The 92,625-nt window shown below is 62.4% G+C and carries 86 protein-coding genes; 46 read left to right on the top strand and 40 right to left on the bottom strand.

Translation table 11 applies throughout. The features are described from left to right. Positions 1-225, bottom strand: a 225-nt coding sequence (locus tag ACTQ4R_RS08485) for a hypothetical protein (RefSeq protein ID WP_441627690.1), incomplete at its 3' end; no start/stop codon positions are given. Positions 226-466: 241 nt separating this feature from the next. Between ACTQ4R_RS08485 and ACTQ4R_RS08490 the strand changes: the two genes are divergently transcribed. From ACTQ4R_RS08490 to ACTQ4R_RS08510, 5 genes are all read left to right on the top strand, one after another. Beyond that, a complete protein-coding gene (locus ACTQ4R_RS08490) occupies positions 467-1,234 on the top strand; it encodes an IclR family transcriptional regulator (RefSeq protein WP_441627692.1) in 768 nt (255 codons plus the stop codon). 51 nt (positions 1,235-1,285) lie between these two features. Then, positions 1,286-2,095 carry an SDR family NAD(P)-dependent oxidoreductase gene (locus ACTQ4R_RS08495; protein ID WP_441627694.1) on the top strand — a complete coding sequence of 270 codons (810 nt, stop codon included), beginning with the start codon at positions 1,286-1,288 and terminating at the stop codon, positions 2,093-2,095. 311 nt (positions 2,096-2,406) lie between these two features. Beyond that, the gene (locus ACTQ4R_RS08500; protein WP_441627696.1) at positions 2,407-2,847 is read left to right on the top strand and encodes a MarR family winged helix-turn-helix transcriptional regulator; all 441 of its coding nucleotides are present in this window, start codon (positions 2,407-2,409) and stop codon (positions 2,845-2,847) included. Continuing rightward, positions 2,841-4,577 carry an ABC transporter ATP-binding protein gene (locus tag ACTQ4R_RS08505; RefSeq protein WP_441627698.1) on the top strand — a complete coding sequence of 579 codons (1,737 nt, stop codon included), beginning with the start codon at positions 2,841-2,843 and terminating at the stop codon, positions 4,575-4,577. Before ACTQ4R_RS08500 ends, ACTQ4R_RS08505 begins: the two co-directional genes overlap by 7 nt. Before the next feature lie 10 nt (positions 4,578-4,587). Beyond that, entirely contained in the window at positions 4,588-6,486 is a 1,899-nt protein-coding gene (locus ACTQ4R_RS08510) for an ABC transporter ATP-binding protein (RefSeq protein WP_441627849.1), read from the top strand. Positions 6,487-6,526: 40 nt separating this feature from the next. On the opposite strand, the gene ACTQ4R_RS08515 is transcribed toward ACTQ4R_RS08510, so the two are convergent. Further along, positions 6,527-7,765: a helix-turn-helix domain-containing protein gene (locus ACTQ4R_RS08515; RefSeq protein ID WP_441627700.1), complete on the bottom strand. Its 1,239-nt coding sequence runs from the start codon at positions 7,763-7,765 to the stop codon at positions 6,527-6,529. 183 nt (positions 7,766-7,948) lie between these two features. On the opposite strand from ACTQ4R_RS08515, the gene ACTQ4R_RS08520 reads away from it, so the two are divergent. Continuing rightward, positions 7,949-9,295 (top strand): MATE family efflux transporter, encoded by a 1,347-nt coding sequence (locus tag ACTQ4R_RS08520; RefSeq protein WP_441627702.1) that lies wholly within the window; start codon positions 7,949-7,951, stop codon positions 9,293-9,295. A gap of 40 nt (positions 9,296-9,335) precedes the next feature. Here ACTQ4R_RS08520 and ACTQ4R_RS08525 read toward each other — a convergent pair whose 3' ends face one another. Together ACTQ4R_RS08525 and ftsH are read right to left on the bottom strand one after the other, a co-directional pair. Continuing rightward, positions 9,336-9,860, bottom strand: a complete 525-nt coding sequence (locus ACTQ4R_RS08525) for a GNAT family N-acetyltransferase (protein WP_441627704.1) — start codon at positions 9,858-9,860, stop codon at positions 9,336-9,338. A 72-nt stretch (positions 9,861-9,932) separates the two neighbouring features. After that, positions 9,933-12,116 (bottom strand): ATP-dependent zinc metalloprotease FtsH, encoded by a 2,184-nt coding sequence (gene ftsH, locus ACTQ4R_RS08530; protein WP_441627706.1) that lies wholly within the window; start codon positions 12,114-12,116, stop codon positions 9,933-9,935. Positions 12,117-12,301: 185 nt separating this feature from the next. On the opposite strand from ftsH, the gene rlmB reads away from it, so the two are divergent. The 5 genes from rlmB (at position 12,302) to ACTQ4R_RS08555 (ending at position 18,501) form a co-directional block, all read left to right on the top strand. Further along, complete coding sequence (gene rlmB, locus ACTQ4R_RS08535) at positions 12,302-13,072, top strand: 23S rRNA (guanosine(2251)-2'-O)-methyltransferase RlmB (protein ID WP_441627708.1); 771 nt, start codon at positions 12,302-12,304, stop codon at positions 13,070-13,072. 23 nt (positions 13,073-13,095) lie between these two features. Then, complete coding sequence (locus ACTQ4R_RS08540; protein WP_441627710.1) at positions 13,096-15,183, top strand: hypothetical protein; 2,088 nt, start codon at positions 13,096-13,098, stop codon at positions 15,181-15,183. A gap of 297 nt (positions 15,184-15,480) precedes the next feature. Then, positions 15,481-17,556: an elongation factor G gene (locus ACTQ4R_RS08545; RefSeq protein WP_441627712.1), complete on the top strand. Its 2,076-nt coding sequence runs from the start codon at positions 15,481-15,483 to the stop codon at positions 17,554-17,556. Between the two features lie 206 nt (positions 17,557-17,762). After that, on the top strand, positions 17,763-18,326 hold the full coding sequence (locus ACTQ4R_RS08550; protein WP_441627714.1) for an NADH peroxidase: 564 nt from the start codon (positions 17,763-17,765) through the stop codon (positions 18,324-18,326). Positions 18,327-18,345: 19 nt separating this feature from the next. Beyond that, complete coding sequence (locus ACTQ4R_RS08555; protein ID WP_441627716.1) at positions 18,346-18,501, top strand: rubredoxin; 156 nt, start codon at positions 18,346-18,348, stop codon at positions 18,499-18,501. Positions 18,502-18,578: 77 nt separating this feature from the next. On the opposite strand, the gene ACTQ4R_RS08560 is transcribed toward ACTQ4R_RS08555, so the two are convergent. The 3 genes from ACTQ4R_RS08560 to ACTQ4R_RS08570 all read right to left on the bottom strand — a co-directional run bounded on the left by ACTQ4R_RS08560 (position 18,579) and on the right by ACTQ4R_RS08570 (position 21,720). Next, complete coding sequence (locus ACTQ4R_RS08560) at positions 18,579-20,090, bottom strand: tripartite tricarboxylate transporter permease (RefSeq protein WP_441627718.1); 1,512 nt, start codon at positions 20,088-20,090, stop codon at positions 18,579-18,581. A gap of 26 nt (positions 20,091-20,116) precedes the next feature. Continuing rightward, positions 20,117-20,575 carry a tripartite tricarboxylate transporter TctB family protein gene (locus ACTQ4R_RS08565; RefSeq protein WP_441627720.1) on the bottom strand — a complete coding sequence of 153 codons (459 nt, stop codon included), beginning with the start codon at positions 20,573-20,575 and terminating at the stop codon, positions 20,117-20,119. Positions 20,576-20,682: 107 nt separating this feature from the next. Then, positions 20,683-21,720, bottom strand: coding sequence for a Bug family tripartite tricarboxylate transporter substrate binding protein (locus ACTQ4R_RS08570; protein WP_441627721.1), 1,038 nt, complete (start codon positions 21,718-21,720; stop codon positions 20,683-20,685). Positions 21,721-21,757: 37 nt separating this feature from the next. Between ACTQ4R_RS08570 and ACTQ4R_RS08575 the strand changes: the two genes are divergently transcribed. The 7 genes from ACTQ4R_RS08575 to ACTQ4R_RS08605 all read left to right on the top strand — a co-directional run bounded on the left by ACTQ4R_RS08575 (position 21,758) and on the right by ACTQ4R_RS08605 (position 27,197). After that, positions 21,758-22,027, top strand: coding sequence for a hypothetical protein (locus tag ACTQ4R_RS08575; protein WP_441627723.1), 270 nt, complete (start codon positions 21,758-21,760; stop codon positions 22,025-22,027). Positions 22,028-22,368: 341 nt separating this feature from the next. Beyond that, a complete protein-coding gene (locus tag ACTQ4R_RS08580) occupies positions 22,369-23,391 on the top strand; it encodes a LacI family DNA-binding transcriptional regulator (RefSeq protein ID WP_441627725.1) in 1,023 nt (340 codons plus the stop codon). Positions 23,392-23,606: 215 nt separating this feature from the next. Continuing rightward, positions 23,607-24,038, top strand: coding sequence for a PPC domain-containing DNA-binding protein (locus tag ACTQ4R_RS08585; protein WP_441627726.1), 432 nt, complete (start codon positions 23,607-23,609; stop codon positions 24,036-24,038). Between the two features lie 27 nt (positions 24,039-24,065). Next, positions 24,066-24,518, top strand: coding sequence for an RpiB/LacA/LacB family sugar-phosphate isomerase (locus ACTQ4R_RS08590; RefSeq protein ID WP_441627728.1), 453 nt, complete (start codon positions 24,066-24,068; stop codon positions 24,516-24,518). Positions 24,519-24,642: 124 nt separating this feature from the next. Next, a complete protein-coding gene (locus tag ACTQ4R_RS08595) occupies positions 24,643-25,548 on the top strand; it encodes a DMT family transporter (RefSeq protein WP_441627730.1) in 906 nt (301 codons plus the stop codon). A gap of 10 nt (positions 25,549-25,558) precedes the next feature. Then, positions 25,559-26,464 carry a DMT family transporter gene (locus ACTQ4R_RS08600; protein WP_441627732.1) on the top strand — a complete coding sequence of 302 codons (906 nt, stop codon included), beginning with the start codon at positions 25,559-25,561 and terminating at the stop codon, positions 26,462-26,464. 76 nt (positions 26,465-26,540) lie between these two features. After that, on the top strand, positions 26,541-27,197 hold the full coding sequence (locus ACTQ4R_RS08605; RefSeq protein WP_441627734.1) for an HAD hydrolase-like protein: 657 nt from the start codon (positions 26,541-26,543) through the stop codon (positions 27,195-27,197). A 41-nt stretch (positions 27,198-27,238) separates the two neighbouring features. Here ACTQ4R_RS08605 and ACTQ4R_RS08610 read toward each other — a convergent pair whose 3' ends face one another. Beyond that, positions 27,239-28,540 (bottom strand): S1C family serine protease, encoded by a 1,302-nt coding sequence (locus ACTQ4R_RS08610; protein WP_441627736.1) that lies wholly within the window; start codon positions 28,538-28,540, stop codon positions 27,239-27,241. A 161-nt stretch (positions 28,541-28,701) separates the two neighbouring features. Here ACTQ4R_RS08610 and deoC point away from each other — a divergent pair, with 161 nt between their 5' ends. After that, positions 28,702-29,358 (top strand): deoxyribose-phosphate aldolase, encoded by a 657-nt coding sequence (gene deoC, locus ACTQ4R_RS08615; RefSeq protein ID WP_441627738.1) that lies wholly within the window; start codon positions 28,702-28,704, stop codon positions 29,356-29,358. A 1-nt stretch (position 29,359) separates the two neighbouring features. Continuing rightward, on the top strand, positions 29,360-30,079 hold the full coding sequence (deoD, locus tag ACTQ4R_RS08620) for a purine-nucleoside phosphorylase (protein ID WP_441627740.1): 720 nt from the start codon (positions 29,360-29,362) through the stop codon (positions 30,077-30,079). 75 nt (positions 30,080-30,154) lie between these two features. Here deoD and ACTQ4R_RS08625 read toward each other — a convergent pair whose 3' ends face one another. Beyond that, entirely contained in the window at positions 30,155-30,607 is a 453-nt protein-coding gene (locus ACTQ4R_RS08625; RefSeq protein WP_441627742.1) for a hypothetical protein, read from the bottom strand. Between ACTQ4R_RS08625 and ACTQ4R_RS08630 the strand changes: the two genes are divergently transcribed. From ACTQ4R_RS08630 to ACTQ4R_RS08645, 4 genes are all read left to right on the top strand, one after another. Further along, positions 30,606-31,730 carry a BMP family lipoprotein gene (locus tag ACTQ4R_RS08630; RefSeq protein WP_441627744.1) on the top strand — a complete coding sequence of 375 codons (1,125 nt, stop codon included), beginning with the start codon at positions 30,606-30,608 and terminating at the stop codon, positions 31,728-31,730. The genes ACTQ4R_RS08625 and ACTQ4R_RS08630 overlap by 2 nt on opposite strands. Positions 31,731-31,913: 183 nt before the next feature. Further along, the gene (locus ACTQ4R_RS08635) at positions 31,914-33,422 is read left to right on the top strand and encodes an ABC transporter ATP-binding protein (protein ID WP_441627851.1); all 1,509 of its coding nucleotides are present in this window, start codon (positions 31,914-31,916) and stop codon (positions 33,420-33,422) included. A 3-nt stretch (positions 33,423-33,425) separates the two neighbouring features. After that, positions 33,426-34,571: an ABC transporter permease gene (locus ACTQ4R_RS08640; RefSeq protein ID WP_441627746.1), complete on the top strand. Its 1,146-nt coding sequence runs from the start codon at positions 33,426-33,428 to the stop codon at positions 34,569-34,571. Continuing rightward, positions 34,568-35,509: an ABC transporter permease gene (locus ACTQ4R_RS08645; RefSeq protein ID WP_441627747.1), complete on the top strand. Its 942-nt coding sequence runs from the start codon at positions 34,568-34,570 to the stop codon at positions 35,507-35,509. Before ACTQ4R_RS08640 ends, ACTQ4R_RS08645 begins: the two co-directional genes overlap by 4 nt. A gap of 80 nt (positions 35,510-35,589) precedes the next feature. On the opposite strand, the gene ACTQ4R_RS08650 is transcribed toward ACTQ4R_RS08645, so the two are convergent. Continuing rightward, positions 35,590-36,510 carry a nucleoside recognition domain-containing protein gene (locus tag ACTQ4R_RS08650; protein WP_441627748.1) on the bottom strand — a complete coding sequence of 307 codons (921 nt, stop codon included), beginning with the start codon at positions 36,508-36,510 and terminating at the stop codon, positions 35,590-35,592. Between the two features lie 100 nt (positions 36,511-36,610). Here ACTQ4R_RS08650 and ACTQ4R_RS08655 point away from each other — a divergent pair, with 100 nt between their 5' ends. The 11 genes from ACTQ4R_RS08655 (at position 36,611) to ACTQ4R_RS08705 (ending at position 46,025) form a co-directional block, all read left to right on the top strand. Then, positions 36,611-36,901 carry a YabP/YqfC family sporulation protein gene (locus tag ACTQ4R_RS08655; RefSeq protein WP_441627750.1) on the top strand — a complete coding sequence of 97 codons (291 nt, stop codon included), beginning with the start codon at positions 36,611-36,613 and terminating at the stop codon, positions 36,899-36,901. Continuing rightward, complete coding sequence (locus ACTQ4R_RS08660) at positions 36,902-38,095, top strand: sporulation protein YqfD (RefSeq protein WP_441627752.1); 1,194 nt, start codon at positions 36,902-36,904, stop codon at positions 38,093-38,095. It abuts the gene before it with no gap. A gap of 29 nt (positions 38,096-38,124) precedes the next feature. After that, entirely contained in the window at positions 38,125-39,105 is a 981-nt protein-coding gene (locus tag ACTQ4R_RS08665) for a PhoH family protein (RefSeq protein WP_441627853.1), read from the top strand. Further along, positions 39,105-39,605 carry an rRNA maturation RNase YbeY gene (ybeY, locus tag ACTQ4R_RS08670; RefSeq protein WP_441627754.1) on the top strand — a complete coding sequence of 167 codons (501 nt, stop codon included), beginning with the start codon at positions 39,105-39,107 and terminating at the stop codon, positions 39,603-39,605. The genes ACTQ4R_RS08665 and ybeY overlap by 1 nt, the downstream gene beginning before the upstream one ends. A 3-nt stretch (positions 39,606-39,608) precedes the next feature. Then, on the top strand, positions 39,609-39,839 hold the full coding sequence (locus ACTQ4R_RS08675) for a PF20097 family protein (protein WP_441627756.1): 231 nt from the start codon (positions 39,609-39,611) through the stop codon (positions 39,837-39,839). 50 nt (positions 39,840-39,889) lie between these two features. Further along, a complete protein-coding gene (locus ACTQ4R_RS08680; RefSeq protein WP_441627758.1) occupies positions 39,890-40,213 on the top strand; it encodes a hypothetical protein in 324 nt (107 codons plus the stop codon). A gap of 19 nt (positions 40,214-40,232) precedes the next feature. Beyond that, complete coding sequence (gene recD2 / locus ACTQ4R_RS08685; protein ID WP_441627760.1) at positions 40,233-42,437, top strand: SF1B family DNA helicase RecD2; 2,205 nt, start codon at positions 40,233-40,235, stop codon at positions 42,435-42,437. Between the two features lie 565 nt (positions 42,438-43,002). Continuing rightward, on the top strand, positions 43,003-43,242 hold the full coding sequence (locus tag ACTQ4R_RS08690) for a helix-turn-helix domain-containing protein (RefSeq protein WP_441627762.1): 240 nt from the start codon (positions 43,003-43,005) through the stop codon (positions 43,240-43,242). Beyond that, complete coding sequence (locus tag ACTQ4R_RS08695) at positions 43,239-43,913, top strand: ComF family protein (protein WP_441627764.1); 675 nt, start codon at positions 43,239-43,241, stop codon at positions 43,911-43,913. The genes ACTQ4R_RS08690 and ACTQ4R_RS08695 overlap by 4 nt, the downstream gene beginning before the upstream one ends. A gap of 100 nt (positions 43,914-44,013) precedes the next feature. Continuing rightward, on the top strand, positions 44,014-45,039 hold the full coding sequence (locus tag ACTQ4R_RS08700) for a rod shape-determining protein (protein ID WP_441627766.1): 1,026 nt from the start codon (positions 44,014-44,016) through the stop codon (positions 45,037-45,039). 140 nt (positions 45,040-45,179) lie between these two features. Continuing rightward, on the top strand, positions 45,180-46,025 hold the full coding sequence (locus ACTQ4R_RS08705) for a DegV family protein (RefSeq protein WP_441627768.1): 846 nt from the start codon (positions 45,180-45,182) through the stop codon (positions 46,023-46,025). 101 nt (positions 46,026-46,126) lie between these two features. Here ACTQ4R_RS08705 and ACTQ4R_RS08710 read toward each other — a convergent pair whose 3' ends face one another. After that, positions 46,127-47,668, bottom strand: coding sequence for a sodium-dependent transporter (locus ACTQ4R_RS08710; protein WP_441627770.1), 1,542 nt, complete (start codon positions 47,666-47,668; stop codon positions 46,127-46,129). Between the two features lie 164 nt (positions 47,669-47,832). On the opposite strand from ACTQ4R_RS08710, the gene ACTQ4R_RS08715 reads away from it, so the two are divergent. After that, positions 47,833-49,236: a GNAT family N-acetyltransferase gene (locus ACTQ4R_RS08715; protein ID WP_441627772.1), complete on the top strand. Its 1,404-nt coding sequence runs from the start codon at positions 47,833-47,835 to the stop codon at positions 49,234-49,236. Positions 49,237-49,273: 37 nt separating this feature from the next. Here ACTQ4R_RS08715 and ACTQ4R_RS08720 read toward each other — a convergent pair whose 3' ends face one another. From ACTQ4R_RS08720 to spoVAD, 12 genes are all read right to left on the bottom strand, one after another. Then, a complete protein-coding gene (locus ACTQ4R_RS08720; protein WP_441627774.1) occupies positions 49,274-50,089 on the bottom strand; it encodes an MBL fold metallo-hydrolase in 816 nt (271 codons plus the stop codon). After that, positions 50,082-50,324 (bottom strand): hypothetical protein, encoded by a 243-nt coding sequence (locus ACTQ4R_RS08725; protein WP_441627776.1) that lies wholly within the window; start codon positions 50,322-50,324, stop codon positions 50,082-50,084. The genes ACTQ4R_RS08720 and ACTQ4R_RS08725 overlap by 8 nt, the downstream gene beginning before the upstream one ends. Further along, positions 50,321-50,713: a cytidine deaminase gene (gene cdd, locus ACTQ4R_RS08730; RefSeq protein WP_441627778.1), complete on the bottom strand. Its 393-nt coding sequence runs from the start codon at positions 50,711-50,713 to the stop codon at positions 50,321-50,323. Before cdd ends, ACTQ4R_RS08725 begins: the two co-directional genes overlap by 4 nt. A 25-nt stretch (positions 50,714-50,738) precedes the next feature. After that, positions 50,739-51,095, bottom strand: a complete 357-nt coding sequence (locus ACTQ4R_RS08735; RefSeq protein WP_441627780.1) for a hypothetical protein — start codon at positions 51,093-51,095, stop codon at positions 50,739-50,741. Between the two features lie 17 nt (positions 51,096-51,112). Next, positions 51,113-52,396 (bottom strand): polysaccharide deacetylase family protein, encoded by a 1,284-nt coding sequence (locus ACTQ4R_RS08740; RefSeq protein WP_441627782.1) that lies wholly within the window; start codon positions 52,394-52,396, stop codon positions 51,113-51,115. 110 nt (positions 52,397-52,506) lie between these two features. Beyond that, positions 52,507-52,863: a stage V sporulation protein AE gene (spoVAE, locus tag ACTQ4R_RS08745; RefSeq protein ID WP_441627784.1), complete on the bottom strand. Its 357-nt coding sequence runs from the start codon at positions 52,861-52,863 to the stop codon at positions 52,507-52,509. Between the two features lie 136 nt (positions 52,864-52,999). Further along, entirely contained in the window at positions 53,000-54,712 is a 1,713-nt protein-coding gene (locus ACTQ4R_RS08750; RefSeq protein ID WP_441627786.1) for an ammonium transporter, read from the bottom strand. A 155-nt stretch (positions 54,713-54,867) separates the two neighbouring features. Continuing rightward, positions 54,868-56,268, bottom strand: coding sequence for a glutamate synthase subunit beta (locus tag ACTQ4R_RS08755; protein ID WP_441627788.1), 1,401 nt, complete (start codon positions 56,266-56,268; stop codon positions 54,868-54,870). An 18-nt stretch (positions 56,269-56,286) separates the two neighbouring features. Continuing rightward, positions 56,287-60,819 (bottom strand): glutamate synthase large subunit, encoded by a 4,533-nt coding sequence (gene gltB, locus ACTQ4R_RS08760; protein WP_441627789.1) that lies wholly within the window; start codon positions 60,817-60,819, stop codon positions 56,287-56,289. A 49-nt stretch (positions 60,820-60,868) separates the two neighbouring features. Further along, positions 60,869-61,408, bottom strand: a complete 540-nt coding sequence (locus ACTQ4R_RS08765) for an ANTAR domain-containing response regulator (RefSeq protein WP_441627791.1) — start codon at positions 61,406-61,408, stop codon at positions 60,869-60,871. A 41-nt stretch (positions 61,409-61,449) separates the two neighbouring features. Then, entirely contained in the window at positions 61,450-62,781 is a 1,332-nt protein-coding gene (gene glnA / locus ACTQ4R_RS08770) for a type I glutamate--ammonia ligase (protein WP_441627793.1), read from the bottom strand. A gap of 277 nt (positions 62,782-63,058) precedes the next feature. Further along, positions 63,059-64,075, bottom strand: a complete 1,017-nt coding sequence (spoVAD, locus tag ACTQ4R_RS08775; RefSeq protein WP_441627795.1) for a stage V sporulation protein AD — start codon at positions 64,073-64,075, stop codon at positions 63,059-63,061. Between the two features lie 167 nt (positions 64,076-64,242). Between spoVAD and ACTQ4R_RS08780 the strand changes: the two genes are divergently transcribed. Together ACTQ4R_RS08780 and ACTQ4R_RS08785 are read left to right on the top strand one after the other, a co-directional pair. Continuing rightward, complete coding sequence (locus ACTQ4R_RS08780; protein ID WP_441627797.1) at positions 64,243-64,857, top strand: hypothetical protein; 615 nt, start codon at positions 64,243-64,245, stop codon at positions 64,855-64,857. Positions 64,858-64,956: 99 nt separating this feature from the next. Further along, a complete protein-coding gene (locus ACTQ4R_RS08785; RefSeq protein ID WP_441627799.1) occupies positions 64,957-66,117 on the top strand; it encodes a cation diffusion facilitator family transporter in 1,161 nt (386 codons plus the stop codon). Positions 66,118-66,183: 66 nt separating this feature from the next. Here ACTQ4R_RS08785 and ACTQ4R_RS08790 read toward each other — a convergent pair whose 3' ends face one another. Continuing rightward, positions 66,184-67,332 (bottom strand): FprA family A-type flavoprotein, encoded by a 1,149-nt coding sequence (locus ACTQ4R_RS08790; protein ID WP_441627801.1) that lies wholly within the window; start codon positions 67,330-67,332, stop codon positions 66,184-66,186. 259 nt (positions 67,333-67,591) lie between these two features. Between ACTQ4R_RS08790 and ACTQ4R_RS08795 the strand changes: the two genes are divergently transcribed. Beyond that, positions 67,592-69,253 (top strand): GGDEF domain-containing protein, encoded by a 1,662-nt coding sequence (locus ACTQ4R_RS08795; protein ID WP_441627803.1) that lies wholly within the window; start codon positions 67,592-67,594, stop codon positions 69,251-69,253. 40 nt (positions 69,254-69,293) lie between these two features. On the opposite strand, the gene ACTQ4R_RS08800 is transcribed toward ACTQ4R_RS08795, so the two are convergent. The 4 genes from ACTQ4R_RS08800 to dusB all read right to left on the bottom strand — a co-directional run bounded on the left by ACTQ4R_RS08800 (position 69,294) and on the right by dusB (position 72,463). Further along, positions 69,294-69,797 carry a QueT transporter family protein gene (locus tag ACTQ4R_RS08800; protein ID WP_441627805.1) on the bottom strand — a complete coding sequence of 168 codons (504 nt, stop codon included), beginning with the start codon at positions 69,795-69,797 and terminating at the stop codon, positions 69,294-69,296. Positions 69,798-70,038: 241 nt separating this feature from the next. Further along, positions 70,039-70,887 (bottom strand): anti-sigma factor family protein, encoded by an 849-nt coding sequence (locus ACTQ4R_RS08805; protein ID WP_441627807.1) that lies wholly within the window; start codon positions 70,885-70,887, stop codon positions 70,039-70,041. Positions 70,888-70,889: 2 nt separating this feature from the next. Further along, the gene (locus ACTQ4R_RS08810; RefSeq protein WP_441627809.1) at positions 70,890-71,498 is read right to left on the bottom strand and encodes an RNA polymerase sigma factor; all 609 of its coding nucleotides are present in this window, start codon (positions 71,496-71,498) and stop codon (positions 70,890-70,892) included. Continuing rightward, positions 71,495-72,463 carry a tRNA dihydrouridine synthase DusB gene (gene dusB / locus ACTQ4R_RS08815; protein WP_441627811.1) on the bottom strand — a complete coding sequence of 323 codons (969 nt, stop codon included), beginning with the start codon at positions 72,461-72,463 and terminating at the stop codon, positions 71,495-71,497. The genes ACTQ4R_RS08810 and dusB overlap by 4 nt, the downstream gene beginning before the upstream one ends. 173 nt (positions 72,464-72,636) lie before the next feature. Between dusB and ACTQ4R_RS08820 the strand changes: the two genes are divergently transcribed. Together ACTQ4R_RS08820 and ACTQ4R_RS08825 are read left to right on the top strand one after the other, a co-directional pair. Beyond that, complete coding sequence (locus ACTQ4R_RS08820) at positions 72,637-74,670, top strand: SpoIIE family protein phosphatase (RefSeq protein WP_441627813.1); 2,034 nt, start codon at positions 72,637-72,639, stop codon at positions 74,668-74,670. Between the two features lie 72 nt (positions 74,671-74,742). Beyond that, complete coding sequence (locus tag ACTQ4R_RS08825; protein WP_441627815.1) at positions 74,743-75,015, top strand: hypothetical protein; 273 nt, start codon at positions 74,743-74,745, stop codon at positions 75,013-75,015. A 41-nt stretch (positions 75,016-75,056) separates the two neighbouring features. On the opposite strand, the gene ribF is transcribed toward ACTQ4R_RS08825, so the two are convergent. The 12 genes from ribF to ACTQ4R_RS08885 form a co-directional block, all read right to left on the bottom strand. Further along, the gene (gene ribF, locus ACTQ4R_RS08830) at positions 75,057-75,965 is read right to left on the bottom strand and encodes a riboflavin biosynthesis protein RibF (protein ID WP_441627817.1); all 909 of its coding nucleotides are present in this window, start codon (positions 75,963-75,965) and stop codon (positions 75,057-75,059) included. Between the two features lie 4 nt (positions 75,966-75,969). Then, positions 75,970-76,836 (bottom strand): tRNA pseudouridine(55) synthase TruB, encoded by an 867-nt coding sequence (gene truB, locus ACTQ4R_RS08835; protein ID WP_441627819.1) that lies wholly within the window; start codon positions 76,834-76,836, stop codon positions 75,970-75,972. 8 nt (positions 76,837-76,844) lie between these two features. After that, positions 76,845-77,801, bottom strand: coding sequence for a DHH family phosphoesterase (locus ACTQ4R_RS08840; RefSeq protein WP_441627821.1), 957 nt, complete (start codon positions 77,799-77,801; stop codon positions 76,845-76,847). A gap of 3 nt (positions 77,802-77,804) precedes the next feature. Beyond that, positions 77,805-78,197: a 30S ribosome-binding factor RbfA gene (rbfA, locus tag ACTQ4R_RS08845; RefSeq protein ID WP_441627823.1), complete on the bottom strand. Its 393-nt coding sequence runs from the start codon at positions 78,195-78,197 to the stop codon at positions 77,805-77,807. 73 nt (positions 78,198-78,270) lie between these two features. Next, complete coding sequence (gene infB, locus ACTQ4R_RS08850; protein WP_441627855.1) at positions 78,271-80,658, bottom strand: translation initiation factor IF-2; 2,388 nt, start codon at positions 80,656-80,658, stop codon at positions 78,271-78,273. 72 nt (positions 80,659-80,730) lie between these two features. Then, complete coding sequence (locus tag ACTQ4R_RS08855) at positions 80,731-81,354, bottom strand: L7Ae/L30e/S12e/Gadd45 family ribosomal protein (RefSeq protein ID WP_441627825.1); 624 nt, start codon at positions 81,352-81,354, stop codon at positions 80,731-80,733. Further along, positions 81,341-81,622, bottom strand: a complete 282-nt coding sequence (gene rnpM / locus ACTQ4R_RS08860) for an RNase P modulator RnpM (RefSeq protein WP_441627827.1) — start codon at positions 81,620-81,622, stop codon at positions 81,341-81,343. The genes ACTQ4R_RS08855 and rnpM overlap by 14 nt, the downstream gene beginning before the upstream one ends. Before the next feature lie 25 nt (positions 81,623-81,647). Continuing rightward, complete coding sequence (gene nusA / locus ACTQ4R_RS08865) at positions 81,648-82,799, bottom strand: transcription termination factor NusA (protein WP_441627829.1); 1,152 nt, start codon at positions 82,797-82,799, stop codon at positions 81,648-81,650. 53 nt (positions 82,800-82,852) lie between these two features. After that, a complete protein-coding gene (gene rimP / locus ACTQ4R_RS08870; RefSeq protein WP_441627831.1) occupies positions 82,853-83,314 on the bottom strand; it encodes a ribosome maturation factor RimP in 462 nt (153 codons plus the stop codon). Between the two features lie 222 nt (positions 83,315-83,536). Then, entirely contained in the window at positions 83,537-84,349 is an 813-nt protein-coding gene (locus tag ACTQ4R_RS08875) for a metal ABC transporter permease (protein WP_441627833.1), read from the bottom strand. Next, a complete protein-coding gene (locus tag ACTQ4R_RS08880) occupies positions 84,349-85,059 on the bottom strand; it encodes a metal ABC transporter ATP-binding protein (protein ID WP_441627835.1) in 711 nt (236 codons plus the stop codon). Before ACTQ4R_RS08880 ends, ACTQ4R_RS08875 begins: the two co-directional genes overlap by 1 nt. After that, positions 85,046-85,465 carry a Fur family transcriptional regulator gene (locus tag ACTQ4R_RS08885; RefSeq protein ID WP_441627837.1) on the bottom strand — a complete coding sequence of 140 codons (420 nt, stop codon included), beginning with the start codon at positions 85,463-85,465 and terminating at the stop codon, positions 85,046-85,048. Before ACTQ4R_RS08885 ends, ACTQ4R_RS08880 begins: the two co-directional genes overlap by 14 nt. 158 nt (positions 85,466-85,623) lie before the next feature. Here ACTQ4R_RS08885 and ACTQ4R_RS08890 point away from each other — a divergent pair, with 158 nt between their 5' ends. The 5 genes from ACTQ4R_RS08890 (at position 85,624) to ACTQ4R_RS08910 (ending at position 92,477) form a co-directional block, all read left to right on the top strand. Next, a complete protein-coding gene (locus tag ACTQ4R_RS08890) occupies positions 85,624-86,541 on the top strand; it encodes a nucleotidyltransferase family protein (protein WP_441627839.1) in 918 nt (305 codons plus the stop codon). Positions 86,542-86,710: 169 nt separating this feature from the next. Continuing rightward, the gene (locus tag ACTQ4R_RS08895) at positions 86,711-87,550 is read left to right on the top strand and encodes a GDSL-type esterase/lipase family protein (RefSeq protein WP_441627841.1); all 840 of its coding nucleotides are present in this window, start codon (positions 86,711-86,713) and stop codon (positions 87,548-87,550) included. 450 nt (positions 87,551-88,000) lie between these two features. After that, positions 88,001-89,434, top strand: coding sequence for a GntP family permease (locus tag ACTQ4R_RS08900; RefSeq protein ID WP_441627843.1), 1,434 nt, complete (start codon positions 88,001-88,003; stop codon positions 89,432-89,434). A gap of 145 nt (positions 89,435-89,579) precedes the next feature. After that, positions 89,580-91,301, top strand: a complete 1,722-nt coding sequence (ilvD, locus tag ACTQ4R_RS08905) for a dihydroxy-acid dehydratase (protein ID WP_441627845.1) — start codon at positions 89,580-89,582, stop codon at positions 91,299-91,301. Positions 91,302-91,583: 282 nt separating this feature from the next. Further along, the gene (locus tag ACTQ4R_RS08910) at positions 91,584-92,477 is read left to right on the top strand and encodes a dihydrodipicolinate synthase family protein (RefSeq protein WP_441627847.1); all 894 of its coding nucleotides are present in this window, start codon (positions 91,584-91,586) and stop codon (positions 92,475-92,477) included. The last annotated feature ends 148 nt before the right edge of the window (positions 92,478-92,625 follow it).

Here is a 92,625-nt window from a genome sequence, read left to right on the forward strand (position 1 = left end):
CAGGGAGCCGTGGCAGGTGCCGGCGGCGCCGGCCTCGGACTGCATCTGGATGACGTCCACGGTGGAGCCGAACAGGTTCTTCCGGCCCTTGGCGGACCACTCGTCCACCTTTTCCGCCATGGGGGAAGACGGCGTGATGGGGTAGATGGCCGCGACTTCGGTGAAGGCGTAAGCCACATGCGCCGCTGCCGTGTTACCATCCATGACAACGATTTTTTTGCTCATGTTTCATTTCCTTTCTGACATCATAAATCCAGCCGGCGTGACGGCTGCGCCAGGGGAGCGGGAAGGCATAGGGACTGGTAGTTTCCATTATACGGAATAAAATTCCATAAAAATGCGATAAAAATATTCACAAGCTGCCAGTCTTGTGGTATACTCATCATAGGCTTTTCCGCGTTTCTTGTCAAGCATTTGTCAAGCAACTTTGAAAAATGAGCATTTTGCACGAAAGGAAGAGGAAATTATGGCGAAAGAGCAGGTATCCAGCATTCTTCGCGCCCTGCAGATCCTGGAGTGTTTCATGGATAGAGAGACCGAATGGACACTGAAGGAGCTGGTGGATCATCTGGATCTGCCCACCACAACGGTGTTCCGCCAGGTATCCACCTTGGCGGACCGGCAGTATCTGGTGCAGGACCCTGTCCGCAAGAGCTACCAGGTGGGGCCCCGGCTGATGCTGCTGGCCAGCGCGATCCTGGGCCAGTCCGATCTGCGCCGGGTGGCCCGGCCGGAGCTGGAGCATCTCAGCGACACGGTGCACGAGACCATCAACCTCAGCGTACTGCTGGAGCACGACATCTTCTATTTGGATAAGGTGGAGACCCACCGCTCCATCGTCTGCAACACCCAGATCGGCGGCCGGGCGCCGGCCTACGCCACCAGCAGCGGCAAGGTCATGCTGGCGGGGCAGAAGGCGGAGTACATTGAGGAGTACTGCCAGTGGATGGGCCGCAAGGCCAAGCCGCTGACGGAAAACACCATCACCGATCCCGAGAAGCTGCGGGGCGAGCTGGTCCAGGCCCGCCTGCGGGGTTACGCCATGGACAACGGTGAGATCGAAGAGGGTCTCATCTGCGTGGCGGCGCCGATTTATGATATGAACCGCAAGATCCTGGCGGCAGTGAGCATCTCCGGCCCCGATTACCGGATGAAGGAAGACGAGGAATTCATGATCCGGGAAGTCCGGCAGACGGCGGAAAATATCTCCCGCCTGCTGGGCTTCCGGGGCTGAGACAGCCTGCCCCGGCGGTTGAGAATTTAAAAATGATCTAAGGAGAGACACATGGAACAAAGCACATACTTGAACTCCGTCTTTGGATTGACGGGGAAGACGATCCTGGTCACCGGCGCCGGCGGCGGCATCGGCCTGGCCATCAGCGAGGGCCTGGCCAACGCCGGTGCGGAGGTGGCGCTGTGCAACCGCACCGTGTCCAAGTGCCAGCCTTTGGCGGACCGCATCAACGCCGCCGGCGGCCGGGCCACCGTCCACCACCTGGACATTACCAGCCTGGACAGCATCCGCGCCTGTGTGGACGAGGTGGTAAAGACCTACGGCAAGATCGACGTGCTGTTCAACGTGGCGGGCATCAACAAGCGGGAGGGCCTGCTGGACGTTGAGGAGACCACCTATGACCGCATCATGGACACCAATCTCAAGGGCCTGTTCTTTATGAGCCAGGCGGTGGCCAAAGAGATGTACAAGCGCAAGAGCGGCAGCATCGTCAACATCGGCTCTCATAACGACGAGGGGATGCTGGGCGGCTGCTCCGTCTATGGCGCCGCCAAGAGCGGCGTGGTAGCACTGACCCGGGCCATGGCGGTGGAATTTGCCCAGTACGGCATCCGGGCAAACGCCATCAGCCCCGGCCACATCCTGACGGAGCTGACCCAGGTGACCTGGGACCATCCCACCCGGGCGCCCTGGCTGCGGGAGCGCATCGCCATGAAGCGTCCCGGCCTGCCGGAGGAACTGGTGGGCATGGCGATCCTGCTGGCGTCCGACGCATCCTCCTATATGACCGGCCAGGCCTACCACATCGACGGCGGCTGCCTGTGCGGCGGCGCGCCCTGGGAGTACGACACAAACTATTAAGCGGCATGAAAACAGGAAAGCGGGTGGCCGACGGCCACCCGCTTTCCTGTATGATATAGAGAAAGGAGAGGGAAAATGGTTTGGATCACAAGCGTTCCTGCTTGTTGAATTCATCATACAGGCCGGGAGGGCGAAAGTCAACGACCTAGGCGCAAGCTTCACAATTTGTTTACAACAGGCTGAAAATTCAAGGTTTTGTTCATAAAACGTTCAAAAAAATATCGCGAATCGCACATTGACACCGCGTGGTGCCCATGGTATTATTTAGCGTGCTAAAAATTAGTGTGCTAAATAATGAGGGAGGCGTTTTTATGAGTTGGAGCAGTGTGCTGGGGCCCTCCCTGGGCCGGGCGGCCCATTTGGCCCGGGCCAGCATGGACGCCCGCATGTCCCGGTATGAGATGACACCGGCCCAGAGCCATGTGCTGATGTACCTGTGCCTTCACGGTAAGCAGGCGCCCCAGTGTGAGGTGACCGCCCACCTGCGGGTGAAGCCCTCCACCGCCAACGGCGTTTTGGACCGCATGGTGGATAAGGGGCTGGTGGAGCGCAGCGTCAGCGGCAGCGACGCCCGCCGCCGCCTCATCACCATCACGGAGAAGGGACTGGCCCTGCAGGAGCAGTCCCGGCGGAGCTTCCAGGAGGTGGAGGAGGTCATCGTCCGGGGCTTGACGGCGGAAGAGGTGGACACCTTCCGGTCCCTTCTGGACCGTATCACGCGAAATCTGGAGGAGGATCAAACCGCATGTTGAAAAAACTATGGCCTTACGCAAGGCAGTACCGCGCCTGCATCCTGGCAGGCATCGTTTGCAGCGCGTCAGAGGCGGTCTTTGAGCTGCTGATCCCGCTGGTGATGAGCGACATCGTGGATGTGGGCATCGCCGCCGGGGACCAGAACTATATTTTGAAAAAGGGCGTCCTCATGGTGGTGATGGCGCTGGTCTCTTTGTCCTTCGGCCTGGGCTCCGCGGCCCTTTCCGCCGTGGCGGGCCAGGGCTTCGGCGCCAATTTGCGCACGGCGGAGTACGACCACATTCAAAATTACGCCTTTTCCAATATTGAGAAGTTTTCCACCGCCTCACTGGTGACCCGCTTGACCAACGATGTCAACAGCATGCAGATGACGCTGATGATGGGCATGCGGCTTTTGGTGCGGGCGCCGGTGATGCTGGTCTCGGCCCTCATTTTGTCCATTCGAATCAGCCTGCAGCTGAGCAATGTGTTCCTGGTGGCGCTGCCCCTGCTGGCGGCGGCAGTGGCGCTGATCCTTTCCAAGGCCGGCCCCCTGTTCCGCGCCCTCCAGGAGCGGACCGACGCGCTGAACCTGGTGGTCCAGGAGAATCTGACCGGCATCCGGGTGGTGAAATCCTTCGCCCGGGAGGACCACGAACGGGAGAAGTTCGCAAAGCGCAACCAGGATTTGAAGGGGACCTCCCAGAAGGCCTTCGGCATGGTGGTCATCAACATGCCCATCATGATGCTCATTGTTTACGGCACCATCATCGCCGTCATGTGGTTTGGCGGCAAGATGGTCTACGCCGGCACCCTGGCGCCCGGCAAGCTCATGACGTATTTCACCTATATCACCCAGATCATGATGTCGCTGATGATGGTCTCCATGATGTTCATGATGATGACCCGGTCCGTGGCCTGCGCCAAGCGTATCGTGGAGGTGCTGGACGAGGTCCCCGCCATCACCGACGCTTCCGCCGATCCCACCGCCCGGGTGGCCGACGGCAGTATCGATTTTGACCATGTCTCTTTCAAATATAACCCGGAGAGCCCGGAGTGGGTCCTGCGGGATGTGGACCTCCACATCGCCTCGGGCCAGACGGTGGGCATTCTGGGGGGCACCGGCAGCGCCAAGACCACCCTGGTGTCCCTCATCCCCCGGCTGTATGAGGCGGACGAGGGCACCGTGTCCGTGGGCGGCCGCCCGGTGAAGGACTACTGCCTGGAGCACCTGCGGGAGGAGGTGTCCGTGGTGCTGCAGAAGAACACATTGTTCTCCGGCACTATCCGGGAAAACCTCCTGTGGGGTGACTCCAACGCCACGGAGGAGCAGTTGTGGAGCGCCTGCCGCGCCGCCTGCGCCGACGAGTTTTTGGAGAGGATGCCCAACGGCCTGGACACCGACCTGGGCCAGGGGGGCGTCAATGTCTCCGGCGGACAAAAGCAGCGGCTGTGTATCGCCCGGGCCATTTTGAAGCAGCCCAAGGTGCTGATTTTGGACGATTCCACCAGCGCCGTGGACACCGCCACGGACGCCAAGATCCGCGCTGCCTTCGCCAACGAGCTGAAGGATACCACGAAGATCATCATTGCCCAGCGGGTGACCTCCATCTGCGAGGCCGACTTGATCCTGGTGATGGACAACGGCCGCGTGGTGGCCCAGGGCACCCACCGGCAGCTGATGGAAAGCTGCGGCATTTATCGGGAAGTCTATGAATCCCAGCAGGAAGGAGTGAGCATCCGTGGCTGAGAACAAATCGATGCGTCCCGGCGGATTTGGCCCCGGCCCGGGGGGACCGGGCCACGGTCCCGGCCACGGGCCCCGGGGCGGCTTCCAGAAGCCCAAGGACCTACGGGGCACGCTGGGCAGGCTCATGCGCTACCTGGGGCGGTATAAGGCGTTGCTGGCGCTGGTGGTGGTTTTGCTGGTGGTCAGCTCCGCCTGCAACGTGGGCGGGTCCTACCTGCTCAAGCCCCTTATTAACGACTATATCCTCCCCGGCGATTTCCCGGGCCTTGCCAGAGAGCTGTGCCTCATGGCATTGATCTATATCACAGGTGCCGTCTGCTCTTACGCCTACGCCCGCATCATGGTCCACGTGTCCCAGAACACCGTGGCCAAGATCCGGGAGGACCTGTTCGACAAGATGCAGCGCCTGCCTTTGAGGTACTTTGACACCCACACCCACGGTGAGCTCATGAGCCGCTACACAAACGACATCGACACGGTGTCCGAGGCGCTGAACAACAGCTTCGCAAGCCTGATCTCCTGCTCTTTGACGTTCCTGGGCATCATCGCCATGATGATCGTGCTGAGCCCCATTCTCACGGCCATCACCTTCGCCATGCTGGCGGTGATGCTGCTGGTGGTCAAGGTGGTGGGCAGCCGCAGCCGGCGGTATTTTGCCGCCCAGCAGAAGGCCATCGGCGAGGTGAACGGCTATATCGAGGAGATGATCGAGGGCCAGAAGGTCATCAAGGTCTTTAATCACGAGGAGGCCGCCAAAGAGGGCTTCCGCCGACGGAACGAGGCCTACCGCAGGGCGGGCACCCTGGCCCAGATCTTCGCTGGCATCATGCCCCCCGCCATGGGCAACCTCAGCCACGTGAACTACGCCGTCACCTGCTGCGTGGGCGCCATCCTGGCCATCCGCAGCGGCGACTTGGGCGGCCTCGCGGCCTTTTTGCAGTACACGAAGCAGGTCAGCCAGCCCCTCAACCAGATCTCCCAGCAGGTGAACACCATCCTCTCCGCCGTGGCCGGCGCTGAGCGCATCTTCGAGGTCATGGAGACGGAGCCGGAGGCGGACAATGGCAAGGTGAAGCTGGTGCGGGTCACGGAGGACCGCTCCGGACACTTGACGGAGGCGGACTTTGACACCGGCGCCTGGGCCTGGAAAAAGCCCGACGGCACGCTGGTAAGCGTCCGGGGCGATGTGCGGTTCGACCACGTGGTGTTCGGCTACGACCCCCGCAAGACAGTGCTGCACGATGTGTCCCTCTTCGCAAAGCCCGGCCAGAAGATCGCCTTCGTAGGTTCCACCGGCGCCGGCAAGACCACCATCACCAACCTCATCAACCGCTTTTACGAGATCCAGTCCGGCACCATCACCTATGACGGCATCGACGTGCGGGATATTGAAAAGGACTCCCTGCGCAGGTCCCTGGGCGTGGTGCTCCAGGATACCCACCTCTTTACCGGCACCGTGGCGGACAACATCCGCTACGGCCGCCTGGAGGCCACCGACGAGGAGGTGGAGGCCGCCGCCCGCCTGGCCGGGGCGGACACCTTCATCCGCCACCTGCCCCACGGGTATCAGACGGTGCTCTCCGGCGACGGCGGCAACCTCAGCCAGGGAGAGCGGCAGCTTTTGAACATCGCCCGGGCCGCCTGCGCCAACCCGCCGGTGCTCATTCTGGATGAGGCCACCAGCTCCATCGACACCCGGACGGAAAAGCTCATCGAAAAGGGCATGGACCGGCTCATGGCGGGCAGGACCGTGTTCGTCATTGCCCACCGCCTCTCCACCGTCCGCAACGCCAAGGCCATCATGGTCCTGGAGCAGGGCCGGATCATCGAGCGGGGCGACCACGATGACTTGATCCAGCAGCACGGCAGATACTATCAGCTCTATACAGGCCAAGCGGAATTGGATTAAACGCAGAGTCCCCCGCGCCCAATGGGCGCGGGGGACTTGCTCAGTATGTCCAGTTGTCGGGGGTATCGGGATAACTGCTCCATCCGTCCGGCCAGGTCAGCTCCATGCCGCTGTCGCTGAGAAAGCATGGGATTCCCGGATAGATGCTCTCCCGGCCATATTCGTCGGCAGCAACAGCGGCGAAGCAGAGGGCGTCGCCTGCCGCCAGCTGAAGCTGCAGGTCCGGCAGCACGTAGCAGAAGTCATAGCTGTCAAAGCCCAGGAAGTGGTCGGGGATCTCGCAGGGCTCCGCCCAGGCCACCAGCTCCTTGTTTTTGAAAAGCCCCATCCGCAGCTCTGTCACCGCGGCGGTGCCTTGCGGCATCGGGTCCAGCATTACATATTCCACAGGCGTCTTGTCCGGAGCGGGAATGGTGAAAAGGAACGGCTCTGTCAGCGCGGAGCGGCTCAGATTGTCGAAGATGTCCGCATACGCGTAAGGCAGTGTCTCGCTGTACAGCCCGGAGTAGGTGTCCAGCAGCTGGGTCTGGCGCTCGCCGCCGCTTTCGAATACGATATACAGGCTGATGTCGTCCGTCAGGGCAACCGTGGCCTCTCCGGTGAAGGTCTGGCCTTGGGGGGAGAAGGGACCGAAGGTGAATTTGACCGCTTCGTTCTGGACCTCCAGCCAGGCGGTCATCCCTTGGGAGAAGGTCTTGGGAATGGCCCGGAAGGAGAAGGTGACCATGTTTTCCCGGCAGTCGGTGGAGACGACCTGGGTGCTGTAATCGGCAGTGAGGTCGTTTTGGGATTTTAAAAGCTCCTCCACACGGTCGGAGATGCCGCCGATCTGGCTGTTGACGGAATAGGTGACATTGTTGACGGCGTTTTGGAGCGTGTCATACTGCCGGTCCATCCGGTCCAGCCGCTGAAAAAGGCTCCACCCGGCAAAGAGCAGCACTGCCGCCGCCAGTACCCAGGGCCAGCGGCGCCGGGGCCTTGGCTTGGGCAGGGCGGCGATATAGCGGTCCACGATCTCCTCCACCATGTTGAGCTGCCGTTCTGTCAGCTCCCCGGCGGGGGCCGTCTCCGGGGCGGCGTCCTCCTCCACCCCCAGCAGCCATCCCACGGATACGCCGAAGAGGCGGGACAGGGCGATGAGCTTGTCGATCTCCGGCAGGGCGGCGTCGGATTCCCACTTGTAAATGGCCTGGCGGGATAGCCCCAGGCTCTGCCCCAGCGCCTCCTGGGAAAGACCCTGTTCCTTGCGTTTTTGGGCGATGCGCTGTCCGACTGTCATGGGGCCACCTCCTTTTTGCCTTCATGATACCAGATTTTCCGCCCCGGCGCCACCAACCGCCGGATTTCTTTTTGTCAACCGCCGGTTAGCAGGGGAAAAAAGGGTTGAGAAAGGCCCTGGACCGTGCTACACTGATGGGCGGCCAATTGGCGAATCTCTCTGAAAAGGGGCATACGAAACAACATGAAGCAGGAATTACGGGACTTGACCCGGGGACCTTTGGGAAAGCAGATCTTCCTGTTCAGCTTCCCTCTGATCCTCTCCAACCTCTTGCAGGTCCTTTTCAATATGGCGGACATCGCCGTGGTGGGCCGGTTTGCCGGTCCCATCGCCCTGGGGGCCGTGGGCTCCACAGCCATTCTGGTGTCGCTGTTCACCGGGTTTCTCATCGGCATGTCCGGCGGCGTCAACGTGCTGACGGCCCTGCACTTCGGTGCCCGGGACAAAAAGGCTTTGGCGGAGACGGTCCACTCGGCGGCGATTTTGTGCGCCCTGGCGGGACTGGCCTTTTTGGGCTTCGGGGTGCTGTTCGCCCGGAACATCCTGGCACTGATGAACACCAAGCCGGAGCTGATCGACGGAGCCGCCTTGTACCTGCGGATCTACTTCCTGGGCATGCCGGCCCTGGCTGTTTACAACTACGGCAACGCCGTGTTCTCCGCCGTGGGCGACACGAAGCGGCCGCTTTTGTACCTGTCCATTGCCGGCGCGCTGAACGTGACGCTGAATCTGGTTTTTGTCATTGCCTGCGGGATGGACGTGGCGGGTGTGGCGCTGGCCAGCATCCTCTCCCAATATGTGTCCGCCGCGCTGATCCTGCTGGCCCTGCTGCGCCGGGGCGGGGAGGACTACGGCCTGCGGCTGCGGGAGCTGCGCCTGAGCCGCAGCCGCTCCAAGGCCATTTTGCGCATCGGCCTGCCCGGCGGACTGCAAAACGCCATTTTCGCCATCGCCAATCTCTTCATCCAGGTGGGCGTCAACTCCTTTGACGCCACCATGGTGGCCGGCAATTCCGCCGCCACCAACCAGGACCCTATCGTCTACGACGTGATGGCGGCGTTCTACACCGCCTGCGGCAGCTTCATCGGCCAAAACTACGGCGCCCGCCGGAAGGACCGCATCAAAAAGAGCTTCCTCATCAGCCTGGCGTACTCCTTCGGCGCCGGTGTGCTGCTGGGCCTCGGCATCCTGGCCGCCGGCCCGCAGTTCCTCTCGCTCTTCACAGCGGAGCCCGCGGTGGTGGAGGCGGGTATGCACCGCCTGCGGGTCATGAGCCTGTCCTACGGCATCTCCGCCTTCATGGACTGTACCATCGCCGCCTCCCGGGGGCTGGGGAAAAGCCTCGCGCCTACGGTCATCGTGCTTCTGGGCTCCTGCGCGTTCCGCATCCTCTGGGTCTACACGGTGTTCGCCCATTTTGGGACCATCACGTCCTTGTACCTGCTGTATGCCTTCTCCTGGGCCATCACGGCCGTGGCGGAGATCTGGTACTTCCTGCGGGTCTATCGAAAAGAAGTGGCGCAGCTGTAAAAGGACCGCCGGCACAATGCCTGTGCCGGCGGTTTTCTCATTACAGCTGCTTTTCGTACAGGTTCAAAACGGAGTGGGTATAGCCCATGAAAAAGAAGTCCGTGGAGCCCGCGAAACGGTAGCCCAGGGCGGGATAGAGGTGGTTGGCGGGGACATTGCCCTCCCAGGTGTCCAGCCGCAGGGCGGTCTTGCCCATGGCCCGGGCGGTGTCCTCGGCGAAGCGGACCATCTGCCGGGCCAGGCACCGGCCCTTGCGGTCGGGGTGGATGGTCAGGGTGTGGATGACGGCCACTTGACTGTCCGGAGCGGGAATGGACCAGTTGATCTTCCCGTACTCCGGCAGCTGAAGGCCGTTGAGGTTCATGCTGCCCCAGACGGTGCCGTCGGCGTCCGTGCCCACGTACAACGTGCCGGCCTCCAGAATGCCCTTCGCGGTGTCCATGGTGGGGTATTTACCCTTTTGCCAGTTGGTGTAGCAGACGCCGCTCTCAGCCTCCCAGTCCAAAATGGCGTCGTAAACAGCGGCGACGGCAGGCAGGTCGGCGGCGGTGGCAAGTCGGATCATGGAAATCTTCCTCTCTTTTCGTATGTGTCGTAAAAAACGGCGCGCCGGGGATGCGGCGCGCCGTTTTGCGTGTTATGCCTTTTCCTCGTCGCCGGAGGGCGGCGCATCCTGGGCGGGAGCATCCTCCGCGGGGGCACCCTGGGCGGAAGCATCCTGGGCGGGCTCCGCCGGGGCCTCAATCTTCTGGGAGACCATGTGGACCTTCTTGGCGGGGGCTTCAATGCCCTCGGGACGGGTCTGGGTGGAGGCGTAGGGGTCCTCCACCAGCTCCGGGTCCCGGCCCTCGATGATGGCCACCATCTCGGCGCCGGTGATGGTCTCCTTCTCCAGCAGGTAGGCAACCACCTTGTCCATATCCTCCCGGTTGGCCTTCAGGATCTCCACGGCGGCCTGGTAGCACTTGTCCAGGATCTCCTTCACCGCCTTGTCCATCTGGGCGGCGGTGTCCTGGGCGCAGTCCATGCCGTAGCCGCCGTCCAGATACTGATTGCGGCGGGAGGCCAGGGCCATCATGCCGAACTCCTCGCTCATGCCGAACATGGCCACCATGTTCCGGGCTACATTGGTGGCGTCCTGGATGTCCTGGGAGGCGCCGTTGGTCATGGTGTGCATCACCACTTCCTCGGCGGCCCGGCCGCCCATGGACACGGTGATCTTGGCCATGAGCTCGTCCTTGGTGCGCAGCTCTGTCTTGTCCTCCTCGGGCATCAGCAGCGTGTAGCCCAGGGAGCCCTGGGTGTGGGGGACAATGGTGATCTTCTGCACCGGCTCGGTGTTTTTCTGCTTGTAGGCCACCATGGCGTGGCCCACCTCGTGGTACGCCACCAGCTTCTTTTCAAACTCCGTCAGCACGCTGCCCTTTTTCTCCGTGCCGGCGATGACCAGCTCGAAGGCGGCCAGCAGGTCCTCCTGGGTGACCACCTTGCGGCCCTTGCGGACAGCCCGGAGGGCCGCCTCGTTCACCAGGTTGGCAAGGTCCGCGCCCACGCAGCCGGCGGTGGCCAGGGCCACCTTCTTGAGGTTCACGTCCTCGCCCAGCTTGATGTTGCGGGTGTGGACCTGGAGGGTGGCAAGCCGTCCCGCCAGGTTGGGCCGGTCGATGATGATGCGGCGGTCAAAGCGGCCGGGCCGCAGCAGCGCCTGGTCCAGCACCTCAGGGCGGTTGGTGGCGGCCAGCAAAATGACGCCCTTGGTGGGGTCGAAGCCGTCCATCTCCGCCAGCAGCTGGTTCAGCGTCTGCTCCCGCTCGTCGTTGCCGCCCATGCGGTTGTCACGGGATTTGCCGATGGTGTCGATCTCGTCGATGAACACGATGCAGGGGGCCACCTTGCTGGCCTCCTTAAAGAGGTCCCGGACACGGCTGGCGCCCACACCCACGAACATCTCCACAAAGTCAGAGCCGGAGATGGAGAAGAAGGGCACGTTGGCCTCGCCGGCCACGGCCTTTGCCAGCAGTGTCTTGCCGGTGCCCGGAGGGCCCACCAGCAGCGCGCCCTTGGGGAGCTTGGCGCCGATCTCTGTGTATTTTCCGGGGTTGTGGAGGAAGTCGATGATCTCCGTCAGGGATTCCTTGGCCTCGTCCTGGCCGGCCACGTCCCGGAAGGTGACGCCGGTGGACTTTTCCATATACACCTTGGCGTTGGCCTTGCCCACACCGCCGATGCCGCCCATGCCGCCGATACCGCCCTTTTTGCTCATCCACCGCATGGCGATGGAGAACATGAGTATGATGAGCACGAAGGGGAGCACCAGCTCGATGAAGGCGGACAGCAGGGGATTCATCCGGGCCTGGTAGGCCTGGTCATACTCCACGCTGTATTCGTCCAGCAGCTTCACCACTTCATCGTTGGAGCGGATCTGCACGGTGAACAGGCTCAGATTCGTCTGCTGGGTCTGTCCGGCGGCGTCGGTGTAGGTGTAGCAGCTGTTGCCCTGGGCGTCCTTGCCCTTGGTGTATTCCACACCGTCGCTGCCGGTGTAGACATAGCCGTCCTTGGGGGTGATGATGAGGATGTCCTCGGAGGTGTCAAAGTCCACCCGGTCCACCTGCCCCTGCTTCACCATGTCCACGAACTGGCTGTTTTCAATGGTGACGGAGGAGGCCTGGCGGCCGGCGCTGCCGAAATACGCGGTGGCGGAATTGATGATGATGGTCAGCAGCATCGCCCAGCACACCAGGGACACCACGCCCCGCCAGCTGCCGCTGCCGCCGCCCTTTCCGCCGTTTGGGCGGTTCTTGTTATCATTTGGATTCATGTATCGGAACTCCTTTCGGGAAAAGCCACACTTAAAATTATAACGCAGTATACCACAGAAGCGGCTGAGCCACAAGAACGGGGCGGGCTTTTTTGATGAAGTTTCTGTAAATTTAGCTTTATTGTACCCCTCATATATGGTATACTACAAAGTGAATGTCGAAAAACTTTTTTGAGGGAGACTTTATGGACGAGCAGAGGAAAAATGAACTGACCGCCGAGGCTGACGGCATCATCGAAGGACGCAACGCCGTCATTGAGGCCCTGCGCGCCGGCGGCGCCATCGATAAGATCTATCTCCAGAAGGGCGAGACGGACAAGACCCTGGGCCACATCGCCTCCAAGGCCCGTGCCGCCGGCATTGTGGTGGTGGAGGCCGACAAGCGGAAGCTGGACGGCATGAGCCGCACCCACGCCCACCAGGGCGTCATTGCCCTGGCGGCGGTGCGGGAATATGTCAGCGTGGAGAGCATGCTCCAAAGCGCCGCCGACAAGGGCGAAGCGCCGCTTCTGGTGGTGTGCGACGAGATCTCCGACCCCCACAACCTGGGCGCCATCATCCGGACGGCCTCCTGCGCCGGCGCCCACGGCGTCATCATCCCCAAGCGCCGCAGCGCCGGCCTCACCGCCGTGGTGGCAAAGACCTCCGCCGGCGCCGTGGCCTATATGCCCGTGGCCCGGGTCCCCAACATTCCCGCCCTGCTGAAGGACTTGAAAAAGCAGGGGGTGTGGGTGTTCGGCACCTCCGCCCGGGGAAACACCACCCTGTATAACGCGGACTTGAAGGGCCCCGCGGCCATCGTTATCGGCAGCGAGGGCGACGGCATGACCCGCCTGGCGGAGGAGAACTGCGACTTTTTGGTGAGCATCCCCATGAAGGGCCGCATGGACTCCTTGAACGCCTCCGCGGCGGCGGCCATTTTGCTGTATGAGGCGGTGCGCCAGCGCCTGGCCTAAAGAAACACGGAAAGAGGTCTGCCATGGCTCTCAAGGATGAGACGAAAAATCAATATGAGGACTTGACCGCCGGCACGGATGTGCCGGCGGACGGTGATTTCTCCCTGGAGGAGATCCTGGCGGAATACGGCGGCGGCCGCAAGCGGCAGATCCTGCGGGACGTGGAAGCCCGGGTGAATCCCGGACCGGAACCGGTGTTCCAGGAGGAGCCCGCCCCAGAGCGGGAAGCCCTGCCGGCAAAGCAGCCGCCGGAGAAGCCCCGCGGCCGGGCCGGGAAAGCGGAGACGCCGGAGCAGGAGCTGCCCCCCTCGCCCCATCCCATCTCCCTGGAGGAGGTGGTGGGCAGCACCGTGGACGCCGTCATGGAGGAAAACCGGGAGCCCTTGCTGCGGCCCCGGCGGGGCCTGTTCTCCCGGAAACCCCTTCGGGATACGGAGGAGCTGTACGCGCCGCCGGAGCCTGAGGAGATGGAAGAGGAGGAGCCCATCGGCCCGGAGACCGACCTCTCCGAGGCGGCGGACCTGTGCCGCAGCCAGCACCAAAGCCGCAGGGGAATGGTGCCTGCCGCCTTTGCCATGGCTCTGGCGCCGGTGCTGGTGCTGGGCGCCCAGGCCTATGGAGTGACGATCCCCTGGTGGTCCGACTCTCTGAAAAACCAGGCCCTGGCCCTGCTGGGCTGCCTGACCCTTTCCGTTCTGCTGACGCACCAGGTGTTTGCCGAAGGGGCGCGGATGCTGGCAAGAAAGCGGTGTACCAGCGAGCTGCTGGCCTCCCTGTCCGCCGTGGTGTCCGCCCTGGACTGCGGCGCGGTGCTGCTGCTGCCGCAGCGGACGGCGGTGACGCCGTATGCCGCCGTCAGCGCCATGGGACTGGCGTTTGCCCTGTGGGGACTGTCCCGGCGGAGCCGGGGCGCTTACGACACCTTCCGTTCCGCCGCCGTGGACGATGAGCCGCCCTATCTCGTGACGGAGACGGAGAAGGGCGCCTGCAAGCAGCGGGGCGCCGTACCCGGCTTTTACACGGCGGCCTCCGCCGATGATGTGGGCGTTTTGTGGCAGACGGCGCTTTTGCCGGTGGTCCTGGTGGCCACCTTCGTGTTCGCGGGCCTCAGCTCCCTGGGACAGGGGCGGGGCAGTGACTTTTTGCTGAACTGGTCCGCCCTGCTGGCGGCGGGGGCCACCTTCTCCCTGCCGCTGAGCTGGAGCCTGCCCTGGTCCCGCCTGGCCCGCCACCTGCAAAAGGCCGGCTGCGCCGTGGCCGGCTGGGCGGGCGCGTCGCGGATCGCCGGCCGCAAAAGCATGATCGTGACGGACAGCGACCTCTTCCCGCCGGGAACCATACAGCTCAACGGCGTGAAGGTGTTCGGCGAGGAACTGTCCAAGGCCGCCTCCTATGCCGCGACCCTGGCCCGCTGTGCCGGCTGCGGCCTGGAGCGGCTGTTTGACGGCCTTGTCCGCAGCGAGGGAGGCCGTTACGAGGAAGCGGTGGACTTCAGCTTTTACGAGGAGGGCGGCTATTCCGCCGCCATCCATGGGGAGTCCGTGCTGCTGGGCACCGCCTCCTTCATGCGGAAGATGGACGTGCGGCTCCCGGCCGGCATCAACTTGAAAACCGGCATCTTTCTGGCGGTGGACCGTCAGCTGGCCGCTGTTTTCGCCGTGAAGTACAACGCGGCGGAAAACGTGGACTTCGCCCTGCGGATGATGCGCCGCAGCCATATCACTCCCATCCTGGCCGCCCGGGACCCCAACATCACCCCGGCGCTGCTGAAGCGGAAGTTTTACAAAAAGGTGAAGGTGGAATACCCGGACCTAAGTGCCCGGGTAGCCCTCAGCGAGGCGGAGCAGGACCGGGGACTGCCCCGGGCCCTGCTGTTCCGGGAGGGCCTTTTGCCCTATGCCGAAACCGTGGTGGGCAGCCACCGGCTGTGCCGGGCGGCCCGCCGGGGCGTGGGGCTGTCGCTGCTGGGCAGCGCGGCGGGCACGCTGCTGGCCTTCTATATGGCGTTTTTGGGGAAGTACAGTCTCATGACGCCGCTGGCCCTGCTGGCGTTTTTGCTGCTGTGGGTGCTGCCGGTGCTGCTGATGAGCGATTGGGCGGGCCGGTACTGAACCGATCAAACCAACCAAAGAGCGCGGAGCTGTCCGGAAGCTGTCCGGGCAGCTCCTTTTTTTGGAAAAACTTCCCCTCTGTGCCGTCGCTTTTTTGCGGCTTTGCTAAAAATTTGACGCGATTTTTCTCCCTCCTGCCTAAAATGTGGAACCTGCCAAAATTTTAGTTGTATTGCCTGGTTAAACGTTGTATAATTTCTACATTAGGCAATCTGACGCTTGTCAATGAGACCTATCACGGTCCGGCGGTACGCCCCGGGCCGGTCAACAGCCCTATCATTAAGGAGTGGAACGAACATGAGCTATTCTGTACAAAACATCCGCAACGTCTGCCTGCTGGGTCACAGCGGAAACGGTAAGACCGCCCTGGCAGAGAGCCTGCTTTACATGACCGGCGCCATCGACCGCATGGGCCGTGTGGCGGACGGCAACACCGTCTGCGACTACGATCCCGAGGAGACCAAGCGCCAGATCTCCCTGTCCACCGCCGTGGCGCCCCTGGAGTACAAGGGCTGCCGGATCAACGTGCTGGATACCCCGGGCGCGTTTGATTTTGCCGGTGAGGTCATGGAGGCCCTGCGGGCCGCGGATGCCGCCATCATCGTCTGCTCCGCCAAGGACGGCGTGTCCGTTGGCCTGGAGAAGGCGTGGAAGTACTGCGAAGAGCGGAACATGCCCCGCTTTATCTATATCTCCAAGACCGATGAGGACAACTCTGACTACAACGCCACCTTCGAGGCCCTGCGTGAGCGCTTCGGCAAGAAGATCGCCCCCCTGGTGGTCCCCATTTGGGATGCCGACAAGCGGGTCACCGGCCTGATCGACGTGCTGAACAAGCGCGCCTATGAGATGCACGACCTCAAGCGGGTGGAGATCGAGGTCCCCGCCGACAAGGAGGACGTCATTGCCGAATTCAACGACGCTTTGAAGGAGTCCGTTGCCGAGACCAGCGAGGAGTTCATGGACAAGTTCTTCGGCGGAGAGGACTTCACCTACGCCGAGATGATCCAGGGCCTGCGCCAGGGCGTCCGGGAGCTGAGCCTGTTCCCCGTGCTGTGCGGCTCCGCCGTCAACTGCATGGGCTCTTTGATGCTGATGGACAACATCGTGGACCTGCTGCCCAACCCCATGGAGGGCAACTACCACAAGGCCACCCGCGCCGACGGCGAGACCGAGGAGTTCGTGGTCTCCCCCGGCGGCGTGCCCACCGCGTTCGTGTTCAAGACCGTTTCCGACCAGTACGGCAAGTACTCCTTCGTGAAGGTCCTCTCCGGCTCCATCACCCCCGACCTGCCCATGGTCAACGCCCGCACCGGCGCCGCTGAAAAGCTGGGCCGCCTGTATGTCATGCGGGGCAAGAAGGCCACCGAGGTCAAGGAGCTCTCCTGCGGTGACATCGGCGCCATCGCCAAGATGGACAAGGTCAAGACCGGCGACACCCTGTGCGACGCCCGTAAGGTCGTGGCACTGAAGAACATCCCCTTCGCCGAGCCCTGCTACTCCGTGGCCATCGTGCCCAAGACCCGGGGCCAGGAGGACAAGATCGCCCAGGGCCTGGGCCGTCTGAATGAGGAAGACCCCACCTTTACCGTTGTCAACAACGGCGAGACCCACCAGATGGTCCTCTCCGGCGCCGGCGATATGCAGGTGGATGTGCTCATCAGCAAGCTGAAGAGCCGCTTCAACGTGGAGGCCGACCTGAAGCCCGTCCGGGTGCCCTACCGGGAGAAGATCCGCAAGACCGTGCAGAAGCAGGGCCGTCATAAGAAGCAGACCGGCGGCAGCGGCCAGTTCGGCGACGTGTGGATTCGTTTCGAGCCCCAGACCGAGCAGGACGACATGATCTTTGCTGAGGAAGTGTTCGGCGGCTCCGTGCCCAAGAACTTCTTCCCCGCTGTGGAAAAGGGCCTGCGTGAGGCCTGTGTCCACGGTCCTCTGGCCGGCTATCCCGTGGTGAATCTGAAGGCCGTGCTGTACGACGGCTCCTATCACCCCGTGGACTCCTCCGAAATCGCCTTTAAGACCGCCGCGCAGCTGGCCTATAAGGCCGCCCTGCCCGAGGCCAACCCCGTCCTGCTGGAGCCTGTGGGCGAGCTGAAGGTCACCGTGCCCGACAGCTACATGGGCGACGTCATCGGCGATCTGAACAAGCGCCGGGGCCGTGTCATGGGTATGGACCCCACCGGCGACGGCAGCCAGGTCATCTCCGCCGAGGTCCCCATGGCGGAGATGGGCAGCTACGCCATCGACCTGCGGTCCATGACCCAGAGCCGCGGCAGCTTCACCTTCCACTTCGTCCGCTACGAGGATTGCCCCCCTGCGGCCCAGGAGAAGGCCATCGCCGAAGCGAAGGCCCTGGCTGAGCAGCAGTAAAGGATATGCCACCCATACGGGGAGCCGGTTGGCTCCCCGTATTTTGGGATATATCCGGCGGGCCGCGGCCTGTGAAAAGTTTTAAATTGTTGCATAAGCAACTAGCCAATATTAGAATCTGCTGTTATACTTGTACCATCCTAAACGGGATATGAAATTGATTCGATCAATCAGTTGATTTTAAAATTAAAAGGAGGATCATTATTATGAAAAAGTGGGTTTGCCAGGTTTGCGGCTATGTTTGGGAAGGCGAGACTCCTCCCGAGAAGTGCCCTCAGTGCGGTGTTCCCGCCTCCAAGTTCACTGAGCAGAAGGGTGAGATGAGCTGGGCTGCCGAGCACGTTGTGGGCGTGGGCAAGTCCTTTGGCGCTGACGTGCCCGAGGAAGTCCAGAAGGAGATCATCGACGGTCTGAATGCCAACTTCATGGGCGAGTGCACCGAGGTGGGCATGTATCTGGCCATGGCCCGTGTGGCCCATCGCGAGGGTTATCCCGAGATCGGTGAGTATTGGCGCCGCGCCGCTCTGGAAGAGGCTGAGCACGCTGCCAAGTTCGCCGAGCTGCTGGGCGACGTCGTCACCGACTCCACCAAGAAGAACCTGGAGATGCGCGTTGAGGCCGAGAACGGTGCTACCGCCGGCAAGTTTGAGCTGGCTAAGCTGGCCAAGAAGTACAACCTGGACGCCATCCACGACACCGTCCATGAGATGGCCCGCGACGAGGCCCGCCACGGCAAGGCGTTCGCCGGCCTGCTGAAGCGTTACTTCTGATTAGACGGGGGATACTTGTATGGATAAGTATGTTTGCCCCTGCGGCTATGTCTACGATCCCGCTGTCGGTGATCCCGACCACGGCGTTGCTCCCGGCACACCCTGGGAGCAGGTCCCCGCGGATTGGGTCTGCCCCGTCTGTGAGATGGGTAAGGACGTGTTTGAAAAGGAATAAGCGCGTTTCACATGATGAAAAACAACAGCCGCTGCATTTCGCAGCGGCTGTTGTTTTTTCACTGAAAAAGCGGCTTTTCAAGAAGCCTTGCGGGTACGGAGCTTTTTGATCTGGGCACTGATCAAGGGCCAGGCCAAAGAGATGACGATCAGCAGCATGAACACCACGCAGATGGGGCGGGTGAACAGCAGCAGGAAATTGCCTTTGAACATCACGTTGGTCTGGGCCAGCTTCGGTTCGAAAATAGGACCCAGGATCAAGCCCAGGGCGATGGGAGACAGGGGGAAGCCGCATTTGCTGAGCAGGTAGCTGACGGTGCCCACTACAAACATGATCCACACGTCGAACCAGTTGTGGTTGCAGGCGAAGGAGCCTACCACGCACAAGACCAGGATGATGGGGACCAGGATCTCCCGGGGGACGCGGACCACGTTTCCAGCCACCTTGCAGTAGGCCAGACCCACCACGTACATGAGGATGTTTACCAGCAGGAAGCCGGCCATCAGCGCGTACACCGTCTTGGCGTTGTTGGTGAAGAGGGTGGTGCCGGGACGAAGGCCGTTTACATACAGCACGCCCAGGTACAAAGCGGCCGGGGCGCTGCCGGGGATACTCAACGTCAAAAGCGGGATCAAGGAGGCGCCGGTAACGGCATTGTTGGCGGATTCCGAGGCCATGAGGCCGTCCACCTCGCCCTTGGTGTAATTCTCCGGATGCTTCGAGGACCGCTTGGACTCATTATAAGCCAGGAACGCGGCCACGTCGGCGCTGGCGGCGGGAATGATGCCGATGACCACGCCGATGATGGAGGACTTGATGATGGTCACGGCGTGGGAGAGCATTTCCTTCAAGGGGACCCGCATGGAGCCGACCTTGATGCGCTCCTGCTTGTGCTCATGCCCACGGGACCGGACGATCTCCTCCACCAGGTTGAAGACCTCCGGCAGGGAGAATACGCCGATCAGCACGGGGACCAGGGATAACCCGCCGATCAGATTGTAGTTTCCGAAGGTAAAGCGGGCATAGCCGTTGATGGGGTCCTGGCCGATGCAGGCGAGAAGCAGGCTTAAAAACGCGATGATGGCGCCCTTGAGCATGTTGCCGGCGGTCAAGGAGGAGACCACTGTCATGCCGAAGATCGCCAACATCATGGTCTCCGGCGCGCCGAATTTTAAAGCGAAGGCCGCCAGGGCGGGAGCGAACAGCAGCAGCGCCACGGAACTGACGATACCGCCGCACACGGAGGCGGCGGTGCACAAGTGCAGCGCTTGCCCCGCCTGCCCCCGCTTGGCCATGGGAAAGCCCTCCCAGGCAGTGGGAACGGAGGCGGGTGTGCCGGGGATGCCCAGCAGGACAGCGGAAATGGAGCCGCCGAAAATAGCGCCGCAAAACACGCCGCTCATCAGCAGCATGGCGGTATCAGCTTCCAGATAATAGGAGAAGGGGACCATGACAGCCACGCCCATGGTGGCGGTCATGCCGGGCAGAGAGCCGACGAACACGCCAAAGAGCAGGCCGATCATGATAAACATCAGATTCTGCGGCTGCAGCGCAGTGGCAAAGCCGGATAAGATCAATTCCAATTCCATAATGATACCTCACTTGTGCCGCCGTCTCAAATCAGCAATCCCGCGGGCAGCAGGATCCCCAGCAGGTTGTTGAACATAAAGTACAGAAACAGGGTGGTGCCCAGGCTGATGCCCGCCACCACATACCACTTTTTGATACGCAGAAAGACCAGTGTGACGGCGATAAACAGCACGGAACTGGTGATGTAGCCCAGGACCTTTATCAAGAGGGCATAGGCGATCAAAGCGGCACAGATAACCGCAACATCCTGTATCACAGCCAGCGCGACACGCTTTTCCTCCGCACTTTGCGTACTTGTATCCTCCCTGTGGCGCGCCGCGATGGATTTTGCCAGCAGAGCCACGGTAAAAATCGCACACAGAATGATCAGTACCTGGGGATAGATACGGGCCACCTGCTTCAGTCCGATGCTTTCCACAAACATCACCACATAGAAGCACAGCAGCAGAATGCACACGATGGAGTCGCGTTTCCAATTTGCCACGTCAGTCACCTCAACTTTGGACACTCGATTCGGATTTTGATTTTAGGCGGGCCGCCGCGCGTGCGCCGCCGCCCGGAACGGTTGTGCTGAGACGGAAAGCTCCCTTTTTACAGTTCGTAATCGGGCGTGATGCCGAAGGAGTCCACCAGGGCCTTCAGATTCACAAAGTCGTCAGAGACGTACTTCTCGGCAGCGGCGCCGGTGTAGTTGACGGGATCCAGGCCGGCGGCCTTGCACTCGGAGATGTAGTCGGGATCGCTGAAGACCTTGTCCAGAATATCGGACAGATAGGCCTTGATCTCGGGATCGGTGCCGGCGGGGGTGGTCAGAGCACGCCACTGGCCGTGGACGATGTCCACACCCAGCTCCTTCAAAGAGGGAACGTCGGGAGCGGTCTCGGTGCGCTCCGCGCTGGTGACGCAGACGGCGATGACGTCGCCGGACTCCATGGCGGACAGGGCCTCGGAAATGGAGACGCTGGCGCACATGGCGTCGCCGGTCATCACGGCGGCCAGCGCGCTGGCGCCGCCGTCATAGGACATGCGGGCGAAAGAGGCGCCCAGGTAGTCCTCAACCTTCAGACGCAGGAAATCATGCACGTTCCAGTTGCCGCCCATGGCCATGGTGATCTCGCCATCGTTGGCCTTGACCAGATCGGCGAATTCCTCCCAGGTGGAGATCCCCAGGCTGGGGGAGATGATGATGAAGTTGCAGTCAAAGGAGCCGACACCCACGGGCTCAAAGCTGGTCTCGTCATAGGGAATGTCGTGCTGGACGAACTGGTCAGTCAGCTGCCAGGGCACGATGGAGCCCAGGTAATAGCCGCTGTTTTCGGAAGTAGCCATATAGGTGGCGCCGGTCACGCCGCCGCCGGTAACGTTATTGACAATGATGTTGGCACCGTCGCCCATGTATTCCATCATGTAGTTGGCGGTAATGCGGGTCCATACATCCTGGCCGCCGCCGGCACCGTAAGGAACAGCGATCTCAATGGTCTTGCTGGGGTAGTCGGAAGCAGTGCTTTCCGCGGCGGGAGCAGACTGCTGCGTGGACTCAGCGGGAGCCTGGGCGGCTTCCTTTTTGCCGCAGGCGGCCAGAGACAGCAGCATGAAGGATGCCAGGATCAGAGACAGTGCTTTTTTCATGTTCGTTCCTCCTAATCTTCATCGTGTGTGGGTAGGGGTGGACGGATGTGAAACCCCAAAAAGAAAACGTTTACAAAAATGGGTAAAAAAAACACATCCGCGGGAGCGCCGGTTGCCAGGACAAAGCGGCAGATCCATCCTGGCCGGTTTGGACCGGATAGGGGCCGAGGGCGGTTTGCCTCCGGGGTTTGAAAAACGAAAAATAGAAAACGTTTACAAATTTAGGGAAAACAAAAAAGCCGAAAAGCACCCTATCTGTGAAAATCATAGCATATCAGCAGGAGAAAAGTCAATTGAATTTGTATAATTTGTCGAATAAGCAGAAAAAATGCAACATTAAATATGCAAAATAGCCGAAAACATATGTGCGCATGGTGTTCCGGCCTTTCAAGCCGGGCGCATATGTGCACCATGAGGCCGGCAGCTGGGAAAATCAGCTGAAAATTTCTAAAAATTCCGACTTTTACAGATGAATACGTTTTACCAAAATGATAAATTTGCCTTGCAAAAGGGAACGGGAGGACAGTATAATGAAAGTGGGATGTAAACGTTATTTTGCCGCTTGCTTTTAAAACGGGCGGCAAAGCGGAGCAGCTTTTTGCCGATGGACCGGCATACAAAATACACGGAAGTAAATGAGGGATGACAATGAAAAGAGCCACGATCAAGGACATCGCGAGAGAGGCCAATGTTTCACTCGCGACCGTATCGCGCTCATTGAATCATGACCCTTGCGTGACGGACGCTATGCGGACCCGTGTGCTGGAGACGGCAAAGAGGCTGGGGTATGTGCCCAATACCATTGCGAAGAGCTTGAAAACCAACAGCACGTATACCATCGGCTTTCTGGTGTCCGATATTTCCAACAGCTATTATATTTCCATCGCCCGCAGCGTGGAGGATATTGTCAGCAGCCAGAATTATAACCTCATGCTGTGCAGCACCGGAAACCGGAAAGAGCGGGAGTTGGATTACCTGCAGATGCTCATGAGCAAAAACATCGACGGCCTCATTCTGAACACCACCGGAAGGAACAACGATTTTGTGCTGGAAATGAACAAAAAGACGCCCATGGTCCTGCTGAACCGGCGGATCATGGCACCGGAGTTCCGGGGAGACCTGATCGACACCAACAGCTATCTGGGCTGCTACCGCTTGACAAAGCAGCTGCTGGCCCTGGGGCACCGGAAGATCTTCGTGGTGCGGGGCCCCGCCCATTTGAGCAACAGCTTCGAGCGCTTTCAAGGCTTTGTGGACGCCATGGGGGAAGCGGGGGTCCGGGTGGATAAGTTGTATCCCTATACTTACACCGGCGAGTTCACCCTGCAAAGCGGCGTGGAGGCCATCCGGCACATGTGTTCCCTGGAGGAGTGGCCCACAGCCATCCTCTCCCAGAACAACATGATGACCATCGGTATTTTGGAGGAGCTGCGCCGCAAAATGATCCGCATCCCGGAGGATATTTCGCTGGTGTCCTATGACAGCATCAACAATATGGACCTCATGACTACCCGGCCCACCTCCGCCACCTTTGACATGGCTGCCATCGGCGAGCAGGTGGGACAGTCCATCCTCAGCCGTATCAAAAACCCGGAAATGCCCTGCCGGGAGTACATTTTTGACCCCACCATCACGCCGGGAAATTCCCTGGGCATCCCCCGGAACGGATAAAGAATTTCGTCAAACTGCTTGCAGCCGCCGGTATAATTTTGATATTTTGTTGATTTTCTGAACATTGGGACAGATTTTTCTTGATTTTTCAAAGCACTTCGTTTATGCTTATAAAAGAAAACGTTTTCATTTTGCTGTACCGTGCGGCAGCGGCGCGGCGGTGACAACTGAGCAACGGGCTTTTGGCCCGGAAACAGTGGAATGGAGTGTATTTTATGACAAATTTTGTTGCGAATGAATATGGCCGGCTGCTGGTGGTACATTTGAGAAAGGGCGACCTGCTGCTGGAGAGCATCCAGAAGGCGCTGGATGAAAACGGCATCAAAAACGCGGTGCTGCTCTCCGCCATCGGCTCCCTGCGCAAGCTGAGCATGCATATCATCCTGGATACGGAGGATAACGCCAACAACAGCTTCCTGGTGGTGGAAAAGCCCTTTGAGCTTTGCGCCATGCAGGGCCTGGTGCTGGACGGCGTGCCCCACTTCCACATGGTCTGCTCCGCCCCCGGCAACGAGAGCTTCTGCGGCCATGTGGAGCCCGGCTGCGAGGTGCAGTATCTCATGGAGATCTCTCTCATGGAAGTAAAGGACATGGACTTGACCCGCCGCAAGGACGAGTTCGGCATTGATTACATTGACAAGCTTTGAGCCCTGCTCAAAATGGAGGGATAGCAAATGATTCTTGCAGTTGGCAGCGACCATGCCGGTTACCCGCTGAAAGCCGCGCTGCTGGACCGGCTCCGGGAGAAGGGACACACCATCATTGACCACGGGAGCTATGACCCCCAGCCTGTGGATTTCCCCGATATTGCAAGGCTGGTCTGCGGCTCCGTCCTCAGCGGAGAGGCCCAGCGGGGCATTATGTTCTGCGGCACGGGCGTAGGCGCCAGCATCGCCTGCAACAAGGTCCCGGGCATCCGGGCCTCCGTGTGCCATGACCTGTACACGGCGCACCAGTGCGTGGAGCATGACGATGTGCAGATCATCGCCATGGGCGCGCAGATCATCGGCCCCACCGTGGCGGAGGAGCTGATCGACCTGTTTTTACAGGCGGAGTTCTCCACCTCGCCGGAGTTCCGGCGCAGAGTGGAAAAGCTTGCTGTCATGGACGGCAGCAAGGCCCGGTAAGCTGGATACGTTTCCACAGAAAGCGGAGCGGATTTGCTCCGCTTTCTGTTTTTTCATTGCCTTGCGGCAAAGGGAAAGATGTGATAGAGTAAGGGGCGATCACGTTGCTGTTTGAGGATTCGCCATGAAAACATCTGTCCTTGCCACCCTTGCCGGACTGCTGGGATACAGCATTTTCGGCTTCAGCTTCCTGTTTTCCAAAATCGCCCTGGGGCTGACCACGCCCTTCGTGCTGCTGTCCGTCCGGTTTCTGACGGCGTTTCTGGTGATGAACGTGCTGGTGCTCACCGGAAGGATGAAGCTCTCCCTGCGGGGAAAGCCTGTCAAAATGCTGCTGCTGTTGGGGCTGGTGCAGCCGGTGGTGTATTTTATCTGTGAAAATTACGGAATTGCCTTGACCTCCGCTTCCTTTTCCGGCATCATGCTGAGCATCATCCCCATCGCGGGCCTGGCGATGGGACGCCTGATACTGAAGGAGTCCTGCTCGGCGTTCCAGGTGGCCTGCGCCGTGCTGTCCATCGTGGGGGTGGTGCTGACCACCGTGGGCGGTGAGGTCCGCTTTTCTCCGCTGGGCACGGCGCTTCTGGCGGGGGCCGCTGTCTCCGCCGCGCTGTTCAATGTCATCAGCCGGGGCACGGCGAAATATTTCACCGCCTTTGAGCGGACGTATGTGATGTTTGCCCTGGGCAGCGTGGTGTTCACCCTTGTCGCCCTGGTGCAGAACCGGCGGGATTTGACGGCGCTGCGGGCGCCGCTGACAGCGCCCTGGTTTTGGGGGGCCGTGCTGTACCTGGCGGTGGTCTCCTCCGTGTGCGCCTTTTTGCTCATCAATTTTTCCGTGAACTACGTCAGCGTGGCGAAAATCTCCATTTTTTCCAACTTCACCACCGTCATTTCTGTGCTGGCGGGTATTTTCCTCATGAAGGATACCTTCTCTCCGGTCCAGCTGGCCGGCGTCGTCGTCATTGTCCTCAGCGTTTTCGGAGTCTCTTTACAAAAAGAGGAGCGGCCCGAAGAAGTTTCTCAGTAAGGAGCGTTTCATGAAAAAAGCACTTTTCTGCGGTATCCTGGCCTCTCTGTTTTTCGCCTTCACCTTTTTGCTCAACCACAGCATGAACCTCTCCGGCGGATACTGGATGTGGAGCGCGTGCCTGCGTTACCTCATCATGCTGCCGATTTTGGCGCTGGTGCTGCGGTGGATGCCGGGGGAGCGGTTTCGCCCGGTCCTGGACGCCATCCGCGCCCGGCCGGCGGCGTGGCTGGTGTGGAGCACCGTGGGCTTCGGCTTTTTTTACCTGCCGCTGACCCTGGCCTCCGTGTTCGGGGAATCCTGGCTGGTGGCCGCCTCCTGGCAGGTGACCATTGTGGCCGGCGTGCTGCTGACGCCGGTGTTCGGCAAGCCCATCCCTGTGAAAAACCTGCTGCTGTCCCTGGTCATTCTGGCGGGCATCGCCCTTTTGCAGCTTCCCCACCTCCGGGGAAATGACGTCCAGGGCAACTGCATGGCCCTGGTGCCCATCCTGGTGGCGGCCTTTTCCTACCCCCTGGGCAACCGGAAGATGATGGAGGTCTGCCCGCCGGAGCTGGACGCGGTACAGCGGGTGTTCGGCATGACGCTGTGCAGCCTGCCCTTTTGGCTGGCGGTGGCCTGCGCCGCCTACGCCCGGTCCGGCGCGCCCAGCGGCGGACAGCTGGCCCAGGCCGGTGTGGTGGCCCTGTTCTCCGGCGTCATCGCCACCATTTTGTTCTTCCGGGCCACGGACCTGGTGCGTGGCGACCCACGGCAGCTGGCGCTTATCGAGGCCACCCAGTGCGGCGAGGTGATCTTCACCCTCCTGGGCGGTATCCTGGTGCTGGGGGACAGTGTGCCCGGCCCTGCCAGTATGGCGGGCCTGGCTCTGATTTTGGCCGGCATGGCGTTGAACAGCCTGGTGACGGCGCAATAAGGAAAAACAGAGGAATGGTCTTGCGGAGCCGCCGAAATGATGATAAAATCTCTCCGGAACAGATAGGAGAGATGCTATGTATCGGTATATTTTCTTCGATTTGGATGGTACGCTGACGGATTCCAAGGAGGGCGTTGTCAACTGTGTGCGGTACGCCGCGCAAAAGCTGGGCGGCCCCCAGCTGGACGATGAGACGGTACTGAAGTTCATCGGCCCGCCGCTGCAGGATTCCTTCATGCGCTACTGCGGCTTCAGCGCGGAAAAGGGCCTGGAGGCCGTGCAGGTGTTCCGGGAGCGGTATGTGCCGGTGGGGCAGTACGAAAACCGCCCCGGTCCGGGACTTGTGGAAATGTGCCGCCGCTTGCGGGAAAAGGGATATGTGCTGGCTTTGGCCTCTTCCAAGCCGGAGGAGCTGTGCGTGTCCATCTGTGACCGCTTTGGCTTTGCCCCCTACTTGTCAGCCACCACCGGCAGCCCCCCCGACGGCGACTGGGAAAAGGCGGACGTCATCCGGGAGGCCATGCGCCGCCTGGGCTTGACGGAGACGGACAAGCCCGCCATCCTCATGGTGGGTGACCGGAAGTTTGATGTGCTGGGCGCCAAGGAGTGCGGCATTGACTGCGCGGGCGTGGAGTTTTTCGGCTACGCTGCCCCCGGCGAGCTGGCCCAGGCCGGCGCCGTGGCGGTGGTGTCCAACGCCGAGGAGCTGGAGCAGTTCATTCTGACACATTGAAAAAAGCACGCTGTTTTATAAACAGCGTGCTTTTTTAACGTTTAATCCTTGTACTGCACCATGATGTCCCGGACTTCCTTCAGCGTCCAGCCCTCGCCGCTGAGGTCGGCGGAGAGCACCGGGTCGATGGGGACGGCCAGGTACATGTTGTTGCCGTAGGAGTAGGCGCCGGAGGTGACGCCGATCACCTGGCCGTAGGCGTTCAGAAGCGCGCCGCCGCTGCTGCCCTGGGAGATGTCGGCGGTGTCCATGAGGCAGGGCAGGTCGTACCGGGCCACCTGGCGGGCGGTGTCACTGATGACGCCGGAGCTGACGGCCAGGCCCAGGCCCAGGGGATTGCTGATGGTGTACACCGTGTCGCCCACCCGCACGTCTCCGGTGCCGGAGGGAGCCACCTCCAGGCAGGCAAAGGCGGAGGTGGAGCGGTGGCCCGCGGCGGTGCGGGAGACCTGGATGACGGCGATGTCGATGCCGGCGTCGTAATACAGCACCCGCTCCACCGGGTAGGACTCGCCGGTGACAAGCTCCGCCGAGGCGGCGATGGCGCCGTCGATGGAGTGGTAGTTGGTGACGGCGATGCCGCCGGCGGTGATGAAGAAGCCGCTGGCCTGGGCATCGGCGTCGCCGGCATTGGCGGCCTTCTGGGTGCGGTAGCTGTTTAGGCAAAACACGGCTGCCAGGTGCCGGTCAGCGATCTGGCGGGCGGAGAGCTCCGGCGTCAGCAGGCCCAGGGCGTTGGCTGTGGCCCGGGAGACCAGGCCCTTTTCCAACAGGCGGTCCAAAACGGTGCCGCTGCCGTCCTTGTAGGGGAAGGCCAGAGCGTCCCGGATGGACTGGAAGAGGTCGCCACGGGTCATGGGCCCGTCAAACAACACGGTGGACAGGCCAATGCGCCGGGCGAAGATGGCGGCGTAATCCAGGGTGAAGTCCCCGTCCTGGTCGCTGTATCCCAGCATCCGCAGCAGGGAGGCGAACCAGCTGCCGGCGTCCAGCTGGCCGTTGGGGTTGTATTTCACCGGCGTCACGCCGGTGACCCAGCCCTGGTGGGCGGCGTAATCGATGGAATCGGCGGCCCAGGCGGGCAGGTCCAGATAGCCGCCGATCCAGATGTCAGCCGCGGCGTCCGCCTGGGCGCCGGCCAGCCGCACCAGCATCACCGCCGCCTGGGCCCGGGTGGCGGGGGCGTCCAGGTCATACTCCCCGGCAGTGTTGCCCTGGATCAAGCCCAGGGTGGATAAAATATCCGCGGAGCGGGTGGCCTCCCCCTCCAGGGCGGAGACGGCGGGAACTGCGCTCACCAGCAGGGCAAGAGCGCAGAGGAGGGCAAAGAGTTTGGTTTTCATGGTGTTCCTCCAACTTTCAAATTGTAGATATTGTAGCACCGCCCCGGCGGAATGGCAAGGCCCGCCGCCGCTGGACAGCGGCGGTGAAAGCTGGTATAATGCAAACACAAAGACCCACTGCGCCGGAACCGGCGACATCTATCATAAAGGAGAATTCTCAAATGGAGCTGAAAGACATTTTGAGCAAATGCGACCACACCCTGCTGGCCCAAACAGCCACCTGGGACGAGATCCGCACCATCTGCGACGACGGCATGAAATACGGCTGCGCCAGCGTCTGCATCCCCGCCAGCTATGTCAAGCAGGCGGCGCAATACGTGGAGGGAAAGCTCCCCATCTGCACCGTCATCGGCTTCCCCAACGGCTATGACACCACCGCCGCCAAGTGCTTCATGGCTTCTGACGCCGTGGAAAACGGCGCCGAGGAGGTGGACATGGTCATCAACATCGGCTGGGTGAAGGATAAGAAGTGGGAGGACCTTCTCAGTGAGATCAAGGCTGTCAAAGAGGCCTGCCGCGGCAAGCTCTTGAAGGTCATCATCGAGACCTGCTTCCTCACCGACGAGGAAAAGGTGAAGATGTGCCAGATCGTCACCGCCTCCGGTGCCGACTACATCAAGACCTCCACCGGCTTCGGCGGTGGCGGCGCCACCCGGGAGGATGTGGCCCTGTTCGCAAAGCACATCGGCCCCGATGTGAAGATCAAGGCCGCCGGCGGCATCGCGAACATTCAAGACGCGGAGGACTTCATCAATCTGGGCGCCTCCCGCCTGGGCACCAGCCGCATCGTCAAGGCCGTGAAGGCCATGGAGGGCTGATATGGGAACACCTCACAATGAAGCCGCTCCCGGCGCCTTCGCCAAGACGGTCTTAATGCCCGGCGACCCGCTGCGGGCCAAATTCATCGCGGAAACCTTCCTGGAGGACGCGAAGCTGGTGAACAATGTCCGGGGCATCCAGGGCTATACCGGTACCTACCGCGGCACGCCGGTGTCCGTCATGGCCTCCGGCATGGGCGTGCCCTCCATCGGCATCTACTCCCACGAGCTGTTCCACTTTTACGATGTGGACAACATCATCCGGGTGGGCACTGCCGGCGGCATCTCTCCCAAGCTGAAGCTGCGGGACGTGGTCATGGCCCAGGGCGCCTGCACGGACTCCAACTACGCCCACCAGTTCCGCCTGCCCGGCACCTTCGCGCCTATCGCCGACTTCACCCTGCTGGAGACCGCTGTGGCAGTGGCCCGGCGTCTGGGCGTGGAGCCGCCGGTGGGGAACGTGTTTTCCTCCGACGTGTTTTACAACAAGGCCGGCAACACCCTGGACTGGGGGAATATGGGCGTGCTGGCCGTCGAGATGGAGACAGCCGCCCTGTACTGCAACGCCGCCGAGGCCGGCAAGCGGGCCTTGACCATCTGCACCATTTCCGACAGCCTCGTCACCGGCGAGGAGCTGCCCCCCGCGGACCGCCAGATCTCCTTCACCCAGATGATGGAAATTGCGTTGGAGACGGCCGTGGAGATGGCGAAAAAGGGATAAAAAAGCGAACAGCCTCCCGCAATGCGGGGGGATAGTATGAAAGGGGGGCCGGGCGGCCCCCGCTTTCATGTTGAATCAGGCCCGCGCAGCGGGTGCTTTTGGCAGGCCAAAAGCAAAGACCGTCCGGCGATCGCCGGACGGTGAAATTGCGTTGGAGACGGCCGTGGAGATGGCGAAAAAGAGCTGAACAGAAAAATGGACGGCCTTCCGCGATGCGGGGGGATAGTAGGAAAGGGGGGCCGGGCGGCCCCCGCTTTCATGTTGTATCAAGCCCGCACAGCGGGGCGTTTGACTTGTCAAAAGCAAAAGAGGTCCGGCTTTCACAAAATAGTGAAAACCGGACCTCTTTTGCCGCCAAATTATGACGAAATGGAAAACATTGCGAAATTTTATTGCAATCCAGGTAAAGGGTTGATATAATGAGAGCCGACCTTTTAAGGTCTCCTCCCGTGCTTTCGGGGGAAATATTTTTGAAGGAAGGTAGATTCCGATGAAGAAGTTTCTTGCTCTGATTCTTGCATTGGTCATGTCTTTGTCCCTGGTCGCCTGCGGCGGTTCCAAGGCTGAAGAGAAGCCTGCCGAGCAGCCCGCCCAGGAGCAGCCCGCCGAGGCTGAGGGCGCTGATTTCAGCGTGGCCATGATCACCGACTACGGTGACATCACCGACCAGTCTTTCAACCAGACCACCTATGAGGCCTGCAAGGCCTACTGCGACGCCAACGGCGTGGACTTCAACTACTACAAGCCCGCCGGTGACTCCACCGCCGAGCGTGTGGCCATGGTGGAAAAGGCCGTGGACGAGGGCTATACCGTCATCGTCATGCCCGGCTTCGCGTTCGCTGAGACCATCACCGAGGTGGCCGACGAGTATTCCGACGTCACCTTCGTCGCTCTGGACGTCAGCGAGGGCGACCTGGGCGATTACACTCTGCCCAGCAACGTCTACTGCGCTGTGTACCAGGAAGAGCTGTGCGGCTACATGGCCGGCTACGCCGCTGTGAAGCTGGGCTACACCCACCTGGGCTTCCTGGGCGGCATGGCCGTCCCCGCCGTGGTCCGCTTCGGCTATGGCTACGTGCAGGGCGTTGACGCCGCCGCCGGTGAGCTGGGCGTGGATGCCACTGTGGAATATGCTTACGGCAACCAGTTCTTCGGCGACCCCGACATCACCGCTTACGCGGACAACTGGTATCAGACCCTGGGCGTGGAAGTCGTGTTCGCCTGCGGCGGCGGCATCTGCACCTCTGTGGGCGAGGCTGCTGCCAAGGTCGACGGCGCCAAGGTCATCGGCGTTGACGTGGACCAGTCCGGCAACCTGGACGCCGCTTACGGCGAGGGCATCACGCTGACCTCCGCTATGAAGGGCCTGGCTCCCACTGTCCAGCACATGCTCTCTGAGATCGCTGCCGGCAACTGGGACAACTACGGCGGCAAGGTGGAGACCCTGGGCCTGGTGTCCGGTGACGACCCCGAGGTCAACTATGTCCAGATCCCCATGGACACCACCCTGTTCGGCGATGGCTTCACCCAGGACGATTACAAGGCCCTGGTGAAGGACATGTTTGACGGCAAGATCACCGTGTCCGACGACATCACCGTTGAGCCCGCTGTCAGCAACATCACTGTCAACTATCTGGGCAACGTGAAGTAAGAGTTTTACATCCGCAAAAAGAGGACGGGAACATATTCCCGTCCTCTTTTTTTAATAGCTTCCGTTTTCTGTATTTTTGCTTTGAAATACGCCGCCGGATATAGTACAATAGAGTATCAACAATATTTGCCGCCAGGCAATAGGGGGAGGTCGTGAAATTTGGAACAGACCTATGCCATTGAGATGCTGAACATCACCAAGCGTTTCCCCGGCATCGTGGCCAACGACAATATCACGCTGCAGCTGAAAAAGGGCGAGATCCACGCCCTGCTGGGCGAAAACGGCGCCGGCAAGTCCACGCTGATGAGCGTGCTGTTCGGCCTGTACCAGCCGGAGGAGGGCGTCATCAAGAAGGACGGACAGGCGGTGGAGATCCGGGACCCCAACGACGCCAACGCCCTGGGCATCGGCATGGTCCACCAGCACTTCAAGCTGGTGGAGTGCTTCTCTGTGCTGGACAACATCATCATGGGCGTGGAACCCTGCAAACACGGCTTCCTGCAGAAGGGAGAGGCTCGGGAGAAGGTGCTCTCCCTCAGCGAGAAATACGGCCTGCACGTGGACCCGGACGCCCTGGTGGAGGACATCACCGTGGGCATGCAGCAGCGCACCGAGATCTTGAAGATGCTGTACCGGGAAAATGAGATCCTCATTTTCGATGAGCCCACCGCCGTTCTGACACCCCAGGAGATCGAGGAGCTCATGCAGATCATGCGGAACCTGGCGGCGGAGGGCAAGTCCATCCTCTTCATCTCTCACAAGCTCAATGAGATCATGGCGGTGGCGGACCGCTGCACCGTCCTGCGCAAGGGCAGATACATCGGCACCGTGAACATCAAGGACACCAACCAGAAGGAGCTGTCCCGGATGATGGTGGGCCGGGACGTGGAGTTTGTGGTCCACAAGGAGCCCGCCAAGCCCGGCAAGACCATCCTGGAGGTGGAGAACATGACGGTGGCCTCCAAGTCCCACAACAACAACGCCGTCAAGGACGTCAGCTTTACCGTCCGGGCGGGCGAGATCGTCTGCATCGCCGGCATCGACGGCAACGGCCAGACGGAGCTGGTCTACGGCCTCACCGGCCTGGAGCCCCTGAAAGGCGGCAGGATCATGCTGGAGGGACAGGACATCACCGGCGCCTCCATCCGAAAGCGGTCCACCCTGGGCATGAGCCACATCCCCGAGGACCGGCACAAGCACGGTCTGGTGCTGGACTACACCCTGGAGGACAACATGGTGCTCCAGCGGTATTTTGAGCCGGAGTTCGTCAGCAAGGCGGGCTTTTTGAAGCGCAAAGCCATCCGGGACTACGCCAACCGCCTCATCGACCAGTACGATGTCCGCTCCGGCCAGGGGCCTGTCACCGTGGCCCGCAGCATGTCCGGCGGCAACCAGCAAAAGGCCATCGTGGCCCGGGAGATTGACAAGGACCCGGAGCTGCTCATTGCCGTCCAGCCCACCCGCGGCCTGGACGTGGGCGCCATTGAGTATATCCACAAGCAGATCGTTGCCCAGCGGGACGCCGGCAAGGGCGTGCTGCTGGTGAGCCTGGAGCTGGACGAGGTCATGGCCCTGTCCGACCGCATCCTGGTCATGTACGAGGGTGAGATCGTGGGCCAGCTGGACCCCAAGACCACCACCGTGGAAGAATTGGGCCTGTACATGGCAGGCGCGAAAAGGGAGGAGGCATAAACCATGAAACAACAACGGTCTTCCCTGCTGCGCAACAACGCCGTTCAGTCGCTGCTGGCGTCGCTGCTGTGTATCCTTATTGGCCTGCTGGTGGGATATGTGGCCCTGCTGATCATCAACCCCGCCGGCGCCGGCGAGGCCATCACCACCATCATCAAGAACTTCATGACCTATTCCAAGCCCGCTACCCAGCTGAAAAACCTGGGCAACACCCTGGTAAAGACGGCACCGCTGCTGATGTGCAGCCTGTCGGTCCTCTTCGCCTACAAGGCGGGCCTTTTCAACATCGGCGCCGCCGGACAGTATGTGGTGGGCGCGGGCGCCAGCCTGTACTGCGCCCTGGCCTGGCACCTGCCCTGGTATCTGTGCCTGCTGGCCGCCATTTTGGCCGGCGCGGCCCTGGGTGCCGTCTCCGGCATGCTGAAGGCCTACTGCAACGTCAACGAGGTCATCTCCTGCATCATGCTCAACTGGATCAGCCTCTATGCGGTGAACACCCTTTTGAACCTGGTGAAGGAGGAGACCAGCCCCTACACCTTGAACCTCATCAACACCAGTCCCGGGAGTGTCCTGCCCTCCCTGGGCCTGGGCGGACTGTTCAGCGGAAACAAGTATGTCACCATCGCCATCCCCCTGTCGGTGCTGGTGGCGGCGGCCATTTGGGTGCTGCTGGAAAAGACAAAGCTGGGCTACGAGCTGAAGGCCACCGGCTGCAACAAGTTCGCCGCCAAATACTGCGGCATGCAGGAGAAAAAGAACTTGATCCTGACCATGTCCATCGCCGGCGCACTGGCCGGTATGGGCGCGGCGCTGCTGTTCCTCACGGGCTTTGAACAGTGGCAGTGCACCCAGTCCTCCATCCCCGGCATGGGCTTTAACGGCATCGCCGCCGCCTTCCTGGGCGGTCTGAACCCCCTGGGGACCATCCTCTCCTCTTACTTTATCCAGCACATCACCAACGGCGGCGCCTATGTGGACAAGACCATGTACTCCGCCCAGATCTCCGACTTTATCTCCGCCCTCATCATCTATCTGTGCGGTTTCGTGCTGTTCTTCAAATTCGCGCTGAACCGCTGGCTGGACCGCCGGGATGAAAAGCGGGCCAAGGCCGTTCAGGCCGACTCTGAGAAAGGGGGGAAGGCGGAATGATCCTCCTGCTGCAATATACGCTGATCTTCGCCTCCGTTTTGATGCTGGTGGCCCTGGGCGGCTGCTTCTCCGAGCACTCCGGCGTCATCAACATCGGCTTGGAGGGCATCATGGTCATGGGCGCCCTGGGCGGCGCGCTGATGATGAAATTCATGCCTGCCGGCGCGCCTGCCGCCGCCATCATTTTGCTGGTGGTGCTGGCCTCCATCGCTTTGGGCATGCTGTACTCCCTGCTGCTGGCGGTGGCCGCTGTCAACTTCAAGGCGGACCAGACCCTGGTGGGCACGGCCATGAACCTGTTGGGAACCGCCGCCGCCACCGTGTTCGTCAAGGCCATGAACACCGCCGAGAGCGTGGACAACGTGTCCTCCATCATTCAGTATATCGAGCCGAAGAAGGCGTTTTTGATGAACCTGGGTGGCTTTGAGTTCAACTGGTTCATGCTGCTGGCCCTCATTGCCCTGGTGGTGTCCTATGTGACGCTGTACAAGACCCGCTTCGGCCTGCGGCTCATGGCCTGCGGCGAGCATCCCCAGGCGGCGGACAGCGTGGGCATCAATGTGTACAAGATGCGCTACGCCGGCGTGCTGATCTCCGGCATGCTGGGCGGCCTGGGCGGCATCGTGTATATCACCGCCGGCGTCAGTGAGTGGAAGTTTGAAAACGGCGTGGCGGGCTTCGGCTTCCTGGCCCTGGCCGTCATGATCTTCGGCCAGTGGAAGCCCACCCGCATTGCTCTGGCGGCGCTGCTGTTCGGCTTTTTTCGGGCCTTGGGCAACGTGTACACCGGCTTTGACTTCCTGAAGGCTTTGAACCTGCCTTCCGCTGTGTACAATATGCTGCCTTATATCATCTCCCTGGTGGTGCTGGCCTTTACCTCCCAGAAATCCCGGGCCCCCAAGGCGGAGGGTATCCCCTACGACAAGGGACAGCGCTGAATCGATTCCGATTTGTAGAATTTTGTAAGAACAATACCCTCCGTTGTCGGATTTCGGCGGCGGAGGGTATTGCTTTGCGCCTACGGCAGCGCGTGACCGGTGAAAATTGCCGCCAGGACCCCGGCCAGCAGCGCCTGGACCGCCTTGCCGGCGGCGCAGCCGCGCAGGCGCAGGCCGCTGCCCTCCAGCACCGCCGCCGTCTGGCACAACACAGAGAGGCCGCCCCAGCCCGCCATGGCGGAGGCCAGAATGAAGGAGCCGCGGCCGGCGTCCAGCAGCGGCGTGAGGGAAAACAGCTCCGTGGCCCCCACCAGTGCCGGTCCCAGCCATCCCCCCAGAGAGGCCAGGGGGCGGGCCAGCACGTAGAAAAACGTCACAAAGGCGCAAACGGACAGCATGCCCCCCAGGCTCTCCCGGACGGCGCCTACAAAGGCGGCGGAAAAGGAGACCGCCTGAAAAGCAGGACGCCTTGACAGCTCCTGCCGCTGCTGGTCCGGCCCCCAGCGCCGGAACAGCAGCCCCGTCAAAAGGGCGGACAGCAGGTGGATAAGCCACAGCCACACCCCCGCCCGGACGCTGCCGAACACCCCGCCCCCCAGCACGCTGATGAGAAACACCGGGTTGGAGTTGTTGCAGAAGGTCAGCAGCCGCTCCGCCTCTGGACGGGACAAAAAGCCGCCGCGGTACAGGTCCGCCGCCGCCTTCGCCCCGATGGGGTAGCCGCCGATGAGGCCCAGCAGCAGGGCGGAGCTGCCCACGCCGTCCACCCGGAACAGCGGCTCCATGAGCCCCGCCAGCATGGGGGACAGCAGCTCTCCCAGTCCCAGGGACAACAGCAGGGACGACACCACCAAAAACGGGAACAGCGCCGGGATCACGGACCGGGCGCACAGGCCCAGAGCCTCCGCTGCCGCGGCCCGGACGGCACCGGCTTTTGTCAAAAACAGGACCAGGACCCCGCACAGGGCCAGGCAGGCCGCCGCCCGCCAGCGTATCCGCATACAAATCACCCGCTTATTCCTATGCGCCCTTTCGGGAAACCATGCCCGCCCCCGCAAGTCGGACAGGCAAGGCGCATACAGTCGGACAGAGGTGAAGAATATGGAGCGTAACCGAAAAGAGCGGGAGGGCGGCGTGCTGAGCACGGTGGCGGAGCTGTTCGACCTGCCGGCGGACGTGGTGGCGGGTCTGCCCCGGCTGGAGATGGTGGGCAGCCGCCAGATGTATCTGGAGCACCACCAGGGCATCCTGGCGTACAGCGACAGCCGCATCGACGTGAACACCGCCGCCGGGGTGCTGTGTGTGAAGGGAGAGGGCTTGTCCCTCCTGGCCATGACGGGGGAGGAGCTGCGGATCGGCGGAAGCCTTTCGTCGGTGGAGTGGGTAAAATAAATGCTGAACCAGATTTTGAACCGCTTCCGGGGCCAGGTGCGCCTGCGGGTGGAGGCGGCCTTTCCGGAGCGGGTGCTGAACCTGTGCGGCGCCCGGGATTTGGCCTTCTGGGACCTGGAATGGGAGAGCCCCACCGCCTTTTCCTGCCGCCTCAGCCGCCGGGACTACCATACGCTCCGCAAAGCGGCCAAGCGCCTGGACTGCACCATCACCCCCATCCGGCGGGAGGGAGTGCCCTATTTCCTGGGGCGCTTCCGCAAGCGCTACGCCCTGCTGGCGGGGCTTTTCCTGTGCGCCGCCGGGCTGTCCCTGGGGTCGCTATTCATCTGGGACTTCACCGTGGAGGGCAACGAGACCGTCCCCACGGAGGAGATCCTCCGGGCCCTTCAAAAAAACGGCGTGGACATCGGCACCTTCGGCTTCTCCCTAAACGCGGAGGACCTGCGCAACCACGTGCTGCTGGACATCCCGGAGCTCAGCTGGATCACGGTGAACGTGTCCGGCTGCCGGGCGTATGTGCAGGTGCGGGAGCGGACGATGGCGCCGGAGATGGTGGATAAGCGCAAGCCCGCCAACGTGGTGGCCCGGCGGGCGGGACTGGTGAAAAAGGTCCGGGCCCTGGACGGCGTGGCCTGTGTGCTGCCGGGGACCTCGGTGGAGGAGGGACAGCTCCTCATCTCCGGCGTGGAGGACACGGACACCGTGGGAGCCCGTGTCCTGGCCGGCATGGGCACCGTCCAGGCCCGGACCTGGTACACCCTCACCTGCGCCATGTCCCTCAGCTCTCCGCGAAAACAGGATACCGGGGAGGAAAAGACCCTGGTGTCCCTGGTGTTTGGGACCCACCGGGTAAAATTCTTCGCAAACAGTAGCATCGAAGGGTGCGAATATGATAAAATAACAAAAAGACGCCGGTTGGACCTGCTCGGCTTGCCGCTGCCTGTCACGCTGGTGACGGAGCGGTGCCGGATGTATGAGGCTCACGAAGCGGCTGTGGAGCCCATGGAGGCCAAGGCCGCCGGGGAACAGATCTTGACGGAGTATCTCCACACCCTGGTGGACCCCTACGGCACGGTGGAGAGCACCCTTTGCACCGCCCGGCAGAAGGGGGACACCCTGCTGGTGACGCTGACGGCGGAGTGCCAGGAGCAGATCGGGGAATCGGTGCCCATTTACACAGAGAATCCGGGCTGACGGCCCGCAGAGGATACAGGAGTGATGGCATTTTGGAACAGAGAATCAGCATTGAGCGATTGGAGCAGGCGGTGAATATCTTCGGCTCCTTTGACGAGAATATCCGTCTTTTGGAGCAGGAGTTTTCCGTCACGGTGGTGAACCGGGACGGGGAGCTGCGGGTGGACGGCGAGGCGGAGAATATTATGCTGGCTTGCAAGGCCATCCAGGCCCTGCTGACCCTCTCCTCCCGGGGTGAGGTCATCGGCGAGCAGAACGTCCGCTACGTCATCGGCCTGGTGCGCGCCGGGAAGGAGGAGCAGATCACGGAGCTCACCGGCGACGTGCTGTGCATCTCCGCCAAGGGCCGTCCGGTGAAGCCCAAGACCATCGGCCAGAAGGAGTATATCGCCTCCGTGCTGAAAAACACCGTTACCATCGGCGTGGGCCCGGCGGGCACCGGCAAGACGTATCTGGCCGTGGCCGCCGCCGTCCAGGCCTTCCGGGACAAGCAGGTGAACCGCATCATCCTCACCCGCCCGGCGGTGGAGGCCGGCGAGCGGCTGGGATTTTTGCCCGGCGACCTCCAGAGCAAGGTGGACCCGTACCTGCGGCCCCTGTACGACGCACTGTTCGACATGCTGGGGGCGGAAACCTATCAGAAATACCTGGAGCGGGGCAACATCGAGGTGGCGCCCCTGGCCTACATGCGGGGCCGCACCCTGGACGACAGCTTCATCATTCTGGACGAGGCCCAGAACACCTCCCGGGAGCAGATGAAGATGTTCCTCACCCGCCTGGGCTTCGGGTCCAAGATCGTCATTACCGGCGATGTCACCCAGATCGACCTGCCCGACGGCAAGGCCTCCGGCCTCAAGGAGGCCATGCGGGTGCTGCGGAACGTGGAGGGCATCGGCATCTGCGAGCTGACCAACGCGGACGTGGTGCGCCACGTGCTGGTCCAGCGGATCGTGAAGGCCTACGAGGACTATGAAACAGCCAAAAACGGCGGAAAGGGAGGGAAGCGGTAATGGCGAAGCGTCACTATATCCCCGTCACCGCGGACATCCCCGGCGCCGCCAATGAGCGCAACTGCGCCCTCATCCGCAAGGTCATCCGCACCGCCCTGGCGGCGGAGGGCGTCAGCGTCCCCTGTGAGGTGGACGTGCTGCTGACGAATGATGAAAATATCCATCAAATCAACAAGGACATGCGGGACGTGGACCGCCCAACGGACGTGCTGAGCTTTCCGGAATTCGACCTCTATCCCGGAGAGCTGCCCACAGAGGAGGACGCGGACCCCGGCACAGGCCTCATCCCTCTGGGGGACATGGTCATCTCCATGGAGCATGTGGCCGCCCAGGCCAAGGAGTACGGCCATTCAAACCGCCGGGAGCTGGCGTACCTGGTGACCCATTCCGTTTTGCACCTGCTGGGCTATGACCACCTGGACGAAGGACCCCAGAAACAGCAGATGCGTGCCCGGGAAGAAGCGATTTTGGCGGAGCTGGGCATTACCCGGGAGGGCTGAGCCATGGCAAAAGCTGAGCGGACCTGTCCCTACTGCGGAAAGCCCATGCGGGAGGGGCGGATACACAGTGACAACCGACTCTGCTGGCGGCCCTCCAATGGATTTGGGACGTTGCTGCGGGGTTCGATGCCGGAAGATGGCGTCCCTCTGCCGGGGGCGTTTGGCTACGTTCGGGGACAGGACGCCCCGGCTTTCTATTGCCAAGGCTGCGGCAAGATATTGCTGGATGTCTGAAACTGACGCCGGACAGCCCTGGCGCATACACTGTCCCGAGGTGATTTGGGATGGTATTGCTGCAAGACGGGATCATTGCGTTCCTCTCCGCCGTGGGGCTGACCACGGTGGTGTGGCTGGCGGCGGGAACGGTCCTCCACGCCGGGAGGCCCACGGTGCCCGGCCTTTTGCTGGTGCTGCCCCTGCGGGGGGAGGCCCTGGCGCTGGAGGGGGATTTCCGGGAGCTGCGCCGGGTCCGGCACCGCCTGCCGGGGAGCCGCATCGTGCTGGCGGACTGCGGCATGAGCGAGGACGCCAAGGCTCTGGCCCGCTACCTGGCGGAGCGGGAGGAGGACGTCCTTTTGACAGAGGGGAACACCTTCCCCGCAGAGTAAATACATAGAGAGGCAGAGCATGGAAGAACGCATCACCTGTGACGGCACCGTCCACAGCGTCATTTTTCAAAACGCCGAAAATGGCTATACGGTCCTGCGCCTCCTGACGGAGGAGGGGGAGGTCGTCACAGTGGTGGGCTGCATCCCCTGTGTGGCGCCGGGAGAGCATCTGACGGTGTCCGGCGTCCTGGAGCAGCACCCCCAGCACGGGGAGCAGCTGCGGGCGGTGGAGCTGGAACGGTTTTTGCCGGAGGACGAGGAGGAGATCTTCAACTACCTCTCCTCCGGCGTCTGCAAGGGGGTGGGCCCCGCCACCGCCCAGCGGATCGTGGAGCGCTTCGGCCGGGACACGTTGGACATCCTGGAGCGGGAGCCGGAGCGGCTGACTTTGATCAAAGGCCTCACTGCCAAAAAGGCCCAGGAGATCGCCGGGAGCTTCCGCCGGCACATGGGGCTGCGGCGGCTGATGGAGTTTCTGGCCCGCTACCAGCTGCCGCCGGTTTTGGCCATGCAGCTGCGCCAGCAGTACGGTGACGCGGCGCTGGAGATGGTGCAGGCGAACCCCTATCTTCTCAGCAGCGACAGCTGCGGCGTGGAGTTTGCCCTCACCGACGGCATCGCCATGAGCATGGGCATCGCCGCGGACAGCGGCGAGCGGCTCCAGGCGGCGGTGACCTTTGAGCTGAGCCATAACGAAAACAACGGCCACGTGTTCCTGCCCCGGCCCAAGCTGGCGGCTGCCACCTGCCAGCTGCTTCAGTGTGACCAGGAGCTGGTGGAGCAGGCCCTGGACGACCTCATCGACCGGGGGGCTGTGGTGCAGGAGCAGGTGGCCAATGTGGAGGCCTGTTATCTCAGGCGGCTGTGGGAGGCGGAGACCTCCGCCTGCCGGCGGCTGAACGGCCTTCTGGCCGCGGACGCGGACCGCAGCGGCCAGGCGGCCCGGACCATCGAAGAAATACAGCGGGAGCAAGGAATCACCTACGCGCCCCAACAGCGCCAGGCAGTGGAGCTGGCGGCCCGCACCGGCGTTCTTATCCTCACCGGCGGTCCCGGCACCGGCAAGACCACCACCGTCCGGGGCATTGTGGCGCTGTTTCAGAAAATGGGGCTGGACATCGTGCTGGCGGCTCCCACAGGCCGGGCGGCCAAGCGCATGAGCGAGCTGACGGGCATGGAGGCCCAGACTGTCCACCGGCTGCTGGGCATGAGCTGGAATGAAGCCACCCACCAGGTGACCTTCTCCAAGACGGAGCAGGAGCCCCTGGAGGCGGACGCGGTCATTGTGGACGAGATGAGCATGGTGGACCTGAGCCTGTTTTCCGCTCTTCTGCGGGCCCTGCGGCCCGGCACCCGGCTGGTGCTGGTAGGGGACGCGGACCAGCTGCCCTCCGTGGGCGCAGGCAACGTCTTTTCCGACCTCATCCGCAGCGGGCGGGTGAAGACCGTGTTCTTGCGGGAGGTGTTCCGCCAGGCGGAGCAGTCCGCCATCATCCGCAACGCCCACGCCGTGAACCTGGGGGAGCCGCCCAGGCTCACCAACGACCAGGGGGATTTTTTCTTCCTGTGCCGCCGGGACGGGGAGCGGACCCTCTCCACGGTGGTGGACCTGTGCCGCAGCCGTCTGCCGGAGAAAATGGGCATTCCCGCCGACCAGATCCAGGTGCTGACGCCTACCCGAAAGGGGCCCAGCGGCACGGTGAGCCTGAACCGCAGCCTCCAGGCGGCGCTGAATCCTCCAAAGCCGGACAAGCGGGAGCTCCAGTGGGGCGAGCGGCTGTTCCGGGAGGGGGACCGCATCATGCAGACCCGCAACGATTACAACGTGGTGTGGGAGAAGGCGGACGGCACCGTAGGAACCGGCATGTTCAACGGCGACGTGGGAAAAATCGTCCAGATCGACCCCTCCGGCGAGTGGCTGACGGTGGATTTCGACGGCAGGACGGCGTTGTACGGCGCGGAACAGCTCAGCGAGGTGGACCTGGCCTACGCGCAGACGGTCCACAAGGCCCAGGGCAGCGAGTACCGCTGCGTGGTGCTGGCCGCTATGCCGGCGGCCCAGTCCCTCATGGTGCGGGGGGTGCTGTATACGGCCCTGACCCGGGCCAGGGAGCTTTTGATCCTGGTGGGGGATGATGCCGCTGTTCGGGCCATGGCGGCCAATGACCGCCAGCAGAGGCGGTATTCGGGGCTGCGGTGGCGGCTGGCGCACAGTGGAGAGTGAATAGCGTCCATACTTGGACGCGGAAGTGACAGCCATGATGATGGCTGGGCATGTGCGCCCCCCATTTTCTCCCCGTGGAGAAAACGGGCCGCGCCCGGTCCAAAAGACACGCCAGGAGGGGGATTTCGGTCTCCCCCTCCTGGACCTCCCCTTCAAACGACACAAAGAGGGGGCTGCGGCCCCCTCTTTGGAAACTCCCCCTACGGAGCGGCAGCGGGAAGAGAAGCTGAACGCTTTGACAAGCACCTTGGAATGTGAAGAAGCGTCACAACTTGCGGCTTGAAGGCTGGATGATTGCCGGGTTATAGCGCACCTGGATGAGACCTGGCAGGTTTTATCCGGTGGTGGCTTCCGGCCGTTCGCATCCCCAAACTTGCCCGCACGGGCAAGTTTGGACGAGGCGCTTTTCTTTTCCACCGTGCACGGCGCATTTTCTTTTGGCAAGACAAAAGAAAAAGGGGGGTGCATTACCCACTGTGGACCCAAATGGGTCCCATAAAATCATACCAACTCCATAAAATGAAGCAAAAATGGACCAAAACAAGTCCTTTTTGCGGAGGCTGGTATGGTAGAGCAAAAAATCAAGCAGGACATCTGCATTGGTGCAAATATTCGCAGAATCCGTAAGGAAAACGGTGTGAAGCAGACGGAGCTGGTGCGCCTTTTACAGTTGAACGGCATTGAGATGACCAGGGAGAGCCTGGTAAAAATTGAAAGAGGTGCACAGCACATTCAAGCTTCTCAACTGCGGGGAATCCGGGATGCTCTGAAAACATCGTATGATGAACTGCTGGCAGAAAAATGAAACATCTGCCGGAAGCCCTTGTAAACCTCTTTTTTCCTCCCAAATGCCCCTTCTGCGGCAAGGTCCTGGACACGCCGGACATCTGTCCCGCTTGTGAGAAGGCCCTGCCGTGGACGGCGGAAGCAGAGGGCCTTCGGCAAGGCGCCGGCGGCCTTCGCTGTGCCGCGCCCTTATGGTACGAGGACCTGGCCCGGGAGGGCTTACTGCGCTTCAAATTCCACGGTTCCTCCGCGGCGGCGGAGGCCTTGGGCGGCCTGGTGGCCCGGTGCGCGGCGGAGCGGTTTTCCGGGGAGTTCGACACGGTGACTTGGGTGCCCGTCAGCAAAAAGCGCCTGCGGCAGCGGGGCTATGACCAGGCCCGGCTCCTGGCGGAGTCCGCCTGCCGCCGGTGGGACACGAAGCCGGTTGCCCTGCTGCGGAAGGTAGCGGACAACTCTGCCCAATCCGGCCTGACAGAGGCCGCTGCCCGGCGGGCCAACGTCCTGGGGGTTTACGAGGCGCTGCCGGAGGCAGCGGGAAAGCGCGTTTTGCTCATTGACGACATCTGCACCACCGGCGCAACGCTGACAGAGTGCGTCCGGGTGCTGAAGGACGGCGGGGCGGAAAGCGTGGCCTGTGCCGCCGTGGCCTTGACCCGGGAGAAAAAAGTTCACAAAAATGGAGAAAAATAGGGTTGCAATCGGGGAAATAGCCGCTATAATATAACCTGTATGACTTTGCACGGAAAAACCGTTTATAATAACGACAGAAAGATCAAATGAGGTGGAATCTATGCCTATGGCAAAAGACATCGGTATCGACCTGGGTACCGCGTCCGTTTTGGTATATGTAAAGGGTAAGGGCATCGTGCTGAACGAGCCTTCCGTGGTGGCGCTGGACAAAAACACCGGAAAGCTTTTGAAGGTGGGCGCCGAGGCCCAGGCCATGCTGGGCCGCACCCCCGGCAACATCATCGCCATCCGTCCCCTGCGGGAGGGCGTCATCTCCGACTACGACATGACGGAGCGGATGCTGCGGGAGTTCATCCACAAGGTGGCCGGCGTGTCCTTCTTCAAGCCCCGGGTCATCATCTGCGTGCCCTCCGGCATTACGGAGGTCGAGGAGCGCGCCGTCATCGACGCCGGCATCCAGGCCGGTGCCCGGAAGGTGTACCTCATCGAGGAGCCTGTTGCCGCCGCCATCGGCGCCGGCATCGACATCACCCAGCCGGACGGCCATATGGTGGTGGACATCGGCGGTGGCACCGCCGACATCGCTGTCATCTCCCTCAGTGGCGTGGTGGAGTCCGCCTCCATCAAGATCGCCGGCGACCAGCTCAACGAGGCTGTGGTGAAGTATATGCGCCGCAAGCACAACCTGCTGGTGGGTGAGCGCACCGCCGAGGAAATGAAAAAGCAGATCGGCTGCGTATTCCCCAAGGAAGAAGAGGAGACCATGGACGTGAAGGGCCGCTGCCTGCTCACCGGCTTGCCCCGTGTGGTCACCGTCAGCTCCGTGGAGATGATGGACGCCTTCGAGGAGCCTGTGGAGCGCATCATGGAGGCCATCCACTCCGTGCTGGAGCGCACGCCCCCCGAGCTGGTGGCGGATATCTCCACCAACGGCATCGTCATGACCGGCGGCGGCAGCCTGGTCTCCGGCTTCGACAAGCTGGTCACCGCCCGCACCGGCATCCACACTGTCATCGCCGAGGACGCCATCTCCTGTGTGGCCATCGGAACCGGCAAGAGCCTGGACTCTCTGAACAACATGCAGGACGGCACCATGAACCTCAGCCGCCGCCGGCAGATGAACTGAAAAATACCCAAAGGGTCCCCGGCTGCTGGCCGGGGACCTTTCCGCTGACAGCGGAGGAGCTGCGGGAAAATCCTTGCAATTTCGCGGGAGTTTGATATAGTAAATAGAGCTTACAAAAGACCGATCAAAGGAGGCGCGCCATGGCAGTCCAGATCATCACGGATTCCACCAGCGACCTGACGGCGGAGGAGCTGCGGGAGCTGGGCGTCCACGTGATCCACATGCGGGTCATTTTTGAAGACGGCGTCTACACGGACGGCGTCGATATTACCAAGGAGGAGTTTTACGCCAAACAGGCGGAGGCCAAGGTCCTGCCCAAGACCACCCAGGTGAACCCCGGGGAGTTCTGCGACGCCTTCCAGCCTCTGCTGGACACCGGGGATGAGGTGGTGGCCATTCTGCTGTCCTCCAAGCTGTCGGGCTCCTTCCAGTCCGCCGTCATCGCCAAGGACATGGTGGAGGGGGCGGAGCGGCTGCATCTGGTGGATTCCCTGAATGTCACCCTGGGCGAGGGCTTGCTGGTGCGGGAGGCGGTCCGCCTCCGGGACGCCGGAAAGTCCGGCGCCGAGATCGCGGCGGCCATTGAGGCCCTGCGCAGCCGGGTGCGGTTCGTGGCCTTCGTAGGCACGCTGAAATATCTGAAAATGGGCGGCCGTATTTCCGCCTCCACGGCGGCATTGGGCACCATGCTGAATATCTCCCCGGTGGTGGCCGTGGTGGACGGGGAGGTAAAGTCCGTGGGCAAGGTGCGGGGCAGCCAGAAGATCATGGCCTACACCTTGGATTTTGCCAAAGAATACCCGGTGGACACCCGCCACTGTGTGGTGTTCGGTCACTCCCGCTGCCAGGAGACCATGGAGGCTTACCGGGACAAGGTGACGGCGGCCCTGGGTATCCGGGACTGGGCCTGGGACGAGCTGGGCGCCGTTATCGGCACCCACGCGGGCCCCGGCTGCTATGGCCTTGCCTACATCGGCCTCAAGTGAAAAACAGGAAGCAGAGCCGCCGGCTCTGCTTCCTGTTGTAAAAACAACTGTGCTTTTCATGGATTTGCGCTATACTGCCGGGGAATACTGGCAGAAACGGCTTACTTCCCCTTCCGGGCTTTCCGCTTGGGGGAGGTGAAGGCCGCCAGCCAGGCTGCCACCACCACGAAGGCGCCGACGCCGTAGCCCACGCCGTACATGGAGCGCTCAGAGGTGGAGAAGTAGTCGCCGATCTGGCCGCCCAGGATGAAGGCCATGGCCAGAGGCACCACGAACATGAGGCAGAAGGTCAAAAACCCGTCCACCCATTTGACGGAGTTGCCCTGGTGAATTTCCTCCAGCACTGTTTTCGAGCCGATCTCCCAGCCCACCATAATGCTCATCAGCAGGGCGCCCAGAGGCATGGCCAGACCCTCGGACAGGCAGTCCATGAAGTCCAGCCAGCAGTCATTGAAGCTGCCCACAACGCCCAGGGAATTCTGGAAGGGGACCCACACGCCGTTGGAGCCCAGACCGTCCACAGCCACGATGGTAGCTTCCACCATGATGGCAAGGCACACCAGCAGCACCACCCGGCTGCGGCTGCCCGTCTTGCCCTTGGCGGCAGCCCGGTCCATGAAGAAGGTGACGACCACCTCGACCAGGGAGATGGCGGAGGAGATGGCGGCCACCAGCACCAGTAGGTAGAAAATGACGCCGAACAGGGAGCCCACGGAACCCATGGTCTGGAACACGTCCTGCAGGGTGATGAACAGCAGCTTGGGGCCGCTGAGGGCGGCGCTGGGACCGTAGGTAGCCACGGCGGCGGGGATGACGGCGAGACCCGCCATCAGCGCCACCACCGTATCCGCGAACACGATGACGGCGGCGTTTTTCACCAGGTTCTCCTTCTTGCCCAGATAGGAGCCGTAGGTGATCATGACGCCCATGGCCAGGGACAGGGAGAAGAACATCTGACCGCCGGCAGTTGCCATGACGGAGCCGATGCTGGGGGCGGATTCAATGAAGCCGGCCTCCACGGCGTAGCCGGGGACGAACATGAACTTCAATCCCTCCACGGCGCCGGGCAGCGTCAAGGAGCGGATGATGATAATGACCAGCATGACGAACAGGGCCGGCATGCCCACATTGTTGAACTTCTCAATGCCGCCGGAGATGCCGCCCCGGTTGATGAGGTAGCAGATGATCATGAACAGCAGCGTGAACATGACACAGCCGAAGGGGTTGGTCAGCATGGCGCCGAACAGGTCGGCGCCGGTCTTGACCTCCGCCCCGGCGAAAGCCAGATTGCTCAAGTTTAGGGCCATGTACTCAATGCAGTAGCCGCCCAGAACAGAGTAAAAGCTCATGATGACAAAGGGGGCAAACACCGCCAGCCAGCCCACCCATTTGAAGCGGCTGGTCAACTCCTTGTAAGCGCCGATGGTGCCCTTGCCGGTGCGGCGGCCCATGGCCAGCTCCGCCATCATGATGCTGAAGCCCACGAAGATGGCCAGCAGCAGGTAGATCAGCAAAAAGGTGAAGCCGCCGGATTTTCCCATTTTATACGGGAATCCCCAGATGTTGCCAAGGCCCACGGCGGAGCCGATGGCAGCCAGCAAAAAACCGATGTTGCTTCCCCATGATCCTCTCTCATTGCTCATAATATCCCTCTCTCACAGTAAGTTTTCGAATACCCCTCATTCGAATTACTCATATACCATACGCTATTTTTTCGGCCCTGTCAAGGGAACGAATGGAAATACAGTGGAAAAATGTTTTTTGCATAAGGACAATCATTTCACAATCAAGGACAAGGAAGGCAACTATGTTACAGTTCAAATCAGTGACAAAACAGGATGGACCGAAGCTGCGGCGCTACTATCAAGACTGCGATTACGGTCTTTGTGAATACTCTGTGGGCACGAAGCTCATGTGGCGGAGCACCCTGCATCCGTCCTGGACGGAGGCGGCGGGGTGCCTGGTGGTGCGCAACTGCATCGACGGGCAGGTGGTGTTCGACTATCCGGTGCCGGGACCGGAGGGGGATGAGGACAAGGCACTGGAGGCCATCGAGTCCTACTGCCTGGAGCAGGGGATCCCGCCGGTGATCTCCGTGGTGCCGGAGTGCAAGGCGGGCCGGCTGCTGTCCCGTTACCCGTATGTGCGGGTCAGCGACGTGCGGACCTGGCGGGACTACGTGTATTACCGGGAGGACCTGCAGTTTTTCACGGGACGGCGGTATTCCGGCCAGCGCAACCACATCAACAAGTTCCGCTCCAAATGGCCGGAGGCCTCTTTCCGCCCCTTGACGGCGGCGGACCGGGGCATCATTGATACGTTCTGGGCGGATTACGAGGCGGAGTTTCCCAAGGGAAACAACGCCAAGGCCCGGGATGAGCTGGCGCTTGCCAAGAAGATGCTCCGCATGGTGGACAAAAGCTGGTTCGTAGCCGGCGGCATGTTCGACGGGGAGAAGCTCATTGCCCTGTCCCTGGCGGAAAAGTGCGGCGAGACCCTTATCATCCACATTGAAAAGGCCCTGTATTCCTACACCGGCGTGTATCCCACCCTGGTGCAGGCCTTTGCCGACGCCTTTGGCGGAGACTGCCGGTGGCTGAACCGGGAGGATGACGCGGCGGACAAGGGACTGCGGACCTCCAAGCTGCAGTACGGCCCGGCAAAGCTGGCGCCCAAGTACCGCTTTGAGCCTCAGAATGAGCTGCTGTCCCACGTCAGCGCCATCCCGGTGCTGAAGACGGAGCGTCTGACCCTTTCGGCGCTGACGGAGGCGGATATTCCCGCCTATAACGCCCTGGTGCTGGACGGAGACCGCAACCGCTGGTGGGGCTACGACGATGTGGCCGGCCTGGGCGGGCCTGTGGAGGAGCGGAGCTTTTTTGACGTGGCCCGCCGGGATTTTGACAACCGCCTTGCGGCCAACTTCGCCGTCCGACTGGATGGAAAGCTCATCGGCGAGGCGGTGCTCTACCGCTTCGACTGCCGGGGCGGCGCGGAGCTGGGCTGCCGCGTCGACAGGGCTTACGCCGGGAAAGGCTACGGCACGGAGGCCTTTGCCGCCGTGGCGGATTGGGCGCTGTACAAGGTGCACCTTTCCCGGGTGGTGGCCAAGTGCTTCAAGGAAAACCAGGCGTCCTACAAGATGCTCTCCTCCTGCATGCGGAAAAACGGAGAGGACGAGACCTTTTACTATTTCGAAAAGCTGGTATAAAAAACGGCGCCGGAACTTTTGTTCCGGCGCTGTTTTTTCAAAAGGAAACGCACATGCCGCAGCCCACTTCCTGCACGGGAAGGACTTTTGCAAGCTCCAGCTTGGCGGCCAGGGAGACGCAGTGGCAGGGATAGAGGACGCCGGGACGCAGCGAGGTGAGAAACGATGCCGTTTTTTCCACCCGGCTGTTGGCCCGGGGCAGGTGGAACCCACCCAGAATACCGGCGATTCGGGGTTCCCCGCAGACCGCCTGGGCGTGGGAGACAATGTTGCAGATGCCGCTGTGGGAGCAGCCGGTGAGGATGAACAGGCCCTCCGGGGTCCGGCAGGCCAGGGCGGTGTCATCCGCCAGCAGGTCGGGCTGCTCCTCCCCGTCCAGCAGGACGCGGCCCAGAGGGCGGCGCTGCTCGAAGTCGTGAACGGCGGGGATCTCCCCCAGGAACACGCAGTTTTCCGACAGCCAGACCGGCGCCTTACTGGGGCGGTAGTCACAGGCGGCGGAAATGGCGCCGTCCGCCGGCGGGCCGATGTATTCCCCGCCGTACCAGCGGGGCAGCAGGCACCGGGGATGGGCGATGAGGCGGACACCGGACAGGTCGAACCGCTCCGCCAGAAGGGCGAGGCCGTTGGTGTGGTCGTTGTGGCCGTGGGAGAGGACGATGTGGGTCAGGCGGCCCAGGTCCAGTCCCAGCTTTTCCGCGTTTTGCAGGAAGACATCGGAATAGCCGGTGTCCAGCAGGATACGCAGGCCGTCGATCTCCAGGTAGTAGCTGGCGGCGGGCTCTCCCAGAAAATAGCGGTCAATGAGGGTGTTGTTGTCCGCCAGTACCCAAAGCTTTGCCGTTTCAGCCATGCAGGTCCTCCTCCCGGCAGGTGCCGCCCTCCGTGAGGCCCAGGGCCTCCACCCGTGTCTCCGGGATGTCCAGAGAGAAGCGGACGCCGTCGGCGCGCTGGCACAAAAGCCACAGCGGCGCCGGCTCCCGGTGCTCCTCGCAGCCGAAATCCCCCTCTTCAATGCGCAGGACGCACACGTCATGTCCCGGCGCGGCGGCAATGCGGGCCGCTGCCTCTTCCCGCGTCAGCTTCATGCCAGAAACTCCGGGCCGAAGCTGTGGGGCAGCAGTTCCGGTAGGGTGAAAACCTGTTCCTCACCGGCGCCGTTGAGGCAGATGACCTCCATATTGGGGGCGAATTCCCGCAGCACCTGCCGGCACACGCCGCAGGGGACGCAGAAATCCTTGCTCCTGCCGGCCACCACGATGCGGACAAAGTCCGTGTGTCCCTCGCTGACCGCCTTGGCCACGGCGGTGCGCTCGGCGCAGATGGTGGGGCCGAAGGAGGCGTTTTCGATGTTGCAGCCGGTGAACACGGTGCCGTCGCTGCACTCCAAGGCGGCGCCCACAGGAAAATGGGAATAGGGGATGTAGGCCCGGTCCAGCATGGCGACGGCCGCGGCCTTCAGTTCTTCTCGGGTCATAAAAACACTCCTTCAAAAAATGCACTCAGCCGATAGTCTGGAGCTCCACTGACTCTACCGGCAGCGTGTCCATCTGGGCGTCCGGGTCTGCGATGTCCGAGGTGTCGTATTGGACGGCCACCCAGCCGCCCAGGGTAGGGGCGTCATAGAGGTCCACATGCAGGTTGGACAGGGTGTCGAACACCTCCTGGGGATCGCCCCAGGCATCCATGATGTCTTGGCGGCGGAAGCCGGACAGGGCCTCGGTGGCAGCGTCGTCAGTCATGGCCTCTACCGCTGTCAGAGGGGGAACCTCTGCCTGCTCTGTTTCTCCGGAGCCGCAGGCGGTCAGTGCCACCACAACAAGCAGCGATAGCAGAAACAGGCAGATGCGGTGCTTCACATGTGATTCCTCCTTTTTCAAGCCCAGCCCACCTCCCGCTGGGGGCGGACACTGAGGTCAATGATGTCCTTGGCGTCATAGAATTTCATGTACCGCTCCCGGGCCTTGGCGGAGCGGAGGGTGGTGCCGTCGGGGTGGAGCCGGTCGCAGATGACGGCGCTGATGTCGCTTTTGCACTTGGACCAGGAGTCGATGCCCACGGAGCAGAAGATGCGGAAGCCCTGCTGCTGCATCCACTGGAAGGCAGGACCGGTCTGCTGGACGTCGTCGCCGTCCAGGCGGCCGCCGAAGGGATAGAACAGCACGGTGGTGTCTCCCACCAGGCTGCCCACCTCGTCGAACCACTTGCGCATGTCAGCGGTGACGGTCTCATAGGTGCGGGTATTGAGGCTGATGTGGCCCCAGGTGTGGCTGCCGAAGGTCCAGCCGGTGCGTTTGAGCTCGGCGATGATGGGCTTCACGGCTTCGATCTCCTCCTGGCGGCGGGCCTCCCGCTCCGCCGTCCAGTTGTCCTTGTCCGTCTGGGTGCGGTAGCCCAGGATGCCCTCGTAGCCCGTCAGGCTTAGGCAGCCCTTGGCACCGAAGGGGGAAAAGTCCGGGTGCTCCTCCACGAATTTGTCCAGAATGGTGACGGCGTCCAGGTCCCGGCTGATGACTTCATTGCCCTCCGGGTCCAGGCCCCAGGAGGCGAGCTTGCCGTCATCTCCGATGATGAGCTTGTAGGTGAAGCCGTTTTCCAGCATGTATTCGTAGTAGTTCACATCGTCGTAGGAGAGGATGAGGGGCTTTTTGCCCTCGGGTAAGTACAAGGTGTTCTTCACCATCCGGGTCTCCCCGGCCTCATTGGTCTGCTCGCTCCAGCAATCCGCGATGTCCACCAGAACGTAGCCCTTTTCATAGACGCTCTCCAGGATTTTCAGATACTCTCCGGCAGTGACCATCCAGTCGTCGATGCCGTCGGATTTGTAGTCGCCGTCGAAGGCCAACTCCGGGTAGGCCACCACGGGATGGAAAAACAGGTGCTCCACCACCCCGTCATAGGCGGCGTAGGTCACGCCGTCCCGGCTGCCGCCCTCCGGCATGACGGTAGGGTCCAGGATGGTGTAGGGCTCCGGCTCAGGCTTTTCCGGCTCGGCCGGGGTTTCCTGCGGCTCTTCGGATGGGGCGCCGGAGGCATCTGACTGGGCGGATGCCTCCTCCGGCTGGGAGGGACCGTCGGAGCCGGGTGCTGGTGCGGAGCCGCAGGCGGTTAGGGAAAACAGGAGTAAAGCTGCCAGAAAGCAGCGGAAAATTCGGCACATGGCAAGGGTCCTTTCTGTGTTTTTTGATGTGTTCAGTATACCAGATTTTCCGACGAAAAAGAACAACAAAAGAGTGACAAAACGCGGACGGTTTTCCGTCCGCGTTTTTCTCACCGCTTATCGCCGGGCTTGCAGAGAAGGGCCATGACCACGCCGAACACCATAGCCGCCGTGACGCCGCCGGCCGCGGCGGTGAGGCCGCCGGTGAGGACGCCCAGCCAGCCCTGCTCCGCCACGGCCTTGCCCACGCCCTTGGCCAGCAGATGGCCGAAGCCGGTGAGGGGCACGGTGGCCCCGGCGCCGCCCCATTGGACGATGGGCTCGTATAGCCCCAGGGCGCTGAGGACCACGCCGGCCACCACGTAGCCCGTCAGAATACGGGCGGGAGTCAGCTGTGTCTTGTCGATGAGGATCTGGCCGATGGCGCAGAGGATGCCGCCGCAGAGAAACGCGTTGAGATAGTCCATAGAAAACGCCTCCGTCATGTGGAATATGGCTGCCCTGGTAGTGTTCCCCAAAACGCCGCCGCCATACGGAAAAGCGGCAGGCCAACGGCCTGCCGCTTTCCGGTAAAGAAAAGAGTTGGGAAAAAGCAAGGAAAAATCAGTTCACATCGTCCTGGAGGGCGTCGTAGCCCTGCTCGCCGGTGCGGACCTTGACGACGTTTTCCACGTTGTAGATGAAGATCTTGCCGTCGCCGATGTTGCCGGTGTAAAGGACCTTGCGGGCGGTGTTCACCACCAGGCTCACCGGCAGCTTGCTGACCACGATGGAGACCTGGATGCTGGGCAGCATGGTGGCCTCCACCTTGGCGCCGCGGAAGTAGCCCTCGGTCTTGCCCCGCTGCTCGCCGCAGCCCATGACGTTCACGGCGGTCATGCCGGTGATGCCGATGTCGAACATGGCCCGCTTCAAGGCGTCGAACCGCTCCATCTTGCAGAGGATGTCGATCTTGGTCATCTTCACGCCGCCGGCAGGCACGGAGGGCTCCACCACGGAAGCGGCCACCTCCACGGGAACGGCCTCCTTGACAGGGACCGCGCCGGTGGCCTCGGCCACCAGGTCGGCGGGGGTGTCATCATAGACGAAGGCGAAGCCGCCGTATGCGGAGGGCAGGCCGTGCTCGGTGATATCCAGGCCCTTCAGCTCCTCCTCGGCGGAGACCCGCAGGCCGATGGTGTTCTTTAAGATCAAGAACACGATGGTGATCATCACAGAGGCCCAGACAGCGGTGGCCAGAACGCCCAGGCACTGGATGGCGAAGAAGTGGAAGCCACCGCCGTAGAACACGCCGCCGTCCACGGCGAACAGGCCCGTGAGGATGGTGCCGGCGGCACCGCAGACACCGTGGACGGAAATGGCGCCCACAGGGTCGTCGATCTTTGCCACGGAATCGAAGAAGTTTACGGAGATGGGAAGCAGCAGGCCCGCCGCGACGCCGATGAGGGCGGCGCCGGTGGGAGAGACCGCGTCGCAGCCGGCGGTGATAGCCACCAGGCCCGCCAGGGCCGCGTTGAGGGTCATGCCCACGTCAGGCTTCTTGTAGCGCAGCCAGGTGTAGATCATGGTGACGCAGGAGGCCACGGCCGCGGCCAGGTTGGTGTTCACGAAAATGAGACCGGCGGAGACCATGGCCTCATCGCTGTCCATGGCCACAGTGGAGCAGCCGTTGAAGCCGAACCAGCAGAACCACAGGATGAACACGCCCAGAGCGCCCAGGGACAGGTTGTGGCCGATAATGGCACGGGGCTTGCCGTCCTTGTCGTACTTGCCGATGCGGGGCCCCAGGATGGCGGCGCCGATGCAGGCGCACACACCGCCCACCATGTGGACCGCCGTGGAGCCGGCGAAGTCATGGAAGCCCAGCTGGCTCAGCCAGCCGCCGCCCCAGATCCAGTGGCCGGAGACGGGATAGATGAACGCGGAGATGCAGAAGGAGTAGATGCAGTAGGAGATGAACTTGGTGCGCTCGGCCATGGAGCCGGAGACGATGGTGGCGGCGGTGGCGCAGAACACCGTCTGGAAAATGAGAAAGGCGAACAGGGGAACGCCCGCGGGCAGAATGTCGGAATAGTCCCCCAAGACCATGGGGTCAAGCCCGCCGATAATGGCGCCGGCGCCGCCGAACATGAGGCCGAAGCCCAGCAGCCAGTAAGTGGGGGTGCCGATGCAGAAATCCATTAGGTTTTTCATAAGGATGTTGCCGGTGTTTTTGGCCCGGGTAAAGCCGGCCTCGCACATGGCAAAGCCCGCCTGCATGAAAAAGACCAGGGCCGCGCCCAAAAGGACCCAAATCGTGTTGACAGCTGAATACATACATTTCCCTCCTAAAACGAAAAGGCAAGGACGCCTGAGATGGCTCTCAGACGTCCTTGCCCTTGAATGGTATGACTTTACCACGAAGACGCGTGTCCGTCAATTGGCGAAACTCCTAAGGAATCCGCCAACTTTGACAAAAACTTCTCAACTTTTTATATACTTCTGACAAGGTTGGTGTAGCCCACTAGGTAGGCGTCCACCTCGGCGGCGGCGGCCCGCCCCTCGGCGATGGCCCACACCACCAGGGACTGGCCCCGGCGCATGTCGCCGGCGGCAAAGACCTTTTCCACGCCGGTGGCAAAGCTGCCCTCCGCCGTACGGACGGTCTTGTCTGCCTCCACGCCGAAGGCGGCGCACACGTCCTCCCGGCAGCCGGCAAAGCCGGTGGCGCCGATGAGGAGCTGGCAGGGAAGGGTGTCGCCCCCGGTGGTGACGACGCCAGTGAGGGCGCCGTCCTCTCCGTGGATCAGCTCCTTCACCTGGATGCCGAAGCGGCGGGGGTCGTGGCCGGTGACGGCCAGGGCCTCCTCGTGGGCATAATCCATGGGCAGCTGGCCGTCCTTCAGATAGTCCTTCTCCGGGCGGCGGACCAGCTGGGTCACAGAGGCGCAGCCCTCCCGCAGGGCGGTGGCCACGCAGTCGCTGGCGGTGTCGCCAGTGCCGATGATGACCACATGGCGTCCCTCAGCGGAGGGAGCGGCAGTCTCACTTTTTGCGAAAATGTGCCGCTCCACGGCGGATTTCAAGTATTCCGTGCCGTAGAACACGCCGCTGACGCCCTCCGTATCCAGGCCCAGGGCGCGGGGCTTCCCGGCACCGCAGCAGAGGATGACGGCGTCGTATTCCGCCAGCAGCCGCCGGGCGGTCTTGGGGTCGGCGGCGTCCACGCCGGTGACGAAGCTGACGCCCTCGTCGGTCATCAGGTCCACGCGGCGCCTCACCACGGACTTGGGCAGCTTCATGTTGGGGATGCCGTAGGTCAGAAGGCCGCCGGGATGCTCTTCCTTTTCCACCACGGTGACGGAGTGGCCCCGGCGGTTGAGCTGGTCGGCGGCGGCCAGGCCCGCCGGGCCGGAGCCCACCACGCAGACCTTTTTGCCGGACCACTGGGGAGGACGGCGGCGCTTCATGTGGCCGCTGGCGAAGGCGTCCTCAATGACGCACAGCTCGTTGTCCCGGATGGTGATGGCGCTGCCGTAGATGCCGCAGATGCAGGCCTGCTCGCAGGGGGCGGGACAGACCCGGCCGGTGAACTCCGGGAAGTTGTTGGTTTTCAGCAGGCGGCTCAAGGCGTGGGAGCGGTTGCCGCTCATGATCATGTCGTTCCACTCGGGGATGAGGTTGTGGAGCGGACAGCCAAAGGTCTTGCCCTCGTAGACCATGCCGGCCTGGCAGAAGGGGACGCCGCAGTTCATGCAGCGGCTGCCCTGCTGGGCCCGCACGGCGTCGGGGAGGGCAATGTGGAATTCCTCCCAGTCGCGGACCCGCTGGGCGGGGGCGCGGGTGGGGTCGTCTTTTCTGATGTACTCTAAAAATCCGGTAGGCTTTCCCATAGTGCTTGCCCTCCTTTCTCAGTGTTTGGTATTGGCGTAAAACGCCTCGATCTCGGCCTGCTCCCGGCTCATGCCCTTTTCCTCGTACTGGGCGATGGAGCGGAGCATGCGGTCGTAGTCCCGGGGCATGACCTTCTTGAAGCAGGGGATGTAGGAGTGGAAGGCCGCCAGGATCTGCTTGCCCCTGGGGGAGCCGGTGGCGGCCACGTGCTCTTCAATGAGGGAGCGGAGCTCCTGGATGTCGTGGGACTCCGTCAGAGTGTCAATGAGCACCTGCTCCTTGTTCAAGCGCATGTACAGGTCGTGCTTTTCATCCAGCACGTAGGCGATGCCGCCGGACATGCCCGCCGCGAAGTTCTTGCCGGTGGGACCCAGGATGACGCAGCGGCCGCCGGTCATGTACTCGCAACCGTGGTCGCCCACGCCCTCCACCACCGCCACGGCGCCGGAGTTGCGGACGCAGAAGCGCTCGCCGGCGCAGCCGTTGATGAAGGCCCGGCCGCTGGTGGCGCCGTACAGGGCCACGTTGCCCACGATGATGTTCTCGCCGGGGTCGAAGGGGCTGTTTTTCGGGGGATACAGGATGAGCTTTCCGCCGGAGAGGCCTTTGCCGAAGCCATCGTTGCAGTCGCCCTCCAGAGCCAGGGTGAGGCCCTTGGGGATGAAGGCGCCGAAGGACTGGCCGCCGCCTCCGTGGCAGGTGATGACATAGCTGTCATCCGGCAGGGAGTCGCCGCAAACGCGGGTGATCTCGGAGCCGAACAGCGTGCCGAAGGAGCGGTCCGTGGAGGAGACCTGCAGGTCCAGCTTGCCGGACTTTTTGCCCTTGAGGCTCCGGCCCAGCTTTTCCAGCAGCACGCTCATGTCCACGGTCTTTTCCAGGTGGAAATCATACACGGCGCCGGGGTCGAAGTGGGGCACATGGTCGCCGTAGGGGTTTTGCAGCAGGCCGCTGAGGTCCAGGGTCTCCGCCCGGTGGGTCACCAGCTTTTCCCGGACCCGCAGCAGGTCGCTGCGGCCCACCAGCTCATCCACGGTACGGATACCCAGGCGGGCCATGTACTCCCGCAGCTCCTGGGCCACAAACTCCATGAAGTTCACGATGTACTCCGGCTTGCCGGCAAAGCGCTTGCGCAGCTGGGGATTCTGGGTGGCGATGCCGGCGGGGCAGGTGTCCAGATTGCACACCCGCATCATGCAGCAGCCCATGGCCACCAGGGGTGCCGTGGCAAAGCCGAACTCCTCGGCGCCCAGCATGCAGGCGATGGCCACATCACGGCCGGTCATAAGCTTGCCGTCGGTCTCAATGACCACCTGGCGGCGAAGGCCGTTCTGAATGAGGGCCTGATGGGCCTCCGCCACGCCCAACTCCCAGGGAAGGCCGGCGCCCAGAATGGAGTTTTTGGGGGCGGCGCCGGTGCCGCCGTCGTGGCCGGAGATGAGGACCACCTGGGCGCCGGCCTTGGCGACGCCGGCGGCGATGGTGCCCACGCCTGCCTCGCTCACCAGCTTCACGCTGATGCGGGCTTGGCGGTTGGCGTTTTTCAGATCGTAGATCAGCTGGGCCAGGTCCTCGATGGAGTAGATGTCGTGATGGGGCGGGGGAGAGATGAGGGTCACGCCGGGGGTGGAGCACCGGGTCTTGGCGATCCAGGGATACACCTTTTTGCCGGGCAGATGGCCGCCCTCGCCGGGCTTGGCGCCCTGGGCCATCTTGATCTGGATCTCCTGGGCGCTGCACAGGTACTCGCTGGTGACGCCGAAGCGGCCGGAGGCCACCTGCTTGATGGCGGAGCAGCGCTCGTCGTGGAGCCGCTCCCGGGCCTCGCCGCCCTCGCCGGAGTTGGACTTGCCGCCGATGCGGTTCATGGCGATGGCCATGCACTCGTGGGCCTCCTGGGAGATGGAGCCGTAGCTCATGGCGCCGGTCTTGAAGCGCTTGACGATGGCGCTCACCGGCTCCACCTCGTCGATGGGGATGCCGCCGTTTTCGTCGAAGCGGAAGTCCAGCAGCCCCCGCAGGGTGTGGGGCTTGTCGGCAAAGTCCACCAGGGAGGTGTACTCCTTGAAGGCGGCGTAATCCCCCTCCCGGGCCGCCTTTTGCAGCAGCAAAATGGTCCGGGGGTTGTACATGTGGTCCTCTTTGTCGGGACCGGAGCGGAGCTTGTAGGTGCCGGTGGAGTCCAGGGTGGTGTCGTACCCCAGGCCCAGGGGGTCAAAGGCCTGGTTGTGGTTCCATTCCACACCCTCGCCGATCTCCTCCAGGCCCACGCCGCCCACGCGGCTGATGGTATTGGTGAAGTATTTGTCCACCACGTCCTTGTTGATGCCCACGCACTCGAAGATCTGGGCGGACTGGTAGGACTGGATGGTGGAGATGCCCATTTTGGAGGCGATCTTCACGATGCCGTGGAGGATGGCGCTGTTGTAGTCGTCCACCGCGGCGGCGGGGTCCTTGTCCAGAAGCCCCACGGTGATGAGCTCCTCCACGCACTCCTGGGCCAGGTACGGGTTGATGGCCTGGGCGCCGTAGCCCAGGAGCGTGGCAAAGTGGTGCACGTCCCGGGGCTCCGCGCTCTCCAGGATCATGGACACGGCGGTGCGCTTTTTCGTGCGGACCAGGTACTGCTCCAGAGCGGATACCGCCAGCAGGGAGGGGATGGCCACGTGGTTTTCATCCACGCCCCGGTCGGAGAGGATGAGGATGTTGGCCCCGTCCTTATAGGCCCGGTCCACGTTGACGAACAGCCGGTCGATGGCGTGCTCCAGAGGCATGGACTTGTAGTACAGCAGGGAGATGGTCTCCACCTTGAAGCCCGGCTGGTCCATGTAGCGGATCTTCATCAAGTCCACGGAAGTGAGGATGGGGTTGTGGATCTGCAGGACAGTGCAGTTTTCCGCCTTTTCCTGCAGGAGGTTGCCGCCGGCGCCCACGTAGACGGTGGTGTCTGTGACGATCTCCTCCCGGATGGAGTCCATGGGGGGATTGGTCACCTGGGCGAAGAGCTGCTTGAAGTAGTTGAACAGGGGCTGGTGCTTTTCGCTGAGCACCGCCAGCGGCGTGTCCACGCCCATGGCGGCGGTGGGCTCCACGCCGTCCCGGGCCATGGGGAGGATGGAATCCTTCACTTCCTCATACGTGTAGCCAAAGGCCTTGTACAGCCGGTCCCGCATGTCCTGGGTGTGCTTTTCCACCCGCTTGTTGGGGATGTTCAAGTCCTTCAGATATACCAGGTGCTGGTCCAGCCACTCGCCGTAGGGCTGCTGGCGGGCGTAGTGCTTTTTCAGCGTCTCGTCGTCCACCAGCTGCTGCTTTAGGGTATCCACCAGCAGCATCTTGCCAGGCTGCAGGCGGGATTTTTTCACGATCTTCTCCGCCGGGATGTCCAGTACGCCCACCTCGGAGGAGAGGATCAGATAGTCGTCGTTGGTGAGATACCACCGGCAGGGCCGCAGACCGTTGCGGTCCAGTACGGCGCCCATGGTGTCGCCGTCGGAGAACACGATGGCGGCGGGGCCGTCCCAGGGCTCCATCATGGTGGCGTAGTAGTGGTAGAAATCCCGCTTCTCCCGGCTCATCTTCTTGTCGTTGGCCCAGGGCTCGGGAATGCACATCATCACCGCCTGGGGCAGGGGGATGCCGTTCATCATCAAAAATTCCAGGGTGTTGTCCAGCATGGCGGAGTCGGAGCCGCTCTGGTCCACCACCGGCAGCACCTTGTCCATGTCCGCCTCCATGACGGCGGAGGACATGGTCTCCTCCCGGGCCAGCATTCGGTCCACGTTGCCCCGAATGGTGTTGATCTCGCCGTTGTGAAGGATGTAGCGGTTGGGGTGGGCACGCTCCCAGCTGGGGGTGGTGTTGGTGGAGAACCGGGAGTGGACCAGGGCGATGGCGCTCTGGCAGTCGGGGTCCTGGAGGTCGGCGTAGAACTTGCGCAGCTGGCCCACCAGGAACATGCCCTTGTAGACGATGGTCCGGCTGGAGAAGGAGGCAATGTAGGTGTTGACATTGGACTGCTCAAACACCCGGCGGACCACATAGAGCTTGCGGTCAAAGGCCAGGCCCTGCTTGCAGCGGTCGGGCCGCTTCACGAAGCACTGGCAGATGACGGGCATGCAGGCGCGGGCCTTTTCACCCAGCACCTCCGGATGGGTGGGCACATCCCGCCAGCCCAGGAAGGTCATGCCCTCCTTGGCCACGATGATCTCCAGCATCTTCTTGGCCTGGGCCCGCTTCAGCGGGTCGGTGGGGAAGAAGAACATGCCCACGCCGTAATCCCGCTCGCCGCCCAGGCGGATGCCCTCGGCGGCGGCTGCCTTCATCATGAGCTTGTGGGGCACCTGGAGCATGATGCCCACGCCGTCGCCGGTCTCGCCGGCGGCGTCCTTGCCGGCGCGGTGCTCCAGCTTTTCCACGATTTTCAGCGCGTCGTCCACAGTTTTGTATGTCTTGATGCCCTTCAGGCTGACCACGGCGCCGATGCCGCAGGCGTCGTGCTCCAGCTGGGGGTCATAGAGCATGTGGTTTCTCTGGTCAGGTTCCAGCATTGGAATTCCTCCCATTCTTTCTATTGAGATTTGCCGCGGGCGCGGCAGGTCAGTGGGTATACGAGTCAATGATGAGCTGGGCGGTCTCCGCCATTTTCAGTCCCGCGTCCATGCTGCGTTTTTGCAAAAAGCGGTGGGCCTCCGCCTCCGTCATGCGGTTGATGTCCATGAGGAGCTCCTTGGCCCGAAGAATGACCTTTTGCTCCTCCTCCTTCCGCTTGGGTGCGGGGCGGCGGAGGTGCTTGGCCTCAAGTTGCAGCAGGGTGTCCAGGGAGGCGTAGAACTCTCCCCGGGAGATGGGAGTGGCCAGCTTGTAGAGGGTTTCCCCCTCGCAATAGTCCAGGTTGACGGCGGAGGAGACCACCAGCAGCGCGGCGGTGCCCCGGAGACTGGCGGCCAGGTCACTGGCAGTCATGTCTCGCAGCTTGAAGCCGCACACCACCACGCCGCTGCCCATTTTTCGAATGAGGCGGATGACCTCGGCGCCGGAGAAGCAGCAGCCGGCGGGGGAGCAGCCGTTGGATTCCAGCAGGCGCAGGATGCGGCGCTGCGCCTCTTCGTTGGCAAATGCCACCACGACCCTGTCCATGGAATCACCTCTCCTCCCTTGGTTTCAAATCACGCTTCCGGTCAGTACGTCACCAGGTATTTTTTGAGCTCCCACTGGGAGACCTGGGTCCGGTATTCCTCCCACTCCCGCAGCTTGCCGGTGATGTACTGGGCGGTGACGTGGGGACCCAGGGCGTCCGTGATGACGCTGTCCGCCTCCAGGGCGTGGATGGCGGCTTCCAGAGTACCGGGCAGCTTGGCGATGCCCTGGGCCTTCAGTGCCGCGGCGGGCATCACGTTGAGGTTTTCCGAAATCTCGCCGGGAGGCGTTAACCCCTTTTCGATGCCGTCCAGGCCGGCGGCCAGGCAGGCGGCCAGGGCCAGATAGGGGTTGCAGGAGGGGTCGGGGCTGCGCAGCTCCACCCGGGTGGACTGGCCCCGGGGGGTGGGGATGCGGACCAGGGCGGAGCGGTTGCCGGTGGACCAGGCCAGGTAGCAGGGGGCCTCATAGCCGGGGACCAGGCGCTTGTAGGAGTTGACCAGGGGATTGGTGACGGCGCAGAAGCCCTGGACGTGGGCCAGCAGGCCCGCGATGAACTGATAGGCCAGGGCGGAGAGCTTCCGGGGGTCGGAGTCGTCGAAAAAGACGTTTTCCCCGTTTTTGAACAGGGACATGTTCACATGCATGCCGCTGCCGGCCTCACCGTAGACGGGCTTGGGCATGAAGGTGGCATGGAGGCCGTTTTTCTGAGCCAGGGTCTTGACCGCCAGCTTGAAGGTCATGATGTTGTCGGCGGCGGCCAGGGCGTCGGCGTATTTAAAGTCGATCTCATGCTGGCCGGCGGCCACCTCATGGTGACTGGCCTCGATCTCAAAGCCCATGTCCTCCAGGCACAGGCAGATCTCCCGGCGGGTGCTCTCGCCGTGGTCCAGGGGGCCCAGGTCGAAATAGCCGGCCTGGTCGGCAGTCTTGGTGGTGGGGTTGCCGTCATCGTCCGTCTGGAACAGGAAAAACTCCAGCTCCGGCCCCACGTTGAAGGTATAGCCCATGCGCTCCGCCCGCTGGACCACCTGCTTCAAAACGCCCCGGGGATCGCCCACGAAGGGAGAGCCGTCCGGATTGTGGACGTCGCAGATCAGACGGGCCACCTTGCCGTACTGGGGCCGCCAGGGCAGGATGGCGAAGGTATCCAGGTCCGGCCACAGGTACTGGTCGGACTCCTCAATGCGGACAAAGCCCTCAATGGAGCTGCCGTCCAGCATGATCTGGTTGTTCACGGCCCGCTCCACCTGGGACGCCGTGATGGCGACGTTTTTCATCTGTCCGAAAATGTCGGTGAACTGCATGCGGATGAACTGAATATCTTCTTCCTTCACCAGGCGGATAATATCCTCTTTGCTGTATTTGCCCATGGCGTACAGTCTCCTTTCAGCGGCTGAGTTGATTTATTAGTTTAAAGCACGAGAAACTCAAAATACGAAAAAAGAGCAGGCAGCAACCCCAGAGGGGGCGCCCTTGCTCTCTCTTGCGGAAATTATACCGTTGAAAAACCCGCACTGTCAACGTTTTTGACGCGGACAGCACGGGTTTTGGGTAGATTTCAGAGAGTGTTCTAAAAGCGAAAGCGCGGAGAAAAAATCATTTGTGCACTTTCGATACGGACCGCGCCTGTTTTCGCAAGGCGAACAGTCATGCTTCGGCGGAGAGACAAACGGCGTGGCAGATGCCCGGCACCGACTCTCCCTGGAAGGAGGTGGTGGGGGAGAGCAGAGCACCGGTGGGGGCGAAGAGCACCCGCCGCCACTTGCCCGCCCGCAGGCCCGGCAGCACATAGCCGTTCAGCACGGCGGCGGAGCAGCCGCAGCCGGAGGCGCCGGCGTGCATGTCCTGCTTTTCCCGGTCGTACAGCAGCAGGCCGCAGTCCTGGTAGCGGTCTGTCAGGTCGATGCCGTCCCGCCGGAAAAAGTCCCGGACGATGTCGTGGCCCAGCTCGCCCAGGTCTCCGGTGAGGATGAGGTCATAGTCCTTCGGGCCGGTCTGCGTGTCCCGGAAGAAGGCGGAGAGGGTGTCGTAGGCGGCGGGGGCCATGGCGGCGCCCATGTTGTTGGAGTCGGTGATGCCCTTGTCCACGATGCGGCCGCAGATGACGTGGGTCACGTAGGGCCCCTGGCCTTTTTCCGCCAGAATGGTGCAGCCGGCGGCGGTGGCGGTCCACTGGGCGGTGGGGGTCCGCTGGCTGCCATAGGGTACCGGCATGCGGTACTGCCGCTCCGCGGTGCAGAAGTGGGAGGAGGTCATGGCCGCCGCCCGGCGGGCAAAGCCGCCGTCGATGAGCAGGGAGGCCAGGGCCAGGGACTCGCCCATGGTGGAGCAGGCGCCGTACAGCCCGTAGAAGGGGATGCCGAAGTCCCGCAGGCCGAAGGCGGAGCCCACGCACTGGTTCAAAAGGTCCCCCGCCAGGATATAGTCCAGGTCGCCCGCTTTCAGCCGGGCCTTGTCCAGGGCCCGGCTCAAGGCCCTCTTCTGCATGGCGGACTCCGCTTTTTCCCAGGTGGATTCCCCGAAAAAGGAGTCCTCTCCCAGCTCGTCAAAGCAGGTGCCCAGGGGGCCCTGGCCCTCAAATTTACCGCCCACGCAGGCACAGGCGAGGACGGAGGGAGGCGCGGACAGGGCCACGGTCCGGCGGCCCAAACGTTTAGAGTTCATATTGCCACCTCACAAAGGGATTTTCCGTAGCTTGTCCCAAAGACCGCGAAAATATGAACGCCCAGGCAGGAGATGATGGGGAAAAACCGCTGTACAACGGGGATTTGCCGTGGTATAATCCAAATTCAATGGAAAAATTTCGTATAGCTTTTAAAGAGGTGTGTCATATGAGCGAGGAAATGCGTTCCTTCGGCTATCTCTGCCCGGCGTGCGGCAGGACCGTTCTGGCGGCCCGTTCCGTGTTCGCCCTGGAGGCGTCCAACGCCGAGGTGGAGTGCGAGTGCGGCAAATCGGCCCTGCGGGTGACCTTTGACGGCGCCAAGTACCATGTCTACGTGCCCTGCGGCCTCTGCGGAGAGACCCACGAGGCCGTTGTTCCGCCGGAGCGGATGCTTCAGGGAGCCACGGCCCTGGGCTGCGCCAAGACCAAGCAGTTTTGCTGCTTCATCGGACCGGAGGGCATCGTGGAGAAAAACCTGCGGGAGCTGGCCATCCTGGCGGAAAAGGAAAAGCAGCAAAAGGAGGACGAGGGGCCGGAGGCCTTTGTGGACAACGTCATCATGTACGAGGTCCTCTCAGAGCTGAAGGACATCGCCGCCCGGGACCGCGGCATCACCTGCGCCTGCGGCAGCGGCCGCTACGGCATGGAGATCCGCCGCAGCGCCGTGGACCTGGTGTGCCGGGACTGCGGCGCCAAGCTGCGTATCCCCGCCGCCACGGACCGGGACCTGGATGACCTGTGCTGCCACATGAAGCTGGTCATCCCGGGAAAGGGCGTGTAAGCGCCCGCTTCTTCGAGACAGATGTGACCTCTTCCATATCAAGCGCCTTTGCCGGGCGGCTTTAAGCGCCAACGGCAAAGGAAGAAAGGACCTAAGAATATGATAGCCCTGTTGGCAAAACTTTTTATTAAGGATAACGGCGGCGAGCAGGCGGTGCGGAAGGCCTACGGCATCCTTTGCGGCGCTGTGGGCATCGGCTTCAACGTGCTGCTGTTCATCGGAAAATTTTTCGCCGGGACCCTGTCCGGCTCCATTGCCATCACCGCCGACGCCTTCAACAACCTCTCCGACGCGGGCTCCTCCTTTGTGACCATGCTGGGCTTCCAGCTGGCGGGCCAGAAGCCGGACTCCGACCACCCCTTCGGCCATGGACGCATCGAGTACCTGTCGGGTCTGGCGGTGTCCATGCTCATTCTGCTGATGGGCGTGGAACTGGCCAAGTCCTCCCTGGAGAAGATCCTCCGCCCGGAGCCGGTGGATTCCAGCCCGCTGGTCATCGGCATTTTGTGCGTGTCCATCGCCGTGAAGCTGTATATGTTCTCCTACAACCGGCGGCTGGGCAGGAAGCTGAATTCCTCCGCCATGGAGGCAACCGCCATGGACTCCCTCAGCGACAGCGCCGCCACGGCGGCGGTGCTCATCGCCACCTTAGTGGGCCATTTCACCGGCCTCATGATCGACGGCTGGTGCGGCATCCTGGTGGCGGCCTTCATCCTCTGGTCCGGCTTCAACGCCGCCAAGGACACGCTGAATCCCCTGCTGGGCACGCCGCCCACCCGGGAATTCGTTATGCAGATCCGGGACATCGTCATGGCCCACAAGAGCATCCTGGGCATCCATGACCTCATTGTCCATGACTACGGCCCCGGCCGGGTGATGATCTCCGTCCACGCGGAGGTCTCCGCCTCGGAAAACGTGCTGGAGCTCCACGACGAGATCGACAACGTGGAAAAGGAACTGCGGGAAAAGCTGGGCTGCGAGGCGGTCATCCACATGGACCCCATCGTTACCGATGACGGCATCACGGAGGAGACCCGCCAGCGGGTGGCGGCCCTGGTCCGCTGTATCGACGACGAGATCACCATCCACGATTTCCGCATGGTGGCGGGCCCCACCCATACCAATGTCATTTTTGACGCGGTGGTGCCCTTCCATTTCCGTTTGACGGACGCGGAGGTGCGGGAGAAGATCGAGACCGCGGTCCGCACCCTGGACGGCAACTACTACGCCGTCGTGAATGTGGAGCGGCCCTATACATAAGATATTATAAAAGCCGGGAGCGCTTCGTGCGCTCCCGGCTTTTATAATATCTTATGTATGCGCAGGTCATAAAATAGCGTCGGCCAGGGCCTCCAGGGCGGGCAGGTCGCTGTCCTTCAGCGCGCCGCGGATGGTGACGGCGGGCTCCACCACGGTGATGTCCTTCGCCTGTCCCAGGATCTCCCGCATGGTCCGGGCGGCGGTGGGGGCCCAGGAGCCGTTTTCCACCAGGGCCACAGTGCGCTTTTGGTAGTTCTTGCCCTTGAGGTGGTGGAGGAAGTCTTCCATGGCGGGCATGACGCCGGCGTTATAGGAGGAGGCGGCCAGAACCACCTTGCCGTAGCGGAAGGCATTCTCCAGCGCCTTGGCCGTGTCGTCCCGGGTGAGGTCGGCCATGACCACCTTGGGGCAGCCCTTGGCCTTTAGGATCTCGGCAAGCTTTTCCATGGCGGCGGCGGTGTGGCCGTGGATGGAGGCGCAGGCGATGAACACACCCTCGGACTCCACGCCGTAGCTGCTCCAGATGTTGTATTTATCCAGATAGTGGCCCAAGTCCTCTTTCAGCACGGGGCCGTGGAGGGGGCAGATGATGCGGATGTCCAGGCCGGCGGCCTTTTTCAGAACGGACTGCACCTGGGGTCCGTACTTGCCCACGATGTTGAAATAGTAGCGGCGGGCCTCGTCGTCCCAGGCCTCGTCGGCGTCCAGGGCGCCGAATTTGCCGAAGCCGTCGGCACTGAAGAGCACCTTGTCGCACTTGTCATAGGTCATCATGACCTCCGGCCAGTGAACCATGGGTGCCGAGATGAACGTCAGCTCGTGGCGGCCCAGGGACAGGGTGTCCCCTTCCTTGACGGTGACAGCCCGGCTCAGGTCCAGTCCGGTAAAGTACAGGGGCAGCATCTGCAGCGCCTTGGCGCTGGCCACCAGCTGCACGTCCGGGTATTTTTCCACCAGCGCCTGGATGCTGGCGGCATGGTCCGGTTCCATGTGCTGGACCACCAGGTAATCCGGCTGCCGACCCGCCAGGGCCTGCCGGAGATTAGCCAGGAACTCGGTGGTCTTGCGGCGATCCACCGTGTCCATGACGGCGACCTTGTCGTCCAGAATGACGTAAGAGTTGTAGGAAACGCCGTTGGGGACCACGTATTGGCTCTCAAACAGGTCCAGGGTCTTGTCATCCACACCGATGTAACGAATGTCATTTGTAACCATACGGACACCTCCGAAACACATATGATAAAAAAATGCAAAAATAAAATAAAGATGTAACTTTTTGTGAAATCCGCCGAATCCTTGAAAAAAATACGCTGCCGGCGACTATCCTAACATATTGAAGAACTTTTTGCAAGAGAAAGGGGCGGCGCTGCGCAAAACCGCATGGGCGGGGTGAAACAAAAGGGTGGAAAGCAGCCTTGAGTTTTCTGAAAAGTTTGATATGATAGAAAAAAAGCTATCAGGAGGGGAGACAGCGATGAAAAAAATGTGGCCGAACTATACGGAAAAGCGATTGATGGCCGCGTTTTTCCTGGCTGCCTTGGCGGCGGCTGTGTTTTTAAGCTGGAGCTTTTGGAAAAGTGAAGCCGCCGATACGCTGCCTCTGCGCAATACCCGCCAGCTGGAGCTGGTCACCTCCTATCAAGACGGTATCCAGATCCAGACGGCCCGCCTGCCGGAAAAGGAGCCGCAGAGCGTGATGTTCAAAACCACCCATACCAAGGTGGAAGTCTATGCGGGGAGCCAGCTGATCTACCGCAGCGGCTGGGCCGGGAAAGCCGTCCCCAAGTCCCCCGGTACGCTTTGGCACATCGTTTCCATTCCGGAGGGCCATGGCGGTGAGACGCTGCGCATCTGCATCTATCCCGTGTATCATCATTTTTACGGTAACACTTCAACGCTTTACTGCGGGACCAAAAGCGCATGCGTGCTGGAGCGGCTCACCGACATTCTGCCGATCCTCATTCTCAACTGCGTCATTGTGTTTGCCGGCATCCTCAGCATTTTCCTGCATTTCTTTACCAGGAACCGCCGGGAAAAGCATGAGATCGGGAGCTTTTTGTGCCTGGGCCTGTTTGCCTTGACCATTGTGGCGTGGTCGCTGTGCCAGTGCGGCTTTCTGCAGTTCCTCATCCCGGACGGCAGGACGCTGTACTTTGTGGACTTTTTCAGCTTCTTCCTGTTTCCGGTGCCCTTCAACCTGTTTGTGTACACGATCTGCCGCACCAAATACCGCCGGGGATTTGCCGTTTTGGCGGCGGCGTATCTTGTCAACATGGTGGCGGAGACAGCCATCCAAATGACCGGCTGGCTGGACATTTTCCAGATGATGACGGTGACCCATGTGCTGATGGCGGTGAATGGGGTGTATGTGTTCTGGGCCATTGGGAGGGAGAGCCGTCTGACGGACAATGAAAACGCGAAGCGCTTCCGCCTGCCGCTGTATATCGTTATGGCCTTTGGACTGGCGGAGCTGGCGGCCTACTATTTCCGGGGCTTCCGGGACACCTCCGTCTTTCTGCCTATCGGCACCATCGTGTTCATCGTCATGCTGGTGTGGAGCCAGGTGGCACAGTATTACCGCGCCATGCTGGAGGAGCAGAAGCTCGCCTACTTTGAAAAGCTGGCCAACATGGACATTTTGACGGAGGCGCTGAACCGCAACGCCTATGAGGATACCCTCAAGCGCCTGGAGCGGCAGGAGCTGGAGGTGAAGGCCACCTGCGTGGTCCTGTTTGATATTAATGACATGAAGTATATCAATGACAACTTCGGCCATGAACAGGGCGACGAGGCGCTCAAATGCTGCTTCCACTGCATCCAGCAGGCCTTTGACCCCTCCGGCAAATGCTTCCGCATCGGCGGCGATGAGTTTGTCTACATTGCCTGCAGCGCCCAGGACCTGGCGGCGGAGCAGCGGCATTTTGAGGAGCTGATCCGCCGGGAGAGCGGGAAGTTTGACTTCCCCTTCAGCGTGGCCTGCGGCTACGCCAGCTATGACCCGTCCCTGGACCGGACGGTCCGGGATGTGATCCGCCGCAGCGACAGTATGATGTATGAGAACAAAAAGAAAAAAGAGCCCCTCTGGACCGCCCCGGAAGAATTTCTCCGGGATGCGGAACGTCCGGCAATGCTATGAAAAAACGGCTCCCGTGTCCACGGGAGCCGTTTTCCGCTTTTTAAACAGTGGTGCGGTGCAGGGCGGGCGTCCGCTCCAGAGCCCGCAGCAACAGGGAGCCCAGCACATAGCAGGCGATGGCCTCACCCAGGCCCACGGTAAAGGCGTTGAAGGCGTAGGCGGGCCAGAAGGCGGCACCGTCCAGGGTGGCGAAGTAGGCGATCTCCGCGCCCACGATGACGGCGTTGCAGACGACGGGAGGCAGGGGGGCAAGCCAGCGGTTTTTTACCTTGGAGGTCCAGATGGCCGCCACCAGCGTCGCCAGGGTGCCGAAGATCCAGTCCAGCACGTAGGGGGAGCCCAGCAGGTTCGCCAGGAAGCAGCCCACCGCCAGACCGGGGATAGCCTCCGGGAACAAAAACGGCAGCACGGTCATGGCCTCGGCCACCCGCAGCTGTACGCCGCCGTACTGGGGGATGGGCAGAAACAGGGTCAGCGCGGCGTAAATGCCGGCGATTATGCCGGCCGTGGCCAGCCGCCGGGTGGAAAATCGGGATTTGGACATGAAAAAAGACCTCCTTGAAATAGGGTGGAGGTCTGTAAACGCACAGCAACATACCCGCGAAAGGCGCGGGCGACCTCCATTTTTTTGTTTAGAGAACGGTCAGCAAAAGCCACCGAACGAACGCCGCCGGAGCGGCGCTTGGACAGGGAGATGGCACCTGTCAATTGGGGAGTATACCATGGCTGCCTGGAAAAGGCAAGAAAAACATACGCCGCCGGGAATTTTTCCCGGCGGCGTATATTCAATTCGCGGCCTCTACGACCACCAAAACGGTGCCGCTGCCGGCATCGCCGGATTCCTCGGCTGTGTAGTCCAGGCCGGATTCGTCCAGCTGGGCCAAGAGGAGGTCATACTCCTCCGGGGTGAGGTCAAATTCCACCTGGCCTTCCGCCTCCCGGTCCGGCGTCCGCCCGGACAGCAGCTCCAGCTGCAGCCCCTCCGCCGGCAGGGTGACGCGGGCGGAGGGCTCTGGCTTGCTTGCGGTCATGATCATGGTCTCCGGAGCCGCTTCCTCCGTCTGGCCGGCGACAGGCTCCGTGGAGCCGCTGTCGGATGGTTCCGCATGGCTGCCGCCGCTGTAAGAGCCCATTTTTTTATCGGCGCCGTATTCCTGGGGATCGGCATCCTCCACGGGCGCCTCTTGATACAGGGCGGCGGGCGCCTCCGCCGCCGGTGTCTCCGCCGCCTCAGCGGGAGCGCTTTCAGCGGAGGCGGTGTCCATGGCGGGGGCTGCGGCGGCAGTGGCCCGCTCCATTTTCGCGCCGCCGGAGAGGGTGTCCTTCAGAGGCAGGACCAGCACGGCCACCGCCAAGCAGGCGGCCAGGGGCAGCAGGAGCTTTTTCCAGGGCGTGCGGCGGACCGGCGTGCCGCTTTGGCGGACAGCCGCCATGACACCCTCGGCAAAGCCGTCGGGGACAACGGTGTCCTCCACCTCCGGAAATGCCGCCCGAATGGCCAGAATGTCATCCACGTAGGCGCGGCAGGCGGGACAGGTGTCCAAATGGTCCCGGACGCGGCACATCTCCTCGAAAGACAGCTCTCCGTCCGCATACAGGTCCAGCAGGGCCTCGAACTCTTTGCAATTTGTCATGTTCAGCCCTCCTTTCCTGCTTCTTTGGACGCAGGAGGCGGTGAAAAGTTCCCGCTGCGCAGCAAAAAGTTTCGCAGCTGCTTCCGTCCCCGGTTGATGCGGGATTTCACCGTGCCCACATCCACGTCCAGGGTCTGGGCGATCTCGTCATAGCTCAGCTGGTGCATCTCCCGGAGGAGGAGCACCTGCCGGTGGTCCGGCGTCAGGGCCTGCAGCCCCGCTTCGATCTGCTGCCGCAGCTCAGAGCGTTCCGCCTGCTCCTGGGGGGAGGGGGCGGTGTCCGGCACCTCCAGCTGGACCTCCTCGTCGTTGAGGGAGGGGCCGGCGGCGCTTTGGCGGCGCCCCTCCCGCCGCAGCAGGTCCACGCAGGCGTTGGAGGCCAGCCGGTACAGCCAGGTGGAAAAGCTGGCGTCTCCCCGGAAAAAGGGAAGTCCCTGCCAGGCGGAGAGAAATGCCTCCTGGGCCGCCTCCTCGGCGTCCGCGGGGTTTTTACACATGCGGGTGGTGAGGGCCAGCACCCGCTTTTCGTACAGGTGCACCAGCTGCTCAAAGGCGGACTGGTCCCCCTGCCGGGCGGCCTCCACCCATTGCTGCTCTTGTTTTTCCATCATACCAGATCCCTTTTGATCCCTTTCGTCACCTGATATACGTCTTCCAGTGTGTTCATCTGCACGATCTTTTCCTTATAGTAGCCGGAGTGGGGCACACCCTTGAGATACCAGCAGTAGTGCCGCCGGGCCTCCAGCACCGCCACCCGCTCGCCCTTGGCCCGGGCTGCCAGCTCAAACTGGCGGACGGCGGTGTCGCACCGCTGGGCAAGGGGCGGCAGAGGGGGGACAGGCGCCCCCTCCAGGGCGGCCTTGGCCTGCTGGAACAGCCATGGGTTGCCGAAGCACCCCCGGCCGATCATGGCCATGTCCGCCTTCGTGTGCTGCAGGATGCGGACGGCGTCCTCAGGCTTCCAGATGTCGCCGTTGGCGATGACGGGGACGGACACCGCCTCCTTCACAGACCGGATGCAGTTCCAGTCCGCCGTGCCGCCGTACACCTGGGCACGGGTGCGGCCGTGGACCGCCACGGCGGAAACACCGGCGGCTTCCAGGGTCCGGGCGAACTCCACACAGTTGCAGCTGCCCATGTCCCAGCCCCGGCGGAACTTGGCGGTGACGGGGACAGATACCGCCTTCACCACCGCCTCCACGATGCGGCCGGCCTTGTCCGGGTCCTTCATCAGCGCCGCGCCGTCGCCGTTGTTGACGATCTTTCCCATGGGGCAGCCCATGTTGATGTCGATGATGTCCGCGCCGGTGTGCTCCAGGGCGATCTGGGCGGCCTCCGCCATGCAGGCGGGGTCGCTGCCGAAGATCTGCACGGCGGCGGGGTGCTCCCCGGGAAATTGCTGCAGCAGGGAAAGGGTCTTTTTGTCGTGGTAGCACAGAGCCTTGGAAGAGATCAGCTCCGTGACGGTATAGCCCGCGCCCAGCTCCGCGCAGATCTGCCGGAAGGCCACGTCCGTGACCCCGGCCATGGGCGCCAGCGCCAGGCGGGAGTTGATTTCCACAGTTCCAATACGCATGGGAAAGCCTCTTTCTCAATAAAATCTCAACTTAGCATACCACATGAAAGAAAAAAAGTCCACCGCCAGCCGCCGGCGGGAAAGAGCGTGTTTCCCGAAGCCTTTTCCCGACGGGATTTTCCCGGAGAGAGCTGTAAAATAATGGAAAATCACAATTCCGGGAGGGACAGGCTGTGGGGCACGGTCAGATCGTATTGGGACAGGAGCAGCGACGGCGGCTGCTGGCCATGGGCATCCGTTTTTTTCTGGCGGCGGCCCTCACCGCCAGCCAGGCGCCGGGGGGCTACGCGCCCTTTGCCCTGGGCTGTGTGGCGGCGGCGGGAGCAGGCCCCTTGGGCGCGGCGGCGCTGGCGGGGACCGCGTTGGGGACGGTGCTGTTCCTGCGCTTTTCCCAGGCCCTGCCCCACATGGCGGCTGCGGTGCTGCTGTTCACCGCCGCCCAGGCGTTCCGGGGCAGCTGCCTGCTGACAAAGCGGCGGACCGTGGCCCTGACAGCGGCGGGGCTTTTTCTGGCGGTGGGGAGTATTTACGTCATCCAGTCCCTGTCCCCCGCGGACCACGCGGCCCCCTGTGCCGCGGCTGCGGTGCTGACGGGGCTTTCCACCTGGTATTTCCAGCCCCTGCTGGCCCAGGAGCGGGAGCGGCTGGAGCCGGACAGCCTGCTGCTTCTGGGGGCGGCACTGCTGCTGGCTCTGGCGGATGTGACGGTGGGAGAACTCTCCTTGGGCCGGGCGCTTTTGAATACGCTGCTGCTGTATACCGCCTGCCAGCGGGGCAGTACCGCCGGCACGGCGGCAGGCCTGGGGATCGGGCTCATGACGGATGTGTGCACCGCCTCCGGCGGGGTGCTCTTCGGCGGGGCTTACGGCCTGGGCGGGCTTCTGGCGGGCCGCAGCGGCGGGCGGCGGAGCCGCGCCGCGCTGTGGTATCTGACGGGGGTGTTCGCGGCGCTGCTGCCGGTGCACCATGCGCTGGCGGCGCCGCTGCTGCTGGAGGCGGTGTTCGGCACGGGGGTATTTTGGATGCTGCCGGGTAAGCTGTTTGACGGCAAGCGGGTGCTGCGCGCGCCGGCGGCGGACAGCGGCGGCCGGGAACGGCTCCGCGCCCAGCTGAACCGCACCGCCGCGGCCCTGCGAGACCTGTACGACAGCATGGGCCGGGGACCCGGCCCCTCCACGGAGGAAAACCCGGCCATCGTCTTTGACCGGGCGGCGGAGAAGGTGTGCCGGGGCTGTGCCCTGTGCGACCTTTGCTGGCAGCGGGAGTACACAGGCACCTTCAACGCCCTCAACGACGCCACGCCCTACCTCCTGGAGCGGGGACGGGCCATGGCCAAGGATTTTCCCGCCTATTTCGCGGACCGCTGCATCCACCTGCAGGACTTCCTGGCGGCCATTAACGGGGAGCTGTCGGCCTTTTTGCTGCGGCGGCAGTACCGGCGGCAGCTGGAGGAGACACGCCGCAGCGCCCAGGGGCAGTATGCCCAGCTCAGCGACCTGCTGACAGCCACCGCCGCGGGACTGGGTGAGGCTGTCCCGGCCTCGGCGGCCGCGGCGGAGAGCCGCATCGGCGCGGCCCTGCGGCCCAAGGAGGGGGAGAGTGTCTGCGGGGACACGGTGATGTCCTTCCGAACGGAGGGAGGGCTTTTGTGTCTGCTGCTGGCGGACGGCATGGGCAGCGGCGAGGGGGCCCGGAAGGAGTCCGCTCTCACCTGCCGGCTGCTGCGGCAGTTCCTGGAGGCGGGCATTGAGCCGGAGGCGGCCCTCAAGACGCTGAACGCCGCCATGGCCCTGCGGGGGGCGGAGACCGGCAGCTTCACCACCGTGGACCTCATCACCTGCCGGACAGAGACCGGAGAGGCGGCCTTTTACAAGTTCGGCGCCGCCCCCAGCTATGTGAAAAAGGGCGGCACCGTCCGCCGCATCACCGGCGGGACGCTGCCGGTGGGACTACGGGGCACGCCGGCGTCTCCGGACGTGACCCGGGCCACCCTGGCGCCGGGGAGCTTTGCCGTCATGGTCAGCGACGGTGTAGCGGACCCGGGGCGGGACGAGTGGCTCCAGGACCTGCTGGCCGGCTGGGAGGGGGACGACCCTCAGGAACTGGCGGGTCTCATCCTCCGGGAGAGCATCCGCCGGGAGGGGCTGCAGGACGACTGCGGCATCCAGGTGCTCTACCTGCCGGGGCCTCATGGAAAAAGCGTGTAGCGGCGGTATAAAATTGCTTGCGCTGAGACAAAATGGAACCATCAAACTGTGGATACAGGAGGCGTGAAGCGGATGGTGAAAGGCATTTCCAGACGGGTGGTCGTGGTGGACTCCCCGGATCAGCGGTACTTTGAGCAGGCGATCTTCATCGTGCGGAACGACGCGGCGGGGGAGGGCGTCACCGCCCAGGCCCTGGTGGAGGAGGCAAAGCGGGTGGCCCGGAATTACGCCGGCGGAGACCACGGCCGGTTCAGCCGGGCCTGGCGGGAGCTGACGCCGGCGGTGTATACCCTCATCGGCGCCGGCGGCATCGGCCTTGTGTGGATGCTGGCATCGCTGGTATAAGGAAAAGGCAGACGCGGAAGCGTCTGCCTTTTTTGATGGGCTTAAAGACCGGATGATGCGAAATACCGCCGGGTGGCCTCCGCGTCGGCGGCGATCTGGGCCTTCAGGGCGTCCAGGGTGTCAAAGCGGACCTCGTCCCGCAGGTGCTCGAAAAACTCCAGCCGCAGCGTTTTGCCGTACAGGTCCCCCTCAAAATCCAGCAGGCAGGCCTCCACGGTGACGTCGGCGCCGTTGTTCACCGTGGGCCGGGTGCCCACGTTGGTGACAGCGGGGCAGACGGTGCCGTCCGGCAGGGTGACCCGGGTCACATACACGCCGTGGCTGGGCACCAGCACATGGGGCGGGATGACCAGGTTGGCGGTGGGATACAGCCGGGAGGAGCCGATGCCCCGCCCGTGGCGGACAGCGCCTGTCAGAGTGTGGGGGTGGCCTAAAAAGCGGTTGGCCCGGCTGATCTGGCCCAGCTCCACCAGGCGGCGGATGTAGGTGGAGCTGACGGTGATGCCGCCTACCTCCACCTTGGGGATGATGTCACAGCCAAGACCCAGCTCCGCGCACTTTTCCACCAGCAGCTCCGGAGAGCCCTGGTTTTTGTGGCCGAAGTGGTGGTCGTGTCCCGCCACCAGGTGGACGGCGTGATAGCGACCCACCAGGATCTCCGTCACGAAATCGTCCCAGGCGGTGGTCCGCATCTCGTCGTCAAAGGGGACCATGATGACGTCCCGGATGCCGTACAGCCGGCGAACCAGGTCCTTCCGGTCCTCCGGGGAGTTGATGAGAGGGCAGGGAATGCCGGTAAGCACTTCCTTGGGCACCCGGTCAAAGGTGAATACCGCCGGGGTGGCGCCCCGGGCGGCGGCCTCCTCCACGGTCCGCCGCAGCAGGGCGGCATGGCCCAGGTGGACGCCGTCAAAGAAACCCAGAGCAATGACTTTTTCTTTACTGGACATGGCGTTACGCTCCAAAGAAATTCTTGATGGATGTCAGCGTGCCGCGTTCGGCACGGGAGAGGCACAAAAAGTCTCCGTTTCTGCCGTAGACCCGGTAGGTGCCGTCGGGCAAGGCGCTGTCCGTAATGGCGCCGCCATTGCGGACCCGCTTTTCCTGCCCTGCCGACCGCAGCGGCAGGACAGGATATTCCGCAAAGAGGCTGTCCCCGGGCAGCAGCAGCTCCTCACCCCTGGCCTGCACATCCTCCAAGGTGACGGCCTGGGCCAGGGTGTATCCGGCGGCCATGGTGCGGCGCAGGGCGTACATCGTGCCGCCGCAGCCTAAGGCGCTGCCGATGTCGTGACAGAGGGTGCGGACATAGGTGCCCTTGGAGCAGACGCAGCGGAAGGTATAATCCGTTTCACTGACCTGCTCCAAAAGCTCCAGCTCATAGATGGTAATGCTCCGGGGCTTCCGGGCCACCTCCCGGCCCTTCCGGGCCAGGTCGCAGAGCTTCTGGCCGTTGATCTTGATGGCGGAGTACATGGGGGGGATCTGCTGGATGTCTCCCAGGAAACGGGCCATGGCGGCCTCCACCTCCTCCCGGGAAACGCTGACAGGCCGGGTCTCCAAAACCTCGCCGGAGGTATCCTGGGTGTTGGTCACCTGGCCCAGCCGCAGCCCGGCCACATATTCCTTCCGGCTGTTTTCCGCGAATTCCACGGCGCGGGTGGCCTGTCCCACAAACACCGGCAGCACGCCGGTGGCCATGGGGTCCAGGGTGCCGCCGTGGCCCACCCGCTTTTCGTGGAGGATGCCCCGAATCTTGGCGCACACGTCCATGGAAGTCCAACCGGAGGGCTTATCAATGATGAGGATGCCGTTGGGCATAGGGCACCTCAGCTTTCGTAATCCGGTGCCGTCTGGGCCGCTGCCGCCAGGATCTGGCGCTTGGCCTCAGCCCAGGGAGCCTCCACCGTGCAGCCGGCGGCTGCCGCGTGGCCGCCGCCGCCTAACAGCCCGCACATTTGCGTGGCGTTGATGCGCGCGCCGGTGCGGACGGACATTTTCCACACGTCCGGACGCAGCTCCCGCATGGTGATGGCGCAGTCCACCCCCTCGATCTGGCCGCCCAGGGCGGAGAGGTCCTCGGCGTCGCTCTCCGTGGCGCCCACTTTTTCCATCAAAGAGATGGGCACGGACAGCACCGCCACCCGGTCCCGGTCGTAAAACTCCGCTGTGGAGAGCATGGCGCCCTCCAGCTGCATGCGCTTGCGGCTCTTGGTGCGGAAAAACACCTTGTTGACGGTATGGTAGTCGATGCCGGTGGACATGAGGGCCGCCGCCACGGCGTGGGTGTTGGCGGTGGTGTTGCCGTAGGCGAAGCAGCCGGTGTCCGTGGACACCGCCACATACAGCGGCAGTGCCATCTCCGCCGTGATGGGGCCCAGATGGGCCAGGATGCTGTACATCAGCTCGCCGCAGGCCGCCGCCTCCGGCCGGACGATATTGGCCGCGCCGAAGTGCTCAAAGGAGGGGTGGTGGTCGATGGCCAGGTCGATGCGGCCGGCGTAGCGCTTGGCGTTTTCCGGCAGCAGGCCCAACGTGGCTATGTCCGTGGACACCACCTTGTCCGGCAGAAAGTCCGCCGGCGCCTCATAGGGGCGGAAATAGGGGGCGGTGGTGTCGGTCAGCTCCGGGTTGGGCAGGAGATAGGCCGTTTTGCCCAGGGCCCGCAATCCGGCGCACAGGGCGGCGGCGCAGCCCACGGTGTCGCCGTCGGGGCGGACGTGGGTCAAAATGAGCACATTGTCAAAGCTCCGCAGAAGAGCGGCAGTCTCGGAAACGGTCAGCATGCCTCACGCCTCCTCATCCGGCAGAACGGCGTCATTGTCGGGGTTGACGGGCTTGACCCTGCTGGGGTCCCGCAGCACCTCCAGAATATGGGCGCCGTGCTGAATAGAGTCGTCGGCGATGAACTGCAGCTCCGGGGTGTAGCGCAGCTGCAGAGCCCGGCCCAGCTCCCGGCGCAAAAAGCCGGAGGCGGACTTGAGGCCCTTGAGGACCTCCTTTTCCTGGCTCTTGTCCAGAGCGCTGACGTACACCCGGGCATAGCGCAGGTCGCCGGTGGTGTCCACCCGGATGACGGACACCATGCCGGAGGAGACACGGGGGTCTTTCAAACGGCGGAACTGATCGCTCAGCTCCCGCTGGATCTCTTCATTGATACGGCCGATTCGATTGCTGGGCATGAATGGGCCTCCTTTCTAAAGGTAAAAAAGAACCGAGACGGCGACGCGGTCGCCGCCCCGGTTAGTATTTGCGTTACTGGGGGATCTCCTCCATGGTGAAGCCCTCAATAATATCTCCTTCTTTGATATCATTGAACTTCTCAACGGTCAGACCGCACTCAAAGCGCTGGACGACCTCCTTGGCGTCGTCCTTGAACCGCTTCAAGGAGGCCAGGCTGCCCTCGTGGATGACGATGCCGTCCCGGACCACCCGGACGGAGCAGGCACGGACGATCTTGCCGTCCAGCACATAGCAGCCGGCGATGGTGCCCACGCCGGAGACCTTGTAGGTCTGGCGGACCTCCGCGTGGCCCAGGACCACCTCCCGGTACTTGGGAGCCAGCATACCCTTCATGGCAGCCTCGATCTCGTCGATGCAGTCGTAAATGACCCGGTACATCCGCATATCCACGTTCTGCCGCGCCGCGCCGTCACGGGCGGCGGCGTCGGGCCGGACGTTGAAGCCCACGATGATGGCGTTGGAGGAGGCGGCCAGCATGACGTCGGATTCGTTGATGGCGCCCACGCCGCCGTGGATGACGCGGACGTTGACCTCGTCGTTGGAGAGCTTCTCCAAGGAGGCCTTCACCGCCTCCACGGAGCCCTGGACGTCGGCCTTGACGATGAGGGCCAGCTCCTTGCGCTCGCCGGCCTGGATCTGGTCGAACAGGTTCTCCAGGGAAACCTTCTGCACCGGCGCGGCGGCCTTGGCTTTCTCCTCGGCCTTGCGCTGCTCCACCAGCTCCCGGGCCATGCGCTCATCCGCCACGGCGAAGAAGGGGCTGCCGGCGGAGGGAGCCTCGGAAAGGCCGGCGATCTCCACAGGCACGGAGGGGCCGGCCTGGGTCAGGCGGTTGCCCTTGTAGTCGGTCATGGTGCGGACACGGCCCACGGCGGTGCCGGCGATGATGATGTCGCCCTGCTTCAGCGTGCCGTTCTGGACCAGCAGTGTCGCCACGGGGCCGCGGCCCTTGTCCAGGCGGGCTTCGATGACGGTGCCCTGGCCGGCGCGGTTGGGATTGGCCTTCAGCTCCTGGATCTCAGCCAGCAGCACCAGGTTTTCCAGCAGGTTGTCGATGCCGATGTTCTTCTTGGCGGAGATCTTGCAGACGATGGTCTCGCCGCCCCACTCCTCGGGCACCAGGCCGTATTCCGTCAGCTGCTGCATGACGCGGTCGGGGTTGGCGTTTTCCTTGTCGATCTTGTTGACGGCCACGATGATGGGGATGTTGGCGGCCTTGGCGTGGTTGATGGACTCCACGGTCTGGGGCATGATGCCGTCGTCGGCGGCTACCATCAAAATGGCGATGTCGGTGATCATGGCGCCGCGGGCACGCATGGAGGTGAACGCCTCGTGGCCCGGGGTGTCCAGGAAGGTGATGGGCTTGCCGTTCACCTGCACCTGGTAGGCGCCGATGTGCTGGGTGATGCCGCCGGCCTCGCCGGCTGCCACGTTGGTGTTCCGCACGGCGTCCAGCAGGGAGGTCTTGCCGTGGTCCACGTGGCCCATGACAACGACGACGGGCGCCCGGGGCACCAGGTCCTCCGGCTTATCCTCGTGGTCGTCGATGAGCTTTTCCTCAATGGTGACCACCACTTCCTTCTCCACCTTGCAGCCCAACTCCTCGGCGATGATGGCGGCGGTGTCGAAGTCGATGATCTGGCTGAGAGAGGCCATGACGCCGTTTTTCATGAGGCACTTGACTACCTCGGCGCCGGTCTTTTTCATGCGGCTGGCCAGCTCGCCCACGCTGATCTCGTCGGGGATCTGGACCTTCAAAGGAGCCTTCTTGGCGATCTCCAACTGGAGCTTGCGCATCCGCTCGGCCTCGTCCTGCTTGCGCTTGTTGGAGAAGGTCATGTTGCCCCGGCGCTGGTTGCTGTTGCGGAACTTCTCCTTGCCGCCCTTTTGCTGCATCCGCTCACCGCGCTCGCCGCCCAGGTCCTCCAGGCGCTCATCGTACTTGGCCAGGTTCACGTCGCCGCCCTTGCGGGTGTCCACGATCTTCTTCTGGGGAACGCGGGTGGTGGGCTGCTGCACCGGCTGCTGGGCGGGCTTTGCCTGCGCGCTCTGCTGCTGGGGCGCGGCCTGCTTGGCGGGAGCGCCCTGACCGCCCTGGCGGGCGGGCTGCTGGGCGGACTTCGCCTGGGAAGCCTGCTGGGGCGCAGGCTTTGCCTGCGCGGCGGCCTTGGGGGCCTCCTTCGCCTTTTCCTGGTAGGCGTCGGCGTAGATGACCTGGATGTTGGCCACCTGGTTGTGCTGGGTCAGATAGTCAAAGATCACAGACAGCTCGTGGTCCGACAGGACCTGCATGTGGTTCTTGGGAGCGGCCACGTATTTGGTCAGGATCTCCGTGATGGCTTTGGTGGGCAGACCGAAATCCTTGGCCACCTCGTGCACTCTGTATTTCTCAATACCCAATCGTAACACCTCGTTATGTTCCAACCCGAGGGCTGGGAAGATTTTTCACAAGTGACTGCCGTGGAAGGCAGGTCAAGACTCCTTTTTGCGGAAGGAGCCCTTGCCCTTTTTCACAGGGCGGCTGTGGGCGTAGGGATTTACCGCCGCCCTTGCTTTGGGACGGTTTCCCCGGGAGGGCCCGGAGGGCTTCCGGGAACCGGCGGCCTTGGGCCGCTGGGCCGGGGCATCGGCTTTTTCGGGGGCTGCCGGGCGGGAGGGGACCTCCTTGGGCCTGCGTTTGCCCTGGCGGAGGTTTTTCTCGTGAGCCGCCTGCTCGGCGCGGCGCTCCGCCGCCCGCTTGGCCTTCAGCTCCAGCTTGGCGGCGGCTTCGTCATAGCGCTCCGGGTCCAGGTCCGCCAGACGGCGGACCACCGCGTTGGCAAGGCCGATGTCCGTCACCGCCACGATGGCGGCGGAGGAGCGGCCCACGGCCTTGCCCAGCTCCGCCTTGGTAAAGGGGAGCTGGAGCCACAGGCACTGGCCGGCCTGGGCGAAATGCTCCGTGCGGCGGCGGGTGTTGGGCGCGGCGTCAGAGGCCAGCAGCAGCACCCGGGCGTCCCGAGCGCGGGCAACGGCCTCCACCGGCTCCTCGCCGACGGCCAGGTTGCCGCCCCGCAGGGCAAGGCCCAGGAGGGAGAGAATGTTATGACTGTCCATCCGCACCTCCCAGCTCCGCCTCCATGGCGTCGTACACCGCCTCGGGAATGGCTGTCTCGAAGGCCCGCTCCAGGGCCCGGGACTTCCGGGCCTTCCGCAAGCACGCCACGTCGTGGCACACATAGGCGCCGCGGCCGGGCTTCTTGCCGCCGAAGTCCAGGGAGACCTCGCCCTCCGGGGACTTCACCACCCGGAGCAGGGATTTTTTATCTTTCATCTCACGGCAGCCCACACACTGCCGCTGGGGGATCTTTTTCGGCTTTGGCATTTGTCAGACCGCCTTTCTGGCCGGGTCAAACGCCGGCGGGATCGTCCAGGATCTCCACGTTGTCCTCGTCCACACCCTCCTCGGGGTCCTTGTAGCTCTGGGGCTTGATGTCGATCTTGTAGCCGGTGAGGCGGGCGGCCAGGCGGGCGTTCTGGCCCTCCTTGCCGATGGCCAGGGACAGCTGGTCGTCCGGCACCACGCAGCGGCAGGCCTTGCCCTCGTCGGCCATCCAAACGTCCACCACGTCGGCGGGGGCCAGGGCGGCGGCGATGAACTGGGCGGGGTCCTCGCTGTACTTGATGATGTCGATCTTCTCGCCCCGCAGCTCCTCCACGATGCTGCCGACCCGCTGGCCCTTGGGGCCCACGCAGGCGCCGATGGGGTCCACGTTCTCGTCGTTGGACCACACGGCCATCTTGGTGCGGCTGCCAGCCTCCCGGGCGATGGAGCGGACCTCCACGGTGCCGTCGTAGATCTCGGGGACTTCCAGCTCAAACAGGCGCTTGACCAGGCCCGGATGGGTCCGGGAGATGAGCACCTGGGGACCGCGGGTGCTGCGGCGGACCTCCACCACGTACACCTTCACGTGCATGCCCTCGGTGAGCTCCTCGCCGGGGACCTGCTCGCCGGCCATCAGCAGCGCCTCGGTGGACTCGCTGCCGGTGCCGATGCGCAGGCTCACGTTGCCGTTGCGGGGGTCGATGCGGGTGACCACGCCGGTGAGGATCTCGTGCTGCTTGGAGTTGAACTCGTCGTACACCATGCCCCGCTCGGCCTCCCGCAGGCCCTGGATGATGACCTGCTTGCCGTTGCCGGCGGCGATGCGGCCGAACTCCACGTTGTCCACGGGGAGGTTGATGATGTCGCCTACCTCGTACTTGGCGGAGATGTGCTTGGCCTCCTCCACCGGCATCTCGTTGTCGGGGTCCACATAGTCCTCTTCCGCCACCACGTTCTTCTGGACGAACATCTTCAAGGTCTGATGCTCCACATCCACGTCCACGATGACGTTTTCCACGCCGTCGTGGTCCCGCTTGTAGGCGGTGGTCAGGGCCTGGATGATCTTATCCAGCATGAAGCTCTGGGGGATGCCCCGCTCCTTTTCCAGCAGGGCCAGGGCGGCAAAGATCTCAGAGGGGTTGAAGCCAACGGGCTCCTTTTGCTTTTTACCTTTCATTGGTGATTCTCCTTTTATCTTGATACGTCTTTTTCAAACGATGCGTGAACCAATTAAAATTCCACCCGCAGGCGGACCAGGGCCACATCCTTCTTGGGGAAGGTCATGTCAGCCTTGCCCACGGTGACGGTGACGTCGCCGCTGGCCTCATCATAAGCGGACAGGGTACCGGCGAACTCCTTGCGGCCGTCCAGCGCGCGGTACAGCTTCACCAGCACGGGGCTGCCCAGAAAACGGGCGAAATCGCCGGGGCGCTTCAGCGCCCGCTCGGCGCCGGCGGAGCCCACTTCCAGGGTGTAGCTGCCCTCAATGGGGTCCGCCTCGTCCAGAAGGTCGCTGACCTTCCGGGAGATGGCCTCGCAGTCCAGAATGTCTACGCCGCCTTCCTTGTCGATGAGGATGCGCAGATACCAGGTGCCGGCCTCCTTCACATATTCCACGTCCCACAGGGTGCAGCCCTGCTCCGCAATAGCGGGAGCTGCCAGCTCCGCGGTCAGTTCCGTGATCTTTTTCATGGGAAGTTTCCCTCCAATTTACAGTTTTTGGAAAAATTGCCTGGGCCAAAAAGGCCAACAAAAAGAGCGGACCCTGGGCCCACTCCACATACCTTACACTTCTAACATACACACCATACCACAGCTGCGGAAAAAGCGCAACCCCTTTTGACTGTTTTTTCTTCCATATACTGCGCAAAAGCAGGCCCGGATATGCGGATTTTCGCATATCCGGGCGGGAAATCAGCGGCGGCGCAGAGCGGCCGCCAGACACGACAGCAGGAACAGACCCAGGTTGGCCGCCACCACGGAGGCGCCCACCGGCGTGGACAGGACAAAGGAGGCGGTGAGGCCGGCGCAGAAGCAGGCCACGGAGGTCACGGCGGAGCAGACCACCACGCCCCGGAAGCTCTTGAACAGGTGCATGGCCGTCAAGGCCGGGAAAATGATTAGGGAGGAGATGAGCATGGCGCCCATCATCCGCATGCCCAGCACGATGGTCAGTGCCGTGAGAACGGCCAGCAGGGTGTTGTACCGCTCCACCTTCATGCCGGTGGCCCGGGAGAAGTTTTCGTCAAAGGTGACGGCGAAGAGCTTGTGGTAAAACAGGATGAACAGCACCAGCACCGCGATGCAAAGGACCGCGGACAGCGCCACGTCCTCCCGGGTCATGGCCAGGACGCTGCCGAACATGTAGTTGTCCACGTCCGTGGTCATGCCGGTGGTGCGGGAGATGACGATGATGCCGATAGCCAGGGAGGAGGCGCTCATGACGGCAATGGCGGCGTCGCTGTTCCAGCGGGGATGGCTGGCCATCCGCAGCAGGAAGAAGGCAGCCAGGACCACCACGGGGATGGAGAAGTACAAAGGCGTCATCTCCAGGGCCACGGCGATGGCCAGGGCGCCGAAGGACACGTGGCTGAGGCCGTCGCCGATCATGGAGTACCGCTTCAGCACCAGGGATACCCCCAGCAGGGCGGCGCACAGGCTCACCAGCACGCCGGCGATGAGGGCCCGCTGCATGAAGGGATAGGAAAACATCTGCATGAGGTCCATCACTCCACCTCCCGGAAGCGCCGTCCCTGGGGGGAGGCCAGATACTCCGCCACGGAGCCGCAGAAATAGCTGCTGCGGCCGATGTGCAGTACCGTGCGGGCGCTTTGCAGGGCGGCTTTTAAGTCGTGGGTCACCATGACGATGGCCATGCCCTCTTTGCGGTTGAGGTAGGACAGCAGCTTGTAAAGGTCCTGGGCCGCCGCCGGGTCCAATCCGGTGATGGGCTCGTCCAGGATGAGGAGCTTGCTGGCGGCGCACAGTGCCCGGGCCAGCAGCACCCGCTGCTGCTGGCCGCCGGAGAGGTCCCGGTAGCACTGGTCCTTCAGCTCCAGCACCCCCAGCTTGCCCATGTTCATAAGGGCGGCGGACTTTTGGGCGGGGGAGTAGAAAAAGTGCATGCCCTTTTGGTTGAGGCAGCCGGAGAGCACCACCTCGTACACGGTGGCGGGAAAGTCCCGCTGGGCCTGGGTCTGCTGGGGCAGATACCCCAGGTTGCCCCGACGGAGCTCCGGGGAGCGCCAGATCTCGCCGCTCTGGGGCGGCAGCAGGCCCAGAAGGCCCCGCAGCAGGGTGGATTTGCCGGAGCCGTTGTCGCCCACGATGCACAGGTAATCTCCCTCCCGGATGGTGAGGTCCAGATGGGTCAGCACGCTCTGGCCCTCGTAGCCCAGGGACACGTCCCGGCAGGCCAGCAATTCAGGTGCTTCCATGGCTGTCCTCCTCTCTCGCGCAGAGGTCACACACCCCGGTGAACAGCGTGCCCCGGGGGTCGATGCGGAAGTGGTGGTCCTTTTCCAGATGGTCATACAGGGCCTGGAGATGGGAGCAGTCCAGGTGGCGGATGCGGCCGCAGCGGCTGCACTTGAGCAAAAAGCAGTCCCGGTGGTCCTGGTCCGTGTGGCCGCACAGCTGGTAAAAGGCCCCTTCGGCGGTGTTGATCTTGTGGACCTGGCCGGCGGCGGAGAGCTTTTCCAGCTGGCGGTAAATGGTGGCAAGGCCTACGGGACAGCCCATCTGCCGCAGGTCCTCTGCCAGGTCGGCAGCGGAGAGGGACTCCTCCCGCCGCAGCTCCAGGCAGCGGAGCACAGCCTGCTGCTGTTTCGTCGTATAGGGCATAATACGCCTCCAAAAATGAAAATGATTATCGTTCTCATATTATAGACGGACTGTAAAAAAAGTCAAGAGCGGTTGCAAAATTCAGGAAATTGGAGTATAATTAACACAGAACATTACAGTTGTGCAACGGCGCGCAACAGGATAACGGGAGTAAACAAATGAAAGTCTCACTGGTCATCATGGCGGCGGGCCTGGGCTCCCGCTACGGCGGCAACAAGCAAGTGGACGGGATCGGGCCCCACAATGAGATCTTGATGGAGTATTCCATTTATGACGCCATCCGGGCTGGCTTCAACAAGGTGGTGTTCATCATCAAGCCCGAGATGGAGGAGATGATGCACCGCCTGTGTGGGGATTACCTGGCAGGAAAAACCGCCAATGACGGCTCGCCGGTGGAGGTCGCCTACGCCTTTCAGGATTTTTCCTCCCTTCCGGATTTTTACACGGTCCCGCCGGAGCGGACAAAGCCCTTCGGCACGGTGCACGCCCTTTTGTGCGCGGAAAGCGTGGTCCGGGAGCCCTGCTGCGTCATCAACGCCGACGATTACTACGGCCTGGACGCCTATCGGACCATGTACCGGGCGCTGCAGGCGCTGCCGGAGAGCGGAAAGGCCACCATGGTGGGGTATCTGCTGAAAAACACCGCCAGCCTTCACGGTACCGTGTCCCGGGGCGTGTGCGCGGTGGAGGACGGCATGCTGCGCTCCGTCAAGGAGACGCTGAAGATCCAGCTCTATCCCGACGGGTCCCTGCGGGACCTGGCGGAGGATGTGCCCCTGGACCCGGACAGTGTGGTGTCCATGAATTACTGGGGCTTCATGCCCAGCATTTTCCCGGAGCTGCGGGCTTATTTTGAACGCTTTTTGAGAGGCGAGGGCGGCAGGAACATCAAGTCGGAGTGCTTGCTGCCGGTGATGGTGGACGATTTGATGCGGGAGGGGCGGCTGGAGGTCTCCGTGCTGCACTCCGCGGACAAGTGGTTCGGCATGACCTATCAAGAGGACCGGGCGGTCGTGGCGGAGGAGCTGCGCAAGCTCCACGAAAACGGAACGTATCCCGGAAGCCTCCGGCAATAAAGGACAGTGGCCGCCCGCGGCAAAGACCGCGGGCGGCTGTTTTGCCTCCGGGCAGGGACAGGCTGGAGATTTTGTCATAATTTGATACCGATTTTTTGATGTTTTGTATCGACTTTTTTCGCCGGATATCGTCTAATAAATATAAGAAGAACATTCGGAGGAAAGGCCTATGAAGGGAACGAAAAAACGGGGACTCAGGGGGCGGCGCCTGTTGGGGACGGCGGCGCTGCTGAGCGTTCTGGCGGTGCTGCTGTCCGGCGATCCGCCGGCCTCCGCCGTGCCGCGGGACGGGGCTTCCGCGGAAGCTCCAACAGCACAGGAGCCCGTCCGGGCCCGGGTGCTGGAGCCTGCGCCGCCTGCCGAGCCGGAGGAACCGCCGGCATCGGAGGAGCCGGCAAAGCCCGCTACCATGCTGGTGCCGGAGAGTGAGCCTGTGGAGGATGACTACTTTGCCGACGCGGTGTTCCTGGGGGATTCCCGGACCGAGGGCTTTTACCTGTACAGCGGACTGGAGGAAGGAACGTACCTGTACGCCGTGGGCGCCACGGTGGAGTCCGTGTTCTCCAAGCCCACCCAGGAGACGGAAGCTGGCAAGGTGCCCATGTTGGACGCCCTGGCGGAGCTGGAGTGCGGCAAGGTGTACATCATGCTGGGGGCCAACGAGCTGGGCTGGCCCAAGAGCGAGGCGTTTCACGACCAATACGGCAAAGTCATCGACCGCGTCCGGGCGGACCATCCCGACGCGGAGGTGGTCATTCAGTCCATCCTGCCGGTGAGTGCCGTCCAGGAGGCCAAGGGCAGCTACGTGAACAACGGCCGTATCCAGGCCTACAATACCATCCTGGAAGAGCTGGCGCTGGAAAAGGAGTGCCCCTATCTGAACGTGGGGGAGGCGGTCACCGGCGAGGACGGCTGCCTCCGGCCGGAGCTGACCACCGACGGCATTCATTTGAATACTGCCGGCTGCAAAGAGTGGCTGGATTACCTAAAGACCCATGCCGTTTCTTGAGCGGATTGCACAAGTAAATATCTGAACCGGCCTCCGGGAGAAGCTGCCCGGAGGCCGGTTGTGTTGCTTTTTTAACAATTTGGAAGAATTGGCTTCGTACAAAACTACAAAAAAACGTTGTTTTTTGACATCTGCTTGACAATTTGGTAAGAGAACCGTATACTGAAAACACAATTCCGATGCGTCGGAATTATTCGTCTCACTTATTTTGGAATAATATTCCGCATAGCGGAAAATAGAGAGGCGGATCATTCAAAGCATGGGAACTTCCTTTCACATAAAAAATGGAAACAAGTTCCAACCAGCGGAATTTTCCAAAAGTGAAGGAAAAAGCGCCGATAACAGCGCAGTATCGGAGACCTGCCCCGGCGGAGACCGGAAATCCCGCACATGCGCATGCGGGGCCCGGACAAGCTGTCCGAAAGAGTAAAAGGAAAGGGAGTTATTGAAATGTCTGCAATTGGATTCCTGATTCTTCTGGTCCTTTCCATCGTTTTGCTGATGGTTCTGATCATGAAGATCAAACTGCACCCCACGTTCTCTCTGTTCGTCGCTGCCCTGGTCATGGGCCTGGTCATGGGCGTATTTGAGCCCGAGGGCTTCACCTTCACCGAGGTTCTGAGTAAGATCGCCTCCGGCTTCGGCGGCACCCTGGGCAGCATGGGCATCCCCATTATGCTGGGCGCTATCCTGGCCATGGGTGTGCAGGACACCGGCGCGGCCAAGGTCATCGCCAACTTCTTCATCAAGCTGTTCCGCGGCAAGAACCTGGAGCTGGCCCCCGCTCTGACCGCCTACATCGTGTCCATCCCCGTGTTCGGTGACATCACCACCATTCTGACCTCCAACATCGCCAACGTTCTTTCTAAGCGCAAGCACATCTCCATGGGCAAGATGGCCGCTTTCACCCAGACCGGCCTGAACCTGACCCACGCCATGGTGCCCCCCACCCCCGGCATCCTGGCTGTCTCCATCCTGCTGGGCGCTGACCTGGGCCTGGTCATCGGCTGGGGCGTGGTCATCTCCATCATCGGCTTCCTGCTGACCTGGATCGTCCTGCGCAAGTGGACCGACAAGGAGTTCATTGAGCCTGTGCCCGAGGTCGTTGCCGAGATCGAGGAGACCTCCTCCAACGACGTCAAGGACATCCTCATCTCCGGTGAGGACCTGCCCGGCACCTTCGCCTCCTTCTTGACCATTCTGATCCCCGTCGTGCTGATCGCCGGCAGCTCCTTCTTGAAGATGGGCGTGTCCGAGGAGTCCGCCCTCTATGGCTGGGCCAACATCTTCGGCGACAAGATCGTGGCTCTGGGCCTGGGCGTCATCTACACCATGATCCTGGCTTCCTTCCACAAGGCTTCCGTCCGCAAGAGCAACAAGGACGTCTCCGGCAAGGACCCCGCCAACTTCCGTGAGGTCGTGCTGGACAGCTGGATCGTCCGCGGTCTGAATGTGGCTCTGCCCGCTCTGCTCATCACCGGCATGGGCGGCGCCTTCGCGGCTGTCATCAAGGCTGCTCCCGCCATCAACGACCTGGCCGGCCTCATCGAAAAGTCCGGCGTTCCCGGCCTGCTGATCCCCTTCCTGATCGGCGCCATTATGTTCACCGCTGTGGGCTCCATGACCACTGGCGGCATGACCGCCGCCGGCGTGGTTGGCCCCATGATGGCCACCCTGGGCTTGACCCCCGTTGCCACCGTCCTGGCCATCGGTGCCGGCACCATGATCTTCAACCATGTCAACAACTCTGGTTTCTGGGTCATCAGCCGCTTCTTCAACCTGGATCTGAAGCAGGGCTTGAAGTACATCACGCTGCCTGACTTTGTGGCCGGTGTGTTCTGCTTCGTCCTGGTCTGCATCGCCAGCGCTGTGGGCCTGTTCTAAAATGAACCGGCGGTGGTAATTGCCACTGACGCAGTGCGGAAGCTCTGTTCGTATGAAAACGGCCTGCTGCTTGCTGTTCCAGCAGGCGGCAGGCCGTTTGTCATTGTGTGTTCACAACCGGATTTTTCAAATAAGGAGAACTTCTATGAACCAGAAAAGTGTGAAAGAGCGCCTTTTGTGGGCGCAGTTCGATGCCTTGGAAATGGGCACCGGCTGGGATGACCAGGACATCACCCGCCCTCAGATCATGATCGAGAGCGTCTACGGTGATTCCCATCCCGGCAGCTATCACCTCAACCAGCTGACGGAGCAGGCGGTCTACGGCGTGTATGAAAAGGGCGGAAAGCCTGCCAAGTACTATGCCACCGACATCTGCGACGGCTGCGCCCAGGGCCATGACGGCATGAACGTGGTGCTGGCCTCCCGGGAAGCCATCGCCAACATGGTGGAGGTCCACGCCTCCGCGGTGCCCTGGGACGGCATTATCCTCTCCTCCAGCTGCGATAAGTCCATCCCCGCCCACTTGAAGGCGGCTGCCCGCATGGACCTGCCCACCATCTTCATGCCCGGCGGCTCCATGCGGCCCGGCCCTAACCAGACCACCTCCCTGGTGGCCGGCGACATCTCCCTGCGCCAGAAGCGCAAGGACGCCATCACCGACCAGGAGGTCCGGGATTACAAGCTCACCGGCTGCCCCTCCGTGGGCGCCTGTACCTTCCTGGGCACCGCCTCCACCATGCAGTGCATGGCCGAGGCCCTGGGCCTGACCCTGCCCGGCGCGGCCCTGTGCCCCGCCACCATGCGGGACATCCTCCAGTATGCCCGCTATGCCGGCCGCAAGATCATGGATCTGGTGGAAAAGGACATCACCCCCAGCAAGATCATGACGCCCGCCGCCTTCCGCAACGCCATCATCGTCCACAGCGCCATCGGCGGCTCCACCAACGCCACCATCCACCTGCCCTCCATCGCCCGGGAGCTGGGCTATGACCTGCCCATCGAGCTGTTCGACGAGATCAACCACCAGGTGCCCCACCTGGGCAACATCAATCCCTCCGGCCAGCATCTGACCGAGTCCTTCTGGTTCGCCGGCGGCGTGCCCATGGTGCAGTGGATGCTGCGGGACATGCTGGACCTGGACGTGATGACCGTCACCGGCAAGACCCTGGGCGAGAACCTGGAGGACCTGCAGAAGGACAACTGGTTCGACCGCAACCTGGGGTATCTGGCCAACTACGGCTTGACCCGGGACCAGGTGATCTTCCCTGTGGAAAAGGCTCCCGAAAAGGGCTCCGTGGCCATTTTGAAGGGCAACATCGCTCCCGAGGGCAGCGTTTTGAAGTACTCCGCCTGCGCCATGGAGCAGCGGGAGGTGGTCAATGCCAACGCCCGCGTCTTCAACCACGAGGAAGACGCCCACGCCGCCGTGGTGAACAACCAGATCAACCCCGGCGATGTGGTCATCATCCGCTACGAGGGCCCCCGCGGCTGCGGCATGCCCGAGATGCTGATGACCACCGAGGCCATCGTCTGCGACGAGCGCATCAACGGCTCCGTGGCCCTCATCACCGACGGCCGCTTCTCCGGCGCCACCCGCGGCGCAGCCATCGGCCATGTCAGCCCCGAGGCGGCTGCCGGCGGCCCCATCGCCTTCATTGAGGACGGCGACTTGATCTCTTACAGCGTTGAAAACCGCACCATCAACCTGACCGGCATCCACGGCGTGCCCTGCTCCGTGGAGGAGGCCACCAAGGTTCTGGAGGAGCGGGCTAAGGCGGGCATCCTGCCCCGGGAGCCCCGCAAGGGCTTCTACAAGCTCTACACCGACCACGCCCTCTCCGCCATGAAGGGCGCCGGCCTGGAATAATGACTCCGCCGGGTGTTTTTCACCGGGCTTCAAGACGGCGCCGGCCCGAAAGGGCTGGCGCCGCCTTTTTGCAAAAATCCTCCGGGAGCGGGATACTGCTTCAAACTGGGAAAAATTTTCCGATTTTTTTAAATCCCTGCTTGACATTTTCGGAAAAGCGCGTATACTAAACACGCAATCGACCAATCGATTTATTTTGTGTATAACAAATTCGGAAAATGATTCCATAATACGGAATCATAACGGGCGCAGCCCGCCAACAGAAAGAGAGGATGTCTCATTATGAACGCAGCATATTTGACTCCCGCCATCACCCTGTTCAACGAGGACGGCAGCCTGGACCTGGTGAGCCAGGAGAAACTGTTCAACAACTTGATCGAAAACGGCGTAGACGGTATTCTGGTGGAGGGCAGCAGCTCCGAGTTCTTTGCCATGCCCATGGACCAGCGCCGGGAGATGGCGAAGTTCGCCATTGAGACAGTGGCCCACCGGGTCAAGCTCATCATCGGCACCAGCCACATGGTGGCCGACGAGATCGTCAGCTTCTCCAACTTCTGCCTGGACGCCGGCGCCGACGCCGTTATGATCCTGCCTCCGTACTACTTCCACTTCGGCGCCGAGGCGCTGCTGCAGTACTATGACCGCCTGGCCGCCCAGATCCACGGCGACATCTACATCTACAATTTCCCCGACAACACCGGCTACACCATTCCCCCCGAGACTGTGCTGGCCCTGGCTAAGATCCACCCCAACATCGTGGGCATGAAGGACACCATCTCCGGCATGGACCACACCCGGGAGCTGATCAAAGTGGTCAAGTCCCACATTTCCACCTTTGAGATCTACTCCGGCTTCGACGACAACTTCGCCCACAACGTCCTGGCCGGCGGCAACGGCTGCATCGGCGCGCTGAGCAATGTGGTGCCCGAGATCTGCGCCGCCTGGGTGAAGGCCTTCCGGGACAACGACATGGCCGGCGTGGCCAAGGGCCAGCAGACCATTGACCGCCTCATGGACCTGTACGCTGTCCGCAGCCCCTTCCTGCCGGTCATCAAGGAGGCCTGTAAGCTGCGGGGCATCGCGTCCACCAGCGTCGGCACCTTCCCCATGCCCAACGCCACCGTGGAGGACGACGCCAAGATCCTGGAGCTTCTGCGCCGGGAGGGTGTGCAGTAAACCTGCGTGAAGCAAAGGACCCCGCTTAGGCGGGGTCCTCAGCCTGTCGAGAAACCCCGGTTGTGCATTAGGCAGCAACCGGGGTTTCAGCGCAAATTCGGGGAAATAGAATTGAGAACAGGAAATGGACAGAGTCATTCCATTTCCG

The organism is Dysosmobacter sp. Sow4_B12 (genome assembly GCF_052116665.1).
GTDB lineage: Bacteria > Bacillota > Clostridia > Oscillospirales > Oscillospiraceae > Oscillibacter.

Coding starts and splice junctions, on each gene's coding strand:
- ACTQ4R_RS08490 (WP_441627692.1), top strand. CDS start 467: ATGGCGAAAGAGCAGGTATCCAGCATTCTTCGCGCCCTGCAGATCCTG.
- ACTQ4R_RS08495 (WP_441627694.1), top strand. CDS start 1,286: ATGGAACAAAGCACATACTTGAACTCCGTCTTTGGATTGACGGGGAAG.
- ACTQ4R_RS08500 (WP_441627696.1), top strand. CDS start 2,407: ATGAGTTGGAGCAGTGTGCTGGGGCCCTCCCTGGGCCGGGCGGCCCAT.
- ACTQ4R_RS08505 (WP_441627698.1), top strand. CDS start 2,841: ATGTTGAAAAAACTATGGCCTTACGCAAGGCAGTACCGCGCCTGCATC.
- ACTQ4R_RS08510 (WP_441627849.1), top strand. CDS start 4,588: ATGCGTCCCGGCGGATTTGGCCCCGGCCCGGGGGGACCGGGCCACGGT.
- ACTQ4R_RS08515 (WP_441627700.1), bottom strand. CDS start 7,765: ATGACAGTCGGACAGCGCATCGCCCAAAAACGCAAGGAACAGGGTCTT.
- ACTQ4R_RS08520 (WP_441627702.1), top strand. CDS start 7,949: ATGAAGCAGGAATTACGGGACTTGACCCGGGGACCTTTGGGAAAGCAG.
- ACTQ4R_RS08525 (WP_441627704.1), bottom strand. CDS start 9,860: ATGATCCGACTTGCCACCGCCGCCGACCTGCCTGCCGTCGCCGCTGTT.
- ftsH (WP_441627706.1), bottom strand. CDS start 12,116: ATGAATCCAAATGATAACAAGAACCGCCCAAACGGCGGAAAGGGCGGC.
- rlmB (WP_441627708.1), top strand. CDS start 12,302: ATGGACGAGCAGAGGAAAAATGAACTGACCGCCGAGGCTGACGGCATC.
- ACTQ4R_RS08540 (WP_441627710.1), top strand. CDS start 13,096: ATGGCTCTCAAGGATGAGACGAAAAATCAATATGAGGACTTGACCGCC.
- ACTQ4R_RS08545 (WP_441627712.1), top strand. CDS start 15,481: ATGAGCTATTCTGTACAAAACATCCGCAACGTCTGCCTGCTGGGTCAC.
- ACTQ4R_RS08550 (WP_441627714.1), top strand. CDS start 17,763: ATGAAAAAGTGGGTTTGCCAGGTTTGCGGCTATGTTTGGGAAGGCGAG.
- ACTQ4R_RS08555 (WP_441627716.1), top strand. CDS start 18,346: ATGGATAAGTATGTTTGCCCCTGCGGCTATGTCTACGATCCCGCTGTC.
- ACTQ4R_RS08560 (WP_441627718.1), bottom strand. CDS start 20,090: ATGGAATTGGAATTGATCTTATCCGGCTTTGCCACTGCGCTGCAGCCG.
- ACTQ4R_RS08570 (WP_441627721.1), bottom strand. CDS start 21,720: ATGAAAAAAGCACTGTCTCTGATCCTGGCATCCTTCATGCTGCTGTCT.
- ACTQ4R_RS08580 (WP_441627725.1), top strand. CDS start 22,369: ATGAAAAGAGCCACGATCAAGGACATCGCGAGAGAGGCCAATGTTTCA.
- ACTQ4R_RS08585 (WP_441627726.1), top strand. CDS start 23,607: ATGACAAATTTTGTTGCGAATGAATATGGCCGGCTGCTGGTGGTACAT.
- ACTQ4R_RS08590 (WP_441627728.1), top strand. CDS start 24,066: ATGATTCTTGCAGTTGGCAGCGACCATGCCGGTTACCCGCTGAAAGCC.
- ACTQ4R_RS08595 (WP_441627730.1), top strand. CDS start 24,643: ATGAAAACATCTGTCCTTGCCACCCTTGCCGGACTGCTGGGATACAGC.
- ACTQ4R_RS08600 (WP_441627732.1), top strand. CDS start 25,559: ATGAAAAAAGCACTTTTCTGCGGTATCCTGGCCTCTCTGTTTTTCGCC.
- ACTQ4R_RS08605 (WP_441627734.1), top strand. CDS start 26,541: ATGTATCGGTATATTTTCTTCGATTTGGATGGTACGCTGACGGATTCC.
- ACTQ4R_RS08610 (WP_441627736.1), bottom strand. CDS start 28,540: ATGAAAACCAAACTCTTTGCCCTCCTCTGCGCTCTTGCCCTGCTGGTG.
- deoC (WP_441627738.1), top strand. CDS start 28,702: ATGGAGCTGAAAGACATTTTGAGCAAATGCGACCACACCCTGCTGGCC.
- deoD (WP_441627740.1), top strand. CDS start 29,360: ATGGGAACACCTCACAATGAAGCCGCTCCCGGCGCCTTCGCCAAGACG.
- ACTQ4R_RS08630 (WP_441627744.1), top strand. CDS start 30,606: ATGTCTTTGTCCCTGGTCGCCTGCGGCGGTTCCAAGGCTGAAGAGAAG.
- ACTQ4R_RS08625 (WP_441627742.1), bottom strand. CDS start 30,607: ATGACCAATGCAAGAATCAGAGCAAGAAACTTCTTCATCGGAATCTAC.
- ACTQ4R_RS08635 (WP_441627851.1), top strand. CDS start 31,914: ATGCTGAACATCACCAAGCGTTTCCCCGGCATCGTGGCCAACGACAAT.
- ACTQ4R_RS08640 (WP_441627746.1), top strand. CDS start 33,426: ATGAAACAACAACGGTCTTCCCTGCTGCGCAACAACGCCGTTCAGTCG.
- ACTQ4R_RS08645 (WP_441627747.1), top strand. CDS start 34,568: ATGATCCTCCTGCTGCAATATACGCTGATCTTCGCCTCCGTTTTGATG.
- ACTQ4R_RS08650 (WP_441627748.1), bottom strand. CDS start 36,510: ATGCGGATACGCTGGCGGGCGGCGGCCTGCCTGGCCCTGTGCGGGGTC.
- ACTQ4R_RS08655 (WP_441627750.1), top strand. CDS start 36,611: ATGGAGCGTAACCGAAAAGAGCGGGAGGGCGGCGTGCTGAGCACGGTG.
- ACTQ4R_RS08660 (WP_441627752.1), top strand. CDS start 36,902: ATGCTGAACCAGATTTTGAACCGCTTCCGGGGCCAGGTGCGCCTGCGG.
- ybeY (WP_441627754.1), top strand. CDS start 39,105: ATGGCGAAGCGTCACTATATCCCCGTCACCGCGGACATCCCCGGCGCC.
- ACTQ4R_RS08675 (WP_441627756.1), top strand. CDS start 39,609: ATGGCAAAAGCTGAGCGGACCTGTCCCTACTGCGGAAAGCCCATGCGG.
- ACTQ4R_RS08680 (WP_441627758.1), top strand. CDS start 39,890: ATGGTATTGCTGCAAGACGGGATCATTGCGTTCCTCTCCGCCGTGGGG.
- recD2 (WP_441627760.1), top strand. CDS start 40,233: ATGGAAGAACGCATCACCTGTGACGGCACCGTCCACAGCGTCATTTTT.
- ACTQ4R_RS08690 (WP_441627762.1), top strand. CDS start 43,003: ATGGTAGAGCAAAAAATCAAGCAGGACATCTGCATTGGTGCAAATATT.
- ACTQ4R_RS08695 (WP_441627764.1), top strand. CDS start 43,239: ATGAAACATCTGCCGGAAGCCCTTGTAAACCTCTTTTTTCCTCCCAAA.
- ACTQ4R_RS08700 (WP_441627766.1), top strand. CDS start 44,014: ATGCCTATGGCAAAAGACATCGGTATCGACCTGGGTACCGCGTCCGTT.
- ACTQ4R_RS08705 (WP_441627768.1), top strand. CDS start 45,180: ATGGCAGTCCAGATCATCACGGATTCCACCAGCGACCTGACGGCGGAG.
- ACTQ4R_RS08710 (WP_441627770.1), bottom strand. CDS start 47,668: ATGAGCAATGAGAGAGGATCATGGGGAAGCAACATCGGTTTTTTGCTG.
- ACTQ4R_RS08715 (WP_441627772.1), top strand. CDS start 47,833: ATGTTACAGTTCAAATCAGTGACAAAACAGGATGGACCGAAGCTGCGG.
- ACTQ4R_RS08720 (WP_441627774.1), bottom strand. CDS start 50,089: ATGGCTGAAACGGCAAAGCTTTGGGTACTGGCGGACAACAACACCCTC.
- ACTQ4R_RS08725 (WP_441627776.1), bottom strand. CDS start 50,324: ATGAAGCTGACGCGGGAAGAGGCAGCGGCCCGCATTGCCGCCGCGCCG.
- cdd (WP_441627778.1), bottom strand. CDS start 50,713: ATGACCCGAGAAGAACTGAAGGCCGCGGCCGTCGCCATGCTGGACCGG.
- ACTQ4R_RS08740 (WP_441627782.1), bottom strand. CDS start 52,396: ATGTGCCGAATTTTCCGCTGCTTTCTGGCAGCTTTACTCCTGTTTTCC.
- spoVAE (WP_441627784.1), bottom strand. CDS start 52,863: ATGGACTATCTCAACGCGTTTCTCTGCGGCGGCATCCTCTGCGCCATC.
- ACTQ4R_RS08750 (WP_441627786.1), bottom strand. CDS start 54,712: ATGTATTCAGCTGTCAACACGATTTGGGTCCTTTTGGGCGCGGCCCTG.
- ACTQ4R_RS08755 (WP_441627788.1), bottom strand. CDS start 56,268: ATGGGAAAGCCTACCGGATTTTTAGAGTACATCAGAAAAGACGACCCC.
- gltB (WP_441627789.1), bottom strand. CDS start 60,819: ATGCTGGAACCTGACCAGAGAAACCACATGCTCTATGACCCCCAGCTG.
- ACTQ4R_RS08765 (WP_441627791.1), bottom strand. CDS start 61,408: ATGGACAGGGTCGTGGTGGCATTTGCCAACGAAGAGGCGCAGCGCCGC.
- glnA (WP_441627793.1), bottom strand. CDS start 62,781: ATGGGCAAATACAGCAAAGAGGATATTATCCGCCTGGTGAAGGAAGAA.
- spoVAD (WP_441627795.1), bottom strand. CDS start 64,075: ATGAACTCTAAACGTTTGGGCCGCCGGACCGTGGCCCTGTCCGCGCCT.
- ACTQ4R_RS08780 (WP_441627797.1), top strand. CDS start 64,243: ATGAGCGAGGAAATGCGTTCCTTCGGCTATCTCTGCCCGGCGTGCGGC.
- ACTQ4R_RS08785 (WP_441627799.1), top strand. CDS start 64,957: ATGATAGCCCTGTTGGCAAAACTTTTTATTAAGGATAACGGCGGCGAG.
- ACTQ4R_RS08790 (WP_441627801.1), bottom strand. CDS start 67,332: ATGGTTACAAATGACATTCGTTACATCGGTGTGGATGACAAGACCCTG.
- ACTQ4R_RS08795 (WP_441627803.1), top strand. CDS start 67,592: ATGAAAAAAATGTGGCCGAACTATACGGAAAAGCGATTGATGGCCGCG.
- ACTQ4R_RS08800 (WP_441627805.1), bottom strand. CDS start 69,797: ATGTCCAAATCCCGATTTTCCACCCGGCGGCTGGCCACGGCCGGCATA.
- ACTQ4R_RS08805 (WP_441627807.1), bottom strand. CDS start 70,887: ATGACAAATTGCAAAGAGTTCGAGGCCCTGCTGGACCTGTATGCGGAC.
- ACTQ4R_RS08810 (WP_441627809.1), bottom strand. CDS start 71,498: ATGATGGAAAAACAAGAGCAGCAATGGGTGGAGGCCGCCCGGCAGGGG.
- dusB (WP_441627811.1), bottom strand. CDS start 72,463: ATGCGTATTGGAACTGTGGAAATCAACTCCCGCCTGGCGCTGGCGCCC.
- ACTQ4R_RS08825 (WP_441627815.1), top strand. CDS start 74,743: ATGGTGAAAGGCATTTCCAGACGGGTGGTCGTGGTGGACTCCCCGGAT.
- ribF (WP_441627817.1), bottom strand. CDS start 75,965: ATGTCCAGTAAAGAAAAAGTCATTGCTCTGGGTTTCTTTGACGGCGTC.
- truB (WP_441627819.1), bottom strand. CDS start 76,836: ATGCCCAACGGCATCCTCATCATTGATAAGCCCTCCGGTTGGACTTCC.
- ACTQ4R_RS08840 (WP_441627821.1), bottom strand. CDS start 77,801: ATGCTGACCGTTTCCGAGACTGCCGCTCTTCTGCGGAGCTTTGACAAT.
- rbfA (WP_441627823.1), bottom strand. CDS start 78,197: ATGCCCAGCAATCGAATCGGCCGTATCAATGAAGAGATCCAGCGGGAG.
- ACTQ4R_RS08855 (WP_441627825.1), bottom strand. CDS start 81,354: ATGGACAGTCATAACATTCTCTCCCTCCTGGGCCTTGCCCTGCGGGGC.
- rnpM (WP_441627827.1), bottom strand. CDS start 81,622: ATGCCAAAGCCGAAAAAGATCCCCCAGCGGCAGTGTGTGGGCTGCCGT.
- nusA (WP_441627829.1), bottom strand. CDS start 82,799: ATGAAAGGTAAAAAGCAAAAGGAGCCCGTTGGCTTCAACCCCTCTGAG.
- rimP (WP_441627831.1), bottom strand. CDS start 83,314: ATGAAAAAGATCACGGAACTGACCGCGGAGCTGGCAGCTCCCGCTATT.
- ACTQ4R_RS08875 (WP_441627833.1), bottom strand. CDS start 84,349: ATGGACCTCATGCAGATGTTTTCCTATCCCTTCATGCAGCGGGCCCTC.
- ACTQ4R_RS08880 (WP_441627835.1), bottom strand. CDS start 85,059: ATGGAAGCACCTGAATTGCTGGCCTGCCGGGACGTGTCCCTGGGCTAC.
- ACTQ4R_RS08885 (WP_441627837.1), bottom strand. CDS start 85,465: ATGCCCTATACGACGAAACAGCAGCAGGCTGTGCTCCGCTGCCTGGAG.
- ACTQ4R_RS08890 (WP_441627839.1), top strand. CDS start 85,624: ATGAAAGTCTCACTGGTCATCATGGCGGCGGGCCTGGGCTCCCGCTAC.
- ACTQ4R_RS08895 (WP_441627841.1), top strand. CDS start 86,711: ATGAAGGGAACGAAAAAACGGGGACTCAGGGGGCGGCGCCTGTTGGGG.
- ACTQ4R_RS08900 (WP_441627843.1), top strand. CDS start 88,001: ATGTCTGCAATTGGATTCCTGATTCTTCTGGTCCTTTCCATCGTTTTG.
- ilvD (WP_441627845.1), top strand. CDS start 89,580: ATGAACCAGAAAAGTGTGAAAGAGCGCCTTTTGTGGGCGCAGTTCGAT.
- ACTQ4R_RS08910 (WP_441627847.1), top strand. CDS start 91,584: ATGAACGCAGCATATTTGACTCCCGCCATCACCCTGTTCAACGAGGAC.